The following is a 113,785-nucleotide window of genomic DNA, read 5'->3' on the forward strand; positions in this document are numbered from 1 at the left end:
CGATCTCTTGCGGGGTCACCGCCTCGGGCAATCCGGTCAGCACAGCGGCCTCGGGCAGGTTGGGCGTCAGCAGATCGGCCCCGGAAAACAGCGCGGGCAGATGACTCCCTTCCGACAGTCGCCCCCCCGAACTGGCCCGCAATACCGGGTCGATCACAAGAGGGAGTTTTGACCCGACGAGCACTCGTCCCACTACCTCCGCAACCTCCGCTGATCCCAACATGCCAATCTTGATCGCCGCGATATCGGAATGTGTGCGCGCCGCTTTGATCTGCGCCGCCACCACCTCGGGCGGCACCGGGTGCAAGGCGGTGACCGCCTGATCGGTTTGCGCAGTGACGGCGGTCAGAACCGGGCAGACCTCAACCCCAAACGCGGCGGCCGTGACCACATCGCGGCTGATCCCGGCGCCGCCACTGCTGTCGCTGCCCGCGATGACAAGGATGCGGGGCGGTTTCACCGACATGCCGCAATCCAGTCGCGGGTACGTGCTTCTGGATCATCGGCCCGCAAGATGTCCGTCACCACGGCGGCACTATCCGCCCCCGCGGCAAACACGCCTGGCAGGCGATCGGGCGTCAGCCCGCCAATGGCAACCAGCGGTGTGTCCCCCGCCACCGCCTTCCAGCGGGCCACGTTTTCCAAGCCTTGCGGCCCCCATTTCATCTTTTTCAGAAGGGTCGGATAGACCGGACCAAGCGCCACATAAGCCGGGTCGTGCGACAGCGCGCGTTCCAGTTCCGCCTCATCATGGGTCGACAGGCCAAACCGCATATCGGCGCGTTTGAGCGCGGCAAAATCGGCGCTGTCCATATCCTCCTGCCCCAGATGTACAAAGCTGCAATTCAGATCCATTGCCGCCTGCCAGTGATCATTCACCACCAATTGCGTGCCGTGAACAGCACAGATATCGCGGGCGCGGGCAATCTGGCGACGAATCTCGGCCTCGGGCTGATCCTTGAGGCGCAACTGCACCAGTTTGACGCCATGCGGCACCAAAAGCTCCAGCCGGGCGACGTGATCGACGATCAGGTAAAACCGTTCCATCATCCAAGCTCCGCCAATCCCAGAATGGGCGTTGACGGCACCGCCATATCGCGGCGCGGCATCGGGTCGGCAAGGTAGCCTGCGCGACCGACCGCAACCGCATCTGCCATCGCGCGCGCCATTGCCACCGGGTCTCCCGCCTTGGCCACCGCGGTGTTCAACAGCACCGCATCCATGCCCAGTTCCATCGCCATCACAGCATCTGAGGGTCGCCCGATACCCGCATCCACAATCAGCGGAACGTCAGCAAAATGCGCCCGCATTGCGCGGAGCGCATCCGGGTTGCGCAGCCCCTGCCCCGACCCGATGGGCGCCCCCCAGGGCATCAGGAGCTCACACCCGGCCTCGATCAGCTTTTCACCCACAATCAGATCGTCGGTGGTGTAGGGAAAGACCTGAAACCCCTCGGCGCAAAGCGTGCGTGCCGCGTCAACCAATGCGAACACATCCGGTTGCAACGTGTCGGAATGGCCAATCACCTCCAGCTTGATCCAGTTGGTGCCAAAGATTTCACGCGCCATGCGGGCGGTGGTGATCGCCTCGCTGGCCGTGTGGCACCCCGCCGTGTTGGGCAGCACTCGGACCTTCAGATCCCTGAGCAGCTCCCAAAACGCGGCCCCCGTGCCCGCATTGGTTTCGCGCCGCAGGCTGACCGTCACAATGTCACATCGCGCGGCCCGGATCGCCTCAACCAGCACAGCGGGCGACGGGTATTGCGCGGTGCCCAGCAACAGGCGCGAGGGGATCTCTTCTCCATAAATCAACATGTTACCCCCCTTTCATCGGGGCAAGGATTTCCACCTGATCCCCATTTGTCAGCCACATGTCAGCGCGCGCCTCGCGGGTCACAAATTCCGCATTCAGCGCGGTGGCGACAAAGGGGCTGGTGTAGTCCAGTTCAACCATCAGATCCGCCAAGGTTGTGGCAGAAACCTCATGCGGTTTGCCGTTCACGATGATTTTCATCACACCCCTCCTGAAAATATTGCGCCGCCAATTGGCCCGCGAGCGCAGGGGCCAACAGGAACCCGTGGCGATACATGCCGTTCACATGGGTGGTGTCGCCCATCTGGCTCAGCCGGGGCAGATTGTCGGCAAAGGCGGGGCGCAGGCCCACGCCGGTTTCAATCACATGCGCCTCGCCCAGACCGGGATGCAATGTGAACGCCGCGCCGAGCAGTTCCAGCATCGATCGCAAGGTCATTTCCCGCCAGGACGAGCTTTCGATCATCGTGGCCCCGATCATGTAGATCCCACCCCCACGCGGCACGAGGTAGAGCGGGATGCGGGGATGCAGAAGGCGGATTGTGCGCGTGATCTCAACATCTTGCACCTCAATTACCGCCATCTCTCCTCGCACCGGGCGCAGGCCGGGCAGACCGGACGCCATGCCGCGGCAATCCACATCCACCTGAGCGGGCGCTTGGGTGTCATAGAGGATCTCCACCCCCAGCCCCCGCACCGCGCGGGTCAGATCGAGAAGCGCCTGACGCGGGTCAAGATGGGCTTCGTCCTCGAAGAACAACCCCTGCTGAAACCGGTTTTCCAGCGCGGGTTCCAACCGGGCAATCTCTGCGGCGTTCACCGCCCGATGCCGGTCGGTGCGGCGGGCGAACCGGGTGAGGTCGGCCCGGTCGCGGGGCGGCGCAACCACCAGCGTGCCGCGCCGGGTGACCGGGGTGAACTGCGCCCACCAGTTGATCGCACCCGCGCCCAGCCGGACCACCTCCGGATCTGCCGTTTCGCCCTCGCACCATGGCGCAAGCATCCCGCCCGCAAACCATGAACAGGGGTTTCTTTCGGGGGCCGAGGTGGCCTCGTAAATGCGCACCTCGGCCCCGCGTTTGGCCAGCTCATAGGCGCTGGCGAGGCCGGCCACGCCAGCCCCCGCGATGGTGATCATGCGCCCGGCTCCAGTTCCGGCTGCGCTGCCTCGGCGGGCATGTACAGATCCCCGCCTTCGCGGAACTTTTCGGCCATGGCCGCCATGCCCTCTTTCTGCGCCTCGGCGCGGATGTCGTGGGAAATCCGCATCGAACAGAATTTCGGCCCGCACATCGAGCAGAAATGCGCGACTTTGTGCGCCTCTTTCGGCAGGGTCTGGTCATGGAAATCACGCGCCGTTTCCGGGTCAAGCGCGAGGTTGAACTGATCTTCCCATCGAAACTCAAACCGCGCGCGGGAAATGGCATCGTCACGCCGCTGCGCCCCCGGCATCCCCTTAGCCAGATCCGCCGCATGGGCAGCGATTTTATAGGTGATCACCCCGGTTTTCACGTCATCCCGGTCGGGCAGGCCGAGGTGTTCCTTGGGCGTCACGTAACACAGCATCGCGCAGCCGAACCAGCCGATCATCGCAGCCCCGATGCCTGACGTGATGTGGTCATAGCCCGGCGCAATGTCGGTGGTCAGCGGCCCAAGCGTGTAAAACGGCGCCTCGTCACAGCACGCGAGCTGCTTGTCCATGTTTTCCTTGATCTTGTGCATCGCCACATGGCCCGGCCCTTCGATCATCACCTGACAATCCTTGGCCCAGGCGATTTTGGTCAGCTCGCCCAGCGTTTCCAGCTCGGCAAATTGCGCTTCGTCATTGGCGTCGGCAATGGATCCGGGGCGCAGCCCGTCACCCAAGCTGAAGGCCACATCATACTGGCGGCAGATGTCGCAGATCTCGTCGAAATGTTCATAAAGGAACGACTCGCGGTGATGATGCAGGCACCACTTCGCCATGATCGACCCGCCGCGCGAGACGATCCCGGTGACGCGGTTGGCGGTCATCGGCACCATATGCAGGCGCACGCCCGCGTGGATGGTGAAGTAATCAACCCCCTGTTCGGCCTGTTCAATCAGCGTGTCGCGGAACACTTCCCATGTCAGGTCCTCGGCAATGCCGTTCACCTTTTCCAGCGCCTGGTACATCGGCACGGTGCCGATCGGCACGGGGGAATTGCGGATGATCCATTCGCGGGTGTTGTGGATGTTGCGCCCCGTCGACAGATCCATCACCGTATCGGCCCCCCAACGGATCGACCAGACCAGTTTATCAACCTCTTCTTCCATCGACGAGGTGACGGCAGAGGTGCCCATATTGGCGTTGATCTTGACCAGGAAATTGCGGCCGATGATCATCGGTTCACTTTCCGGATGGTTGATATTGGCGGGGATAATTGCACGACCTGCCGCCACTTCATCACGCACAAATTCAGGCGTCACATGATCGGGGATATTGGCCCCCCAATCGTGTCCGTCGCGGGGGCCGGCGACCTCGCGCAGCTGGTTCTCGCGGATCGCAATGAACTCCATTTCCGGGGTCACGATCCCGGCGCGGGCATAGGCGAGCTGCGTCACCGCCCGCCCATCCTTGCCGCGCAGAGGGCGGGGTTTGACCGGAAATTCCGGGGTCAGGTGATCGCCTTCGACAAAGCCATTGTCGGCGGCTGTGATGGCGCGCCCGTCATATCCTTCCACATCGCCCCGCGCTTCGATCCAGGCGCGCCGCAATTGCGGCAGGCCCTTGCGGATGTCGATCTGCGCGTCGGGGTCGGTGTAGGGGCCCGAGCTGTCATAGACCGGCAGCGGGGCCTCACCTGCGGTGGGATGCACGGAAATTTCCCGCATCGGCACGCGAATGTCGGGGTATCTCGCGCCCGCGACATAGATCTTGCGCGAGGCGGGCAAGGCCCCGGTGGTGATGGTGGGGTTCGGGATGGTCATATTGGCGCTCCTCAGGCTCATGGCAAAGAAGACACCAGATGAGTTTGGGAAGGAGCAGCAGGCGGTGAGTTTCGTCACAGCCCACGGGTTCGGTATGGCGGCACGGCGGGACGGGCCCCGGGCGCGATGCAAACCTAGCTTCCTACGCCAGTGTCAACTGGGTCAGGTTCAAAGGGTCGCATCACCGGGCAATTGCCCCGTCAGCCTCTCAGTCCCCTGGGCGGGACCCCCCTGCGTGCCTTTTGGGTAGCGCAGGGATGTCGTCGGGTCAACACGGGGTTTCCACCCGGTTCACCGCATATGGGCCGGGGGGCGCATCAGACGGGTGGGGGAAAGCCCCCCGGTGGGGGGGCCTGTGGTTACTTCGCGCGCTGGACCATGCCAAAGAGATCGCGCGGATCATCCGGGTCGGCCAGCATGTCGAGCGGCTCGTAATACTCCGTGCCTTCAATGGCTTGCTTGACATAGCGCAGGGCCGAGAAATCCTCGATTGCAAACCCCACACTGTCAAAGAGCGTGATCTGGCGGTCGTCTTTGCGGCCCGCGACGGCGCCGGTGATCACCTGCCACATTTCGATCACCGGATGATCTTCGTCCAGCGCCTGAATTTCACCTTCGATGCGGGTCTGTTCCGGGTATTCCACGAAAATGTCTGATCGCAGCAGGATGTCTTTGTGCAACTCGGTCTTGCCCGGGCAGTCGCCGCCAATGGCGTTGATATGCACACCCGCGCCGACCATATTGTCGGTCAGGATCGTGGCGTTTTTCTTATCCGCCGTGCAGGTGGTGATGATCTGCGCGCCCTCTATGACCTCTTCCGGGGTCTTGCATTGCACCACGGTCAACCCGCGCCCGGCCAGGTTTGCCGCACATTTCGTGGTGGCCGCCGGGTCGGTGTCATAAAGGCGCACGGTGTCGATGCCACAGATCGCCTTGAAGGCCAGGCACTGAAATTCCGACTGCGCCCCATTGCCGATCATCGCCATGGTGGTCGCGCCCTTGGGGGCCAGGTATTTGCCCACCAAAGCCGAGGTCGCCGCCGTGCGCAGCGCGGTCAGGATGGTCATTTCCGTGAGCAGCGTCGGATAGCCGGTATAGACATCCGCCAGCAGGCCAAAGGCGGTCACGGTCTGCAACCCTTCGGAGGTGTTTTTCGGGTGGCCGTTCACATATTTGAACCCGTAGGCCTCACCATCCGAGGTCGGCATCAGTTCAATCACCCCATGGGGCGAATGGGCCGGCACACGCGGGGTTTTGTCAAAGCTTTCCCAGCGTTTGAAATCGCGTTCAATCTCGGCGGCAATGCCGGTGATCATCTGTTCCAGCCCAATGTGATGGATCAGTTTCATCATGTGATCGACGGACACAAAGGGCACCAGGGCCTTGTCAGAGGGTTCAAGCGTGTGGGTCATGGCGGGTCTCTTCTGTTCGGGTTTGTTCGGGGTCGGCTTTGAAGGGGTCAGCGGCGGGCCAGATGGATGCCGGCAATCATGCAGCGCACCGATCCTCCGGCGGTTTCAATGGTGGGGACGGTCAGCGGCAGCGGGGTGGCGCTTTCCCTGATCACGGCAATCTGGTCGGGGGTCAGCGCCTTTAACGCGCGGGCAGACAGTGCCAGGACCAGGCCGTCTTTGCCGGTCAGCTCAATGGCATTTCCGGCAAATTCCGCGATCTGGTCATGGCTAAGGTCAATCACTGTGCGACCGGTTTCTTCCAGCCGCGCGCACAGCTCGGCCCGCCGTTTCGGATCGACGATCATGTCCAGACAGATCAGCGCATATTCGGTGCCAATCGCCATCAGCACATTGGTATGATACACATCGCGCCCGGACGCATCACGCGCCTCAAACACCATCGGTTCATAGTTGAAATGGGTGCAGAACCGTTCCAGCAACACCGGGTCCGCCCGGTGCGACGACACGGTATAGGCAATGCGCGCGATATGGTCGAGCACCATCGCCCCGGTCCCTTCCAGCGCCAGATTGTCAGCCTCTAGCCCCGAATAATCAATCACATCCTGCACACGGTATTCCGCCTTCAGCATCTCGATCACATCTGACCGGCGTTCGCGGCGGCGCGAGGGGACAAACATCGGGTAAATCGCCACATGGCCGCCCGCATGGGTCGAAAACCAGTTGTTGGGGAAAACGCTGTCGGGCGTGTTGTGATCGCCGAAATCATCAAACACATGCACGCGGACACCCGCCGCGCGCAGGGTCTCGACCGCCGCATCATGTTCGTCGCGCGCCGCCGCCGAGGTCGCTTCGGCGGACCGGTTCGACAGGGTCTGAAACGCGTTGTCATCACGCGTTTCCGGGTTCGACATAAAGGCGTGCGGGCGGATCATCACCACCGCAGACGGGGCTTGCATCGAGCGCATCAAAAGCTCCGCGTCGGGCGATCAAAGATGCGCCGCCCCATCAGCGATGCGGTCAGGTCCACCATCAACTGCGCGGTGCGCCCGCGTTCATCAAGGAACGGGTTCAGTTCAACCAGATCCAGCGAAGACACCAGCCCGCTGTCGCACAGCAGTTCCATCACCAGATGACCTTCGCGTTCGGTTGCTCCCCCCGGCACCGTGGTGCCAACCGCAGGGGCCACCGATGGGTCCAGGAAATCCACGTCCAGCGACACGTGCAGCAACCCGTTCGCGGCTTTCACGCGGTCCAAAAAGGCCACCAGCGGGGCCTTGATCCCGTGTTCGTCGATCACGCGCATGTCCGCGAGCAGCGCGTTTTGATCGGCCAGCGCCGCGTGTTCAGCCGGATCCACCGACCGCAACCCGATCATGCCCACATGCTCAATCGCGACCTTTGCGGGCAGCGGCGGGAAATCGTCAAACCCGTCCTGCCCGGTGAAATAAGCGACCGGAGTCCCGTGCAGGTTACCGCTGGCGGTGCTTTGCGGCGTGTGGAAATCGGTATGCGCATCCAGCCACAGCACAAACAGCGGGCGGCCCTGCGCCTTGGCGTGGGCGGCCATCCCGGCCACCGACCCCATCGACAGCGAATGATCCCCGCCCAGAAACACCGGCATCCCCTGCCCTGCGGCCTCTTGTGCGACGCGGGTCAAGGCACTGGTCCAGCCCACACATTCGGGCAATTGCACCAGATGGTCATGCTCCGGAATATCCACCGGGTCCGGGGCCACATCGCCCAGATCCGTCACGTGATGCCCCAACTCGGTCAGGGCCTCGGCCAGCCCCGCCACGCGATACGCATCGGGCCCCATCCGGCAGCCCTGACGTTTTTTGCCCGAATCCACGGGCGCCCCAACAAGGATGATATTTTTCATGTTCATGACCCATCATTTCGCGATCAACTGGCTTGCTGGAAGGGGGTAAATTGCCCATTATGGCCCCGCATTGAACATTTTGGATAGCAACCATGGACAATCTGGATAGTCGCCTTTTGACACTCCTGCACCGGGATGGGCGCGCGTCGGTCTCGGAACTGGCGGACCACCTTGGCGTGACCCGCACCACCGTACGGTCACGTATGGATGCGTTGAAAGCGCGCGGCGAAGTGGTCGGCTTCACCGTGGTCACCCGGCAGGATGTGGCGCAAAACCCGGTGCGCGGGTTGATGATGCTGGGGATCGAGGGGCGCGGCACCGAACGGTTGATGTCGCGCGTCTCCGCCCTGCCGCAGGTCATGGCGGTGCATTCCACCAATGGCACCTGGGACCTGATCGCCGAGATCGGCACCGAGACATTGGAAGAGCTTGATCAGGTGCTGTTCGCCATCCGCCGGATGGAGGGCATCACCCGGTCCGAAACCAATCTGCTCTTGTCGACAAAACGCGGGCGGTAATCCGCCATCCCCCCTTTTGCTTGCCTCGCGACCCCGCTAAACATGTGATCCGAACAGGAGAGATCATGGACACCAACACCCGTATTGCCCAAACCATCGCAACCGATATATCCGCGTCTTCTCAGCAAGTTAACGCCGCTGTCGAGCTGTTGGACGGTGGCGCCACCGTGCCTTTTGTGGCCCGCTACCGCAAGGAAGTCACCGGGGGTCTGGATGACACGCAACTGCGCACGCTGGCTGACCGGCTGACCTATCTGCGCGAAATGGAAGCGCGACGCGAGGTGATCCTGGGCAGCATCAAGGATCAGGGCAAACTGACGGATGATCTGGCGAAATCTATCCTGGCGGCGGATACAAAATCCACGCTGGAAGACCTCTATCTGCCCTATAAACCCAAGCGCCGCACCAAGGCGATGATTGCGCGCGAAAATGGGCTGGAGCCGTTGCTGGAAAAAATCCGCAGCGCCCGCACCACCCCGCCCGAAACCCATGCCGAAGCCTTTGTGACCGACGCCGTGCCCACGGTGAAAGACGCGCTTAATGGCGCGCGGGACATTCTGGTCGAAGAGCTCGCGGAAAACGCCGAACTGGTCGGCGCGCTGCGGAGTTTCATGCAGCGCGAGGCGCTCTTGACCGCCAAAGTGGTGGCCGGGCAGGAACAGGCGGGTGCGAAGTTTTCCGACTATTTCGACCATCAGGAGGCCTGGTCCAAAGTGCCCTCGCACCGGGCGCTGGCCATGTTGCGCGCGTCAAAAGAAGGCGTGATCACACTGGACATTGCCCCGGATGAAGAGGGTGCTGCGCGCGCCATCGAGATGGTCGCGGCCCGTCTGGATTGCGCTGGGGCCACACCCGGAGATGACTGGCTGCGCACGGTGGCCCGTTGGGCCTGGCGGGTGAAGCTGGCACTTTCGATGACGCTGGACCTGATGGGCGACCTGCGCGCCCGCGCCCATGACGAAGCCATTGACGTTTTTGCCCGTAATCTCAAGGATTTGCTGCTGGCCGCCCCCGCCGGGCCGCGCGCCACTTTGGGTCTGGATCCGGGCATTCGCACCGGGGTCAAGGCTGCCGTGGTGGACGCGACCGGCAAGCTTTTGGACACCGCCACGCTCTACCCGTTCCAACCGCGGATGGACGTGCAGGGGTCACAGGCCGCGATCCTGTCGCTGATCGCCAAGCACAATATCGAACTGATCGCCATCGGCAACGGCACCGCGTCGCGCGAAACCGAACGGCTGGTGGGGGACACGTTAAAACGCCTGCCCTCGGGCGCGAAAACCCCCACCAAAGTGGTGGTCAGCGAGGCGGGCGCCTCGGTCTACTCCGCGTCCGAACTCGCCGCGCGCGAGTTCCCCGATCTCGATGTGAGCTTGCGCGGGGCGGTGTCGATTGCGCGACGGTTGCAAGACCCGCTAGCGGAGCTGGTGAAAATCGACCCGCAGTCGATTGGCGTCGGACAATACCAACATGACGTGGACCAGCGTCGCCTGTCGAAATCGCTGGAGGCGGTGGTGGAAGACGCGGTGAACGCGGTGGGTGTGGACCTGAACATGGCCTCGGCCCCACTTTTGGCCCATGTCTCTGGCCTGTCCGAGTCGCTAGCGCAATCCATTGTCACCCACCGCGATATCCACGGCGCGTTCCCGTCGCGCAAATCGCTGCTCAAGGTCTCGGGCCTTGGGCCGCGCGCCTTTGAACAATGCGCGGGGTTTTTGCGCATACGCGAGGGGGACGAGCCGCTTGATGCCTCGGCCGTACACCCGGAAGCCTATGATGTGGCGCGCAAAATCGTGTCCGCCTGCGGGCGGGATCTGCGCGATCTGATGGGCAATGAGGGCGCGTTGAAATCGCTGACGGCGGCCGATTTCGTGACCGGAGAGTTTGGCCTGCCGACCGTGCGCGACATTTTCTCGGAGCTGGAAAAACCGGGCCGCGACCCGCGCCCGAGTTTTAAGACCGCGAGCTTCACCGACGGGGTCGAGGAGATCTCGGACCTGAAACCGGGCATGGTGCTGGAAGGCACGGTCACCAATGTCGCCGCCTTCGGGGCCTTTGTGGATATCGGCGTGCATCAAGACGGGTTGGTGCATATCAGCCAGCTGGCCGATCGCTTTGTGAAAGACCCGCATGAGGTGGTGAAAACCGGCGATGTGGTCAAGGTAACGGTGACCGAGGTGGACATCCCGCGCAAACGGATCGGGCTGACCATGCGCAAGGATGGCGGGGCATCGGCGAAGGACGACCGCAATGCACGTGGCCCCGGCAAAGGGCAGGATCGCGGGCCAAAGCGTGGTGGAAAACCGGGTGGACGCAACATGTCATCCGGGCCGAAATCATCGGGCGGCCCTCAGGTGGGCGGGCTGGGCTCTGCGTTGCTGGATGCGATGAAGAAGAAGTAAGGCATACCCCGGCGTTATCAGGCCGGGGTGTTTTACGCGGTCTGCTGCGGTGTCAAACGCGCCGCGCCAAGGGCCGATAAGCCCAACATTACGGCGGCCACAGCAAGGCACGCGGGCAATCCGCCCAGCTGGTAACTGGCCCCGGACAGGACCGTGCCGATCAACCGTCCGGCGGCATTGGCCATATAGTAAAACCCCACATCCATGGTCACGCGTTTTTCATCCGTGAAGGCAAGGATCAGGTAGGAATGCAGGGACGAATTCACCGCAAAGAGCGCGCCGAACACCAACAGCCCCACGACAAGCATTACGGTCAGCCACGTCGCGGGCGCGCCCGCCAGCGCGACCAGCACCGCCAGCCCCAAGGGCACCCCGGCGAGGGTGGCGGCGTAGCTTGTGGCGAGCCGGGTCAGCTCGTCCACACCGCGCGATTTGGCTTTGAGCAACCGGGGCGCATTGGCCTGCACCACGCCGTAAAGAATGATCCAGATCGCCATGAAGCTGCCCACCAGGAAGAACGCCGCGCGGGCGCTTTCGTGGCTGCCATCGGAGAGAACCGAATGGAAATAGATCGGGATGCCGACCACAAACCACACGTCGCGCGCGCCGAACAAAAAGACGCGGGCGAAGCTGAGCCAGTTGATATTGCGGTTCTTCGAAAAGACCTCGTGAAATTTGGCGTCTTTGCGGCCCGTGGGCAGGCCGGTGGGCATTTTCATCACGATAACGACGAGGATCACGGCGAGCACCGCCGCCATGCCAAGAAGCGCCGCGTTGAACCCGGCCAGCGCCAAAAGCGCCGCGCCCAGAAGAAAGCCCAGCCCTTTTACGGCGTTTTTGGATCCGGTCAGCACCGCGACCCAACGAAACAACCCGTCGCCCTCGGAAGGGGCGAGCAGTTTGACCGCCGATTTCGACGACATTTTCGCCAGATCCTTCGCCACGCCGGACGCACCCTGCACCAACATCACGTAAGCGACCGAGAGCGTGACAGTCCACGTGGGGTCCAGTTGCGTCAGCGCCAGAAGCGCCGCGATCTGCAAGCCCAATCCGGCGTAAAGCGTTGAGGTCAGGCCAAAGCGCGCGGCGATCCAGCCTGCGGACAGGTTGGTGACGACCCCGGCAATCTCATACAAAACAAAGAGATAGGCCAGTTCGACCGGCGAAAACCCCAGCATGTGAAAATGCAGAAGCACCAGCATTCTGAGCGCCCCATCGGTCAGCATGAAGGCCCAATAGGCGGCGGTGACGGCCATATAGGCCGCCATGCCGGTGGGGCGTTCGGCGGCGTGGCTCACAGCGATTTCCCGACCATCAGGGCCACATCCGCCAGACGCATCGCATAGCCCCATTCATTGTCATACCAGGCGTAAACCTTCAGCTGCGTGCCATTGATCACCATGGTCGAGAGCGCATCGACAATCGCGCTGCGGTCGTCATTGGTGTAATCGGTCGAGACCAGCGGCCGGTCTTCATAGCCGAGGATCCCTTTCAGAGGCCCGTCGGCCGCCCGCTTGAAGGCGGCGTTGACCTCGTCTGCGGTGGTTTCGGTTTCCAGCTCAAACACGATGTCGGTGAGCGAGGCATTCAAGAGCGGCACCCGCACCGCGTGGCCGTTCAGCTTGCCGGTCAGTTCCGGAAAGATCTGGGTGATCGCCTTGGCCGACCCGGTGGTGGTGGGGATCAGCGAATTCAGGGCCGAGCGCGCGCGGCGCAGGTCTTTCGCCGGGCGGTCGACGATGGTTTGCGTGTTGGTCACATCGTGGATCGTGGTCATCGACCCGTGTTTGATGCCGAAATTGTCCAACACCACTTTCACCACGGGCGCGAGGCAGTTGGTGGTGCAGCTGGCGGCGGTGACAATGCGGTGCTTGCCCGCGTCATAAATCTGGTCATTCACGCCGAAAACGATGTTCGCCGCTTCGTCTTCTTTGACCGGGGCCGAGACCACCACTTTTTTCACCCCGGCGGCAAAATAGGGGGCGAGTTTCTCGGCGGTTTTGAACGCGCCGGTGCAGTCGATCACCACGTCAACACCATCCAGCGGCAGGTCATTTAGATTGCGGGTGCAGGTCACAGGCAGGCGGGTGCCGTCGATTGTGATGCTGTCCGCGTCATGGGAAAACGCAGCGGGCCAGCGACCATGCACCGTGTCAAATTCCAGAAGATGCGCGTGCATTTCAGGGTCGCCCACGGCGTCGTTGAGAAAGGCAATCTTTGCGCCGCGCTCCAGAAGCGGGCGCAGGGCGAGCTTGCCCATACGGCCAAGACCGTTGATGGCATAGGTGGTCATTTATGCGTCTCCTGTCAGGGATATATCGTCGAGTTTCGCTTGCAGTGACAGACGGTCCAGCGCGGACATGTCAAGGGCTGCAAAAAGGGTAAGGCGGCGGTGCAGCGCACCGTAAGCACGTTGAAAGGCCAGGCGTTTTTCCGCATCCACACCTTCGGCGCGCACCGGGTCGGCAATGCCCCAATGGGCGTTGACCGGCTGGCCGGGCCAGGCGGGGCAGTCTTCGTTGGCGGCTCGGTCACAAACGGTGAAGACAAAATCAAACACCTCGTCCTTCAGATCGGACATGTGTTTCGGTTGCAGCCCGGTCAGGTCGTGCCCCTTGTCGCGCAGCATCTGCAACGTGATCGGGTTGAGCGCCACCGCGGGCCGGGTGCCCGCCGAAAAGACCTCGAACCTGTCATCGGCCAGATCACGCAGGATCACCTCGGCCATAATGGATCGGGCAGAGTTGCCGGTGCAGAGAAACAGAACCTTTTGCTTGGGGCGGGCCTCGATAAAGGGTTGGGGCGTGGCGCAAGTACTGGGTCGCCCACGGCAGCAATCGTCAAACAGATAGCCCATCAGGCTGTCCGCCCCGTCCGGGTGAAACCGGTACAACAGGCTGCGCCCGTCGCGTTTTTGCTCGATCAGCCCGACCCGCAGCAGCGCGCCCAGATAGACGGACATGGTGTTTGGGCGGATGTCGAGCACGCAGGCCAAATCGCCAGAGGCCACGAAATCGGGATATCGCCGCACCAGCAGGCGATAGGTCGCCATACGTCCGGCATGGCCCAGCGTCGTCAGACGGTCGATCTGTTGCATGTCCATGGGGTGATTCCCTGTCATTCATTTCCGTATTTCATGAATTATGGATGTTTGAAACAGGAGTATGACATGGATTGCGATACTGGCAAAAAAAACGGCCCGCGCGGGGCGGGCCGTTTCTTGGCTTTCGTGATGGATCAGTTTCCGTCGGAATTCAGCGTGCCTGGATCAAACACATTGCCGAAGCCGGAATTGTTGCCACCCTCGCTGGGGGCCTCCTCTCCAGCATCGCTGCCTTCTTCGCCACCCAAAGTGTTCGGGGCAAAGACATTGCCAAAGCCCGAATTGTTGGACGGTTTCGGAGCCGATTGCGTGTCCGCCCCACCCTGTTGCTGCGCCTTTTCGGCCGCATCGCGGGCCCGTTGGTCGCGCAGTTCCTGAATGCGACGTTCGGTTTCCAGACGTTTCTGTTCCTGCACATCGGCAATACATTGATCCGGGCTGTAGGCCATGGCCGATCCCACCACGGTGGCCGTGCCAATCAGCAACACGATCAGGGCAATGGCGGCCGGGTTGCGGCTGATCAGGCCGGGGACCTCGATCTTGCCGGCCAACTCGCCCACGGTCGCGTCTTTGCGCGCATCCGCAATCATCGCTTTGCGCTTGATGTTCGCCTCATTCAACAGCGCGAAGAACACCGTCAGCGCGACGATCATGAAGGCCAGCGCGGAAATGGCCGGGGTGATCCCGTAGCGCACTTTCTGCGCCAGCTCGATGGTCAGCGTCGGGTATTCGCCAAAGGTGAAGGTGGTGGTGTTGTAGTTCTCGAACGAGGCGAGAAACGCCAGCACCGCCGCCGAGGCAATCGCCGGGAACATGAAGGGAAGCATCACTTTGCGGAACGCCTGGGCATGGGTTGCGCCCAGATCCAGCGCCGCTTCGGTCAGCGTCGTATCATAGCGTTGCAGGCGCGCCACCAGCACCAACATGCAATAGCTGGCGATAAAGGTGGACTGGCCGATGATGGTCAGAAAGAGCCCGTTTGACAGGAAACTGTCCGCCCCCAAGCCCAGCATCCGGTTGATGCGATCCCAGAACACCAGGGTCGATATCCCGATCACCACGCCCGGAATAAGGATCGGTGCAATGATGATCGTGTAATAGGTCGCCCGCAGTTTGGGCCAGATCTGGGTGAGCATCAGCGCCCCCGCCAGACCCATTGACACCGAGAGGATCACCGTGCCGACGCCTACCAGGACCGAGTTCCAGATGCCCGCAAGGATCCGTTCATCGCGAAACAGCGCCCCGAACCAGTCGAAGGTCAGGCATTCCCACGGGGTCATGCGCGGGAAACCGGGCGAGTTGAACGCGGTGGCCGACATGATGATCAGCGGACCCAGCAGGTAGGCAAAGAAGATGCCCAGATAGATCCAGATCGAATAGCGAATGATCTTGTCCGTATTCATTTGCCGATATCCCCCATGTTCACCTTGAACAGGCGCATCACGGCCAGAACCAGAAGGATACAGGTGACCAGAAGCACAATCGCGTAGGCCGCCCCTTGTGGCCAATCAGAGTTGTCGTTGAACTGCTGATAAATGAGCTGCGTGAACCAGAGCGAAGATGGCCCGCCAAGGATCTGGGGTGCCGCCAGGGCGCCTGCCGACAGCATGAACACCATCGTACATCCAGAGCTGATACCCGGTTTCGCATAGGGAATGACCACCCGCCAATGGATCCGCCACCAGGGCGCGCCAAGATCTCGCGCCGCCTCGATCTGGTTGCCATCAAGGCTCTCGATCACATTATACATCGGGAAGATCATCAGAAGGATATAGGCATAACCCAGACCCGCATAGAGCGCGATATCGTTGCGAATGAAGTCAAACGGCGTGTCAAAGATCCCGGTGCCCACCAGGAACGTGTTGAACACCCCGGTTTCGCCAAAGATGATCCGCAGCGCAAAGGCGCGCAAAATCTCGTTGATCCAGTAGGGGATGATCAGCATCAGCGCAAAGATGCGGATGTGATTGCCCTTGGACTGGCCCAGATAATAGGCGATCGGATAGCAAAAGAGCAGGTTGAACACGGTCACACAGACCGCCGCCACCAACGTGCGGAAGAACACGGCAAGGTCCACCGCGTTATAATCCTGTGACCCGCCTTCCGGGCCGTAGATCAGGTATTTGTAATTCTCCAGCGTATAAACATCCTTTGGCCCGCCGATTTCCGGGGGCGGCAGGTTGGGCCGGAACGAGAAATCAAGCATCGACAGCTGGGGCAGAATGATCAGGCCGACAACCCAGAAGAGGACCAGCCCCAACATGATCGACCCCATAAGCGTGCCGTTGCGATTGAAAAATTCCTTCAGGAAGCCAGGCATGATCTGTCCCCCTTACTCGCTTGCCAATTCGCCGGCGGGCACAACAACGGCGTTGTGCACGTCATATTCCAGCGTAATCGGTTGACCGGTGTGGTTATCAAACGACTGGCCCAGATTGGGGATCGAGATCTTGATTTCCTTGCCGCCATCGCCTTCGGTGAAGATGTTATAGGTGTTGCCCTCGAACTCTTCATGGGTCACCTGCGCGGTCACGAAATGGTCGCCTTGCGTGCCGGTGGGGGCCAGCGACAGCGCTTCGGGGCGAATGAACATCATCGCGTCATCCCCCACGTTCAGCTTGCCCTGGTTGGCGGTTGAAATGCGGGCGTGCAATTCCCCGGACCGATTGGTGGTGATCAGGGCCTCGGTGCCGATGATCTTGCTGACCTTGCCACGGAACACATTGTTTTCGCCCACGAAACTGGCGGCGAACGCAGTGGACGGGTCGTTGTAGATGGTTTTGCCATCCCCAATCTGATCGATCACGCCCGCGCGCATCACCGCAATGTCATCTGACATGGTCAGCGCCTCGCCCTGGTCATGGGTGATGTAGATGAAGGTGATGCCGACGCGCTGCTGGATCTCGCGCAGCTCGGTGCGCATGTGTTGACGCAGCTTCAGATCGAGCGCCGACAGAGGTTCATCAAGCAAAAGCACATCCGGTTCCGCGCACAGCGCCCGGGCAATCGCCACACGCTGTTTCTGCCCCCCCGACAGTTCCGACGGAAGCTTGTCGCCCTGCCCCGGCAGCGCGATCATGTCCAAAAGCTCATCCGCGCGCTTGCGCCGTTCCCGCGCGCTGGCCCCCTGAATTTCCATTGAAAAGGTGATGTTTTCCCAGATCTTCATCAGGGGAAACAGCGCGAGGTTTTGAAAGATCAGGGCGGTGGGGCGTTTGTTTGGCCCGATGCCCTTCATGTTTTTCCCACCGATCAGCACATTGCCCTCGGAGGGGTCCAGAAACCCCGATACAGCCCGCAAGATCGTGGTCTTGCCACAGCCCGATGGCCCGAGGAACGAAAAGAAATCGCCCCCCTTGATGTTCACATTGGCATCGCGCACGGCGACGAAGTCCCCAAAGCGGATCCACAGATTTTCCAGATCGACGCCTACTCCGGCACTCATATGGCTTCTCCTCATTGGCACATGTTGGCACACAGCTTCCCCGGTCCCTCGAAAGGGATCACATGCCGTGCCTGTTGAAAACGGTGATACGTGGCCCCACCCCACCGGCGGGGCCACGGGAAAGCGCGATGGTTATGCGCTCTTGAACTTGTTGACGAACTCGGTGCGGATATCCGCATACCAGGGCGCCTCGGCGGGCCACGGGTTCAGGTTCGCCAGGCTGTCGCCCGGATAGGCTTCGGCGAAGTTCTTCTTGTAGGTGTCGCCCGAGAAGGTATCGGCGCCCAGAACCGGCGAGTTATAGCCGTGGCTGTCGATCGCCTTGCCGGCCGGTTCCTTGCGATAGGCGTATTCGACAAAGGCGTACACCTGTTCTTCATTCTGCACACCCACCGGCATCGACATCCCGTCAACCCAGGCCATCGCCCCTTCGACAGGGGCCTGGTAATGCACCGGCTCGCCCGCGGATTTCAGCGCCAGCGGCGGACCATCCCAGGTCTGGCCAACCACAACACCTTCGTTCAGAAGACCGTTCTTCTGGGTGTCGGCATCGTTCCAGATCAGCTTGATGCGGTTCTTGCGCGCAATGCACCAGTCAGCCACCTGGCCCCAGACCTTGCGCATCGTATCTTCATCACCATACGCGGCCCAGATCGAGCCCGGCTCCATTTCACCCGACGCTTCCATGTAAAGACCCGCGCCCAGCATCATCGAATGCGCGCGGCCCATGGTCTTGCCAGCGTTTTCTTCCGACCAGACGTCACCATAGCTTGGCGCGTCGCCAGCCGGCAGCCATTTGTCGGTACGATAGGCGATCCCCTCGGTGCCCCAGATATGCGGCAGCCAATGGGCACCATTTCCGCCGAAGTCCCAGGCGTCCGTGCCGATTTTCGACATGGCCGGGTTCACCGCGTCAATGTTCACCTTCGACAGGTCGAACGGTTTCAGCAGTTCCAGCGGTTCCCATTGCAAAGACCGGTTGTTGGTCGGTGACACGATATCAAAGCCCTGGCCCTTGGTGGCCTTCATCTTGTTGATGATCTCTTCGTTCGACCCGATCCCGGTATAGTTCACCTTGATGCCGGTTTCCGCTTCAAACCCCGCAATGAATTCGGGCGGCAGATAGTCGGACCACATCAGGATGTTGATCTCACCCGATGATGCCAGGGCGCTTTTCACATAAAGCGGCGATGCCAGCGCGGCCGCCCCCATTGTGGTCGCCCCTTTCAGCACCGTACGGCGGGTAAGGTTCTGTTTCGTTGTCATGATTAACTCCCGTTGGATGATTTTTTTATTGTGCCAGTAGTCTTGGTTATTTCCGGCACGACGGATAGCGCCAATTCTCGGTCCTTTTTCAGTCCAATTGGCCCTAGAATATCCTCGCCCATTTCACTCCTGTTTCCGTTTCAAGGCAAGGAAATAGCGTTATACGACAAATACATCACAGGAATGTGGCGGCCGAATTGGCTTGGCACAACTTGAACGGGCTGGATTTCGACCGATTCGACGCGGGCTGAAATCGGTGAAGATGCTTTTGGGGAAAGAGAGAATTTCCGCCACCTCACACCGCCAGGCCAATCAGCGCCACCCCCCCGGCCATCATCACCGCCGCCATCAGACGACGCGCCCAATTGCCTTCCTTCAGAACAACAAATCCGATCAGGGCCGCAAAAATAACCGAGGTTTCGCGCAGCGCCGAAACGGCCCCCAGCGGGGCAAAGTTCTTGGCATAAAGCACCAGCCCATAGGCCACCATCGACACCATGCCACCCAGGATCCCGATCACCCAGGTGCGGGGCGGCAACGCCGAAATCGCTCGACCGCGCCGGATTGCCACAAAACCGGTGATGAAAATATGCAGCACCGAATGCCACGCCCAGTAACTCAGCGTGCCACCCGACAGGCGCACCCCCACCCCATCCACCAGCGAATACCCCGAAATGCAGATGCCGGTGCCCACGGCAAAAAACAGCGCAGCGCGTCCAACCCCATGACGCAGCGCCGCCCAGCTGGACAGTTGGATCGCCAGGGCAATCAGGCCAATACCAAGCCAGGCTTGCGCGGGCAGCACCTCACCCACAAATACCAGCGCCCAAAGCGACACCAGGGCCGGCACAATGCCGCGCGCAATTGGGTAAACCACGCTGAGGTCGCCATGTTTATAGGCCTGCCCCAGCATGTAGAAATAGCCGAAATGGATCACCGTGGACCCGATCAGATACGGCCAGCTTTCCGCACTTGGCAGGGGCAAGACGGACACCATCGCCACACCGGGGATCACATGCCCCAGCGCCACCAGACCCAGCGTCGCCGTGCGATCCCCCGCCACCTTCACAATCGTGTTCCAGGTGGCGTGCAGCATCGCCGCCGCCAGAATGATCAGGATGATGCCCGCGCTCATGGGCTAGATCACGGCGTCAAACAACTGACGCAAGTTTTCGCGGGTCAGTTCCACCGGGTTGCCACCGCAGCTGGGATCCTTGATCGCGCCCTCAACCAGCGCATCCATCTGGTCGGCAGAGACCCCCATCTCCGAGAGCGTGCGCGGGATGGCAAAGCGGTCATTGAAGTCCTGCACAAAGCGTTGGAACCCTTTGAAGCCACCGTCGATGCCAAGATACCCGGCGGCACGGTCGAACCGGTCCGCAATCTCACCCGCGTTGAACTCCAGCACCGCCGGCATACAGACCGCATTGGTGGTGCCGTGATGGGTGTTGAAAATCGCCCCCACCGGATGCGACAGCGCATGGATCGCGCCCAGCCCTTTTTGAAACGCGGTAGCCCCCATCGCCGCGGCGCTCATCATATGGGCGCGCGCTTCCAGATCGGTCCCATCCGCATAGGCGCGCGGCAGGTACTCAATGACCAGACGCATCCCTTCTAGCGCAATCCCCTGCGACATCGGGTGGTAATGCGGGCTGCTATACGCCTCGACACAATGGGCGAAGGCATCCAACCCGGTGCCCGCAGTGATGAACTTCGGCATCCCCACCGTCAGCTCGGGATCGCAAATCACCACCGAGGGCAGCACCTTCGGGTGAAAGATGATCTTTTTCTCGTGCGTCTCGGAATTGGTGATAATGGATGCGCGCCCCACCTCTGATCCCGTGCCCGCCGTGGTCGGCACCGCGATGATTGGCGCAATCGCGTCGGCATCGGCGCGGGTCCACCAATCGCCAATGTCCTCAAAATCCCAGATCGGTCGGGTCTGACCAGAGAAAAACGCGACCATTTTGCCCAGGTCCAACCCCGATCCGCCGCCAAACGCAATCACCCCGTCATGACCGCCCGCCTTATAGGCCGCAACGCCCGCGTGCAGGTTGATCTCGGACGGGTTCGGGTCCACCTCGCTGAACAGGCCACGGCCCAGACCGGCGGCGTCCATGATATCCAGTGTCGCCCGGGTGATCGGCAGATCCGCCAGCCCCTTATCGGTCACCAAAAGCGGGCGTTTCATGCCGGTCTGCGCACAGGCGTCGGCCAGTTCCTTGATCCGGCCGGCGCCGAATTTCACAGCGGTCGGATAGGACCAGTTTCCTTGCAGGCTCATGATGTCACCTTTTTCATATGATAGGATTTCGGGCGGGTCAGATTGTGAAACCCAATGACCGACAAGCCGCCCCCGCGCCCGGTGTTCTTGCAGCCGGTCCAACACAGGCCCGGATCCAGATAATCGGCCCGGTTCATGAAAACGGTCCCTGTTTCGATCTGATCCCCCACCCGCATGGCGCGGTCCAGATCGGCGGTCCAGAGGCTCGCGGTCAGGCCAAAGTCACTGTCATTCATCAGGCGGATCGCCTCGTCATCGGACGCCACTTTCATGATCCCAACAACAGGCCCAAAGCTCTCGTCCCGCATCACCCGCATGTCATGGGTCACATGGGTCAGGATCTGCGGCGTCAGATAGGCGCCGCCATCATCCTCGGCAAAGGCACCAATATGCGCGACAGCCCCATCGGCCACCGCCTCGGCAATCTGCGCCCGTACGTCTTCCGCAAAACGCACATTGGCCATCGGCCCCAGCGTGGTGTCCGGGTCCAGCGGATTGCCCAGCTTGTAGCCCTTCACGATCGCCACCGCCTTTTCGACAAAGGCATCATACAGATTCTCATGCACGTAAATCCGTTCAATCCCGCAGCAGCATTGCCCCGAATTGAACATCGCCCCGTCGATCAGCGTCTCGACCGCCGCGTCAAGATCCGCGTCGTCCATCACGTAACCCGGATCCTTGCCACCAAGCTCGGTACCAACCCCGGTGAAGGTGCCCGCCGCCGCACGTTCCATCGCCTGACCGCCACCGACCGAGCCTGTGAAGTTCACAAAGTCAAACGCCTTGCCCGCGATCAGGTGATTGGTTGTGTCATGGCTCAGAAACACATTCTGGAACACATCTTCAGGAATGCCCGCCGCATGGAAAGCCGCCGCCATGCGCTCGCCCACCAGCAGTGTCTGGGTTGCGTGTTTCAACACCACCGTATTGCCCGCGATCAGCGCCGGCGCCACCGTGTTGATCGCCGTCATATAGGGGTAGTTCCAGGGCGCGACCACAAAGACCACCCCGTGCGGCACACGTTTGATATAGCGCTTGAACGTGGCATCCTCGCCCACCTCAATGTCGGCCAGAGCCTCCGCCGCAATCGACGCCATGTGACTTGCACGTTCGTTGAACCCGCCAAACTCGCCGCCATAGCGCACCGGGCGGCCCATCATATGGGCAAGCTCCGGCACGATCTCGTCATTCATCGCGCCCACCGCCGCGACACCGGCCATGACCAGCTCCACTCGCTCCGCCAAAGGCCGCGCCGCCCAACCCGCCTGCGCGGCCCGCGCGCGCGAAGCCGCCGCAAAAGCCTCCTCTCGTGACAGCACATCGCGCTTCGCAAACACCGATCCATCAATCGGCGAGATACATTTCAATACCTGACCCATGCCAGCTCTCCACGTTCTGAGGCACTCCTTGCCCCTTTCCTCTTGCCTAAAATACCTCGGGGGTCTGGGGGCAGCTCCCCCAGCCTGACCGGATCACGCCCGTTCAAACCCGCGCGCCACCTCGTAATCGGTCACCACGCGTTCAAAATCCTCGATCTCCACCTCGGCGGCCCGCACATAGTGATCGACCGCCTCATCACCCATCGCCGAACGCAACATGTCAGACCCATGCAACGCGTCCCGCGCCGCGCGAAGATTGCCGGGGATCATCCCGCTCTCGCCCTGATACACATCGCCTTTCGCAGGGGGTTGCAGTGCCAACCCTTCTTCAATCCCGGCAATGCCCGCGGCCAGCATGCCCGCGATCGCCAGATAGGGGTTCATGTCCGATCCCGGTATGCGGCACTCTACCCGCACCGCTTTCGTCCCGTCACCACAGAGCCGATAGCCCGCCGTGCGATTGTCCACCGACCAGATGATCCGCGTCGGCGCAAAGGTGCCTTTCATGAACCGTTTGTAGCTGTTGATATAGGGCGCCATGAAACAGGTGTAATCGGGCGCGTATTTCAAAAGCCCCGCCATGTAAGACCGCATCAGATCCGACATGCCCAGATCGTCGCTCGGGTCAAAAAACGCATTCGCCCCGTCCTTCCACAGCGACTGATGCACATGGGACGAGCTGCCCACCTTGTCGTGATGCCATTTCGGCAGGAAGGTCGCCGCGTGCCCCTGTTGCCAGGCAATCTCTTTCACCGCGTGTTTGGCGATCGTGTGATAGGCGGCCGTGTCCATCGCGGGCGCGTATTTGATGTTCAGTTCTTCCTGCCCGGTCTCGGCCTCGCCCTTCGAGTTTTCAACCGGCACGCCCGCATTCCACAGGTGATTGCGCAGGGGCCGCATCACATGTTCTTCCTTGGTGGTCTGCAGGATGTGGTAATCTTCGTTATAGCCCGAGATCGGCGCGAGGTCGCGAAAGCCCCCCTTGCGGATCTCGTCAAAGCTTTTCTCAAACAGGAAAAACTCCAGCTCGGTCGCGCACATCGCCGTGTAGCCCATCGCCTCCAGCCGTTTGACCTGACGTTTCAGGATCGCGCGGGGCGAATGGGGCACCTCTTCATGGGTGTGGTGATCCAGCACGTCACACAGCACCATCACCGTGCCATCAAGCCACGGCACCGGGCGCAGGGTGTCCAGATCGGGCTTCATCACGTAATCGCCATAGCCCCGCTCCCACGAGGTGCTGGCATAGCCATCGGGCGTCGCCATCTCCAGATCCGTGGCCAGAAGATAATTGCAGCAATGGGTTTCCTCATAGGCCCCCGCCACAAAATGCCCCGCGTGAAAGCGTTTGCCCATCAGGCGCCCCTGCATGTCGACCAGGCACACCAGCACCGTGTCCACCTCGCCCGCGGCGACCTGCGCGGTCAGCGCATCAAATGTCAAAGCTGCCATCCGGCATTCCTCCCATATTGTTCGTTGCGGGTGTTCCCGCGTCTTTATTATTGCGGCTCACTCTCCGGCGGCCTGCATGTCTTCGATCAGCCGCGTTTCCAAAAGCTGGCCATGTTTATAGAGCAAAGGATAGGCCACGGCGGCGATATGGCTGTTGAATTCGCGAAACGCGCGCAGGGTTTCGAGGTGGATATCTGACGTCTCGAAACTCGCCACCTCGCCCATCTGCAGCCGTTTCAGGTGTTTCTTGCGGCTTTTGCGTTCGGCCCGTTTCACCTCGGTCTTCTCAAGGCTCAGGATGCGCGCGCTTTCCAGATCGTCGGACACAAGGATATTGCTCGCCAGTTTCAGGTTGGCCTGAATGGCCTCGTGCATCCGCGTAAGCTCCGCCCAGCCATCTTTGGAAAACGTGGCGTGTTTGCGGTTCAGGTCCTGTGCCAGCACGCACAGCCGTTTCGCCACCACATCCCCCGCCGTTTCCAGCCGGATTGCGTATTCCATCAGGTCGCGCGCGGCTTTCACATTTTCGCGGCCAAGCTCCTTTGTGGGCAGGGCGGCGACATAATCGCGGATGCCGGTCAGGCAGGCGTTCACCTCGTGATCCAGCGCCTGCACGGTCTGGATCTTGGCGGGGTCGCCATCGCGGTAAAGCTCCAGCGCCGGGCGAAACATCACCTCGATCACTTCGGACATGCGCAGAAGTTCCTGTTTCAGGCAGGCGATGACCTGTGCCGGGGTGCCGATATTTTCGATGTCCAAGGCGGACGCCGGGCGGATATCCACCCCGTTTTTCCCCGGCGTTTTCGGGTCGGGCATGAAGCGCAGCGCGCTGGCCTCAATCATCTTGCCAAAGGGCATGGCGAGCACAACCAGCGCGGCGTTGAATAGGATATGCGCCATGACCAGCATCTGCCCGGTTTCCGGCACCACCATTGCGCCCGAGCGCAGAAAAAGGTTCACGGCAAACAGCGCCATCACCGCCCAGACACCGCGTAAGAGCAGGTTGGCATAGGGCACCCGTTGCGCCGCCACATCCATCCCGCGCGTCAGCCAAACCGGGATGACAGCGGAGCCCAGATTGGCCCCCAACACCAGCGACAGGCCGGCGGCAAAGGGGATCGCCCCGATTTGCACCAGCGTCACGCACATCAGGATCGCCGCGACAGAGGAATGCATCACAAAGGCCAGCGCCGCGCCGACCAGAAAGGCGGTCAGGTAATCACGGGCAAGGTAGTCTGCGATGGCGGGCAGAAAGGCGCTGTCGCGGATCGGGTCCATCGCTTCGCGCAGGAAGCGCAGGGAAATCAGGATGAAGGCCACCCCCATCAGGATGCGCCCGGCCTGCCGCCACCGGCGCTCTTCCACCTTGACGAAGAGCCAGCCGCCCACGGCCAGCAGCACCGGCACCAGCCAATCCAGCTGGAACGACAGGATCTGAATGACCAGCGCCGAGCCAAGATCGCCGCCCAGCACGATCGCCAGCGCGGCGGGAAATTGCAGATAGCCCCCCGCCACAAACCCCGTGGCCAGCAACGCCACAGCGGCCGAGCTTTGCAACACTGTGGCCATGCCCACCCCAAGGGCGGAGTTTGACAGCGGCCCGCGCTCGGCCGTCATCATCCGCTGGAAAGACGCGCCGAAACTGCGCTCGATCCCCGTGCGCACCATGCGCACCGCAAACAAAAGCAGCATCGTGGCCCCGGCCAGACTTATGAGGAAGCTCAGGATCGCCATCAGGTGTTCACCAGTTCGAGCATTTGACTGTGCAACTCCGGCGTGGCGGCGGATATCACCCGCCCGTCGCTGTCCATGGTCAGGGGCGCGCCGGACCAGTCGGTCATGACGCCGCCCGCCGCCTCAATCACCGCCGACACGGCGAGGAAATCGTAGGGTTGCAGGTCATAATCCACCACCGCATCCACATGGCCCATCGCCACCAGCGCGTGCGGGTAGCAATCATATCCCATCCGCCGCGTCTGACCCGCTTGCGTTAGCTGATCGAATAGCTGCGGGTGGTCACGGTAGATTTTCTCGCCCTCATTGATATAGAGAATGGCGCGGGTCAGGTCGGTTTGACCCGACACGTGAATTGGGGTCCCGTTCAGCCGGGCCCCCTGCCCGCGCACACCGATCAGCACCTCATCGAGCGCAGGCATGCCAATTACACCGATTTCGGGCTGCCCGTCGATCAGATGCGCCAGAAGGACCCCAAACAGCGGGTGGCCCGACAGGAAAGACCGCGTGCCGTCAATCGGGTCAATCACCCAAAGATGCCGACTGTCCTTTGTGTCGATCCCTTCTTCTTCGCCATAGATGCCATGATCCGGGAACATGGCGGCGAGGTAGTCACGCAGCTCTGCCTCGACCGCGCGGTCGGCCTGGGTGACCGGGCTTTCATCCGATTTGAATTCGATCCCCAAACGCCCGCGAAAATGGGCATTGGCCGTGCGGGCCGCGATTTGCGCCATGGCTTCGGCATGTTGGGTCAGATGTACCAGATCGGTCATGAGACGCCCTCTTCCTTGACCGCTTTCGCCGCCGCCTTGCCCGCATTTTTTCCGGGTGGCGCGATCATGACCTCCACCCCCCATGCGTTCAGCGCACGGGTCATGTCCGCATCGGGGGGCTGATCGGACACCAGCAGATCAATGGCGTGCGGATCCATGCCGCGATGCGGGGCCTTGGCCCCATATTTGTTGTGATCCAGACCAACGACCACGCGGTCGGAACACTCCGCCACCACTTCGGACAGGGCGGCCTCAACCGGGTTGGCAAAGAGGAACCCCCGCTTGGATGACAGCCCATCAACACTGAGCACCGACAGGTCAAACACAAAGCGGCGCGCCTGCCGTTCGGCCACCGCGCCAAAGGTGCCGCGTTCATCACTTTTCATCTCGCCGCCCAGAAAATGCACCCGATTGTCCGGCGTGCCCAGCATGGTCTGCGCGATGCCAATCGAATTGGTCACAACGGTCAGACCCGTATGTTTGCGCAGCCGTTCCGCCACAAAGGCGGTGGTGGATCCCACGTCCAGAAACACTGTCATATTGTCATGGATCTGCCTGGCGACCTGTTTGGCGATTTGCCGCTTTTCCTCCGGGTGGTGCGCCATGCGTTGAAAAAAGCTCGGGTCCCCCGCGCCGCCCACCAGATAGGCCCCGCCATGCACCCGTTCCACCGATCCGGTCTTGGACAGCGATTTGATCACCCGGCGCACGGTTTCTTCCGAGACATTCAACACGCGGGCCAATTCTGCCGACCGCGCTGATCCCCCAAGGCGGCGCAGCGCATCCAGAAGCTCCAGCTCGCGATGGGAATGGCTCGTGGTTTGGGTCATTTTGCCTTCTTTCGGTCAGATTCCCACAATCACTCCACAGTTTCCCACATCTTTGCAACCAAATTGTTACTTTTTGCCGTGTTTCTACGCGCGGATAACAATTTCCGTCAAAAACCCCCATTGCCGCTGGACCCGGCGCGTGGAATTTGCCTAAGTCAGATCAGACCACGGGAGGACGCCATGACCGATCAGAAAAATGTGCTCTTCATCATTATCGATCAGCTGCGGGCAGATTGTGTTGCAAGCGGCATTACTGGCGCGCTGGCCGATCATGTGGATCTTCCCAATCTGCGCGCTTTCATGGGCGAGGCGGTGCGGTTTGACCGTCATTTCTCCGTGGTGAACCCCTGCGGCCCATCCCGCGCGTCGATCCTGACCGGGCAATATGCGATGAACCACCGGTCGGTGCGCAATGGCACGCCCTTGCGCCATGACACGCCGACCATCGCCAGCGAAATGCGCAAGGCGGGCTATCTGCCGATGCTGTTTGGCTATACCGACACGTCTGGTGACCCGCGGGTGCATCACCCAAATGACCCGGCGGTGCAAAGTTACGAATACCCGATGGCCGGGTTTCAGGAAATGGTCGAGATGCGGCTGGAAGTGTCTTTGCCGTGGCAATCGCATCTGCTCCGACACGGGTATGAATTTGACACCTACTGGGATGTCTACAAACCGGTGTCCCCCTTGGGCGGCACGCCGAAACTGAACGACCCGGCATTGTATAAGGCCGAACACAGCGACACGGCGTTTCTGACCGACCGCTTTCTCGACCTCATGCCCGCCTATGCGCGCGAAGGGTGGTTTGCCCATCTGACCTATATTCGCCCGCACCCGCCCCTGGTCGCGCCCGCGCCCTATAACGATATGTATGATCCGGCTGATATACCCCTGCCCACGCGCCACGACACGGCAGAGGATGACGCCGCCCAGCACGCGTTTTTTGGCCCGGCACAGGACAACGCCACGGTCGAGAAATGCATCGAAGGGTTCCCGGGGCTGGTGCCCACAGATGACACGATCCGCACCCTGCGCGCGGTCTACCTGGGGCTGGCGACCGAGGTGGATCACCATATCGGACGGGTGATACAGTTTCTGAAAGACAGCGGGCAATATGACAATACGCTGGTGATCATCACCGCCGATCATGGCGAGATGCTGGGGGATCATCACCTGTGGGGCAAATACGCGCCTTATGACGCCGCCTATCACACGCCGCTGATCATCCGCATTCCCGGCAATGAAGCGGCGGCGGGTAAGGCAGTGACCGCGCCCACCGAAAGCATCGACCTGGTACCCACCATTCTGGACTGGGTCGGGCAGGACATTCCCAACTCGGTTGACGGGCACTCGCTTTTGCCATTGATCGCCGGGGATGTGCCGGTGGGCTGGCGGCAGTATTCGGTCTCGGAATTGGATTTTGCCGACCCCACCGCGCCGACCCTGTGGGAGCGTCGGCTCGGCACCGATGCCAGCAACTCCAACCTGTCGATCCTGCGCGACGACCGGTTCACGCTGGTCGAGTTCGCGGCGGACCACCTGCCGCCCATGCTGTTTGATCATCACGGCGCGGGGGAAATGGAAAACGTGGCGGCACGGCCCGAACATGCCGCCAATCTGGCCCGCCTGACCCGGCAAATGCTGCGCCACCGGATGCGCAATATGGACCACACCCTGTCGATGGAGATGATCACCAAGGCCGGACCGGTGCATAGTCAACGGCAGCGATGAATCGTTACAAAACGCAGCAAAACAAGGCTGTTATCCGATATCAGCCCCCGGATATCGCTTGTCTTACGTCCCTCTGGCCATCTGCCCCCATCAACAACAAGAGGGCAGGCAGATGTCGCGCATAACACTCAAGATCGCAATTGCAGGTTTGTTTCTGGGCATGGTCGCAGGGCCGATCACCACGCTGACCAAACGGGAGGCAGCTGTGGCGCCCGGCGTGACCACCACCTACAGCTATAGCGCGGCCCCCTTGGGCCTGCTGCGCCCGGCACCGAAAAGCGGCGTCTGAGTTTACGCCCCAATATCCTGCGGCGCGATGGCGACGGTTTTCACGATGGCATGAAGGGGTTGGCCCTGCTCCAGGCCCATCGCCTTCAGAGATCGCTGGGTGATCCGCGCCAAAACCCGGCCAGCCGGGGTGCGTATGGCAATTATAGCGCTGCCTTTGCTTTGGGGACCCTTACCGGGACGAATTTCTTCAACGGCGCCGGACAGCACGTTCAGCGCAGAAATATCCCGTGGCACCGAGCGCGCCAGAATCACGTCCTGCGCCGCGATGCGCAGCCGCAACCTATGGCCGGGGGCCTGCGCCAGCTGTGGCACGAAGAAGGGTTGCCCACCCACGACCAGTTCGCTCAGCCCATCGTCGTGATGGCGCACGATGCTGGCTTGCAACAGCGCCCCCACGGCGCGCGGGCCTTGCGGGGTGAAATCGGGGTTCGCCAGCACCTCTTCCGCCGGGCCGATATGCTGTACCCGCCCCTGATCCAGCGCGACAACAGTGGTGGCCAGCCGCGCCACCTCTTCCGGGGCATGGCAGACATAGAGGATCGGCAACACCCCCTCGTCGCGCAGCCGTTCAAAATAGGGCAGGATTTCCGCCTTGCGGGCCGGGTCCAGCGCAGCGAGCGGTTCATCCGCCAGCAACAGCCGAGGCCGCGCCAGAAGCGCCCGGCCAATCGCAACCCGTTGCTTTTCGCCGCCGGACAGCGCGCCGGGGCGGCGATCCAGCAGCGGGCCAATGCCCAGCATATCCACCACCTGATCAAAGCCGGGCCCCGCCGGGCAGCCCCGCGCAAACCACGCGCCGTATTTCAGGTTCTGGCGCACGGTCAAATGCGGAAACAGCCGCGCTTCCTGAAAGACATAGCCCAAGCCCCGCTGATGGGCAGGCTGCCAGATGCCCTGATCCGTGTCACAGAGCGCGACCCCCTTCACCGCAATCCGCCCCCGGTCCGGGCGCAACAACCCGGCGACCGCGTTTATTACAGATGTCTTGCCCGACCCCGACGCGCCGTAAAGCACGGTCAGGCCGGGGGGCGCAGTGAAGGTCAGATCCAGATCGGGCTGGTCATGGTTGGCTGCGAATTTGTGGTGCAGGGCAATCTCAAGCATCCTCACCCCCGATCCGTTTCGCGACCCGGCGGGCGAGCAGCTCCGACGCGATCAACGCGGTCATCGCAATCACCACTGAGATGATCACCAACCGAATGGCCGCGCCCTCGCCCCCCGGCACCTGCAGGAAGGCGTAGATGGCGGAGGGCAGGGTTTGGGTCTGGCCGGGAATGTTTGAGACAAAAGTGATCGTCGCGCCGAACTCGCCCATCGCTTTGGCAAAGCCAAGGATTGCGCCGGTCAGGATGCCGGGCAGGATCAGCGGCAGGGTGACGGTTGCAAACACCCAAAACCGAGACGCCCCCAAGGTGCTGGCGGCCTGTTCAAGCTTCGGGTCCACCGCCTCGATCGACAAGCGGATGGCGCGCACCATCAGGGGAAAGCCCATGATCGCCGCGGCCAAGGCGGCCCCGGTCCAGCGAAAGGCAAAGCTGATCCCCAGCATCGACAGCGGCGCACCAAGCGGCCCGTTGGGGCCAAACCCGACCAAAAGCAGATACCCGGTCACCACCGGCGGCAGCACCAGCGGCAAATGCACCAGCCCGTTCAGGATCTGTTTGCCGACAAAGTTGCCGCGCGCCAGCAACATCGCCACGGCCACGCCGGGCGGTAGCGCAAAGACCGTGGCCCAGAACGCCACTTTCAACGACAGTGTCACCGCCTGCCATTCTTCCGGGCCCAACCAGCTCACCTGTCGCGCTCCAACACCTGGAACCCGCCCGCGACAAATCCGGCCTCGGCGGCGGGGGAGGCGAGCCAATTCAGCACATCAGCAGCAGCGGGACCGGATGAGGTCAGGCGCGCGGCGGGGTAGCGGATCGGCGGGTGGCTGTCTTCGGGGAAGAGGCCCAGCACAGTGACGCGCGGATCGGCCACCGCGTCGCTTTCATAAACGATGCCTAAAGGGGCCGCGCCCTGTGCGACCAGCGCAAGGGCCGCGCGCACATTGTCGGCCTGCGCCACCTGCGTCTTGACCGACGCCCACAGCCCAAGATGGTCCAGCGCCGCCTTGCCGTAAATTCCGGCGGGCACGGCGTTGACCAGCGCCATCGCCAACCGCCCGTCGCCCAGCCGCGCGGCCAGATCCAACTCGGGCGAGATTTCAACCGGTGCCCCCTGCCCGACCAGTGCCAGACGGTTGCCCACAAGGTCCACCCGACTGTCCGCATCAATCAGGCCCTTGGACGCAAGGTGATCCATCCAGCCCGGATTGGCCGAGATGTAAATATCGGCAGGCGCACCATATTCGACCTGGCGCGCCAGCGCGGATGATCCGGCGAAAGAGAGCGTCAACTCATGCCCGGTGGCGGCCTCAATCTCAGCCGCCATCTGTTCCAGCGCGGTCTTCAGGCTGGCCGCTGCAAAAACCGTGACCTGCCCGGCGGATAGGGGGCTTGCGATGCCTCCGATCAGGGCCAGCGCGGCGAGGGTTTGCAGGACGGGTTTCAACATGGCCGAACCTTGACCGCTTTGCCCGCAAGGGACAAGGGCGAAAACCCGACGCATCATCACATAAGGGCGACACCCCACCCGCCCCGACGCAAAGGCAGGCTTGACTTTGGCCTTCCCTGCGAGATGTTAGCGTGTGACATTTTCCATGGCGGCAGATCAGGCACGATCCAACAACCGATCCAACATAGGGCGCAACAGATGGCGAAACAGGACATGCAGGATCTTTTTGTGATCGGCGGCGGGGTGAACGGCTGTGGCATTGCGCGCGATGCGGCGGGGCGGGGCCTGTCGGTGACGCTGGCGGAGATGGGGGATCTGGCGCAGGCGACCAGTTCGGCGTCGTCAAAGCTTTTCCACGGCGGGCTGCGCTATCTGGAATACTACGAGTTCCGCCTGGTGCGCGAAGCGTTGCGCGAACGCGAGGTGCTTTTGCAGGCGATGCCGCATATTTCCTGGCCGATGCGCTTTGTTCTGCCACATCACAAGGGGCTGCGCCCGCGCTGGCTGTTGCGGATTGGCCTGTTCATGTATGACCATCTGGGCGGGCGCAAGATCCTGCCCGCCACGCGGGTTGTGGATTTAACCGCAGACAAGGTGGGGGCACCGCTGAAAGGGCAATACCGACGCGGGTTTGAATATTCCGATTGCTGGGTGCAGGATGCCCGGCTTGTGGTGCTGAACGCGATGGATGCGCGCGATCGCGGGGCGCAGATCCTGACCCGCACCAAGGTGACACGTGCCACCCGCCACGCGGATCATTGGGAGATCACCACCGAAGACACCAACACCGGCACGACCCAAACCCACCTCGCCCGCCGCGTTGTGAACGCCGCAGGGCCGTGGGTGGCAGATGTGCTGACCGGAACACTTGCGCAAAACGCGCGCGAGAAGGTCCGGCTGGTGCGGGGCAGTCACATCGTGGTGCCGAAGATCTTTGACCACGACCAGCCCTATATCCTGCAAGGCGGCGACGGGCGGATTGTGTTTGCCATTCCTTACGAGGGCGATTTCACCCTGATCGGCACCACCGATGTGGATCACGAGGGCGACGCGCGGGATCCGGTCTGCTCGGACGCTGAAATCAGCTACCTTTGCGATTTCGTATCGGATTATTTCGAAACCCCGGTGCGCCCCGAAGATGTGGTCTGGACCTATTCCGGCGTGCGTCCACTCTATGATGACGGGGCCGATACCGCCACCGCCGCCACCCGTGATTATGTGCTGTCCCTGAACTCGGACGCCGCCCCGCTGCTGTCGGTGTTTGGCGGCAAGATCACCACCTATCGGCGGCTGGCGGAGGATGCCGTGACCAAACTGGGGCTGGGCGAGGACTGGACCGCGGGTGTGCCCATGCCCGGCGGGGATTTCCCCTGGGACGGCGCGCCGGATCTGGCGGCAAAGCTGCAAAAAAAATTTCCATTCCTGACGGAACGATGGGCCATGCGGCTGGCCACCACATATGGAACCCGCGCGTTTGCCCTTCTGGGCAAGGCCCAAATCCGCGAGGATTTGGGCGACGATTTCGGCGCAGATCTGACCTCGGCGGAACTTGCCTATCTGCGGGATCAGGAATTTGCCCGAACCGGCGAGGACGTGCTCTGGCGTCGTACAAAGCTTGGCCTTAGGCTGACCAAGGCGCAGAGAGAGGCGGTGAACGCCTGGATGCGCGACAACAGGAGCCAACAATGACCCATATCCTCGCCATTGATCAGGGCACCACCAGTTCCCGCGCGATCCTGTTTGACGCCGGGATGCGCCCCGGCAAATCGGCACAACAGGAGTTCACGCAACATTTCCCCGCGTCCGGTTGGGTTGAACATGACCCGGAAGAGATCTGGACCTCGGTTCTGTCCACCTGCAGCGAGGTGGCGAAGGGCGAAGAGATTGCCGCCATCGGCATCACCAACCAGCGCGAAACCACGCTGATCTGGGACCGTGCCACCGGCGCGCCGATCATGAACGCCATTGTCTGGCAAGACCGCCGCACCGCCGATTTCTGCAACCAGCTGAAAGCGGACGGGCATGAGGCGTTGATCACCGCGCGCACCGGGCTTTTGCTCGACCCCTATTTCTCCGCCACAAAAATCGCCTGGATGCTGGACAATGTGGAAGGCGCACGGGCACGGGCCGAAGCGGGTGAGCTGGCCTTTGGCACGGTGGACAGCTTCCTCATCTGGCGGCTGACCGAAGGGCGGGTGCACGCCACCGACGCCACCAATGCCGCGCGCACCATGCTTTATGACATTCACAAAGGGGCGTGGGATGCCGAGATCTGCGCGCTTCTGGGTATCCCCATGTCGCTCTTGCCAGAGGTCAAGGATTGTGCGGCGGAGTTTGGCAGCACCACGCTGCTGGGCGGTGAAATCCCGATCCTCGGCGTGGCAGGCGACCAGCAGGCCGCCACGGTCGGGCAGGCCTGTTTTGAACCGGGCATGATGAAATCCACCTATGGCACGGGGTGTTTTGCGCTGATCAACACGGGGGACGCGCCGGTGGCGTCGCAAAACCGCCTGCTGACCACGATCGCCTATCAGCTCGACGGCACACCGACCTATGCGCTGGAAGGGTCGATCTTTATCGCGGGCGCGGGTGTGCAATGGTTGCGCGACGGGTTGGGCATTGTTGAGGACGCGGACCAGACCGGCGCGATGGCCAGGGCCGCCGACCCGGAGCAAGACGTGATCCTTGTGCCCGCCTTCACCGGGCTGGGCGCGCCTTATTGGGATGCGGACTGTCGCGGCGCGGTGTTTGGCCTCACGCGCGGCACCGGCCCAAACGAGTTTGCCCGCGCGACCCTGGAAGCGGTGGGATACCAGACCCGTGATCTTCTGTTGGCGATGCAGGGCGATATGGGCTGTGGCGGATCCGCCAAGCTGCGGGTGGATGGCGGCATGACCGCGTCAAACTGGACCATGCAGTTTCTGGCCGACATCACCGGGGCCGATGTGGACAGACCCACGGTTCTGGAAACCACCGCCCTGGGGGCCGCGTGGCTGGCCGGAATGCGCGCCGGGATCTACCCGGATCAGGCGGGATTTGCCGCGACCTGGGCCTTGGATCAAAGCTTTACGCCCGCGATGGATGAGGACACCCGCGCCACGCGTTATGCCAAATGGCAGGACGCGGTGGCGCGGACGCTGAGCCGATAGCCACAACAGAAGGTTCTCGCCCGACCCGAGGGCGGGGCACAGTATCGCGCTCGGCTGTCACCCATTCGAAGAATTGCGCTTGGTGAAACCTCGAGCTTTCGCGCCCGCCAGTTTTCCCGAAAGCAAACCTTCGGTTTGACGGGGCGGGGCGGGCGCGAACCGTATCGCAAGCGATCCGGAGGGTTCTGTCTTTAACGGAGCGAACTTACTGTGCGTTGAAGGTGAAAAGCTGCTCGCTCGACAGGCGATAGCCATCAATCAGCGCCTTGGCGCGATCCGACACCAGCCAGCTTTCCAGCTTGTCCACCAGATCGGATTTCACATGCGGGTGGCGGTCAACACTGACCGGCAGGAAGGCATATTGGTTGAACAGCACCGGGTCGCCCGCGAACAAAAGCGCCTGATCGGCCTTATTGGCAAAGTTGAGCCAGCTGGCCCGGTCCGACAGGATATAGGCCCCCATGCCGGACGCCGTGTTCAAGGACGCGCCCATGCCTGCGCCTGCCTCGCGATACCAATCGCCCGCAGGATCCACACCGGCGTCGGCCCACAGGCTGCGTTCCTTTTTATGGGTGCCGCTGTCATCCCCGCGACTGACGAAGGGCGCTTCGGTCTTGGCAATCCGGGCCAGCGCGTCTTTGGCATCGCTGGCATCCTTGATCCCCGCCGGGTCCGTGGCCGGGCCGATTACGACAAAATCATTATACATGATCTCGCGGCGGTGCGGGCCATAACCCTCGGCCACAAAGGTTTCCTCAGCCGACCGCGAATGCACCAAAATGGCATCCACATCCCCTGCCCGCCCCAGTTTCAGCGCCTGACCGGTGCCAACGACCAGCAACTGCACCTCCAGATCCAGATCCTTCTGGATTTCCGGCAAAAGCACCTCGGCCAGACCGGAATTGTGGAAGGATGTGGTCACCGCCATTTTCATCTCGTCCGCGCGGGCCATACCCGCAAAGGCAACCAAGGCAAGAGCTGCCCCAAGTAAGCGTTTCATTCGACAATATCTCCGTTCAGGAAGGCCCGCGCCGCGTCGGTCTGCGGGGCGTTGAAAAACTGGTCTGCGGGGGCGGCCTCGACGATCTGGCCCTTGTGGACAAAGAGCACATCCCGCGCGAGGCGACGGGCCTGGCCCATATCGTGGGTCGACATGATGATGCGACGGTCGCGCGAGATTTCATGGGCCAGCACCTCTTCGATCTCGCGGGTGGCGCGGCCATCGAGCGAGGCGCAGGGCTCATCGAGAAACAGAAGCTCTGGCCGCAGGGTGAGCGCGCGGCCAAGCGCGAGTTTCTGGCGTTCGCCCCCCGACAACACGCGGGCCGGTCGGTTGAGCGCGAAGCTCAGCCCAACCCGGTCGGCGACCTCTTCCACCCGCGCAGCAATCTCTGCCTTGGGGGTTTTACGTAGCTGAAGCGGATAGGCCATGTTTTCGCGCACGCTGCGGCGCATGATCACCGGGGTTTGAAACACAAATCCCTGCGCGGCGAGCGCGTCTGCGCGGGGGCAGGCATAGTCGAGCGTTCCGCCGCTGAGCCGCTCGATCCCATGCAATGCGCGCAGAAGCGTGGTTTTGCCCGCCCCATTGGGGCCGATCACGATGGTGACCCCCTGCCCGTCCAGGGTCAGGTCGAGCGGGCCAATCAGATTGCGGCCCCGGCGGCGCACGGTCAGGCCGCGGGCTTCGATCGGAAACATGCTCACCACCGGCCCTCCTGTTCCGTGTGTGACAAGGTGTGGATCGCGATGTTCACGGCAATGGCGAGGCCGATCAGGATAAAGCCCAGCCCCAGCGCCATGGCGAAATCGCCCTTGCCGGTTTCCAGCGCAATCGCGGTGGTCAGCACGCGGGTGTGGTGGTCGATATTGCCACCCACCACCATGATCGCGCCAACCTCGCCAATCGCGCGGCCAAACCCGGCGAGGGCTGCGGTCAGAAGGGCGCGGCGCCCATCCCACAACAAGGTCCCCAACCGTTGCGGCAGCGTGGTGTTGAGCGAAATCAGCAGGTCACGGTAATCGGACCACAGCTCGCGCAGGGCCTGTTGGGTGATCGAGGCCATCAGCGGCACGATGATAATGACCTGCGCGATGATCATGACCGGGGGCGTGAACAGAAGGCCCAGCACCCCCAGCGGCCCCGAGCGCGAGAAGATCACATAGACGATCAGCCCCACCACCACCGGCGGCAGCCCCATCAGCGCGTTCAGGACGGCGATGGTCATCCGGCGAAAGCGAAAGCGGCGCACGGCCAAAAGCGCGCCAAGCGGCAGGGCAATGACGGCGGCGATCACCACGGCGGTACAGGTCACCATCAGGCTGCGCAGGGTGATCTCGACCAAGTCGCGGTCAAGCGAGACCAGCAGCCAGAAGGCCTGCACCATCCCGTCCCACAACTCTCCCATGGATCACCTCCGCATAAACTCTGGCGGAGACTAGCAGAATTGCAGTCCCGCAATCGGCAGGTTCCGACAAGAGGCAGGCAGGATGCGTCTGACGGCATCCCTTGGCATACGAAACAGGGGCCTATGACATGGGATCAGCCCTGAAGCGACACCCACAGCACCTTGGCGTCTTCGTCACTGGTCGAGACACAACCATGCCCCATGCCGCTGTCGTAATAGACGCTGTCCCCCGGCACCATATGCAGCGGGCGGTAATGTTCGGTGTAAAGCGTCAGGGTGCCCGACAGGACAAACATGAATTCTTCGCCACTGTGGCGCACCCAGGTGTCAAAATCCGCCGGCTTGCGCGCCTTGATCGTGGATATATAGGGCACCATGCGTTTTGACGTCAGCTCGTTGCACAGAAGTTCATGGTCATAGGTGCGGGTTTCCTTGTGCTCACCCTGGCCCGAGGGGGTAAAATCACGGCGGCCGGAGATATCCGATTTGGCGGATTGCACAAACAGCTGCGGCGTTTCCAGTTCCAGGGTCTGCATCAGGCGGCGGATAATGTCGAAACTGGGTTTGGTCTGGTTGTTTTCGATCTTCGACAGTGTGGATCGGCCAATGCCCGCGGCCCCTGCGGCCTCTTCCAGGGTCAGCCCCTTTTCCTTGCGGGCTTCACGAATCATTTTGCCGAGGATTTCCCCGTCAGGGGCCTGTTCAGCATCGGTGTTTGCGGGGTTTTCCTCGCGTGGAATCCACTCCATGTCCGCATTTCTCCCTGTTTTCTCAAAGCTTATCTGCGCCCATTATACATGTCAAAATCCCGATATGTGCACATCTGTACACTTTTGTTGCCTATTATGGAAAAGTTTCCTATAAGGAACGCGCTTCATGTGACGTAGGGGAAAAGACGCCGCTCTGACCCCCAAAAGCGACATGAAGAAGGAACAAACCGCGCAGTCGGGTCAGGCCGATTTTCTTGCGCGGGGGGCAGAAATCATGGGGAGGAAACCATGGAAGCGTTGAATAATATTGTGGGCGCCATCAATGGCGTCGTGTGGGGGCCGCTGATGCTGGTCCTGATTCTGGGGGTGGGGTTCTTGCTCCAGGTCATGTTGAAATTCATGCCGATTTTCAAGATTGGCATGGGCTTCAAGATGCTCTTTCAAGGGCGCGAAGCACAAGGTGAGGGGCAGATCAGCCCGTTCAACGCCCTGATGACATCCCTGTCGGCCACCATCGGCACCGGGAACATCGCCGGTGTGGCCACCGCGGTTTTCCTTGGTGGTCCGGGTGCGCTTTTTTGGATGTGGATGACCGCTCTGGTGGGTATGGCCACCAAATATGCCGAAGCCGTCTGCGCGGTGAAATACCGTGAAACCGACGAGCTGGGCAACTTTGTGGGCGGCCCGATGTATTACATCAAAAACGGACTGTCGGCGAAATGGTACTGGCTGGCCCCGGCCTTTGCGCTGTTTGGCGCGGTTGCGGCCTTTGGCATCGGCAACGGTGTGCAGGCCAACGGTGTGGCACAGGTGCTGGACAGCAACTTCGGCGTGAACACTTCGGTCACCGGTGTGATCTTGATGGTTCTGACCGCTGCCGTGATCCTGGGTGGCATTTCGCGCATTGGTGCGGTTGCCGGGAAACTGGTGCCGTTCATGGCGGTGAGCTATATCATCGCCGGTCTTCTGGTGCTGCTGATCAATATCGGTGAAATCGGCAACGCCCTGTCGATGGTCTTCACCTATGCCTTCACCCCGTCGGCTGCGACCGGTGGTTTTGCGGGGGCCGCTGTCTGGGCGGCGATCCGCTTTGGTGTGGCGCGTGGTGTGTTCTCGAACGAAGCGGGTCTGGGGTCGGCACCGATCGCCCACGCGGCGGCCTCGAACAACAGCCCGGTGAACCAGGGTCTGGTCGCCATGCTGGGCACGTTCATCGACACGATCATCGTCTGTTCGATCACGGGTCTTGCGATCATCTCGTCGGGGGCCTGGACCTCGGGCGAAAGCGGCGCGGCGCTGACCTCGCTGGCGTTTGAAACCTCGCTGCCGGGCATTGGTGGATCGCTGATCGCCATTTCGCTGTCGATCTTCGCCTTCACCACCATCCTTGGCTGGTCGTTCTACGGCGAGAAATGTGTGGGCTTCTTCTTTGGCGCCCGCGCACTGATGCCCTACCGCGTGCTGTGGATCGTGATGATCTACTTCGGGGCCACCGCTGATCTGGGTTTCATCTGGCTTCTGGCAGATACGCTGAACGCGATGATGGCGATCCCGAACCTGATCGCTCTGGCGCTCTTGTCGCCGGTCGTCGTGAAGCTGACCCGCGAGTATTTCGCGGCGCAAGGCGGGGCCTCGTCCGAGGCTGCGGAATAAGCCAAACCCGGGGGGCCGTAACCCGGCCCCCTTCTCTCCCACATTTCATACGGAGATATGAACATGGCTAGGAAAATCCTTCTGACCATTGATCACACCGATGATCGGTCGTGGAAAAAAGCCCTGCCTTTGGCGATGGAACAGGCCAAGTTTTACGGCGCGGAACTGCACGCCGTGGAAGTGGTACCGGAGATCATCCAGCTGCCCAACCTGCCCGAAGGCTATGGCTCTGGCGCAAAGGACTTTGTTCGTGGCAAGATCGAAGCGATCTTTGAGGCAAATGACGCGTCGCATATTCCGATCCATATCGAGCAAGGCAGCGTGTATCGCGAGATCCTGAAGCTGGCCCACAAGGACGGTTTCGACCACATCATCATTGCCTCGTCCAAGGGCGATTTCCCGAATTACGAAATCGGCCCGAACCTGGCCCGCGTGGTGCGCAACGCCCATTGCACTGTGACCGTAGTGCGCGACTAAATCGTTTTCACAAAACGGTTTAACAAAAATCAAAGGGTGCCGGTTTGCGGCACTCTACCCAACCTAAAAAAACACCGGCGGGCCCTCCGCCATTGCACGAAGGAAAGGCACTGACATGACCGATGCCCCCAAACGCACCCCGCTTTATGACCTGCATGTGGAACTTGGCGGCAAGATGGTTGATTTCGCCGGCTGGGATATGCCCGTGCAATACCCGATGGGGATCATGGGCGAACACAAGCATTGCCGCGAAAAGGCCGCTCTGTTTGACGTCAGCCACATGGGTCAGGTGATCCTGAAGGGCGAGGGTATCGGCGAAAAGCTCGAAACCATCTGCCCGCAGGCCTATGCGACCCTGAAAGAGGGCAAGGCCCGTTACGGTTTCTTCACCAATCAAAACGGCGGCATCATGGATGATCTGATCGTGTCCAATGCCGGGGATCATTTCTTTGTGGTGGTCAACGCCTCGATGCGTCACCAGGACATCCCGCATATGAAGGCCCATCTGGACGGCGTTGAAGTGATCGAGATCTTTGATCGCGCGCTGGTGGCCGTGCAAGGCCCGAAAGCCGAAGACGTGGTGGGCGCGCTGTGCCCTGCGGCCCGCGACCTGACATTCATGGAAACCACCGTCGCCGACATCAACGGCGTCGAGTGCCGCATCTCGCGTCTGGGGTATACCGGCGAAGACGGGTACGAGATTTCGATCCCGGAAGACAAAGCCGAACAGGTGGCCCGCGCCTTCCTCGCCCATGAAGATTGTGAACCGGCTGGCCTTGGCGCGCGTGACTCGCTCCGCCTTGAGGCCGGTCTTTGCCTTTATGGCAATGACATCGACAATGACACCTCGCCGATCGAAGCGTCGCTGGGCTGGGCGATCCAGAAACGCCGCAAGGAAGAAGGCGGTTTCCCGGGCGCAGAGCGTGTGCAGCGCGAACTGACTGAGGGCCCCGCACGCAAATTGGTTGGCATCAAGCCCGAAGGCCGCGCGCCCGCCCGTCAGGGTGTGGAAATCCAATGCGCAGAGGGCACCCCCATCGGCACCATCACCTCGGGCGGGTTTGGCCCCACGGTTGGTGGTCCGGTGGCCATGGGCTATGTTGCCAAAGGACATGGCGAAGCAGGTGAAAAGGTCAATCTGATCATCCGCGGCAAGGCGCAACCGGCCGAAATCGTTGCCCTGCCCTTCGTCCAGCAGAACTACAAACGCTAATTCAAACGTGAAATCGCGACGCGGCGCATCCGCCAGATCGCACCCAAGCAAAAGCAGGAGAGTCACATGACCACCTATTACTCCGAAGAACATGAATGGCTGACCGTTGAAGGTGACACGGCCACCATCGGCATCACCCAACACGCCGCAGACCAACTGGGCGAAGTGGTGTTCATCGAGCAGAAAGAAGCCGATGATGATTTCGAAAAAGGCGATGAGATCGGCGTGATTGAATCGGTGAAAGCCGCGTCCGAAATCTACGCCCCGGTGGACGGCACTGTGGTTGAAGTGAACGAAGATCTGGAAGGCAACCCCGGTTCGCTGAACGAAAGCCCGGAAAGCGCGGCCTGGATCTACAAGATCAAACTGTCGGACGCGTCGCAGCTGGACGATCTGATGGATCTGGACGGTTACAAAGCCTTCATCGGCTAAACCCCCTGCCCCAATTCCCCGCCGCGTGCAACCGGCGGGGCACCACCCCACGCAAAGGATCATAGCATGGCCTTCAAACTGACCGACTACGAAGCCTATGACTTCGCCAATCGCCGCCACATTGGCCCCTCTCCGCAAGAGATGGCCGATATGCTGCAGACCATCGGCTTCAAGACGCTTGACGAGCTGATCGACGCCACCGTGCCGCCCGCCATCCGCCAGGAAGACCCGCTGGATTGGGGCGACGCGATGACCGAACGCGACGCGCTGTTCCACATGAAAGAGATCGCGAATAAGAACAAGGTTCTAACCTCGCTGATCGGTCAGGGCTATTACGGCACCACCACCCCTGCGCCGATCCTGCGCAACATCCTGGAAAACCCGGCCTGGTACACGGCTTACACGCCCTATCAGCCCGAGATTTCCCAAGGTCGGCTTGAGGCGCTTTTGAACTTCCAGACCATGGTGTCGGATTTCACCGGGCTGCCCGTGGCCAATGCCTCGCTTCTGGACGAAGCCACCGCCGCGGCCGAAGCCATGGCCATGGCGAAACGCGGCAGCAAGTCGAAATCGAACGCCTCGGCCTTCTTTGTCGACCGCAACTGCCACGCGCAAACCATCGAAGTGATCAAGACCCGCGCCAAGCCGCTGGGCGTTGATGTGACCGTGGCCGACCCGGACGAGCTGGACCCCGGTGCCTATTTCGGTGCGATCTTCCAATACCCCGGCACCTATGGCCATGTGCGGGACTATTCCGCCGAGATCGCAGCGATCCACGAACACAAAGGCATCGCGATTGTCGCCGCGGACATCCTCGCGCTGGCGCTGTTGAAATCGCCCGGCGAAATGGGCGCAGATATCGCCATTGGCTCGACCCAGCGCTTTGGGGTGCCGATGGGCTATGGCGGCCCGCACGCCGCCTATATGGCCTCGACCGACAAGCTGAAACGCTCGATGCCGGGCCGGATCATCGGTGTGTCGATCGACTCGCGCGGCAACAAGGCCTATCGCCTGGCCCTGCAAACCCGCGAACAGCACATCCGCCGCGAAAAAGCCAACTCCAACGTCTGTACCGCACAGGCGCTGCTGGCGGTTATGGCGTCGATGTATGCGGTTTATCACGGCCCTGACGGGATCAAGGCAATCGCCCAATCGGTGCACCGCAAGACCTCGCGCCTCGCCGCCGGGTTGGAAGAGCACGGGTTCAAGGTGGATCCGGCCGTGTTCTTTGACACGATCACCATCAAGGTCGGCCCGCTGCAGAAAACCGTGATGGAGGCCGCCGTGGCCCGTGGCGTGAACCTGCGCAAAGTGGGCAACGACCGGATCGGCATTTCGCTGGACGAACAGACCCGCGCGGAAACCATCGAAGCGGTCTGGGGTGCCTTTGGTATCGACAAAAAAGACGACAGCGTGAAGAACCGCGCCTATCGCCTGCCTGACTATGCGCTGCGTGAAAGCGAATATCTGACCCACCCGATCTTCCACAAGAACCGGGCCGAGGCCGAGATCACCCGCTATATGCGCCGCTTGGCCGACCGTGACCTGGCGCTGGACCGTGCAATGATCCCGCTGGGGTCGTGCACCATGAAACTGAATGCCACGATCGAAATGATCCCGGTCACCTGGCCCGAATTTGCCAACCTGCACCCGTTTGTGCCGGAAGATCAGGCGCTTGGGTATAAGGAAATGATCGCGGATCTCAGCGACAAACTGTGCCAGATCACCGGCTATGACGCGATTTCGATGCAGCCGAATTCGGGCGCACAGGGCGAATATGCCGGCCTTCTGACCATCCGCAACTACCACGAGGCCCGTGGCGATGGGCACCGCAATGTCTGCCTGATCCCGACCTCGGCCCACGGCACCAACCCCGCCACCGCGCAGATGGTGGGCTATAAGGTTGTGCCGGTGAAAGCGGATGAAAGCGGCAATATCGACGTGGCGGATTTCAAGGCCAAGGCCGCGGAGCATTCCGAACAGCTGGCCGCCTGCATGATCACCTATCCGTCGACCCACGGCGTGTTCGAAGAAACCGTGCAAGAGGTCTGCGATCTGACCCATGAATATGGCGGGCAGGTCTATATCGACGGCGCCAATATGAACGCCATGGTCGGCTTGGCCCAGCCGGGCAAGATCGGCGGCGATGTTTCGCACCTGAACCTGCACAAAACCTTCTGCATCCCGCATGGCGGGGGCGGCCCCGGCATGGGTCCGATTGGCGTGCGCTCGCACCTCGAACCCTACCTGCCCGGTCACCCGGAATTGAACGACGCGATTGGTCCGGTTTCGGCTGCGCCCTATGGCTCGCCTTCGATCCTGCCGGTCAGCTGGGCCTATGTGCTGTTGATGGGCGGTGCTGGCCTGACGCAGGCGACCAAAGTGGCGATCCTGAACGCCAACTATATCGCCGCGCGTCTGAAGGATGCCTACCCGATCCTCTACACCTCGGAAACGGGCCGTGTGGCGCATGAATGCATCCTCGATACCCGCCCGCTGGACGAGGCGGCGCATGTGACGGTGGATGATGTGGCCAAACGTCTGGTCGACAGCGGCTTCCACGCGCCGACCATGTCCTGGCCGGTGGCGGGCACGCTGATGGTGGAACCGACCGAATCGGAACCCAAGGACGAGCTGGACCGCTTCTGTGACGCCATGCTGTCGATCCGGGCCGAAGCGCAGGACATCATCGACGGCAAGATCGACGCGGAAAACAACCCGCTGAAGAATGCGCCGCACACGGTGCGCGACCTGGTGGGCGATTGGGATCGTCCCTATTCGCGCGAAGCGGCCTGTTTCCCCGCAGGTTCGCTGGGCGTCGACAAATACTGGTCGCCGGTCAACCGCGTGGACAACGCCTATGGCGACCGCAACCTCGTCTGCACCTGCCCGCCGATGGAGGCCTATGAAGACGCGGCCGAATAAGCCCATTCGACCAAGACCCCTGCCCCGCCGGTGCGCCGGCGGGGTGATCCCAAAGCGTTTCGGGATAAACGTGAGGCACATGTTTATTCCGAACCGCCCGCGACATTGATATCTCTTACTGCGTTTCGGCTTCCCCTGTGTCGGGTCAAAATCGAAATGCTTTCGCAGGAGACAAGCCATGACCTCGTTCTCTCCCGCTCTATCCGAGCATGACGCCCCCCCGGCGACGCCCACCGGATCGCCCGCACCGCATCTGCCCGCACCACATCTGCCCGCACCACATCTGAACGTGCATCGGGTGAACATCATCCTGCCCGACGGTGCCAGTTCTGCCAGCACCCAGATGTTCATCGACCTGTTCGCCGCCGCCAATGAAATGGCGCCAAACAGCCTTTATGTGGTGGAAAGTCACACATTGTCGGACAGCCACTTTACCGATCCGCTGTATTGGCGCGACCGCACCGTGCTGTTTCTGGGCGACATCCGATCCCGCTGGTCGTTTTCGCGCGACACCCGCGCCCGGGCCCAGCAAATCCTGCGCCTGTCAGGCCGGTCCATTCTGGTCGGCGGCGCGGTGTTTCTGATGTGCCAATCGGGTCAGGCCATGGACCTGCCCCTGGCCATCCATCCCAATTTCCTGGCCGCCGCAGAGGAAGAGGGTCTGACCACCACTGAAACAGGCCAGAAATACGCCTCGACCGGCCGGATCGACAGCGCCATCAGCAGCTTTGCCGCGCTGAACCTTCTGCTGGAACAATTCGCCCACCGCCATGGCAGCTATGTCGCCGGTGCGCTTGGCGATTATGTGGGCATTGAAACAGGGTTGGAGCAGACGCAAAGCAAATTTGCCCTCGCCCTGCGCCAGAAATCCGGCGGGGATCGGCTTGTTTGCGCTGCATTAGACACGATGCTGGCAGAGTTGGAACAACCTCTGGCGATTGAGGAACTGGCCGACCGGCACGGGATCTCTTCGCGCCAGTTGCAGCGCCGTTTCATGGATCTGACCGGCGAAACCCCACTGGCGGTCTATCGCACCCTGCGGCTGGAACGTGCCCATCAACTGATCACGCTCACCAGCATGTCCCTGCGCGAGATATCCATCGCCACGGGCTTTGGGGCCACCTCAAACCTGACCCGCTGGTTCCGCGCGATTTATGACATGACACCCTGTGCTCTGCGGCAATCTTCCTATGCCGCCAAAGCCGCCTGAGGCGCCCTCCCCTCTTCACCGAAAAAGGTCTCTATCCCTAGGGTTAGAGACCTTTTTTGTGGTTAAGCATCATCAAAAATGCCCGGCTCCATCTCTTCCCAGAACGCAAAGATCGCTTCGACATTCAGGGCAGAGGTCCATCCGTGCCGTTCGAAATCATCACGCGCATCCGGGTCGGCCAGCTGGCTCATGAACAGGCGGCGGTCGGCATCTTTACGGGTTGGACTGCACCCTGACACGACCTCCATCACACGTCCCAAACGGGCTGCGCGACGCCGTACCTCCGGGGTCAGCGGTTTGCTCGGCTCCCCCTGCCCCGGCTGATAATCTTCGGAGATTGCCGCCGACAGGTATTTGACCGGGCTTTTCACCCCCTCACGGGTTTCCACCAGGCTGATCTTTTCGGCCACATAATCGTCCCCATGCTGCGCAATCCATTGCCGGGCCAGCCGGTCGCTCACCCCCAGTTGCGTCAACCGTTCATAAGTGGGCGTGGACCGCACCCCTGCCCCGTCGTCGATATCGAGAATGGTCAGCTGCGGATTGCGTTTGATCCGGAACCGAATATCCGTGACCGACCGCCCCATTTTCCGGGTTTCCGGTGTGACGATAATGTCGCTGACCTTGTTCACCTCGGCCACGGCGGGCTTGATGATCTTCGCGTTCAGATGCTTGAAGCTCTTGTAATAGTCGCTGTCATCCACCCCCATCAGACGCCGGAAAATCTCCAGCGACCACCAGCCGGTCGACCCGGTATTCACAAAGCGAAAACAGTTTTCATAAAGCGCCAGCGCGTGCCCCCCGGTGAACTGGCGCTGGATATTGAGGTTGATCAGCGCAAAAACCTTTGGGTCGTGCAGCTTTTCGGCCAGCGCCGGGGAGTAAGCATATTCGCAAATCCCCCCCTTCAGCTTGGCATATGACAACAGTGCCGAGACCCCCCATTCCTGGCGCCCCGCTTCATCCAGCATATCCCATTCCGCCACCGTTTCGGCCAGCCCGCGCAGCGACGCTTTCAGCGTGTCAAAATCATTGGAGTTATATCCGATCATTGCACAGAGCGTGCGCGCATCAATCCGGTGGCTTTGCTGCGTCGTCAGCGTGTCATAGGCATTGAGCAGCAGCACATTGGACAATTTGCGCTGCAACAGCGACAGCTTGCCCGAGACGTGAATCGCGGCCACGTTTTTCTTGACGCTGTCGCGTCGCAATGCGCCGGTCAGGCGCTCTTTGGGAATCGGGTCCATTCTGCTCGACCTCTGTAATGCGTTCTGAGTTTCGCATGACAGGAACCTGCAATCAATACCACTAAGGGTTCCTTTAACAGGCGCACGTTGTCCCGCACACGGGTACCTATCGAGGATTAAGGGACCCAAACACGGGACAGCACCGGGTCTCTTCAGGCAAGTTATCCCCAGAATTGCCGAGTTATCCAGAGAAACCGCAGGCTGGACCCCTCATTCCTGCGAATCGGATACCTTCCCCCTGCATATGGCGCCCTATGCTCCCGTAACCGGGTCCCCTTCACACCGCAATCGGGCACCCGAACACATCTATCTAATTGTAATGATGCGTATAATTGGAGGCAAAGAATCTAAAGTCCTTAAATAAATAAAAGCATTGCTGATGTCTTTTTCATGAGTTTCGCGGCGAAACCAAGGTTGAGAACGCATTATGTTTCATTTGCCAATCCCATGTCAGATGGTTTACGCAATAAGTGCAAGAAAAGCGCACATATTGGGAAAACCATGGCAAGAGCAGCACAAACCCCACCTCCGCCCTATTTCAACATCAATCCCGAAGACGCCGCCGAAAAGTTAACTGACCCTATCAACACCGCCCGATTCGCCAAAGCGGCAAGCTTTGCCGCACGTGGGCGGGACGATCTGGCCAAACGTGGCTATGCTCCCGATGGGCGCAAACGGTTGCGCAAATTCTCAACCTGGGAGATCTGCAAATACCTGATCCCGGTCGCCCCAGCCCATTTTCGCCGCGTTCTGAAACAAAACCCCGACTTGCCGCAAGGCGAAGGCGAAGGCGGATCGAAATGGTTTTCGCTCGCTGACGTGTTGAAGCTGCGCGATCATTTCGCGGCCGAAGGCGTGGCCACCCGCGAATACCGACCATGGCGCCCGGAAGGTTTGGACGCCAAGGTGCTGGCGGTGGCGAACTTCAAAGGCGGCGTGGGAAAAACCTCGACGGCCGGGCACCTCGCCATGTCCGCGGCGTTGGATGGGTACAAAGTGCTGGTGATTGACCTCGACAGCCAGGGATCGATGACCTCGATCATGGGCGGTGAGGTGGAAGACGAATGGCAGACCGCATTCCCATTGATGGCGAAACATTACGCGCAGTTTTTGGAAGATGAAAACAAAGTGCGCGCCGCCGCCGGGCAGCCCCCCCTGCCCCTTGATGAAACGTTGAAAGAGGCGCTGGAGTTTGACGCCAAACGAGTCATCCAACCAACCCATTGGCCGAATATTGACCTGATCGGCGCGCAGCTGAACCTCTATTGGGCTGAATTCCAGGTGCCGGTCTGGCGGATGCAATTGCGGTCCTGGCCGCTGTGGGATGCGCTGACCGGTTTCTTGGAAAGTGAAGGGCTGTTGTCTGAGTATGACCTGATCATCCTCGACACTCCCCCGGCGCTTGGCTACCTGACCATCAACGCGCTGGCCGCTGCGGATATTCTGCTGATCCCGCTCGGGGCATCTTTCCTCGAATTCGACTCTACAGGCCGGTTTTTTGACATGTTGTATTCGACCTTTGCGTCGATTGAAGAAGGCGAAAACGCGCTTCGGCGGCAGCATGGTTTGGGCGAAATTCGCTTTGAATGGGACGCGGTGCGCGCGTTGATCACCCGGTTTGATGCGGCGCAGCAGACCGATCTGGCCAATGTCATCCAGGCCTATTTCGGCGATTTCATGACCACCTATCGGCAAGAGGTCACCGCCATGGTGGGTCAGGCCGGCGAGCAGGTGAATGGCATCTATGAAGCGGATTATCGCGAGTTCAACCGCGATACTTATGTGCGCGGGCGCGAAACGTTTGACCGCACCTGGGCCGAGGTGAAAGAGCTGATCCTAGGCTGCTGGTGGCGCGACCTGCAATTGGCGAACCGCGAAGCGGAGGAGGCGTAAGATGGCGAAACGACGGAAGCTGGAAGCCCCGAGCGCCGAAGACCTGAACCGGCTGGAAGAGGAGTTTCGCCGCGAAACCCCCACGAAAGGTGCGATGGCACCCATCGCTCAGGTGGCCGCAGAGGCGGCCAGTCAAAGCCCGGTTCTGGAGCCCGGTGCAAGGGAGGCAATTGCCAAAGACAGCGCCGATGCGCAACGGCTGCGGGAGGCTGAGGCCAAAGGTCTGGTCATGCGCGAAGTGCCGCTGGAGCAGATTGATCTGGAAGATATGATTCGTGATCGCGTCACTGTGGATGAGGTTGAGCTGGAGGAATTGAAGGCATCGATTGCAACCAATGGATTGCGGTTGCCGGTTGAAGTTTATGCGCTCAAGACCCCAAAAGAGCAGTGCATCTACGGCGTTGTGTCGGGGTATCGACGCATTCTGGCAATCAAGGCGCTGCACGCCCAGTCAGGGGATAAAAAATTCGCGACAGTAAAGGCTCTGATCAAGCCGATAGACACTGTTCCCGAAGCGTTTGTCGCAATGGTTGAGGAAAACGAAGTTCGATCACAGCTCAGCCATTTTGAACGCGGCAGAATTGCCGTTGTTTCGACCCAAAACGGCGCGTTTGAGACGATCGAGGATGCCGTGCGTCAGCTGTTCGCATCAGCGTCAAAGGCAAAGCGATCAAAGGTTCGGTCTTTTGCGCAGGTCTTTGAGGATCTGGGGGATTTGATGCGATATGCGGAGCAACTGACTGAAAAGCAGGGGTTGCGGTTGGCGTCGACGCTGCGCATGGGGCATGTGACGGAGTTGCGCGAAAAACTGGCTGCGTCACAGGCCACGGACGCCGAGAGCGAATGGGCGGCGTTGCTTCCGGTGATCGAGATGTCAGAAACTGGTCCGCGCGATGCCAGCCGAGGGGGACGCCCGAAATCTGCAAGCAAACCGGCTGCATCGGGGGCATTGGAGCTGCTGCGGTCTTCAGGGCCCGTGACGGTTTCGCGTGATCACGACGATCGTGGTTTGATGCTGCGATTTGAAGGGCAGGGGGTTGATGAGGCGTTTGTCGATGCCGCCCTGACCGAATTGCGTCGCCTGTTGCAGCCCTGATGCCATGCCCAGGTTTCGCCACGAAACCTGGGTGGCTCGGTGCACCTTCTTGCTAACAGGTGGTCACATTTTCGTTGGGGCAATAGACCTACACCCCGGGCTGCGTCATAGACCAGTAAAGGCACCCGATTATTGGGTGATGCGAAAGGAAGGTCATGCTGGATCGAGCCATGCGAAAACTGATTGATCCGCCGCTTAATGTGGTGGGGCGTCATTTGGCGGGGCGTGGGGTTTCGGCCAATTCGGTCACTCTGATCGGGTTGGTGTTTGGACTGATCGCCGCCGCGTTGATTGCCCTGGAGCACTATCTGCCAGGCCTGATATTCATCCTCGCATCTCGTCTCGCGGATGGTTTGGATGGCGCGGTTGCCCGGGCGGGGCGAAAATCAGATTTCGGAGGCTATCTGGATATTGCCAGCGATTTTGCCTTTTACGGGGCAGTTCCCCTTGGGTTTATCCTGGCCGATCCAATTGCGAATGCGGTTTCAGGCTCTTTCCTGTTGTTTGCGTTTTACGTGAATGGCGCAAGTTTTCTGGGCTATGCCATATTGGCCGAGAAAAAAGGGATGCAGACCAAAGCGCAGGGGGTGAAATCGCTCTATTATTCCAATGGGATCTTGGAAGGCACTGAAACAATTGCATTATTTGTGATTTTGTGCCTTCTTCCAACCATGTTTTCCCCCTTGGCTTTGGGGTTTGGCCTGCTGTGTCTGATGACGGCGGGTTTGCGAGTTTACGGCGCCTATCGTGCCTTTGCGATCAACGAATGAACAGGGAGTCCCCATGACATCGACGCTAATGAAAGCTGCCTTGGTCAGCGCCTTTTTGCCCTTTGCAGTGTGGGCAGATACGGACCCAAAAAACTGGGATCAGGTGGTCGCGACCGCAAATGGCCAGACCGTGTATTGGAACGCCTGGGGCGGATCGCCGACCACCAACGCGTTCATCGAATGGGCCGGGGATCGGGTGAAAGCCGACTATGGCGTAACGGTCGAGCATGTGAAACTGACCGACACCGCCGATGCCGTCACCCGCGTTTTGTCGGAAAAAGAGGCCGGTCAGGATACGGACGGGGCGATTGATCTTATCTGGATCAACGGGGCCAACTTCGCGTCGATGAAAGAAGCGGGCCTGCTGTTTGGCCCCTTTGCCGAGGACCTGCCCGGCTGGTCCAAGGTCGATGTCACAGGCAAGACCGTCCAGACCGATTTCACGGTGCCGGTTGACGGGTATGAAAGCCCCTGGGCCATGGCGCAGGTGGTGTTCATGTACGATACCGCCGACATTGACGCACCGCTGCCCTCGGCCAATGCGATCCTGGAATGGGCGCAGGCCCATCCGGGCCGATTCACCTACCCGCAGCCTCCTGATTTCCTGGGGACGACGTTCCTGAAACAGATGTTGGTGGATCTGATCGAGGATCCCACCGTGCTGCAAATGCCCGCAACCGACGCCACCTATGACGAGGTGACCCAGCCGCTGTGGGATTACCTCGCGGACCTCACCCCCGTATTGTGGCGCGACGGGCGCGCCTATCCGCCCAATGGGACGCGCCAGATCCAGTTGATCAACGATGGCGAGCTGGATCTCGCGATTTCCTTCAGCCCGGGCGAGGCGTCGACCGCGATCGCGAATTACGAGCTGCCCGACACGGTGCGCACCTTCGTCTTTGAAAAGGGCACTATCGGCAACGCATCTTTCGTGGCGATTCCGTATAACTCCGGGTCCAAGGAAGGGGCGATGGTGCTGGCGAATTTCCTGCTCAGCCCCGAAACGCAGGCGCGCGCGCAGGACCCCAACGTGCTGGGCTATGGCACCGTTTTGAACATGGACGCGCTGACCGAGGAGGAGCGTGCCCGGTTCGACGCGCTGGATCTGGGGATTGCCACGCTGTCGCCCGCGGAATTGGGGCAGGTGCAGGCCGAACCCCATCCCAGCTGGATGACCCGGATCGCGGAGGATTGGCAGAAACGTTACGGCGTTACCGAGTAAAACAGTCTCTAACCCGGCGGTTTGTGACGAAACTTCCGGGCCATTGAGAGGGTCAGATGTCACCACGCCATCGATTTCTTCCACTATTACCGTCGCTGACCCTGCTGGCGATGCTGGGGCCGGTGGCCGCAGGGCTTTACGGAACGATCTTGCCGGCCTTTGGGCATTTGCCAGCGGCAGGGCTGACCGGTCCCTCGCTGGATCCGATGCGTGATCTGATCGCCTGGCCGGGGTTCTGGCCCTCTGTGCGGCTGTCCTTTGTAACTGGAATGGTTGCGGCGGGCCTGTCCTTGGGCATCGTGGCCCTGATCCTCGCCGGGTGGGCGGGCACACCGACCTTTCGCTGGGTCGAACGTGCGCTGGCCCCGCTGTTGTCGGTGCCACACGCGGCGGCCGCGTTTGGGTTGGCGTTCCTGATTGCTCCGTCAGGGTGGATCGCCCGCCTGTTTTCACCTTGGCTGACCGGGTGGGACCGCCCGCCCGACCTGTTGATCTTGCAAGACCCGTGGGGCATGTCGTTGATCGCGGGCATGGTGATGAAAGAAGTACCGTTCCTGCTGCTGATGTCCATCGCGGCCCTGGGGCAGGTCAACGGCGCGCGCCGCCTGTTGGTCGCGCAATCTTTGGGCTATGGGCGCGTGTCCGGGTGGCTGTTCGCGGTGTTCCCAGCGATTTATACACAAATCCGCCTGCCGGTGTTGGTAGTGCTGGCCTGGTCGATGTCGGTTGTGGATGTGGCGATCATTTTGGGCCCGTCCACGCCGTCGACCTTGTCGGTGCAGATCGTACGCTGGATGTCCGACCCTGATCTGGCCTTTCGCCTGCGCGCCGCGGCGGGGGCGCTGGTGCAATTGGGGCTGGTGGCGGCGGGCATTGGCCTCTGGATCGGGTTTGAACGGCTTGTGACGCGCCTCAGCGCCGCTGTGGCGTATCGCGGGCAGCGATGGGGGGCAGGGCCTGCACCGCGCGCCTTGGGGCTTCTGGGGGCGCTCTCAGTCGCGCTCCTGCTGTTTTTGGGCCTGATCAGTCTCTTGATTTGGTCCTTTGCCGGGTTTTGGAGCTTTCCCGACCTGTTCCCCGACCAATTCACCTTACGCAGCTGGCACCGCCACGGGGCGGGCAGTTGGGTTGCCATTGGCGAAACCGCCTGGATTGCAGTGATTGCGGTGGGTTTGGGTCTGTTTTTAACCCTCGGCTGCCTAGAAGCGGAGGAACGCTATGACCTGCGCCTGACCCGGCGGGGCATGTGGCTCTTGTATCTGCCCCTTTTGGTGCCACAGGTGGCGTTTCTGCCCGGATTGCAGACCCTGATGTTGACCCTCGGGGTCGAGACGGGCAGGGGGGCCGTGGTGCTGGCGCATCTGGTGTTTGTGCTGCCCTATTTGCGCCTGTCGCTGCAGGATCCCTGGATGCACTGGGATCGGCGGCAGGCGGTGGTGGCCGCGGCGCTTGGGGCCTCTGCCGACCGAATCTTGTGGCGGGTGCGCTTGCCGATGCTGCTTGCGCCGATCCTCACGGCCATCGCTGTGGGGGTATCGGTGTCGGTGGGGCAATATTTGCCGACGCTTCTGGTGGGCGGGGGGCGGGTGGAAACCCTGACCACCGAGGCGGTGGCGCTGGCTTCGGGCGGGGATCGTCGGGCGATCGGCGTCTTTGGGCTGTTACAGGTCCTCGCGGCGATGCTGCCCTTTGCCTTGGCGCTGGCCATTCCGGCCTTTGTCTGGCGCAACCGAAAGGGGTTGAAACATGGATAACGTGCAAACCGGGCTGGCGTTCGATCAGGTGGAGATTTCACACGGCAATGCCCCCTTGGTGTCGCTGAACCGCGTGATTGGACCGGGCGAGGTTCTGACCATCATGGGGCCGTCCGGTGTGGGCAAATCCACCCTGCTTTCCGCTGTAACAGGGTCTTTGCCGACGGCGTTTTTCTGCACGGGCCGCATTCGTCTGAACGGCGCGGACATCACCGATCTGCCGCCGCACCAGCGCCGCGTCGGCATTCTCTTTCAGGACGCGCTGCTGTTTCCGCATATGTCGGTTGGGGCCAATCTGGCTTTCGGTCTTGCCCCCGGCGGCAGCCGCGCTGCGCGCCGGGCCAAGGTTGACACCGCGCTGGCCGAGGTGGATCTGACCGGTTTTGCCGACCGCGACCCCGCAACCCTGTCGGGTGGTCAACGCGCGCGCGTGGCGTTGATGAGGATGCTGTTGTCAGACCCGAAGGCGCTGTTGCTGGACGAGCCGTTCTCCGGCCTGGATGCAGATCTGCGCGCAAAGGTGCGCCGCCTTGTGTTTGACCGCGCAAAGGCGCGCGATCTGCCGGTGTTGATGGTGACCCACGATGCCGAAGATGCCGAGGCCGCCGACGGCGATGTGGTTACATTTTCGGCGGCGTGATCCCCAGAGACCGCAACGCCGCGTTCACTTTGTCCATTTCTGCGGCAATGGCTGCGTCTTTCACCGGCCCAAAGCCGCGCATGTCGAGCGGTGCTGCGAGGATGGTTCTAATCCCCTCGCGGTCTTGAACCGATGAAGGGGTGGGCAGCTGTGCCAAGACGGATTCGTACCAGTCAATCAGACGCTGTTCCTGCCGTCGTTCTGCCGTGTGGCCAAAGGGGTTCGCAACGCTGCCGCGCAGGAATTTCAACCGGGTCAGCACGCAGAACGCCGATTTCATCCACGGCCCAAACTGCCGTTTTCCCGGTCGGCCCCGACTGTCGGTTTCGCCCGCGAAACCCGGCGGGGAAAGGTGGTAGTTGATGGTGAAGCCCGGCTCAAACTCCGTCTCTAATTCAGCCAAAAAGGCCGGATCGAGGTGCAGACGGGCCACTTCGAACTCGTCTTTATAAGCCATCAGTTTAAAGAGCGATTTGGCCGCGATCATCAGAAATTCCTCGCGATCAGACGTCGCCAGCCCATCGCGGAACCGAGTCAGCGTATCGCGATAACGCAGCGCGTAATCCGCATCCTGATACTCGGTTAAAATCGCGGCGCGACGCGCGATCAGCTCGGCCGCGGTCTGCGGAACCGGGGCAGGGGAGGGGGGCGCCAGCACGTCGGGCCGATCTGCCATCACCCGCCCCATGTCAAAGGCGCGCAGGTTTTGCTGGGTCGCCACACCGTTCAGATTGATCGCCTGTCGCAAAGCCTCTTCACCCACCGGCACCAGCCCTTTTTGCCAGGCAAAGCCCAGCATCATCACATTGGCAAAGACCGCGTCGCCCAACAGGCGTTCAGCCATGGCGTTGGCATCAAAGCCCGACAGGTTTCCATCGCCAATCGCACCCGCAATCACCGCGACCCGCTGATCTACCTTCAGATCCGCGTCGCGGTTCAGCACCACGTCACCTGTTGGCATTTCCGCGTGGTTCAGCACCATCCGCGTGCCGTTGCGGTAATGCATCGACGCTTTCGGGGCCGAGCTGACAACCACGTCGCAGCCAATCACCGCATCCGCCATGCCCTGATCAATGCGCACCTGGTGGATCGCGTCGGGGCTGCGGCCCAGCCGAATGTAACTCAGCACCGTGCCGAATTTCTGCGCAAATCCGGTGAAATCGAGCACGCTTGATCCTTTGCCTTCCAGATGGGCCGCCATGGTGATCAGCGCGCCAACGGTGACCACACCCGTCCCCCCGACGCCCGTGACCAGTAGGTCAAAGGGGGCTGTAAGGGGGGGCAGGGTGGGCGTGGGCAGGCCGTCAAGCAGCGGGGCCAAGTCCACCGCGGCCCCGGTTTTCTTACGCCGTTTGGCACCTTCGACCGTGACAAAGCTGGGGCAAAACCCTTCGAGGCAGGAAAAATCCTTGTTGCAGCTCGATAGGTTCACCTTGCGCTTTCGGCCAAATTCGGTGTCGATCGGCTCGATGCTCAGGCAATTGGACGCAACCGAGCAATCGCCGCAGCCTTCGCAGACCAGCGGGTTGATCACGGCGAACCGTTTCGGGTCCTCCATCGTGCCGCGCTTGCGCCGGCGGCGTTTTTCCGTGGCGCAGGTCTGTTCGTACAAGATCACCGTCACGCCGGGAATGTCGCGCATCTGGCGCTGCACCATGTCCAGATCCTTGCGGTCGTGGAAATGCGTGCCACGGGGGAAATCGCCGGGGTTGAATTTGGAAATATCGTCCGAGATCAGCGCGATGTGATCCACCCCTTCGGCGCGGCAGGTCTGCGCAATGCCCTGCACCGAAATCGGCCCATCCACCGGCTGCCCGCCGGTCATCGCCACCGCGTCATTGTAGAGGATTTTAAAGGTCACATTGGTGTTCGCGGCCACCGCCTGCCGGATCGCCAGAGACCCGGAATGATACCAGGTGCCTTCGCCCAGGTTCTGGAACATATGCTTGCCGCCGTTGAATTTCGACGCCACCACATGCGGCACCCCTTCGCCGCCCATTTGTGCGTAACCGCCCGTGTTGCGCCCCATCCAGCTGGCCATCACGTGGCAACCAATGCCGGACGCCGCGCGCGACCCATCTGGCACGCGGGTTGAGGTATTATGCGGACAGCCCGAGCAGAAATAGGGCGTTCTGGTGGCCCCGGGCACGCTGAGCGACAATTTGGGAGGGGCCGTCAGGGCCCGGGCCTTGTCGACCAGACCTTCGGAAGGGAAAAACCGGTCCAGCCGCTCCGCGATGTAAGGGACAAGCGACAGGGGGCTCAGCTCTCCGGTCCAGGGCAACAGCGGGTCGCCTGCCGCGCGATGCTTGCCCACCATCTTTTCCGGCTTATCGCCGGGCCAGTCATAGAAATATTCCTTGAACTGGCTTTCGATGATGCCACGTTTTTCCTCGATCACCATCACCTCTTCCTTGCCGCGCACAAACGCGAGCGCATCGCGGCGCGCAAGCGGCCAGACCATGCCAACCTTGTAAATGTCGATGCCCAACCGGCGGCACGCGGCCTCATCCAGACCCAGCAGGCGCAGAGCCTCCATCAGGTCCAGATGCCCTTTGCCGGTGGTGACAAAGCCGAATGTCGCGTCCTTCACATCATAAATGCGCCGGTCGATCGGGTTGGCTTCGACAAAGGCCTCCACTGCGGCCAGCTTGTATTCGATCCGTTTCTCAATCTCGGGGCTGGGCAGGTCTGACGGGCGGATGTGCAGCCCACCAGGGGGCAGGTCAATCTTGGGGTAAGAAAAGACCCTATCCTTGCGCAATTCGACCGATTGGCCGCTTTCGACCGTTTCGGAAATCGCTTTGAACCCCACCCATGTGCCGGAAAACCGGGACAGGGCCAGACCGTATTCTCCGAACTCAAGGTATTCGCCCACCGACGCCGGGTTCAGCGTGGGCATGAACCAGGACATGAAGGCCACGTCGGATTGATGCGGCATGGATGACGAGACACAGCCATGGTCATCCCCCGCCACCACCAGCACGCCGCCCTTGGGGGCCGACCCATAGGCGTTCCCGTGTTTCAGCGCATCGCCCGACCGATCCACCCCCGGCCCCTTGCCGTACCACATGGAAAACACACCCTCGACCTCGCAATCCGGGTCCAGCGTGGCCTGTTGCGCGCCCAACACGGCGGTCGCACCCAGGTCTTCGTTGACTGCGGGCATGAAGGTGATGTTGTGGGATTTGGTTTGTTCGCGCGCCTTCCAAAACTCCAGATCCAGCGCCCCCAGGGGCGATCCGCGATAGCCCGACACGAAGCCCGCCGTGTTCAACCCCGCCGCCCGGTCGCGCCGCGCCTGATCGAACATGATCCGCACCAGGGCCTGCGTGCCGGTCAGGAAAACCCGGCCATTGGGTTTCGTGTATCGATCCTCCAACCGATAGGCGGCGAGGTTCGGCGTGTGGTCGGCGGCGTGGTAGGTCATGGGGACACCCTTCTGCGTTGGGGCTTGCGAACTGAAAATTCTGAACGGGTTCACCAATATTCATTCAGAATACGTGGGTAAGGTGACCAAAAAACTGGCCGAAACCGGAACTATGTGGATAAAGTGATCAATGAGAGGCAAAATTTGAAACGAGCTGTCATGATCCCTGATGAAATTGACTGGAAACTGCTGTCCCTGTTGCAGCGCGACTGCCGCATCTCCAACGCGGATCTTGCCGAAAAGGCGGGCCTGTCGGCCTCGTCCTGCTGGCGGCGGGTGCGTGCGTTGGAAGAGGCGGGGTTGATCCGACGATATGCCGCGCAGCTGGACGCCGCCCGCGCCGGGATGGGGTTTCAGGCGATGGTCCATGTGCAGCTGACGCGCCACGACCCGGACAAACTGGCCGAGTTCATTCGCGTGATCGAAACCCGCCCCGAGGTGGTCGAATGTTTCGCCACCACCGGGCAGGCGGATTATCATTTGCGGGTGATCGTGCGTGACCTGGAGGCCTATAACCATTTTCTGGAAAAAGTGCTGTTTCGCCTGCCGGCCGTGGACAGTGCGCAGACCAATGTGATCTTGCGCAGTGTGAAATCGTTCCAGGGGATTTCGCCATCACACTAACTGCGGATCGCAATTCCATCAGGAACCTCGTAAAAGCACCGAAACGGGTGCGAATCCGGTGGGCCAGATCTTTTTGGGGACAGACGTGACGATGAACGCGCCAACCACAGGTGTGACACTGGATCGGGTGCAGTTTGCGCGCGATGGCAAGGTGATCTTGCCCGACCTGTCCCTGACGGTGGATGCCGCGCGGGTGGGGGTTGTGGGCCGCAACGGCTCTGGCAAAACCACGCTGTCGCGGCTGGTGGCGGGGCTGATCCTGCCCGATCAGGGGCATGTACGGGTGGCCGGGATTGATCCGGGGCAGGACCGCAAAGCGGCGCTGACCACGGTGGGGATCCTCTTTCAAAACCCCGACCACCAGATCATCTTTCCCACCGTGATCGAAGAGCTGAGCTTTGGCCTGACCCAGCTTGGGCAAACCCGACAGGACGCGGAAAAACAGGCTCTATCCCTGCTGACAGAGTATGATGTGCCTCATTGGGCCGACGCCCATGTCAGCCGCCTGTCGCAGGGGCAGAAACAACTGGTCTGCCTGATGGCGGTGCTGGCGATGCAGCCAAAACTGTTGATCCTCGACGAGCCGTTTTCCGGGTTGGACCTGCCGACCCGCGCGCAGCTGTCGCGGCGCTTGGCGGGGTATGCGGGGCAGATCCTGCATGTGACTCACGCGCCCGAGGATCTGCGCGAGTATGATCAGGTGATCTGGCTCGATCAGGGGCAGCTTGCGGGGCAGGGGGCGCCGGGGGCGGTTCTGCGCGACTACGTGAATGAGATGCAGCGGCAAGGAGAGAGTGATGATCTCACTGACCTCGCCGGTTAAGACCCGTGCCCATGATTGGCCCGCGGGGCTGAAGCTTGGACTTTTGGCGCTGGCCACGGTGGCGCTTTTTGCTGCGCGCAGCGTGCCGCCGCAAATCCTCGGGTTTGGCTTGATGGTGTCGCTTTACCTTTTGCCGGGGCGCGACTTTGCGCAGGCCGGGTGGCGCGCGGTGCGGATCATCTGGCCGTTTGTGGTGCTGATTGCGCTTTGGCATCTGGTGACAGCGGATTATGCAAACGGCGTGGTGATTGTGCTGCGGATGATCACCGCCGTGGGACTGGCCAATCTGGTCACGATGACCACGAAACTGTCCGATTTTATCGCGGTGATCCGCTGGCTGGCCCAGCCGCTGCGCCGCCTTGGCTTGCGGTCCGAGGTGTTGGAAGTGGCGATTGGCCTGGTGATTCGCTTCACCCCGGTTCTGGTCGAGAAAGGCCAGGCGCTGCGCATGGCGTGGCGGGCCCGATCTGCCCGGCGCCCCAGTTGGCGCATCGTGCTTCCGTTTACCGTGCAGGCCCTGGACGACGCCGATCATGTCGCCGACGCCCTGCGCGCGCGCGGCGGGTTTGAGGCCATGCAAATCACTAATAAAACAAGATAAAACGATCCTGAAGGAGTGAGGGTTATGGAACGCAATGTCACACTGATCGCGCTGTTTGCGGCGCTGATCGCCGCGCTGGGGCTGATCCCGGCCATTTCACTGGGGTTCGGCGTGCCGATCACCGCGCAAAGCCTGGGCGTGATGCTGTGCGGCACCGTGTTGGGGGCCAAACGTGGCGCGCTTGCGGTGCTGCTGTTTTTGCTGCTGGTTGCGATTGGCCTGCCGCTTTTGGCGGGTGGGCGCGGGGGGCTTGGCGTCTTTGCCGGGCCGACGGTTGGCTTCATCGTGGGCTTCCCGATCGGCGCCTTTGTGATCGGGTTGATCGTGGAAAAGATGCGTGCGGGCAATCTGGCCGTTGTCGCCGGTTTGGCGGCGATGGTCGGCGGGATTGTCGTGGTTTATATCTTCGGCATCGCCGGATTTGCCATGGTGACCGGCAAGAGCATCGCGGCCTCGACCACCATCATGGCGCCGTTCATTCCGGGCGACATCATCAAGGCGGTGATTGCGGGCCTGCTGACACAGGCGCTTTACAAAGCACGGCCAGAAAGCGTGCTGTCGCGCGCCTGATCCCTGGCGCATTCGGCTGGAACAGGGTCGAACTTAGCTGCCGCGATAGGTGGAATAGCCGTAGGGCGACAAAAGAAGGGGCACATGGTAATGGGCCTCTTCCGCCATGCCGAACCGGATCGGCACCTGGTCCAGAAACAGCGGGTCTTCCCCGGCTTGACCCGTTTGCCGCAGATAATCCCCGCAAAAGAAAATCAGCTCATACGTGCCGGGTTTGAACTGGCTTTGGGGCAGGATCGGCGCATCGGTGCGCCCGTCCGCATTGGTCACGGTTTCTGCAAGTTTCTCATGCGCAGTGCCGGTGATGCGATAAAGCGCAATGGTGATCCCTTCGGCGGGGCGGCCGCGGGCCGTATCAAGCACATGGGTGGTCAGATAACCGGATGTGGTGTCGGACATGGGGGCCTCCGTTGCGGGTTCAGCTGTTGATCGGATGATTGTCAACAATCCACACCCTGCCGCATCATGCGCGCCATGTCGAGCATGCGGTTGGAAAACCCCCATTCATTGTCATACCAGCCAAAGACCCGCAAAAGCCCACCGGGGCTGACCGACAGCTCCGGCCCGGCGATGACCAGGCTTTCGGGGCGCATTCGCAGATCGGACGACACCAATGGTTCTTCGGTCCAGCCCAGAACCGGGCTGGCACGCGCAATCTCTTTCAGGCGGGTGCGGGCGATGGTTTCAGGGATCTCGTTTTCCAGCTCGACCACAAGATCAATGCAGGACACCGACGCGGTCGGCACGCGAATGGCGCGCGCTTCGATCTTGCCCGCAAGTGCCGGCAACACCTTGCCCACCAGTTGATGGGCGGATGTGGTGGTGGGCACCATCGACAGCGCGGCGGCGCGCGAACGCGCCGGGTTGGCACGGGGTTTATCGACGGTGGGTTGGCTGCCGGTATAACAATGCACCGTGGTCATATGCCCACCAATCAACCCCCATTCCCGGTCGATCACCGCCAAAAGCGGCGCGAGGGCGTTTGTGGTACAAGAGGCGTTCGAAATGATCTTCTGATCGCGCAGGTCATGATCATTTGCCCCCAAAACCACAGTGATATCAGCCTCTTCTGAGGGGCCGGAGATCAGAACCCGCCCCGCACCTGCCGCCAATCCGCGTTCCGCCATCGCGCGTTTGCCGGCCATGCCGGTGCATTCAAAGACGATATCCACATCCGACAGATCCATCACGCTGATGTCGGGATGCGCGTGGAACGGGATGCTCTGCCCATCTACCGTCAAGGCCTCGTCCCCGTGGGTCACCTCGCCGGGCCACGGGCCAAACACGCTGTCATATTTGAACAGATAGGCGCAGGTCTCTAACGGTTCGATATCATTGATGAAAACAACCTCGAACTCGCCTCGATCCGCCAACAGGATGCGCAGGATCGACCGGCCAATCCGGCCAAATCCATTGAGACCAATTCTGATTTTGCGATTGGGCGACATATCGGGCGACATGGGGGGCTCCAGCCAGGACTAACCGGATCAGAGAACGCCAAGGCGAGGGAGGGTTCAAGGGAAAACTGCGGCTGTGACGCATTGGTGGGACTGGATGTCGGGAACTGGCCCCAGCCCGGCCCGGAACCTTTTTTTGCGAAAGGCGACGGAAAGCAAAACCCCATGCGTAACAGCTGTATGGGCCCCTGTCGGAGGGGCACGCAAAGACGAGGACGCCATGACCCGGAAAATGACACCCCCCAAGGGATATTCCCTCAGCCAGATCCGCCTGCATTGGATCGTTGCCGCATTGATCGCCGCGCAATATCTGTTCAAAGAAGCAATTGGCGACGCCTGGCAGACCTATGTGCAAGGCGGAGAGATTACATTTAACCCATTGATCTTCCTTCATATTGCGGGCGGGACGCTGATCTTTCTCTTCGTCCTTTGGCGTCTTGTGTTGCGCAAAACGCGCGGCGCCCCAACCCCACCCGAAGGCGAGGCCCCGGCCCTGAAATTCATCGCTCACCTGACCCATTGGACGCTTTATGCGCTGCTGATCCTGATGCCGGTGACCGGGGCGTTGGCCTGGTTTGGCGACGTTGGGCAGGCCGCCTTTGCCCATGATGTGCTGAAACTGCCGCTCTTGGTCCTGTCGATCCTGCATGTGCTGGCCGCGCTGTTTCATCAGTTCGTGTTGAAGACCGATTTGATCGCCCGGATGAAAACCGCGGAAAGCTGATCCTTGGTGCGGCCACTCAGAGGGGTCCCCAACTTGCCATCGGGGGCCCGACTGCGGGACCCGAACCCCTTTCGCGGCGGGTGAAAACTTTAAAGTTTTTAAAGGGTCAAACCGGAAACTTTAAAGTTTTTGCAGGGCGCAAAGCAAAAGTTTAAACTTTTGCACCGCACCCGATCCGTGGGTCAGCCGCGTTTCTGCGCAATCACCCAGACCGGATGATAGGTCAGCGGCACCCGCCCGCCCCTCTCGAACTGGTCGCGATAGGTGTCACAAAACGCGCGCAGCCGGGCCTTGGTCCAGACCGCGCGCGCAGCGCCATTCACGCCGGTGGCGCGCAGATGGCGCAGCACATCCTGTGGCGAGGTAAACCAAAGCCGATGTTCCCGCCCGCGCGCGTCATGGATCTGAAACCGATCTGTGCCAAGCGCCGCCGCCAGCGTGCCTGCCGAACACAGGCCCGGGGCCTGCGCGTCCGACCCAAGCGCGGCCAGTTCGTGATATTGCATCGGCCCAAACCCGGACAGGGCCAACCACCCGCCGGGCGCCAGCGCGCGCCCTGCCCGCGCCACCAATGCCGCCGGGTCCGTCATCCATTGCAGGGTTGAGGCCGAGGTGATCAGGTCGGGCGTGTCGGGCCAGGGCGTATGGCGAATGTCTCCGGGCAGAAAGTCCGCCTGATGCGCGTGCGCCACCTCTGCCGCGCCGGGCACCAGATCGTTCAGGGTCAGATGTTCAATCTGAAACCGGTCCCGCAACGCGCGGGTCAGATGCCCGGTGCCGCAGCCAAATTCAAACCCGCGCGCAAAGCGGGCTGGCGCGCCGTGGTGCTGCAACCGCCGCGCCAGCCCTTCGGCGATCACGGCCTGTATTGTGGCATTGGCGTGGTAGGAGTGGAAATTGCGGGCAAAGCTGCGGCCCACTTTCGCGGCAGAGGAGGGCAGATGCGCGGTCATCTTAGCCAATCCTTCCATGTCTGACCTTCGGCAAACGGCATATGTGGTGCGTCGATCTCGGTCACACGATCCGCCTGATCGGCCCAAGCGGCGCGTTGGGCGGCGGCGGGGATGATCCGGTCTTTGGTGGAAATCCAGATCTTGTCGAAGCGCCTTGTCGGGGCGGCACCACGATCTGCGATGGCCCACAGCTCCTCCCGGCGGGCGGAGATGTTGATTTGCGGGGGAGTGGTTACCCCGGCGCGACGACAGAAGTGGGCGAAACTGGCGTCAGACAGACCTTCGGCGGTGGCGCGGACCCTGTCGGGGGCAATGCCTTTTTCCGGGTCGGCGGGGCAGGGGGTGCCGTTTATGGCGACCAGATGATCGGGGGCAAAGCCGGTCCGATCCAACCAATGCAGCGCGGAGGCGACACCAAAGGAATAGGCAAGGATAGAGACTGTTTCATAGGTTGTTTGGTTGGGAACACTCAGGTTGAGCGTGCGGTAATCGTCGATGAACAGCACGTCCGCCGCCCCTTCCTCATCCCCTGTTAGGGCTGAAAACGGCGCAGGGCCAAGCGCCCAGCCCCCGAAAATCAGGACCAGATGGGGTGCGCCCGTTTGTGTCAGCCAATGTGATGTCATCCGGCCCCCTTTGCGAGATCAACCATGGCAGCACTCACCCGCGAGAGATCATCCGGGGGGATCACGAAGGGCGGCATGCAATAGATGTTATGGGCAAAGGGGCGCAGCCAGACGCCGGTTTTTATGGCCGCTTTATGGGCCACGCGCGGGTCGACCCATTCGTGCATTTCAATGACCCCAATCGCCCCCAAAACCCGCACATCGCGCACGCCGGGCAGGGCACAAGCGGGGGCAAGTTCTTCGCGCAACTGGGTCTCTATTCCAGCAGTTTGAGCCTTCCAGGCGCCGTTTTCGATCAGTGACAAGCTCGCCACGCCCGCCGCGCAGGCCAGCGGATTGGCCATATAGGTGGGGCCATGCATGAAGACGCCCGCATCTGATTGGCCGATGCCATTAGCCACCTCGCGTGTTGTGACCGTGGCGGCAAACGAGATATGCCCGCCGGTGAGCGCCTTGCCGAGGCAGATGATATCGGGCGTGACGCCCGCAAGGTCGGCGGCAAACAGATGGCCGGTGCGGCCAAACCCGGTGGCGATCTCGTCAAAAATCAGCAACACGTCATGGGCCGCGCAGAGCGCCTTGGCACCGCGCAGCCAGTCCGGGTGATAGAAATACATGCCACCCGCGCCCTGCACCACGGGTTCGACGATGAGCGCGGCGATACGGTTGCCATGGTCGATGAGCAGTTTTGAAAGGGCAGCAAGGCCGTTTTGCACGGGATCCTCGGGCCAGTCCCGGGTGATGGTCACAGGGGGGCGGGGCAGGAAATGCTGGATCTGCAGCGCGCCGCGAAAGAGGCCATGCATGCCATTGACCGGATCACAGACCGACATCGCCTTCCAGGTGTCACCGTGGTATCCGCCGCGAATGGTGGCAAACTCCACCTTCTCGGCGTGGCCGGTGGCGATCTGATATTGCACCGCCATTTTCATGGCGACCTCGACGGACACCGACCCGCTGTCGCAATAGAAAATCCGGTCCAGCCCGTCGGGCAGGAGGCGCACCAGTTTGCGTCCCAGCTCAATCGCGGGATCATGGGTCAGCCCGCCGAACATCACATGGGGCAGCGTGTCGATCTGCCGTTTCATCGCGCTGGTGATGGCGGGGTGGCGGTGGCCGTGGATTGTGCACCACCAGGACGACATCGCATCGATCATCTGCCCGCCATCGTCGCGGGTCAGCATCACGCCCTCGGCCGCTGTGATCAGATGCATCGGGCCGGGGTCGGCCACATTGGTGTAGGGGTGCCAGAGGTGGGCGGCGTCAAACTCGCGGGACGAGAGCATATCTTTCATAGCGCCCCCCGAATGGTTGCCATGTCGATAGCGGTCATTGCGGCGCTCAGGGCGTCGGGGGCCAAGTCCGGCAAAGGGGCGAGGCGACCGAGATGGGGCACATTGCTCATCTCGGCAATCGTGTCTTCTACCTCGGGTTCCGGCGGGCCGTTGAAGATCACGCCAACCACGTTGCAGCCTGCATTTCGCAGCGCCATCAGCGAGAGCGTTGTGTGGTTGATTGTGCCAAGTTGCGTGCGCGCAACCAGCACAATCGGCGCGCCCCATTGGGCGAACAGGTCGAGGTAATAATGCTGTCGGGTCAGCGGCACCATCACGCCGCCCGCCCCTTCGACCACCAGCGGTCCGTCCGTATTCGGCAGGGATAGGGTCGAAAGATCAATCGTGACCCCCGCGTCTTCGGCAGACAGATGCGGTGAGGCGGGCATTGGCAGACGATAGGTTTCCGGCAGGATCTTGGCCCCGGTCAGGCGGGCCACCAATTCGCTGTCGGTTTCATCCTCCAGCCCCGACTGCACCGGTTTCCAATAGGTTGCCCCAAGCGCCATGGTCAGCCCGGCCGAGACAATGGATTTGCCAACCCCGGTGTTGGTGCCGGTCACGATAAGTGGTGTCATGCGGCGGGCTCCTTCTGCTGGTCGGCGCAGGTGTGGGCGATGGCGGTGAACAGGTCGGTGATCTGCGTGTGGGTCACATTGCCGGTGATCGAGACCCGCAGACGAGAGGTGCCGCGTGGTACGGTGGGCGGACGGATGCCGCGAATGTCAAACCCCTGCGCCTGCAGGGTGCTGGCTGCTGCCATGGTTGCCTCATCCCTGCCAAGAATGACGGGAGTGATCTGGCTGGGCAGATCGCCAAGCCCCAGATGCCGGGCGGCCTCGTCATGGGCGTGGCGAATGCGGGTTTGGGCCGCGATCACGCGGGCGGGGCTTTGCGCCAGGTCCGCCAGGACAGCGCGCACCAATGCGGCGTCAAAAGGCGAGGGGGCGGTGGCGAAGATGAAGGGCCGGGCGCGGTTGATCAACGTATCAATCATCACGCGCGCCCCGCAAATGAGCCCCCCGGACACACCGAGCCCCTTGCCGCAGGTGTGCAGGGTCAACAAATGGTCGCCAAGATGGGCGGCGGCACCATGGGCCAGACCTTCGCCGCGCGCGCCAAAGACGCCCGTGGCGTGGGCTTCGTCCACCACCAACACGGCGTTTTCATCGCGCGCGAGGGCGGCAAGATCAGCGAGCGGCGCGATGTCGCCTTCCATCGAATAGACGCTTTCCACCGCGATCCAGACCTGCCCGGTGCCCCCGTGCCTGCGCCACCCGGCCAGCACATCGCGGGCGGCGGTCACGTCATTATGGGCAAAGGGGCGCGTGTCCGCGCGGCTCAGACGCATCCCTTCATGGGCGGAAGCATGGACCAGCGCGTCATGTAAGATCAGATCACCCTTGGCGGGCAGGGTTGCGAAAATCGCCTGATTGGCTTGAAATCCACCGCCCATGTAAAGCGCGGCCTCGGTGCCGAAAAACGCGGCGGCGTCCTGTTCCAGCGTCTCATGTTCATCGTGATTGCCGCGCAGCAGGCGCGACCCGCCGGACCCCAGCGGCACGCCTCGCGACAGGGCCTCTTGGGCGGCGGCCCGCAACATGGCGGACCCGGCCAGGCCAAGGTAATCGTTTGAGGCAAAATCGACGCCCCCGCGCGGGATCAGATCCCGGCGGCGATGGCGCGCGGTGAGGGCGTCAAGCGCGCCGGAGAGGCGGGTGGTTACGCTCACCCGGCGGCCACGGTTTTGTCAGGTTGCGGTGTCGCGGTGAGACCAAAAGGGCGCAGGTTCGGCACGGGCGGTTTGGCCTGCTTGTCCGCGCACTCCATATGATCGGCGGCGACCATCGGGCTGATCCCCAGCTTGGCGAACAATGCCATATCGCGGTCTTCTTCCGGGTTGTCAGCGGTCAAGAGCGTCTCGCCGCAGAAGATTGAATTGGCCCCCGCAAAGAAACACATCGCCTGCATTTCGTCGGTCATGTCGGACCGCCCTGCCGACAGGCGCACATGCGAGGTCGGCATCAGGATGCGGGCGGTGGCGATGGCGCGGACAAAGTCGATCGGGTCAAGGGGTTTCACATCCGCCAGCGGCGTGTCGGCCTGCGGCATCAGCATATTGATCGGCACCGAGTCGGGGGCTTCTTCAAGGTTCGCGAGCGTGACCAGCATATCGACCCGGTCCTGGCCGTCTTCGCCCATGCCCAGAATGCCACCGGAACAGACCTTGATCCCCGCCTCGCGCACGCGGTTCAGCGTATCGATCCGGTCGGAAAACGTGCGGGTGGTGATGATCTCGGGGTAGAACCGTTCGGACGTGTCGACATTGTGGTTGTAATAATCAAGCCCGGCGTTTTTCAGGCGCAGCACCTGATTGTCCTCAAGCATCCCCAGCGTCATGCAGCTTTCCATGCCAAGCGCCTTCACGCCTTCGACCATGGCGACCAGCTGATCCATGTCGCGCTCTTTCGGTTCGCGCCAGGCCGCGCCCAAGCAATAGCGTGTGGCGCCCGCGTCTTTGGCTTTGCGCGCCTCGGACAAAACCCGTTCGACTTCGATCAGTTTCGAGGCGGAGAGTTTTGACCCGTTGCGCGCGGATTGTGAGCAATAGGCGCAGTCTTCGGCGCAGCCGCCGGTCTTGATCGACAGGAGCTTCGACATCTGCACCTTGTTGGGGTCGAAATGGGCGCGGTGCACGGTCTGGGCCTGAAACAGCAGGTCCATCAACGGCTGGTCATGGATGGCCTGGGCGTCGGCTTTGGTCCAGATCTTGCGGGTCTGATCGGCGCTGCTTTGCATATTATAGATAAAACTCCACATGGTGCGACTTGAGGGTGGATATTATCTATAAAAGAAAATGAGGCAAGAGAATTTTGCAGGCGCAGCAGGGCCGCGCCCGTGATGGGGTGGGGCAATGGGGTGTCACAGCACGTCGAGCGAGACCTTGACCCGGTCCATCACCACGGCGGTTTTGAAGCGGCTGATATTGCTTTCGTCAAAGAAATATTCCTGGGTGAAGGCTTCGTATTCCTGAATGTCTTTCACATTGAGGATCAACACAAAATCGCCTTCGCCGGTGGTGTAATAACACTGCTGCACAGAGGGTGCTGCGCGCATTTTGCGTTTGAATGCGTCCAGCGCGGCGCGGTTTTCGCGCGCCATCATCACCTCGACGATAATGGTCATTTCACGCCCCAGTTTTGCGGGGGACAGCACGGCGATTTCCTTCTCAATCGCGCCATTGCTGCGCAGTTTTTGCAGACGTTTTTGCACGGCGGGCGGCGAAAGGCCCACATCCTGGCTGATCGCCTCGGCGGTCATGCGGGTGTTGCCCTGCACCAGGCGCAGGATGGCGCGGTCTTTGTCGTCCATGTTCCGAAACCAATCGCTGTTATTTGAAACCGCGATGAATTTAATCGCGATATGGCGATATCATACCACAACCGGATCGATGCTGCGATAGAATGATCGCGACAAGCTGGAAGTGGATGCGGGGGAGTGGATGCGCGATTTTGCCGAAAGACTGACCACGCTGCGCCGCGCGTTTCACCGCGCGCCAGAGCTGGGATTTGCCGAGACGCAGACCAAGGCGACGGTTGCCGCGCATCTGCGGGGGCTGGGCATTGAGGTGCATGAAGGCGTCGGGGTGGTGGGTGTGATCCGCGCCGGAAACGGCAACCGCGCGATTGGGCTGCGCGCGGATATGGATGCCCTGCCGATCACCGAACGATCCTCCCATGATTACGTGTCGCAAACCTCCGGCGTGATGCATGCCTGTGGCCATGACGGGCATATGACCATGCTGCTGGGGGCCGCGGAACGGCTGGTTCGTGAAGGCGGGTTCGACGGCACCGTGGTGCTGATCTTCCAGCCGAACGAAGAACACGGGCTGGGCGCGCGTGCGATGATCGACGAAGGCGTTTTGACCCAACATCCGATGGATGAGGTTTATGCGATCCACAATCTGCCGGGCGCGCCCGTGGGGCAGGTCTCGTCCCGCGTGGGCCAGATCTGCGCCAGCGAAAGCCTGTTTGAGATCACCATCACCGGGCAGGGCGGCCATGCCTCGATGCCGCATGTGGGGGTGGATGCAATCACCGTCGGGGCCGAGCTGGTGTTGGCGCTGCAAACCATCGTGTCGCGAAAACTCGCCCCCGGTGCAGGTGCCGTGGTGTCGGTGACGGAGTTCCTGACCGATGGGATGCGCAATGTGTTGCCCGGTCAGGCGGTGCTGAAAGGCGACGTGCGCGCGCGGCTGCCGGAAGATCGTGAAGCGGTGGAGCACTTCATGCGCCAGATTGCAGGCGGGATTGCCACCAGCCATGGCGTCACCGTAGATGTCTCCTTCAACACGGAATTCATCGAGACCCTGAATGCCAAAGCCCCGACCGAAGCGGTTTACCGCGCGGGCGAGGCTGCTGGCTGCGAGGTGATCCGCGACCGTCCCCCGATGAGCTTTTCAGAAGATTTCGCCCATTTCAGCGCCGCCGTGCCGGGCTGTTTTCTGCTGATGGGCAATGGCGAAGAGGGGCCACACGGCCAGCCGCTTCATGCCGATGATTATGATTTCAACGATGCTCTGCTGCCAATTGGGGCAGAGTTCTGGGTGCAGCTGGTCCGCGACCGTCTGCCTGCCCGTGACAGAAAGGACGCGTGATGCATTCCGCATTTCAAACCGCCAAACTCGCCCATACCAAGGGCAACCCGCAGCCCGCCAACGCCGCCTTTACGGTTTTGTCCGAGAAGGATTTTGCCGACAGCTGGGCGGAAATCACCGCGTGGGAGGGCTATGCCCCGACCCCGCTTGTGTCGCTCTCTGGTATCGCCCGCGAAATTGGTGTGGCGGAGATCCACTATAAACACGAAGGTCCGCGTTTTGGGCTGGGCAGTTTCAAGGCGCTTGGCGGGTCTTACGCGGCAATGCGCGTTTTGGCGCGGGAGCTTTCGGCGCGGTTGGGGCAGGGCATCACGCCTGCCGATATTCGCGCGGGCAAATACGCGGAGGAGGTCGCGGGGATCACGCTGGTCTCTGCCACCGATGGCAACCACGGGCGCTCGTTGGCCTGGGGATGTCAGAACGTGGGCGCGCCCTGCCGGATTTATATCCACGCCGAGGTCAGCGAAGGCCGGGCCCAGGCGATGCGCGATCTGGGGGCCGAGGTGATCCGCATCAAAGGGGACTATGATGAAAGCGTGCTGTTGGCCAAATCCGAAGCGGAAGAAAACGGCTGGTTTGTGGTCTCGGATACCTCGTGGGAGGGCTATACCGAACCACCCCGCGACGTGATGGCGGGTTACGGCGTGATGACGCGCGAGGTTTGCGAGGCGCTCGATCAGCCGCCAACCCATGTGTTCTTGCAGGGCGGTGTCGGCGGGCTGGCGGCCTCGGTCGCGGCTGCGTTGCGCCAATATTGGGGTGAGGCTGCGCCGCGCGTGGTGATCGTGGAACCTGATCTGGCCGCCTGCCTGTTTGACAGCGCGCGGGCCGGACACCCCACCAACTTCGCGATCCAGCAGGAAACCATCATGGCGGGGCTGTCTTGTGGCGAACCCTCGGAAATGGCGTGGGAGATCCTGGCCGAGGAAGCCAGCGATTTCCTGACCATCCCCGACAGCATCGTCGCCCCCACCGTGCGCCTGTTGGCGCGGCCCGAATTTGGCGACAAGGTGATCGAAGCAGGCGAAAGCGCCGTGGCCGGGCTTGCCGCCCTGATCGCGGCGCGACAGGATGAAGGTCTGTCGGGTAAGCTGGGGCTGGATCGTGCCTCGCGCGTGCTGTTCATCGGGTCCGAAGGCGTGACCGACCCGGCGATCTATGCCGCGATCATGGCCGAGGAATAGGGGAGAGGCGATCATGTCTGACGAACCGATCCGGGGATTTCCCGACGAGGAATACGCCGCCCGCACCGCCACAGCGCAGGAGCGGATGGCGGCGGTGGGCCTGTCGGGGATGCTTTTGCTGTCTGAGCCGGAGGTGCGCTATTTCAGCGGGTTTCACACGCTGTTTTGGCAAAGCCCGACCCGGCCGTGGTTCCTGTTTGTACCCCTTGAAGGCAAGCCGATTGCGGTGATCCCGGAAATTGGTACGGCGCTGATGCGCCAGACCTGGGTTGAGGATATTCGCACATGGGCCGCCCCCGCGCCCGAGGATGACGGGATCAGCCTATTGACCGAGCTGCTCATGCCGCTGGCCGCGAAGGGCGCGAAACTTGGCGTGATGAAAGGCCATGAAACCGCGCTGCGGATGCCGCTTGGCGATTATGAACGGCTGATCGCCGGGCTGCCCGGGTTGAAGATTGAGGATTGCACGCCGATTATACGCGGCCTGCGCATGGTGAAATCAGAGCGCGAGATTGAAAAGCTGAAACGGATCTGCGCCATTGGATCACATACATTTGCCGAGGTGCCCACGCTGGCCCATGAGGGTCAGGCGTTTGAAGACACGTTTCGCGCTTTCAGGCGCGAGGCGCTTTTGCAGGGTGCCGATGATGTGCCCTATCTGGTCGGCGGGGCTGATCAGGGGGGCTATCACGATGTGATCTCGCCGCCCTCGCGCCGGCCCTTGCAAAAGGGTGACATCATGATGCTGGACACCGGCATGACATGGGATGGGTATTTCTGTGATTTTGATCGCAACTGGGCGATTGGCCAGGCGGATGATGCCTCGCGCCGGGCCTATGACGTGTTGTGGCGCGCAACCGAAGCGGGACTGGCGGCGGCCAGACCGGGGGCGACCTGCGCGGAACTGTTTCACGCGATGCAAAATGTGATTGCCGAGATGGATCAAACCGGGCCGTCGGATGGTGACGTGGGCCGGTTGGGGCACGGGTTGGGGATGCAGCTGACCGAATGGCCCTCGCACGCGGCGTGGGATCAGACGGTGATTGAAGAAAACATGGTGCTGACGCTGGAACCCTCGCTGTCCTATGGCGACGGGCGGATTATGGTGCACGAAGAAAACCTGGTGGTGCGCGCGGGCGGGGCGGAGCTGATCAGCCACCGGGCAGCCCCTGAATTGCCGGTGATCCGATGAAAATTGATTTCGACACAGACAAGGGCATCGGCACCCGCGCCAATCTTGGGGTGATTGTGTTGGAAACCGATGAGACGCTGGAGCAGGAATTTGCCCGGATGGTGCCGCGCGCGGGCGTGGCGCTCTATCACACGCGCATTCCGATGGTGTCCGAGGTGACGGCGCAAACCCTGGCGAGGATGGAAGCGGATCTGCCCGCTGCGGCCCGCCTGTTGCCGCCGTCGCTGGAGTTTGACGTGATCGGTTATGGCTGCACCTCGGCCTCGACCGTCATTGGGTCGGACAATGTGGCGCGTGCGGTCCGTTCGGTTTGTCCGGGGGCCAGGGTCACGGACCCGCTGGCGGCGTTGATTGCGGCGGGGCGGCAGTTGGGGGTGACGCGGCTGGGGTTCCTCACGCCCTACGTGGCAGACGTGTCGGCGCGGATGCGCGAAAAGCTGCGTGAGGCAGGGTTTGAGATTGCCGCGTTCGGGTCGTTTGAAGAGGGCAATGATCACGTGGTGGCGCGGATCACGGAAGCATCGATCCGCGCGGGCGCGCTGCAGGTGGCCGCGCAGGCCGCGTGTGACGCGATTGTCATCGCCTGCACCAACCTGCGTTGCCTCACCGTGATCCCCGAGATCGAAGCGGCCACGGGCCTTCCGGTCCTGTCCAGCAATCTGGCGCTTTGCTGGCATATGCTGGAGCTGGCCGGGCTGAACGCCATAACCGGGCCGCGGCCCGAACTGGGGCGGCTGTTTGCGACCGGTTAGGGTCTATTCGGGGGCGGGGGCGTCCACCTCGGTGGGGCCTTGCGCAATCACCTTTTGGCCGGACAAGGCGCAAAACACCGGGTCACGGCCGTTGGGCGAGGCGGTACAGCTTTCGCCCTTGCTCAGCGGCGCCACGACAAACCCGTCATTGCCCATCAATTGCACCCGATACCGGGTCAGCGGATCGCGGCGTTTCACGTCTTTATAAGGGGTCAAACGCAGGTCCGTTTCCCCGCAAAGCAGGCTGAGCACGGTATATCCGGCCCCTTTCAGCACCGGTTCGATCTGCGCTTTGCTGGCCTGGCATTCCTCGAGGCTGGCCTTGTCAGAAAGGGTCATGCGCAGCTCGCCTTCGGGGTTGAAGGTCAGAACGAGAAGGGCGAGTTTCAGCATTGGACTGCTCCGTCTGTTTGTTTTTTGCGGCTATCATAGGGCGGATTGCAAACAAGGGAATGGGCAATTTGCGGCAAGTGGGGTGTTGCAAGGCATGAGGAGAGGTGGGCGCATATGGCACGGATCGGATTTATCGGCACAGGCGAGATTGCCGCGCATATGGTGGTCGGGCTGGCCGGGCAGGGGCATGACATTCTGGTGTCGGATCGCAATGCAACCCGCGCGCATGAGCTGGCGGCGCGATTTGCCGAGGTCCGCGTGGCGGCCAATGCCGATGTGGTGGCCGGGGCGGATGTGGTCATTTTGTGCCTGATGGCGGATGTGGCCCGCGCGGTTCTGCCCGCGCTGCCGTTTCGCGCGGGGCAGACGGTGATCTCGGCCATGGTGGATGTGTCGATCGCGGATCTTCAAAGCCTGTGCGCGCCCGCGACGGATCTGGCGATCACCATTCCCTTGTCGTCCATTGCCGTTGGCGGATCGGCCCTGCCGGTTTACCCGGACAATGCCCAGCTGCGCGCGCTTTTCGGGGATCGCAACCTGATCCTGCCTTGCCGGGATGAGGCAGCGTTGAACGCGCATTTCGCGGCCTCGGCGCTGGCCTCGCCGATCCTTGATCTGATGACTGCCGGGGCCGGGTGGCTGGCCGATGAAACCGGAGACCCGGCGGGCGCGCAGACCTATGTGGTGACGGTGTTTGCCGGGTTTTTGCGCCAGATGCAGGCGGAGCCTGACACCGGGTTTGCCGATCTTCTGGCCGCGCTTTCGACCGAGGGCGGGCTGAACGCCAGCTTGCGCGACCACATGCGGGGCCACGGCGCACCGCAGGATTTGCGCGACGGGATGGATGGGTTGAAGCCGCGTCTGGGGCTGACGCCGTAAGGTTCAGGAGTTTGGGACCCTCGCGAGATTTGGCGGAAGGGGGGCTGTGCGGGTTCCCCAAAAACAGGACCCAAAGAAAAAACGGGCCGTGATGCGGCCCGTTTTCTTGGTTTGATGTCGATGGTGTCAGCGCACCACATAGACCGAAGCGTCGGAATGGCGCACGATCCGGGCGGCGTTTGGCCCCAGCAGGTAGTCTTTAAAGTCCTGCCGGTGTGCGCCGATCACGATCAGGTCTGCCTTGCCGAGCCGTGCGGTCTCCAGCACTTTTTCGTAGACCGAGCCCACCGCCACAATGTGCCGGGTCTTGGCATTCACTTCGGCCCCGAGGGCGGCCTCGGACAGGTCGTTCAGCAGCTGTTTGGCCTTGTCCTGGGCGGTTTCCACATGGTGATCCTGCAGATAGGCCCCGACGATATTCGCGCCAAAATCCGGCACCACGGTGATGACATCAAGCTGTGCCTTGTCGAGAACCGCCAGTTGCGCAGCCCGTTCCAGCACCTTGCGGTCCTCTTTGGGGCGGTTGATGTCTACGGCGCAGAGAATGGTTTTGGTCATGCCGTCACTCCTTGAGCGTCTAGTTTGCGGGCGCGTCCGGTTTGCAGGAACGCGACCAATGCCAGCAGCATCAGCGCCGGGATGAAGATCAGCTCTTTCGGGAGCTGGTCTGCGGCGGCCTGAACGCGGGTGATCGCCACGGGGTCGTCGCCGTAGAAGTCGAACGATCCAAGCTGATCGGACAGATCCGTGCCAAAGGCCGGTTCATCCAGGCGCATCACGTCCCCTTCGGGGGCCAGCATCAGGCCAAGCGCCTGAAGGCGGGCATCTGCGCCCTCGGCCTCTGGCACCACCAGCGGCACGGTCAGGTCCTTGACTTCCAGCGTGTCGAAGTCGGGGCCCGAAATCACCGTGCGCAGCGTGCTGCCGGCTTCGGCATTTTCCAGCGCCTGCACAAATCCGGCCGGTTCGATCACCTCAAACGGCGGCTGGATCTGGTTCATGAAGAACCCCGGACGGAACAGGGCAAAGGCCACGACCAACAGCGCCACGGTTTCCCAGATCCGCGAGCGGGTGATGAAAAAGCCCATCGTGCCCGCGGTGAACACAAGAATGCCGATGGTCGCGATGATGAAGACGATCACGCCTTGCACCCATGTCACGTCAATCAGCAGAAGGTCGGTGTTGAAGATGAACACAAACGGCAGGGCCACGGTGCGCAAGGAATAGAAGAACGCGGTGAACCCGGTGCGGATCGCGTCGCCACCCGATACGGCGGCGGCGGCAAAACTCGCCAGCCCCACAGGGGGCGTCACATCCGCCATGATGCCGAAGTAGAACACAAAAAGGTGCACGGCAATCAGCGGCACGATCAGGCCAGACTGCGCGCCCAGTTCCACCACAACCCCCACCATCAGCGAGCTGACCACGATATAGTTCGCCGTGGTCGGCAGGCCCATGCCAAGGATCAGCGACAGGATGGCCACGAAGACCAGCATCAGGATCAGGTTGCCGCCCGAGAGGAATTCAACAAAGTCGGCCATCACCTGACCGATCCCGGTCAGCGACACGGTGCCCACGATGATGCCCGCAGTGGCGGTGGCAAGGCCAATGCCGATCATGTTGCGCGCGCCGTCGATCATGCCCTCAACCCAATCGGTCACCCCTTCGCGCAGGCGGCCCACCGGGTCATTTTCGCCGCGGAAAAATGCCTTCAGCGATTTTTGCGTCAGCAGGATCGCAAAGAGCAGCATGGTGGCCCAGAAGGCCGACAGGCCGGGCGATTTGCGCTCGATCATCAGGAAGTAGACCAGCACGATGATCGGCAGCAGGTAATACAGGCCTGATTTGTAGATCTTCGCAACGTCGGGCAGCTCGACCACCTCGGCATTGGGATCATCCGGTTCCAGATCCTCGGTCTGAGACGCGAGGTAAATGAGGCCGATATAGATCGCCAGAAGCAGGGCGGCGAGGATCCAGCCGGATCCGCCGGGCACCATGGCGACGATCAGTTTCACTGGGAATTGCGTGGCGTAACACAAAAGGGCAAAGCCCGCGAAAAAGGCAAACATGCCGCCGATGGTTTTGCCCATCGACACCACTTTGTTGCCAATTGTGGGCATGTTGTTTTTCACCGCTTCCAGGTGAACGATGTAAACCAGCGCGATATAGGAAATCACGGCGGGCAGGAAGGCGTGGGTGATCACCTCGACGTATGAGATGCCCACATATTCCACCATCAGGAAGGCCGCAGCCCCCATCACGGGCGGCATGATCTGGCCGTTCACCGACGAGGCGACCTCAACCGAACCCGCCTTTTCAGCGGTGAAGCCGACGCGTTTCATCAGCGGGATGGTGAAGGTGCCGGTGGTGACCACGTTGGCAATGGAGGACCCCGAAATCAGGCCGGTCGCAGCGGACCCCACAACAGCGGCCTTGGCCGGGCCACCACGCAGGTGACCAAGCGCGCCAAACGCCATCTTGATGAAGTAATTGCCCGCGCCCGCCTTGTCCAAAAGCGCGCCAAACAGCACGAAGAGGAAAACAAACTTGGTCGACACGCCCAGGGCGATGCCAAAAACGCCCTCAGACGTGATCCACATGTGGCTCATCGCTTTGCGGATCGACGCGCCCGCCCAGCGGATCTGATCGGGCACCACTTCGGAGGACCCAAAAAAGACGTAGAACAGGAAGACAATCGCCAAAGCCACCATCACCGGGCCAAGCGTGCGATAGGCGGCGATGAACAGGAAGGCCAGACCCGCCAGCGCAAAATAGGCGTCTGTGGCATCCGCCAGACCCCCGTTGCCGACAATCTTGTCATAGAAGAAATAGCCATACATGGCGAGGAACGCGCCACCCAGGCCAAGGATCCAGTCATACCACGGGATCTTGTCACGTGGCGAGGATTTGAACAGAGGATAGGCCATGGCGGCCAGGAAAATGGCGAAGGCCAGATGGATCTGGCGCGAATTGTTGATCAGGTCCCCGCTCAGCACATAGGCCGAGATGGGCGAGGCCAGCAGCACCTGAAACACGGACCAGATCAGCGCCACTACGGCAATCATCGTGCCCACCCACCCGATGGGTGCGCGCGCACCGCTGTCACTGGCGGCAACCAGCTCCTGCAGCTCTTCTTCGCTTAATGCGCGATTTTTGGCGTCAGCCATGAACGTTCTCCCCGTTCGTAATTGTCACTGTCCAACGATTGTTCTGGCAAAGGCGGCTGGGTTCCCCGTCAGGCCTTTGGCTGAACATATCTTGCGCGGTGATGATCCTTTTCCGCCATCATCCGTGCAAAAGGCAATGGGCCGGAGGATGGTCCCCCGGCCCAGGCGTGCAGGCTTATTTCAGAATGCCAGCTTCGCGATAGTATTTTTCAGCGCCCGGATGCAGCGGGGCCGACAGACCAGCCGTGGCCATTTCTTCCGGCACCAGAACACCGAAGGCCGGGTGCAGGCCCTTGAAGTCGTCGATGTTTTCAAAGACCGACTTCACCAGCGCGTAAACCACGTCTTCCGACACCTGGTCCGAGCTGACGAAGGTTGCGCCCACACCGAAGGTTTTGGTGTCTGCGTCATTGCCGCGATACATGCCGCCCGGGATGGTGGCGTGACGGTAGAACGAGTTCTCTTCGATCAGCTTGTCCACTTCGGCACCGGCCACTTCCACCAGGACCGAGTCACAGGCGGTGGTGGCTTCCTGGATCGAGCCCGACGGGTGACCCACGGTGTAAACCATGGCGTCGATCTGGTTGTCGCACAGGGCGGCGGATTGTTCCGATGCTTTCAGCTCGGTCGCCAGGGCGAAATCTTCGGTGGTCCAGCCCAGGGCGCCCATCAGAACTTCCATCGTGCCGCGCTGACCGGACCCGGGGTTGCCGATGTTCACACGCTTGCCTTTGAGGTCAGCGAAGGTCTTGATGCCGCTGTCGGCGCGGGCGACCACGGTGAAGGGCTCCGGGTGTACCGAAAAGACGGCGCGCAGGCCTTCAAACGGGCCGGCTTCTTCGAACTTCGAGGTGCCGTTGAAGGCGTGGTACTGCCAGTCGGACTGGGCCACACCAAATTCCAGCTCGCCTTCGCGGATGGTGTTGATGTTGTAAACCGATCCGCCGGTCGATTCGACCGAGCAGCGCACGCCGTGGTCACGACGGCCCTTGTTCACCAGACGGCAGATCGCGCCACCGGTTGGGTAATACACACCGGTCACACCACCGGTGCCGATGGTGATGAACTCTTCTGCCATCGCAGCCGGAGCCATCACACCTGCAGCGGCGATGCCGTATGCTGCAATTTTCAGCTTTTGGAACATTTAAATTCTCCCCTGTTCACTAAGTTGCTGGTTACATTGAATCTTCGTCCAAAACCTCGGACAGAAGACGATTGCTATCCTCGACGTTCGCAATGCGCAAGCGGGCATTTTCTCCGGCGCGGCTGACCAGTTTGCCGATCATGACCTCTACCAGAAACATCGTTGTAACATACGAGGAATAGAAATGGGGGCTGGTGCTGGGCAGCACAAACCCGAACTGGGCGTGGCGCAGGGCCGGGCAGGCGTGCGTGTCGGTGATCACCACCACATGTGCGCCTTGCCGGCGCGCGATTTCCGCGGCCTTGATGGCCTGCGGGGCAAAGGGCGGTTTGGTCACGATCACCAGCGCGTCCTGGTCGGACATATTGGTCAGCCCGCTGCCAAGCGACGCCCCCATCCGCCCCAGAAGCTGCCAGTTGCCGGTGCACATATTGGCCATATACGCCATATATTCAACGATCCCGGTCGATCCCAAAGCCCCCAGCAGATACACCATCCGCGACCGGGCGAGCACATCCACGGCCTGGCTGAGGGTCGCGGGATCGATGCTTTCGGGCAGGGATTGCAGATTGGCCTGGCACGCGGCCAGATGGGCCGCCATGAAATCGGGTTTGCCCGCGCCATGATCTTGCTGCAGCTTTTCGGCGCGGCTGGCAAAGTTGCTCATGCGCTGGTCGATCTTTTCGCGCAGCTCTTCGCGCAATTCGTCCAGCCCCGTGTAGCCCAACGCCTTTGACAGGCGTGTGAAGGCGGCGGGGGAGGATCCGCTGGCCTGGGCAACACTGCGCAAGGGACGTGTCGCCATATCCAAGGGATTGTGCAGGATGTAATCCGCCACAGCGCGCAACGTATAGGTCAGATCGCCATACTGGGCGGTCAGGCGTTGTTCAAACGATGTCCGCAAACCTCCCCCCTTTTGGCTGTCTGGACAAATCAATTTCACGAATTGTTCAATTTGTTTCACTCTGTGTCAACACTTGACATATTTGTTTCACCTTGGGTAAGGCGAAGAGAAACGAGGTTGCCATGTCCCATATCTTTCCACGCCACACCCAATCCCTTCCGCCTGTCGCCGAACGTGGTGACGGAATTTATCTTATTGATTCGTCAGGTAAAAAATACCTGGACGGTTCCGGGGGCGCCGCCGTGTCCTGCCTGGGCCATTCGGATCAGGACGTGCTGGATGCCATGCGCGCGCAAATGGATCAGCTTGCTTTTGCGCATACTGGGTTTCTCACATCTCACCCGGCCGAATCGCTTGCCGACCGCCTGATTGCCCATGCGCCCGAGGGGATTGAACGGGTCTATCTGGTCTCTGGCGGGTCCGAAGCGGTCGAATCTGCGATGAAACTGGCGCGGCAATACATGCTCGAAACCGGGCAGGGAACGCGCACCAAATTCATCGCCCGCAAGCAAAGTTACCACGGCAATACGCTGGGCGCGTTGGGCACGGGCGGCAATATGTGGCGGCGTGAACCGTTTGATCCGGTGATGGTCTCGGCCAGCCACATTGACCCCTGCTATGAATATCGCCTGCGCGCGGATGGCGAAAGCGAAGAGGACTACGGTCTGCGCGCGGCCAATGCGCTGGAGGACGAGATCCTGCGCCAGGGCCCGGAAAACGTGATCGGCTTTCTCGCTGAACCCGTGGTGGGGGCCACCGCTGGGGCCGTGCCCGCCGTGAAAGGCTATTTCAAACGGATCCGCGAGATTTGTGACCAATACGGCGTGCTGTTGATCCTCGATGAGGTCATGTGCGGCATGGGGCGCACCGGCACGGTGTTTGCCTGCGAACAGGACGGGATCTCGCCCGACATTGTGACCATCGCCAAGGGGCTGGGCGCGGGGTATCAGCCAATCGGCGCGATGCTCTGTTCCGGCAAGATCTATGATGCGATTGCCGAGGGGTCGGGGTTTTTTCAACACGGCCACACCTATCTGGGCCACCCAATTGCCGCCGCCGCTGCCGACGCGGTGGTGAAAAAGCTGACCGAAGGGGGCATGGCTGCGCGCTCAGCCCAGATGGGGCAGGTCCTGATGGATGCGCTGCGGGCGGAGTTTGGTCAGCATCCCAATGTGGGCGACATTCGCGGGCGCGGCATGTTCCGCGGGTTGGAACTGGTCGCGGATCGCGACACCAAGGCGCCTTTCAACCCGGATCTGAAAGTGGCGGCGCGGTTGAAAAAGGCGGCCTTCAACAACGGGCTGATCTGTTACCCGATGGGTGGCACGATTGACGGGCGGCAGGGCGATCACATCCTTCTGGCCCCGCCGTTCATCATCACCGATGATCAGATCGGCGAATTGGTCGACAAGCTGTCGCGCAGCCTGGCAGAGGTCCTGTGATGACGCGGTTCCCGTCGCTCCCGCAGATTATGGTGGCCCCCAACGGGGCGCGCAAAACCAAGGCCGATCACCCGGCGCTGCCCATGACCAAGGCTGAGATTGTCACCTGCGCGCGCGACTGTTTTGCCGCTGGCGCGGACGGGTTGCACCTGCATATTCGCGACGCAGAGGGGGGGCATTTGTTGGACGTGGGCACCTATCGCGATGTTCTGGGCGCGGTGAAGGCCGCCGTGCCGGACATGGCGGTGCAGATCACCACCGAGGCGGTTGGGATCTATGCGCCGGAGGTGCAAAAACGCGTGGCGTTAGAGGTCGGCGCGGATCTGGTGTCGGTCTCTATTGCCGAAATGTGCCGGGATGGCGAAGAGGGTGCGCGGGTGTTTTATGAGGATTGTGCCGCCAAAGGCATCGCAATCCAGCACATTCTATATGACCGCAAAGATGGGGAGCTTCTGGCGCGCGTGTTGCCCGAGAGTTTGCTACGCGATCCGTCGCTGCAATTGCTGTTTGTGCTGGGGCGCTACAGTGAAGGGCAGGTGTCCCAACCGTCAGAATTACAGCCGTTTCTGGACTGGCTGGCCGACGCGGGCTTGACCCCGGACTGGGGTCTTTGCGCCTTTGGCCCCCATGAAACCGACTGTCTTGTGGCCGCGCATCAGGCGGGTGGCAAATGCCGGATCGGGTTTGAAAATTCGTTTTTCATGGCGGATGGATCCATCGCGCCCGACAATGCCGCGCGCGTGGCTGAACTTGTGTCCCGTCTGGGCTGATTAGGGCTGAGGGACGCGATCATGGCAGATCCACCGGCGCCCCCAGATCCAGCGACCGCGCGGCGGCATCCGCCAGACGTTGTGCCTGCAACCCGTCCTTCAGGCTTGGGGTCGGTGCGGTGCCAGTTGTGATCGCCTCGATGAAATGGCGCATCTCGGCCTGATAGGCCGCCGCATAGCGTTCCAGGAAAAAATGCTGCGCCGGGGGTTTGGTGAAGCCGGTGGCGGTTGCCAGCTCCACGGTGGTTTCATGCATGTTTTCGGCGCGCAGCATCCCGCCCGCACCATGCACTTCGATCCGTTGATCATAGCCATAGCTGGCGCGGCGCGAATTGGTGATCTGGCAGATCCTGCCACTGGCAGTGGTCAGGGTGACGGCGGCGGTGTCCACGTCACCGGCCTTGCCGATTTCCGGGTCCACAAGGGACGCGCCGACCGCATAGATCCGGGTAAACTCTTCGCCCACTAAAAACCGCGCCATATCCAGATCGTGGATCATCATGTCGCGAAACAACCCGCCAGAGCTTTGGATATAGCTGACCGGGGGCGGGGAAGGATCGCGGGACTGGATCGTCACAATCTCGACCTCGCCGATCTGGCCTTGTCGCAACCGGGACTGGAGGTCGGCAAAATTGGGGTCAAAGCGGCGGTTGAACGCGGTCAGAAAGGGCACGCCCGCGCCTTCGACCACGGCAAGGCAATCAAGAATACGTTCAGACGACAGATCCACGGGTTTTTCGCAGAAAATCGCCTTGCCCGCGTGTGCAGCGGCATGGATCAGGTCGTAATGCGTGTCGGTTGGGGTGCCGATCACCACGGCCTCCACGTCGGGGCTTTCGATCAGCGCCATGGGCTCCAGCACCCTGGCCCCGGTGCGCGCGGCCAGATCCTGTGCGGGGTCTGGAAAGGCATCGGCCACCGCCGTCACCGTCGCGCCGCCAATCTGGCTGATCGAGCGCGCATGTACCTGGCCGATGCGGCCACAGCCCAGAAGTCCGATCTTGATCATGTCACGCCCCTTTGAATGTTTGCAGCACCCGGCGGGTGGCGGCCATCACCGGATCATGGGTGTCTTTCAGGATCTGCACCCGGTCAAATCGCGTGGGATCCGCGTTCACCGCGTTGCGCAGGGCGTCCCCAAAGGCCATGCGCAGTTCGGTTCCGATATTGAACTTGCAGATCTTTGATCCGTGCGCGAGTGCGTTGCGTTGGGCCAGCGGCACGCCCGATCCACCATGGATCACCAAGGGCACCTCGGTTACGGCTTCGATCGCGCGAATGCGGGCCTCGTCCAGCCCGCCCTCTTTGTCTTGTTGCAAATGCACATTGCCCACGGAAATTGCCATCGCGTCGACGCCGGTGTCGCGGGCAAATTGCGCGGCCTCCTCGGGGTCGGTGCCCGCGGACCCTTCGCCGCCGGAATAGCCGACAAAGCCGATTTCGCCTTCGCAGGACACGCCCGCCGCATGGGCCATATCCGCAATCGCTGCGGTTTCATCAATGTTCTGGATCAGGGGTTTGCGCGATCCGTCGAACATGACCGAGGTAAAGCCGCTGTCGATGGCCGCGCGGCAGTCTTCCACGGTATATCCGTGATCCAGGTGTGCCACGACTGGCACGGACGCTCCTTCGGCCAGATGACGAAACATTTTGCCCAAAACGGGCAGGGGGGTGTGCTCGCGGCACGACGGGCCCGCCTGCAGGATCACCGGGCAATTTTCGGCCTCGGCCGCCGCCACATAGGCGCGCATGTCTTCCCAGCCCAGCGTGACCAACCCGGCCACGGCATAGCCCTTCTTCAGCGCGGGCTGAAGCACATCTTTCAGTGTCGCAAGGGTCATTTGAACTTTGCCACCATGTCCATGATGCCGGGGATCGTGTGCAACTGTGCCGCGTGGGTCGGTTGGAAATACTGTTTCAGCGACCGCTGGCTGAGGCCGCCCAGAATGGTGAAGTAATACATCTGATAGCCCGGCAGCACCGCGCAGGGGTGATAGCCTTTGTCGAGCATGATGGTGGAGCCATCCATGATGTGATAGGCATCCCCCGGTTCATTGTCCTCGCGCTGCAACATCTGCACACCCGATCCGTAGTTCGGCTTGAAGCGGAAGTTGTAGGTTTCATCGTGGCGGGTTTCGATCATGCCACCGTCGGGATCGGGGCGGTCCGTGTCATGTTTATGGGACGGAAAACCGGACCAGCCGCCTTCGCCCACGGTAAAGAGCTCGCTGACCAGCAGGCGGCCCACGCGGTCATGGTGGCCTGCGCCCAGGATATGCTTGATCTTGCGATGGGTCTTGGTGTCGTCTGACCCGTATTGCACCACGTCAAGCTGTGCTGCGCGCACGTCAAAGGGTTCCAGCACCTTGTCGTATTTGGCGCCCGCGATGAAGGTCTCGGTCGCGTCGGTTTTGCAGGTGATGCGCACCTTGGCGCCCACCGGCACATAGACGCCTTCGGGTTCGCCATCCCAGACATCTTCGGTGCGATTGCCCAGATCGGGGTAGAACGCCCCGTCCACATCCACGTCGACGGTGCCGGTGGCGGGCACGACGCAGGTTTCATAGCCGGGCACGGCATATTCGAACACCTCGCCCTTCCTGAGCTTGACGATGTTGAAATAGTTCAGCGGAACCAAGTCGTTATCCACATCCACAATGGGTTTGTTCTTGTTGTCATGGGGCGCAATATGCATTGGCCTCTCCTTTCAGTCTGTGGGGCCGGGATGGGTGGCGAGGAAGGCCTCAAGCTCGGCGGTTGTGGGCATGGCATTGGCGCAGCCGGGGTGCGAGACGACGATCGAGGCGCAGGCCGACCCGCGCAGAACCGCGTCACGCAGGCTGTGACCGACGGCGAGCGAGGCCAGAAGCCCCGCCATGAAACTGTCGCCCGCGCCGTTGGGTTTGATGGCGGTGACGGGGTAGATGCCGGTGCGGATTTCCTGATCCTCCACAAGGGTGATCGCGCCTTCATGCCCCATTTTGTAAATGACCATCCGTCCCTGGGCGGCCAGCGCGCGGGCCTTGTCGAGCCCTTTGTCGATGCCACCGGCCATGAAGCCGAACTCCTCGTCATTGCCGACAATCAGGTCACTTTCTTCGCCCGCGCGGGTCAGAACCTCGGCGGCAACCTCAGGCGAAGGCCAGCTATAGGGGCGATAGTCGATGTCAAAGATCACCGGCAGACCGGCCGTGCGGGCCTGTTCAAAGGCGCGGAAGGTCGCGGACCGGGATGGCTCTGCCGCAAAGACCGTGCCGGCGGTGATCAGCGCGGTGAACGCGTTGTAATCCACCACATCCATATCGGCCTCAGTCACCTGAAAATCAGCGGCCCCATTGCGATAGATGACGTTTTGAAAATCCTCGATACAGCTTTCATAGACCGCGAGCGAGGTGCGGGCCTCTCCGCCCACCGACCGCACATAGCGGGTGTCGACACCGTAGTCGCGCAGCCGGTTCAGGCAAAACCGCCCCACCGCATCGTCTGAGACCGAAGTGACCAATGCGGCCTCGGATCCCAGTTTCACAAGACCGGCGCAGATATTGGCGGAAGATCCCCCAAGGTCGGCGCGGAAAGTGGCAGCGTCTTCGCTTTTGGTGCCGATGGGGTTGGCAAACATATCCATGCCCGCCCGTCCAAACACCGCAAAGCGATTGCCTTTGATACCGTCGATCAGGGTCACGCGCGCCCCTCCGTATTGCCCGCTTTGGCGGCGTCCAGAACTTCGGGATAGGGGTAGTTCAGGCCCAGAAGCTGGCGCAGATCGGGGCTGGCCTGATCGATAAAATCCTGCGGCAGGGCGGCGGGCATATCTTCCATCGGCTTGACCCATTTCGGCAGGTATTGGATCAGGATCGCGCTGCGGTCGTGATCCGCGTTGTTCGGCATCGCGCAGTGCCATGTCACGCCGTAAAACAGCGCCACGTCCCCCGGTTCTCCGGTCATCTGTTCGCAACGGTCAAAGAACCTGTCTTCGGGGCCGGGGTAACGCAGTTCTTTCTGCGATCCGGGCACGTAACCGGTGGCCCCGCTTTCCACGGTGAACGGGTCGAGCAGAACCGAAACCTGTGCGTTCATCGGAAACGACCCGTTGAAACCCACCGGATGCGTCTCGGGCTTGTGGAAATCCCAATAGGGGTAATCCACATGCGGCTCCTGACCCGGCCCGCCGGGCAGGATGCGGTTGGCGGCGATGGATCCCATGATGAACTCGGTGCCCAGAAAGGCGCGCAGGATCTCCATCAGTTTGGGGTGGGCGGCCATGCGCGAAAACACCTCGCCCTTGGCCAGAAGGTTCCAGACCCGGCGTTGCAGGTTCAGCTTGCCCGCCTCTGCCGCAGCGCCCTGAAAATGTGTGACCTTTTCGGCGCTGTCTTCGGAATGAGCCATGACAATGGCGCGGGCCTCGGCGATGTCTTCAGGGGTAAACAGCCCCGAGATGCCAACGGCCCCGCCGCCATGCAAAAGCTCTTCCACGATTTCAGCTGGATTGGCGGTCTCTGCGGTAAAGCGTTTCATCACACACCCTTTCTTTGTTTGCTGCGCGAGGCTTCCCAATCGATATGGGCAGCGCGCACTTTTTCATCTCCGGTGATGTGCGGCGTGCCGACTTCCCACCAGGCATGACCTTCGGTGGTCCAACCTTCGTAGGGGTCCACATCCATCACGATCACATAGGTTTTGTCGGCGGATTTGGCGCGTTTGAACGCGTCGCTCAGCTCTGCGGGGGTCGAAACCTTTTCGGCGCTGGCCCCCATGCTGGTCGCATGGGCGACAAAATCCACACCGAAGGGATCGGCAATGGTGGGGCAATCTTCGTAGAGATTGTTGAAACTTTCGTTGCCGGTGTTGTTTTGCAGCTTGTTGATCACCGCAAATCCGCCATTGTCCAGCACCAGAACAATCATCTTCTTGCCGCTCAGGACACTGGAATAGATGTCTGAATTCAGCATCATGTACGATCCATCCCCGCAGAAGGTGATCACATCCTGATCCGGTTCCATCTGCGCCTGCGCAATCCGCGCGCCCCAGGCCCCGGCAATCTCGTATCCCATGCAGGAAAAGCCAAACTCCACATCAACGGTGCCAATATCCAGCGTGCGCCAGTTGGCGGTGACCTCGGCAGGCAACCCGCCGGCGGCGGCCACCACGCGGTCGCGCGGATCACAGAGGGCGTTCACCACGCCGATGGCCTGGGCGTAGGAATTGGGCCGGTTGCCGTGGGCGGTGTTTTCGGCCACATAGGCATCCCATTTGCGCCGCTCGCCCTGTGCCCTGGTCACCCAGTCCGCCGGGGCGGTATAGTCCAGCGCCGCAGTGAGGGTGGTCAACGACAGTTTCGCGTCGCCCACAACGGGCAGGGACATGTGTTTCGCCGCATCATGGCGCGCAGCATTGATGGAAATGAACTGCGCATCTTTGGCAAAGGCCGTCCAGGACCCTGTGGTGAAGTCCTGCAGCCGTGTGCCAACCGCCACAATCACATCCGCCTGTTCAGCAATGGCGTTGGCACTGTTTGACCCGGTCACGCCGATCGGCCCGATATTAAGCGGATGTGTGGCCAGCAGATTGGCGCGGCCCGCGATGGTTTCCACCACCGGGATCTGGTGGGTTTCGGCGAAAGCGGTCAATTCGGCCACGGCGCGTGAATATTGCACGCCGCCACCCGCGATGATCATCGGGCGCTTGGCGGTTTTCAGCGCGGCCACCGCATCGGCAATTTCATCCGCATCAGGGGTCTGGCGGCGAATACGATGCACTTTCTTTTCAAAGAACCTCACCGGGTAATCATAGGTCCAGCCCTGCACATCCTGCGGCAGACCAAGGAAAGCGGGGCCGCAATCGGCAGGGTCCAAGAGCGTGGCAATGGCGGCGGGCAGGGATTGGATCACCTGCGCCGGGTGGCAGATACGATCCCAGTACCGGCTGACCGGTTTGAACGCGTCATTCACACCAAAAGTCGGGTCGTTATAGTTTTCCATCTGCTGCAGCACCGGGTCGGGCAGGCGGGTCAGGAAGGTGTCACCGCAAAGAAGCAGCATCGGCAGCCGGTTGGCATGGGCCAGACCGGCCGCAGTGACAAGGTTGGCGGTGCCGGGGCCGGCGCTGGCGGTGCAGAACATGAAACGTTGGCGCAGCCAGGTCTTGGCATATCCGGCGGCGGCGAATCCCATGCTTTGTTCGTTTTGCCCGCGATAAAGCGGCAGCTCTTCGCGATGGTTGTTCAGGGCCTCGCCCAGGCAGGTCACATTGCCATGGCCGAAGATGCCGAACCCGCCGCCACACAGGCGCAGCTCCTCTCCGTTGATCTCGATGAACTGGTTGGAAAGCCAGCGAATGATGGCCTGCGCGGTTGTCAGGCGGATGGTGTCGTCTTGGGCGGACATGTCAGCGGTTCTCCCACGGGAAAAAGCGGTGCAGTGCCGAATGCGGCTTGCGAGGTTTCGATTCACAGGATACAGTTTTTGCAACCGGTTGCAAATAGTTTTCAAACGGGAGGAGCATTCGCATGACACAGATCGGCATTGGCATTCTTGGCGGCGGCTATATGGGCAAGGCCCATGCGGTGGCCATGTGTGCGGTGGGGGCGGTGTTTGGCACCCGCCTGCGCCCGCGCCTGGAGATGGTCTGTGCCTCATCCCCGGAAAGTGCGGAGCGCTATCGTCAGGCCTATGGGTTCGCGCGCGCCACCGACAATTGGCGCACGCTGGTCGAGGATCCGGCGGTGGAGGCGATTGTCATTGCCACCCCGCAAGACACTCATCGCCCAATCGCCGAGGCCGCCTTTGCGCTTGGCAAGCCGGTCTTTTGTGAAAAGCCACTGGGCGCGTCTTTGGAAGATAGCGCCGCGATGGTGGCGGCGGCCGAGGCCTCGGGCGTCACACATATGGTGGGGTTCAACTATATCCGCACCCCCGCCAGCCAATATGCGCGCGCCCTGATTGCGGCGGGTGACATCGGTGACATCACCTGGTTTCGCGGTGAACACACCGAAGATTTCTATGCTGATCCTGACGCCCCGGCGACATGGCGCACCAGCGGCATGGCCAATGGCACCATGGGCGATCTGGCCCCCCATATGGTCAATGCCGCGCTGGCCCTGATTGGCCCGATCGCGCGGGTGATGGCGGAGGTGGAAACCGTTCACACCAATCGCCCCGGTGGGCGCGTGACCAATGATGATCATGCGCAGATGATGTGCCGGTTTGAAATTGGTGCAAATGGTGGGGCGATGGGGCAGATGTATTTCTCGCGCATCGCAACCGGTCGCAAAATGGGCTACGCTTACGAGATCACCGGCACCAAGGGGGCCATTCGGTTTGATCAGGAGGATCAGAATGCGCTCTGGCTGTATCGGATGGATGATCCCGAAGCCGAGCGCGGCTTTCGCAAGATTCTGACCGGCCCGGCCCATCCCGATTACGCGCCGTTTTGTCAGGGGCCGGGCCATGGCACCGGTTATCAGGACCAGATCATCATCGAGGCGCGCGATTTCCTGCGCGCCATTGAAACCGGTGAAAACACATGGCCCAGCTTCCGCGACGGGCATGAGGTAAACCGGGTGATTGCGGCGGGGATTGCCTCGTCCGACAGTCAATCCTGGAAAGATATCAAAGACTTCTGAACATCGGAGAGACAGCAAGATGAGCATCAGAATTGGCAATGCCCCCTGTTCCTGGGGCGTGGAATTTGCGCAGGATCCGCGCAATCCAACCTGGCGGTCGGTCCTGAAGGATTGTGCCGCGGCGGGGTATAAGGGCATTGAATTGGGGCCGGTCGGCTTTATGCCCGAAGACCCGGCCGTGCTGGGTGAGGCTTTGGCGGAACATGATCTGGAGCTGATTGGCGGCGTTGTCTTTCGCGCCTATCATGACCCGGATGCCTGGGAAGATGTGCTGGATGCCACGCATCGCACGGCACGTGCGCTGAAGGCCCATGGCGCGCAGCATCTGGTGCTGATCGACAGTATTTCGCCCCGTCGCGCGCCGACCGCAGGCCGGGCTGGCGAAGCCGAACAAATGGATAAGGCAGACTGGGTGGCGTACCGCGACCGAATCGCGGAAAGCGCGCGCATTGGCACCGAGGAATACGGGCTGACCGTGGGCATCCATGCCCATGCCGGAGGCTTCATGGATTTTGAACCAGAGCTTGAACGGCTGCTTGATGAGGTGGATGAAAATCTTTTGAAAATCTGCTTTGACACCGGCCACCATTCCTATGCGGGCTTTGATCCGGTGGCCTTCATGAAGCGCCATGTCGGGCGGATTTCCTATATGCATTTCAAAGACATCGACCCATCGGTCAAGGCCGATGTGATCGCCAGCCGCACCGGGTTTTATGACGCTTGCGGGCAGGGGATTTTCTGCAATCTGGGCGAGGGGGATGTGGATTTCCCCGCTGTGCGCCAGGTGCTTTTGGATGCGGGGTTCGAGGGCTGGTGTACCGTGGAACAGGATTGCGACCCGACCCTTGATCCCGATCCCCTGGGGGATGCGCGCAAGAACCGAGAATATCTTGAAACCATCGGTTTCAACTGAGGAGATGTGACCATGACGAAACTGAAATGGGGAATGATCGGGGGCGGCGAAGGCAGCCAGATCGGTCCGGCACACCGTCTGGGCGCGCTGGCCGACGGACGGTTTGAATTTACCGCCGGCGCGCTGGATCACCGCCCGGAGGTGGGGCGCGACTATGCGCAGCGTCTGGGCATCGCCGCCGACCGCGCCTATGGCGACTGGACCGAAATGCTGGCCGGAGAGAAAGATCGTGACGACCGGATTGACCTGGTCACGGTTGCCACACCCAACTCGACCCACTTCGAAATCACCAAATCCTTCCTCGAGGCCGGTTTCAATGTGCTTTGTGAAAAGCCAATGACGATGACGGTTGAGGAAGGCGAAGAGATTGTCAAAGTCGCTGAAAAGTCAGGGAAAATCTGTGCGGTAAATTATTGCTACTCGGCCTATCCGATGGTGCGTCAGGCCCGCGCCATGGTGCGCGCTGGCGAGATTGGCAAGGTGCGGCTGGTTGTGACCAATTTCAGCCACGGCCACCACGGCGACGCCACGGATGCGGACAATCCGCGGGTGCGCTGGCGCTATGACCCGGCCATGGCGGGCGTGTCCGGGCAGTTTGCCGATTGCGGCATCCACGCGCTGCATATGGCCAGTTTCATTGCGGATGACGAGGTGGAAACGCTTTCGGCTGATTTCGCCTCGACCATCCCGTCGCGGGACTTGGAAGACGACGCGATGGTCAATTTCCGCATGGAAGGGGGCACGGTTGGGCGGCTCTGGACCTCTTCCGTGGCGATCGGGCGCCAGCACGGATTTGACATTCAGGTGTTTGGCGAAACCGGCGGTCTGCGATGGGCGTCGGAACAGCCCAACCAGTTGATTTATACCCCGGTTGGCGGGCGCACCCAGATCATCGAGAAAGGCGAGGGCGGGTTGCATGACGACGCCCAGCGTCTGTCGCGTGTGGCCATTGCCCATCCCGAGGGGTTCCCGCTGGCGGTTGCCAATATCTATTGCGATCTGGCGGATGCGATTTCCGGTGCCGCCCGCGATGGGTTGCCCAATGCGGCGGATGGGGTGCGGTCTATGGCGGCGGTGCATACGGCGGTGGCGTCGGCCAAAAAAGGCGGCGTCTGGCTGGACGCGCGTCCCCCCATGTTCCAATAGCTTATGGGGCGGGGCGCAGCGTGCCCCGCTCGACAATCGAACAGGGGAAGATCCGCGCTTCGGGATAGCGATCCGGTTCGTCCAGCATCGCCACCATCAGTTCAATCGACGAGGTCACGATTTGCCGGATCGGCTGGTGGATGGTGGTCAGGTTGATGTTTTCCCACCCGGCCATTTCCATATCATTCAGCCCGATCACGCCGATATCCTCGGGCACGCGCAGCCCGCTGTCGCGAAGGGCGGACAGTGCGCCGATTGACAGCACGTCATCCCCGCAGAAATAGGCCTGGGCCGGGCCCGGGTCAGAGGCCAGCAGCCGCTGCATTTCCGCCCGCCCGGCGTCGAAGGAATAGGCCTTGGCAAAGGAATGGGTGGTGCGAATCCCGGGGTGGTTTTCCATTTCACTGGCGAATCCCGCAAGGCGATCCTGGGTGGATGTGGCGCCTTTGGGTCCGCCCATAAACGCCACATGATCGTGACCGCGCGCCACCAGCGCCCGTGCCGCCATGCGGCCACATTCGACATTGTCAATTCCAACCACATGGACCTGCGGCGCCGAAGACGACCGGCCAAAACTGTGCACAACCGGCACGCCCGCATCGCGAAACGCCTTGGCAAAGCCCGGCGGCAGGGTGGAGGAGGCCACAACCACCCCGTCGACGGAATATTGGCGCAGCATCCTGACCGAGTTTTCAGGGTCTGTTTCATCCGTCAGGTTGACCAGCAGGGGGCGCAACCCCCGGTCCTGCAGCCCGCGGGTGAACAGGTCAAAGACCTCCAGGAAAATCGGGTTGTGAAAGTTGTTCGAGACCAGGCCAATCAGCTTGGTGCGCCCAGTGGTCAGGGACGAGGCGAGGGCGTTTGGGCTGTAGCCCAGTTCACGCGCGGCCTTTTCCACCTTGCGGCGCATCTTGTCGGACACGGAGGCACCATCGGTAAAGGTGCGTGATACCGCAGAGCGTGAAACCCCCGCGCGCTCTGCAACCTCTTTCAATGTAACGGCCATGTCCGGTTTGCCTTCATATCTGCCTGTTTACTTCTTTTAGCGGGTTTTGGGGCGCGCTGCAGCAGGAAATGCCATGAATGTTTTTGCAACCGGTTGCAAAAGATATTGGGATGTGCTTAAACTGTTGTTGGAGAGGCGGGGAGGACCGCTCTCGCACCGGAAACAAGGTGAATTTTGGGAGGATATCATGACGTCACTAACGAAGAAACTTGCGCTTGCGGCCGCTGTGGCTGCGGCGCCGCTGATGGCGGCGAGCTCGGCCCTGGCCGAGGGTGAGAAATACATCCTTGTCAGCCATGCGCCTGACAGCGACAGCTGGTGGAACACCATCAAGAACGGTATTGCGCTGGCGGGCGAACAGATGGATGTCGAGGTTGAATACCGCAACCCGCCCACCGGCGACCTTGCCGATATGGCCCGGATCATCGAACAGGCGGCGGCCTCTGGTCCAAATGGCATCATCACCACGCTGGCGGATTATGACGTTCTGTCCGGCCCGATCAAATCGGCGGTGGACAGCGGCGTTGACGTGATCATCATGAACACCGGCACGCCGGAGCAGGCCCGTGAAGTTGGTGCCCTGATGTATGTGGGTCAGCCGGAATATGACGCGGGTTATGCGGCGGGTCTGCGCGCCAAGGGCGATGGTGTCGGCAGCTTCCTTTGCGTGAACCACTATATTGTGCAGCCCTCTTCGCAAGAGCGGTGTCAGGGGTTTGCTGACGGTCTGGGTGTTGACCTGGGCACGCAGATGATTGATGCGGGGCAGGACCCGGCGGAAATCAAGAACCGCGTGCTGGCCTATCTGTCGGCCAACCCGGACACGGATGCGGTTTTGACCCTGGGGCCGACATCGGCTGATCCGACCCTTCTGGCGCTGGAAGAAAACGGCATGGCGGGCGACATCTATTTCGGCACCTTCGATCTGGGGGGCGAGATTGTCAAAGGCATCAAATCCGGTGTGATCCAGTGGGGCATCGACCAGCAGCCCTTCCTGCAGGCCTATCTGCCGGTTGTGGTCATGACCAATTTCCACCGCTACGGCGTTCTGCCGGGCAACAACATCAACTCTGGCCCCGGTTTCGTGACCGCAGATGGGCTTGAGAAGATCGAAATGTTTGCAGGCGAATACCGCTGATATTCTCCCGAAGGGCGGCCGGAGCATTTTGGTCGCCCTTATTCTATCCTGAACAAGGACCCAGAGGCATACCATGTCCCAAGCACCCACCGAACCTGCGGTCGATGAGAGAATCAAGACCCGGTCCCGCTTTCGCGAAGCGCTGATCCGCCCCGAATTGGGCGGCATCGTCGGCACCGTCGCCGTCTTCACCTTCTTCCTGTTGTTCGCCTTCGACAGCGGCATGTTCAACAGCCAGGGCATGATGAACTGGTCCACCGTTTCGGCCCAGTTCATGATCATCGCCGTGGGCGCCTGCCTGTTGATGATTGCGGGCGAGTTTGACCTGTCGGTCGGGTCGATGATCGGCTTTGCGGGCATGTTGATCGCGATTTTCAGCGTGACCCTTGGCTGGCCGGTCTGGTTCGCGATCCTGCTGACCTTTGTCATCTGCATTGCCATTGGGGCGTTGAACGGGTTCATCGTGATCCGCACGGGCCTGCCAAGTTTCATCGTGACGCTGGCCTTCCTGTTCATCCTGCGTGGATTTGCCATTTTCCTGCCGCAGGTGATTGAGCGCAAAACCATTATCGGTGGGATCAAGGATGTGGCCGAAGGGGATTGGCTGGCGCCGATCTTTGGGGGCAAGATCCTGACCGGCCTGTTTCAGTGGCTGGGCGACACCGGTGTGATCGCCGTTTTCGAACGCGGCACCCGCAAGGGTCAGCCGGTTGTGGACGGGGTGCCGATGCTGATCATCTGGGCGATCCTTCTGATCCTCTTTGGCCATGTGCTGTTGACCAAAACCAAGTTCGGCAACTGGATCTACGCCTCGGGGGGCGATGCCGAAGCGGCGCGCAATTCGGGTGTGCCGGTCAATAAGGTCAAGATCCTGATGTTCATGTTCACCGCCTTTTGCGCAACGATCTTTGCGGTCTGCCAGGTGATGGAGTTTGGCTCGGCCGGCGCGGATCGCGGGCTGTTGAAAGAGTTCGAGGCGATCATTGCCGTTGTCATCGGTGGGGCGCTTTTGACCGGCGGCTATGGGTCTGTGCTGGGCGCGGCCCTTGGCGCGCTGATCTTTGGCGTCGTCCAACAGGGCCTGTTCTTTGCGGGCGTCGAAAGCAGCCTGTTTCGGGTGTTCCTGGGGGTGATCCTTTTGGGTGCCGTGATCCTGAACACCTATATTCGTCGCATCATCACGGGGGAGCGTTGATATGAATCCGGAAAAAGCCCCAATCATCCAGATGAAGAACATCGAGAAACATTTCGGCAGCGTGATTGCGCTGGCGGGGGTCTCGCTTGAGGTGTTCCCCGGCGAATGTCATTGCCTGCTGGGCGACAATGGCGCGGGCAAATCGACCTTTATCAAAACCATGTCCGGTGTGCATCAGCCCACCCATGGCGAGATCTATTTCGAAGGCAAACCGATGAGCTTTGCCGACCCGCGGGACGCGATCACCGCTGGGATTGCGACGGTGCACCAGCATCTTGCGATGATCCCGCTGATGTCAGTCAGCCGCAATTTCTTTATGGGCAATGAGCCGGTGAAGAAGGTCGGGCCGCTGAGTTTCTTTGACCATGATTACGCCAACCAGGTCACCATGGAGGAGATGCGCAAGATGGGCATCAACCTGCGTGGCCCTGATCAGGCCGTCGGCACGTTGTCGGGCGGGGAACGCCAAACGGTTGCCATCGCGCGCGCGGTGCATTTCGGCGCAAAGGTGCTGATCCTCGACGAACCAACCTCGGCCCTGGGGGTGCGCCAGACCGCAAACGTGCTGGCGACAATCGACAAGGTGCGCAAGCAGGGGATTGCCGTGGTGTTCATCACGCATAATGTCCGTCATGCGCTGGCGGTCGGGGACCGGTTCACGGTGCTCAATCGCGGCCAGACCCTTGGCACCGCACAACGTGGCCAGATCACACCGGAAGAGCTTCAGGATCTGATGGCTGGCGGTCAGGAGCTGGTTGCACTGGAAGGCAGCCTGGGCGGCACCGTTTAACGGCGGATACACAGATGTCCGGGTTGAAAAGGTTTCGGGGTAGACGTGAGGCACATGGTTATCCTGAAACGCCCGCGACAGTGCTATCTTTATGGGCGTTCCGGATCGTGAGGGCGGAGATATATAACATAACAACTCTTATGAGAAATTACCTTGGTGCAACCAAGAAGAAATGTCACCGGGCTTGCAAAGCAGAAGTGTCACCGAGAGCGCTGAGGGGAGCAAAGCCTGCAGGCCGAGATCGGGACGATGACGTGGTTCTGCGACCGGCTCAACAGCACACCCCGTAAATGCTTCGGTTGGAATTCGGGTGGAAAACGCCGGCGGAGGTCTGCAGGGAAAAGATGATGACAGAGCTGGACCGATCCCCCTACCCTCAAAGGCAATAGGAGTCTCAGTTCAACTATCGCCTACAGTTGCTGCACAATCGCGTGGACCTGATCGCAATTGATGACACTGTGGGGCATTTTGCTGCGCAGGAAAGTGGCTGGACTGATTGGCTGGTTCCAACAAACCCCCCGATGTCCGGCAAGCATTCTCATTTCGGCCTGTCGAAATCTTCGGGGGCGGATCAGTTTCTAAGCGCCTTCAATGCGGCATTGGCAGATCTTCGGCGCAGTGGAGCGCTTCGGACCATCCAAAACAGCAAAGACTATGACCTCACCCGGTAACGGTTGCATGGATCAGGGCTGGCTTGGCCAAACACGCGGATATTCGGGCCGTGCAACCGCCTGCCTGCGCGCCCCTTTGGACCTTAAAAAACACGGCGCTGGCCTGTCAGCCAGAGGGTTGCAAAGAGGGGGAACAGGCCGTCGCGCGGGCGTCGGATTTTATGAAAGGCTTGACTCCGATTTGCCCCCCTGCCATTCAGACCCTGCGAACGGTTCCGCGCGCGCCCCAGGCCGCGTGGTAGCAATAGGGAATACGGTGAGGAGGAGCCAACAGGCGCCAATTCCGTGACTGCCCCCGCAACTGTGAGCGGTGAGTGAAGCTGAGAACGCCACTGGGGACGCCAAAGCGTCTTTCGGGAAGGCCAGCCAAACCATGACCCGCGAGTCAGGAGACCTGCCGGACGCTGGGCTTAGGCCCATTTCCACCGGACGCCGGGGTGAGCGTCTGGCCCGGCGGTTTCCGGTGCATATACCGAAACCACTCGTGCCATTACTCCCCGTTGTTCATTCCTGATTGCAGGCGTGCCAAAAGGCCCGTCCGCGATGTCGAATGAGGACGACATGAAAAAGACACTTCTGGCCGCAGCTGTGGCCGCCTTTGTACCTGTAAGCGCATCCGCGCATTTCCTGTTGCAACACACCGATGAGGTGCTGATCGACAAGCCCGGCGATGTGCCGATGGGCCTTATCTTCTGGCACCCAATGGAAAGCGGCCACGCGATGGATATGGCCGCGCCGCAAGAATTTTTCATGATCCACAATGGTCAAAAGACCGACCTGTTGGATCGCGTGGCCCCTGCCACTTTCAAGGGCAAGCACAATGAAGCCGCCGCCTTTACCGCGTCCGTGCCGGTCAAACGGTCGGGCGATTACGTGGTGGTGACCGTGCCCGCGCCCTATTACGAGGAAAGCGAGGACATCTATATCCAGCAGATCACCAAATCGGTTCTGAACCGCAACACGCTGCCCACCGATTGGGATCAGCCCGTGGGCCTGCCGACCGAGATCCTGCCGCTGAACAAGCCCTACAACGTGATCACCGGGTCCACCTTCTCGGGTGTGGTGCTGTCCGAGGGCAAACCGGTGGCTGGCGCCGAGATCGAGATTGAATACACGGCCGCCGAACCCGATCTGGCCACGTTCTCCGCCCCCGACAGCACCGTGGAGGCGATGCCGGGGGGGGCAATTGTGGCGATCACCGATGCCAATGGCGTCTTCACCTTCGGCATTCCAAAGGCAGGGTTCTGGGGCTTTGCCGCCCTCGGGTCCGGCCCGGTGACCGAGCACGAGGGCAAGGAATTGTCGCAGGACGCGGTCCTGTGGATCCATGCCTCGGATCTGAAATAAGCCAGGTCGTGAAGGAGACACCCCATGCATATTGTTGATGGTGCCCTGTCCAACCCCGTTGTCATTGGCGGCGCGGTCATGGCCGTGGGCGGCATCGCCATGGGGCTCAAAAACCTGCCGCTGGAACGCATTCCGGCGGCGGGGGTCCTGTCGGCGAGCTTTTTTGTCGCCTCGCTGATCCATGTGCCGATCGGGCCAAGTTCTGTCCACCTGATCCTGAACGGGTTGGCCGGGCTGGTGCTGGGCTGGGCGGCCTTTCCGGCGCTCTTCGTCGGGCTTTTGCTGCAGGCGGTGTTCTTCGGCTTTGGCGGGCTTACCGTCTTGGGCGTTAACGCAGTGAACATCGCGCTGCCCGCCGTGTTGGTGGGCATCGCGTTCCGACCGCTTGTCGCACGCGGCACGCCGATGCAGGGCGCGATCTGGGGCGGGATTGGCGGCGGGATTGCCATTGCCGCCACGACCATCGCCGTGGCGGTGTCCCTCATGCTGTCGGGGGACGAGTTCACCGCGGCGGCCAAACTGGTCTTCTTCTCGCATATCCCGGTGATGGTGATCGAGGCGCTGTTGTCCGGGGCCGCCGTATTCCTGGCGCTGCGCGTGAAACCCGAACTGTTCCAGCCTGCAAAAGGGGGTCTGTGATGATCCGCACCTGTCTATTGATCCTGACCCTGCTGGCCCCGCTGCCCGCGCTGGCCCATAATGTGATCGCGTCGGTGTTCCCCTCCGGCACGGATATCGAAGGGGAAATCGGCTTTTCCAATGGTCAGATGGCCGTGGGTTTGCTGATCGAGGTCTTTGACGAGGCGGGCAATAAGCTGGGGGAAACCACCACCGACACTGACGGGTTTTTCCTCTATACGCCGACCCAACCCGTGACCCATATCTTTCGCGGTGATCTGGGCGCGGGCCATGTGGCCGAGGTGATCATGGACGGGCAAGAGGTGGCCGAGCTGATGGGAGAGGCCACCAATGCCAGCGCCGCTGCGGGAGCCGCCGGGGCGTCGGTTCTGGGCGGTGCGCCGGAGAATATGATGGCCCTGCCCGCCGGGATCACCGACCAGACCCGCGCGGAACTGGCCACGATGATCCGCAATGAATTGCGCCCGCTGCGCCAAGAAATTTCCGCCTATAAAAACAAGAACGATCTGCAGACCATCCTGGGCGGGATCGGCTATATCGTTGGGCTGTTTGGCCTGTTTTTCTACCTCGCGGCCCGACGCAAACTGGCCCAGATCCCGGGGGCAGACAGATGACCTATGTCCTGACCGACGACAAACCCATCTCTGGCTTTCGCGGCCTGCGCGGCGCGGTGTCGGTGCTGGATCCACGGATGCGGATTGTGATGACGGTGATCTTTGCGGTGGTGGTTGTGGCGCTGGAGAACCTCTGGGTGCTGACCGGGGCGCTTGGCCTGTCGATGTGGCTTTTGTCGATCTCGGGCCTGCCGTTTCAAAAAACCTTGCAGCGCATGGCGATGATGGACAGTTTCATCATTTTCACGCTGATCCTGCTGCCCTTCACCATGCCCGGCACGCCGATCTTCACGATCTGGGGATTTGATGCCACCTGGGAAGGCCTGTGGCGCGCGACCGAGATTGCGCTGACCGCCAATGCCGTAATTCTGGCCGTCATGACGCTGGTCGGATCCATGGAACCGGTCACCATGGGGCACGCGCTGTTTGCGTTGAAAACCCCCGAACGGCTGGTGCATCTGATGATGTTCACCATCCGCTATATCGAGGTCCTGCGTGAGGAATATCAACGGCTGCGCACCTCGATGAAACTGCGCGGCTTTCGCCCCGGCACCAATTGGCACACCTATCGCAGCTATGGCTATCTGGTGGGCATGATGCTGGTGCGCGCGATCGAGCGGTCGGAACGCATTCTGGCGGCGATGAAATGCCGGGGTTTTTCCGGGCGCATCATGTTGCTTGAGGATTTCCGCCTGACCCGCAATGACATCCTGTTTGCCGTGGCGCTTTGCGCCGCCCTGATTGCCCTGATCGGGGCCGAGGTCATCTATGCCACTTATTGAGCTCGACAATATCCAGTTCGCCTATCCGGGGCTGGATCCGGTGCTGACCGGCGCGTCGATGCGGCTGAGGCCGGGGGACCGCCTGTCGCTGGTCGGGTCAAACGGGGCGGGAAAATCCACGCTTTTGAAAATCATCATGGGGCTTTTGGTGCCCACGGGCGGCACCATCACCGCCTTTGGCAAGACCCTTTCCGAAGAGGCCGATTTTCACGAGATCCGCCGCCGGGTGGGTTTGGTATTTCAGGACGCCGATGATCAGCTTTTTTGCCCCACCGTGGCCGAAGATGTGGCGTTCGGGCCGCTGAACCTGGGGAAATCAAAATCTGAAGCGCTGGCGATTGTCGATGGCGTGCTGTCGCGCCTTGGCCTGATGCATCTGCGCGACCGGGTCACCCACAAACTGTCAGGCGGCGAGAAACGTCTGGTCACACTGGCGACCGTTCTGGCGATGGACCCAGAGGTCTTGATTTTGGACGAGCCAACCAATGCGCTTGACCCCAGCAACCACGCCCGGCTGGTCGAGATCCTGAACGGGTTGGATCAGGCGATCATCCTGGTCAGCCACGACCCCGATTTTCGCGCCGAAATTGCCCCCGAAGGTTACCGCCTTGAGGGTGGGAAACTGACCCGACTGCCCCTGTAAATCGGCAAAAAACTGTAAATCGGCACACCACCTTTTCGCGATTTGGGTCTGTGATCACCCCTCGCCCAACAGGCGCGGATCATAGGGATACTGGCTCAGCAGCTCGTGACCGGTTTCGGTGATCAATACCTGATCTTCCAGCTTGATCGAGAAATCGCCCCCTACGGCGCCGACCAATGCTTCGACACACAGCACCATGCCCGGTTCCAGCACGTAATCAAACGCACCCTCCACCATCTGATCGGGATAGGCCACCAGCGGCCATTCATCGCACAGCCCGACACCATGCATCATGCAGCCATATTTTTGCGCCTGAAACTGGTCATCCAGCCTGTGACAGCCGCGCGAGACCTCTTGGATGTTCACACCGGGTTTCAACAGCTCGGTATTTGCGCGGATGTGCTCTAACCCGTGTTGCATCGCATAGATCATATCCGCCGGGGGTTTTTCATCACCAATCCACCAGCTGCGGGAAATATCGGTGCAGATGCCATAGGCCCCGACAAGATCCGTGTCGAAGCTGATGATTTCATTGTTTTGCACAATGCGCGGGCCGCATTCCTGAAACCACGGGTTGGTGCGCGGCCCGGATGTGAGCAGCCGGGTTTCGATCCACTCCCCACCGCGCCTGATGTTTTCGGCGTGCAACACCGCCCAGATGTCATCTTCTGACACCTCGCCGCCCGGCACTTCGGCGCGGGCAAATCTTTCCATCTCGCCCACGGCCAATTCGCAGGCAAAGATTGACGCGCGCATCGCCTTGATCTCATCCACCCCTTTGATCGCGCGGCATTTTTCGGTGAGCTCTTCACCCGGGAACACCTCGAACCCCTGGGCCTCAAGCGCGCGCAGCCCGTGCAGCATGACCTTGTCCACGGCAAGGCGCTTGTTGCCCCCGCCATGTTCATCAACCAGCACCCGCACCTCGTTGGAAAACACATCCGCCGCCACGTCGATCTTGTCACCACGGTCGAAATAGAACAGGTCCGCCCCGGCCCGCTGTTCGCGCACCAGCGGGTTGAAGGTCGACAGGAAGGGCGACTGTTTATAGTCCCACAGCACCATATACCCATCGGCGCAAATCAGCAGCGCGCGGAACGGGTTATGGGTGTTCCACAGCTGCATATTGGTGCTGTCGGTGGCGTAGCGGATATTGAGCGGATCAAAGACCAAAAGCGCGCCATAGTCGCGGTCCTGAATATGCTGGATCAACCGTTTCCAGCGAAATTTCCGCATCGCCTGCAGATCGGGCAGCGCGATCCCCGCCGCTTCCCATTCCCGAAAGGCCAGCTGCGTCGGGCCGATTTCGATCCGGTCATTGTCATTGGGTGTGTTGTCCCCCAGCGTGCTGCCCTTGCTGGGGTCAATCTTGCGAATGTCGCGAAAACGGAACGCATCGTTTTGCATCTGACTCTCCCTGACGATGTGAACAGGCTGACACGCACGGGCGCTGGAGACTGTTCTCACTGCGACATGTTTGCCCGGATGCGACGACGAAATATGCCCGATGCGCCAGCGTTGGAAGCTAGAGAATATATTCGGCCGCAGCTCATATCCCGCCCCCGGGGGGGCCGCCCCGACAGATCCACAGATCGCCAGCGCTGGATCATCGTATCACAGCAATGAATTGAACCTCTTTCAGTCTGTTGTGTTAGGGTCCCCAGATAACAACGCCGGATCGACCCGTCTGCGGATCCCGTGGCCCGTTGCACAGGGCCGCCCCGCCGGGCCGATTGACCTGACCGACAGATCGGAGAATCACATGACCAAGGCTTTCATCACCCACCTGACCGCCGAACTTGGTGGTTTGCGCGAGGCGGGGCTTTATAAATCCGAACGGGTGATCACGACCAAACAAAGTGGCACGGTGGGGCTTAGCTCGGGGCGCGAGGTGATCAACCTCTGTGCCAACAATTACCTGGGCCTCAGTGACAATGACGCGCTGATCGAAGCGGGCCGGGCGGCGTTGTCGCGCTATGGGTATGGCATGTCGTCGGTGCGGTTCATCTGTGGCACGCAGGAAGAGCACAAGGAACTGGAGGCGCGGATTTCGCGTTTTCTGGGGATGGAGGACACGATCCTCTATTCGTCGTGTTTTGACGCCAATACCGGCCTGTTTGAAACGCTGCTGGGGCCGGAAGACGCGATCATTTCCGACGCGTTGAACCATGCGTCGATCATTGACGGGGTGCGGCTTTGTAAGGCGAAACGCTTCCGCTACGCCAATTCCGACATGGCGGATCTGGAACGGTGTCTGCAAGAGGCCAATGCGGCGGGGGCGCGGTTCAAGATGATCGCCACCGATGGTGTCTTTTCGATGGATGGCTATATCGCCAAATTGTCCGAGATCTGCGATCTGGCGGAAAAATACGACGCGATGGTGATGGTGGATGACAGCCACGCGGTGGGCTTCATGGGCGACACCGGGCGCGGCACGCCGGAACATTGCGGCGTGATGGACCGGGTCGACATCATCACCGGCACGCTGGGCAAGGCGCTTGGCGGCGCGTCGGGGGGGTACACGTCCGGCAAGGCCGAGGTGGTCGATTGGCTGCGCCAACGCTCGCGCCCCTATCTGTTTTCCAACACGCTGGCCCCGGTGATCGCGCAAACCTCAATCGCGGTGCTGGATATGCTGGAAGCCTCGACCGACCGGCGCGAGGTGCTGATGGACCATGCCGCACATTTCCGCACCCGCATGTCTGAGGCCGGGTTTGATCTGTTGCCGGGGGAACATCCGATCATTCCGGTGATGCTGCGCGACCCGAAGCTGGCGCAGGACATGGCCGCGCGTCTGGATGAAAAAGGCGTCTATGTCGCCGCGTTTTCCTTCCCCGTGGTGCCCAAAGGCCAGGACCGGATCCGCACGCAAATGTCCGCCGCCCTGACCCGCGCCGAGTTGGACCGCGCGATTGACGCTTTCATCGAAGTGGGCCGCGATATGGGGATCATCCAATGAGCAACGAAATGAAAGCCCTGGTAAAGGCCCATCCCCGCGAAGGGCTGTGGATGGAACATGTGCCGGTGCCGGAACCGGGCGACAACGAAGTGCTGATCAAGGTTAAGAAATCCGCGATCTGCGGCACCGATGTGCATATCTGGAAATGGGATGAATGGTCCGCCAAAACCGTGCCCGTACCGATGGTGGTCGGGCATGAGTTTTGCGGCGAGATCGTGGACACCGGCAAATCCGCGGTGAAATTCAAGATCGGCCAGCGCGTGTCGGGCGAAGGCCATGTGACCTGCGGCATCTGTCGCAACTGCCGCGCAGGGCGCGGGCATCTGTGCCGCAACACGCTGGGCGTTGGCGTGAACCGCCCCGGATCTTTTGCCGAATATGTCTGCATCCCCGAGGCCAATGTGGTGCCGATCCCCGATGATATCCCCGACGAGATCGCCGCGATTTTCGACCCGCTGGGCAATGCCGTTCACACCGCCCTGTCATTTGACCTGGTGGGCGAAGACGTGCTGGTCACCGGCGCGGGCCCGATCGGCATCATGGGCGCGCTGGTCGCGCAAAAGGTCGGCGCACGCAAGGTGGTGATCACCGACATTGCCCCCTATCGTCTCGATCTTGCCCGCAAAATGGGTGTGCAGCACGTGGTCGACGTTGAAAAAGAGGTCCTGCGCGACGTGATGGACGAGATCGGCATGACCGAAGGGTTCGACGTGGGTCTGGAAATGTCCGGCGCCGCCCCCGCCATGCGCCAGATGCTTGCGCGGATGAACAATGGCGGCAAGATCGCGCTTCTGGGCATCGCCCCCACCGCCTTTGCCGTTGATTGGAACGAGATCATTTTCAAGATGCTCCATGTGAAGGGCATCTATGGGCGCGAGATGTTTGAAACCTGGTACAAGATGATTGCGCTGGTGCAATCGGGGCTGGATCTGACAGATCTGATCACCCACCGCATCGGGATCGACGAATTTGAGGCCGGGTTTGCGGCGATGCTGTCGGGCGAGGCCGGGAAAGTGGTGATGAGCTGGGAGTGACGCTTGAAAACGCTTCAGGCGCAGGCTTTCACGATGTCGGCGATCTCTTGAAACTGCGGGCCAAGCGGGCTGGATTTGCGCCAGATCATCCCGATGGTGCGGGTCGGTTGCGGGTCTTGAAACCGCGCGATCGATACCGGGGCCGATCCGGTTTCCACGGGGACGGCCATTTCCGGGATCAGGGTCACACCGATCCCGGCCCCGACCATCTGCACCAATGTGGCCAGCGAACTGCCATCCAGCATCTCGCGCAGCTCTGACTGCGGGCGGGCATGCGGGTTGGCGGGCAGGTTGCAGAACGACAGCGCCTGATCGCGGAAACAATGGCCTTCTTCCAGCAGCAAAAGCCGCATCTCGCGCAGGCGATCCCGGTCTGGCACCGGATTTTCTGCGTCCTGTTCCGGGCGCACCAGCACGAAACTTTCATCAAACAACGCCAGTTCCGCAAAGGCGGGGTTGGAAATTGGCAGCGCCAGGATCGCCATGTCAATCCGCCCCTCTTCCAGCTCCTTGATCAGAACCGAGGTCTGTGTTTCGCGCACATGCAGCTCGGCCTCGGGGAATTGCGCGGACAGACCGGGGATGATCCGCGGCAGAAGATAGGGCGCGATGGTGGGGATGACGCCGATGCGCAACTGGCCGATCAGGCGTGATTGGGTGGTACGGGCGAGCTGCTCCAGATCATCCACCGCGCGCAGAATATCGCGGGCGCGGCGCAAAAACTCCTGCCCGAACCGGGTCAGGCGCAGATGGCGGGGGCCACGTTCGAACAGGGGCGCGGCCAGCATTTCCTCCAGTTCCTTGATCTGCACCGAAAGCGCGGGCTGTGACACGGCGCAGGCCTCGGCCGCGCGGCCAAAATGCCCGGTGCGGGCCAGCGCATCGAAATAGCGCAGTTTTCTCAGGGTAATGTCAATCATAATCTAAGATTATCACGATGATATAAAAATGCAATTTCCCTTTATCATTCCTCCCCCATAGGCTGAGTTTACACCGACGAGGCCCTCGTCGGATTTCACGTGCAAATGATGGAGAGACAGATGGACGGAAATGCAGTTGGCAAATGCCCCGTGGCCCATGGCGCAACCGGCATGGGGATGCGGTCAAACAGCGATTGGTGGCCCAACCAGCTGAACCTGCGCATCCTGCACCAGCACGGGGCAGACAGCGACCCGATGGGGGGGGATTTTGACTATGCCGAGGCGTTCAAATCACTGGATCTGACCGCGGTGAAACAGGATCTTTATGACCTGATGACCGACAGCCAGGATTGGTGGCCCGCGGATTACGGCCATTACGGCGGGCTTTTTATCCGCATGGCCTGGCATTCGGCGGGCACCTATCGCACGGCTGATGGGCGCGGTGGGGCCTCGACCGGCAACCAACGATTTGCCCCGCTGAACTCCTGGCCGGACAATGGCAATCTGGACAAGGCGCGCCGCCTGTTGTGGCCGATCAAGAAGAAATACGGCAATGCGCTGTCCTGGGCGGATCTGATGATCCTTGCGGGCAATTGCGCAATTGAGAGCATGGGTGGCAAGACCTTTGGATTTGCGGGCGGTCGGGCCGATATCTGGGCGCCGGAGGAAGACATCTATTGGGGGGCTGAAACCGAGTGGCTGGCCCCGACGGAAAACGAAAACAGCCGCTATTCCGGGGACCGAAATCTGGAAAATCCGCTGGCGGCAGTGCAGATGGGGCTGATCTATGTGAACCCGGAAGGGCCGGATGGAACCCCTGATATCCTCGCCTCTGGCCGTGATATCCGCGACACATTTGCGCGCATGGCCATGGATGACGAGGAAACCGTGGCGCTGGTGGCCGGGGGGCATACCTTTGGCAAAGCCCATGGCGCGGGCGACCCGGCGCTGGTGGGCGCCGAACCCGAGGCCGCGGGGATCGAGGAACTGGGGTTTGGCTGGACCAACACGCATGGCACCGGCAGCGGTGATGACACCACCACCTCGGGCATCGAAGGGGCGTGGACCGCGAACCCGACCCAATGGGACAATGGCTATTTCGATCTGCTGTTTGGGTATGACTGGAACCTGACCAAATCGCCGTCTGGCGCATGGATCTGGGAACCGGTTGGTGTGACAGAAGAGGACATGGCCCCGCAGGCGCATGACCCGTCGAAGAAGGTCAAGACCATGATGACCACCGCCGACATGGCGATGCGGATGGATCCGATTTATGGCCCGATTTCCAAACGCTTCCACGAAAACCCGGATCAGTTTGCCGAGACCTTTGCCCGGGCCTGGTTCAAGCTGACCCATCGCGATATGGGGCCGAAATCGCGGTATCTGGGGCCGGAGGTGCCCAGCGAGGACCTGATTTGGCAAGACCCGGTTCCAGAGGTGGATCACCCGCTGGTCGATGCCACGGATATTGCCACGCTGAAGGCGGATATCGCCGCAAGTGACCTGTCAGTGCGCGATCTGGTCAGCACGGCCTGGGCCTCTGCCTCGACCTATCGGGGGTCGGACATGCGCGGCGGCGCGAACGGGGCGCGCATCCGTCTTGCCCCGCAAAAGGACTGGGATGTGAACGAACCGCTGGAGCTGGCCCGTGTCCTGGGCGAGCTGGAGTGCATCCGCGCGGGGTTCAACGCCAAGGCCCAAGGCGGCACGCAAATCTCGCTGGCCGACCTGATTGTGCTGGCGGGTGGGGTTGGTGTCGAACAGGCGGCCAAGGCGGCCGGTCATGACATCGAGGTGCCCTTTACCCCCGGCCGCACCGATGCCAGCGAGGCGCAGACAGATGCGGACAGTTTTGCCGTGCTGGAGCCGGTGTCAGACGGGTTCCGCAACTATCAAAAGACCCTGTTCACCGTCAGCGCAGAAGAGCTGCTCTTGGATCGTGCGCAGCTATTGACCCTATCCGCGCCGGAAATGACCGTGCTTGTCGGCGGGCTTCGGGTGCTGGGCGCCAATCATGGCGGCACGTCGCATGGTGTGTTGACCGACCGGCCGGGGCAACTGACCAATGACTTCTTCACCAACCTGCTCGACATGTCGACCAAGTGGGTTGCAACCGACGAGGACGCCACCCTGTTTGAAGGCCGTGACCGTGCCAGCGGGTCAGTGAAATGGACCGGCACGCGGGTTGATCTGGTCTTCGGGTCAAATTCGCAACTGCGCGCCCTGTCCGAAGTGTATGGACAAGATGACGCCGGCGACAAATTTGTGGCGGATTTTGTTGCCGCATGGGTCAAGGTGATGGAGGCGGATCGGTTTGATCTGACCTGAGTCACACTGGCAAAATCAAGATCCGGGGCCGCCACGTGCGGCCCCTTTTGGAGGGGGAACGCCCTGTTGGCCACACGGCCTTAACCAATCGCGCGGATCGGCAATACATCAGACCTGTCTTGCTGCGCAGATTTTTGCAAAAACACCCGCAAATCCACCTCGCTCATCGGTTTCGCCAGATAGAACCCTTGCAAGATCGTACAGCCCACGTCACGCGCGGTGATCAATTGTTCCTGCGTTTCAACCCCTTCCGCACAGACCTCGATATTCAAAGCATGACCAATTTCAGCAATGGTGGCCAACAAGCGGCGGTTTTTGCGTTGCCGCGGTGCGGCCTGCACCAGGCTGCGGTCGATCTTGAAGCAATGTGGCACCAGTTGCAGAAGACCGGAGACCGAGGAATGGCCGGTTCCGAAATCATCCAGTTCAATGCGAAATCCGCGCGATTTCAGGGCAGAGATATTGCGCAGCACCTGTGGATTGCGATCATCAACAAAGATGCTTTCCAAAAGCTCCAGCGCCACCCGTTTGGCGGGCAGGCGCAGCTTGTCGACCTGATTGATCAGGCGGGGATCATTCAGCCGTCGGAACGAAACATTGACCGAGATCTGTGGTGGGGCAATGCCCGCCTCATCCCATTGGGCCAAGTCCCTGGCGGCCTGTTTGAGGATACAATGATCCACATCGTTTTCCACTTTCAACGCATGGGCCAGAGGCATGAACTCGCGCGGCAGCAACACGCCTTTTTGCGGGTGGTCCCACCTTGCCAGCGCTTCGACCCCAACAATCTCGACACCGTCATTGGAAAACTGCGGCTGGTAATACGGTACAATCTGCCCGGATTGCAGCGCATCGATCAGCTCGTCCGCGCTGTGTTGCGGCCCGTCTGTTCCGGGCCGAAACCGGGTCGAAAACTGGAACCGGTTGCGCCCGGCCTGTTTGGCGTCATACATGGCCCGATCTGCCTGGGCCAGAACCTCTTCGGCGCTCAGCCCGTCTTTGGGGCGATAGCGATGGATCCCCGCGGTGACCCCCACATGACATTTGCGCCCGGCCGGCAGGAAGGGTTTTTTGAGGCTGTCAATCAGCCGCTGCGCCGTTTCCTGCAACCTTTGCCCGTCATGGGTGCTGGCAGTCTCCGGCCCGGAAGAGGGCAGACAGATCACCACAAATTCATCCCCGCCGCTGCGCGCCAAAAAGGTGTCCGGCCCCGCCGCCGTTTGCAGGCGTTCCGCGACCTGCACCAACAACAGGTCCCCCACCGCATGACCCTGCAGGTCATTCACCGATTTAAATCCGTCAAGGTCCAGCTGGATCACGCCGGGAAACGCTTTCCCCATCAAACGCGACAATTTGCGGTCCAGAAAGCGGCGGTTGGGCAGGCCTGTCAAATGGTCATGCAGCGCCAGGGCTTCCAACTCGCGCCGGGCCGTTTCCAGCTGATCTTCGCGCCGTTCAAGCCGTTGAATGGTCAGCTGGCGTTGGACCGACATGTGGTTGGCCATCGCGGCAAGACCCACAACGGCAAGCGCGCTGAGCACCAGAAACAACCGAAACTCGATCTGCTGGAGCGTGCTGCCCCAGCCATTTTTCGGAAGCGCAAACAATTCCCAGGACCCATTGGGCACCACAACAGAGGCCGCTTCGGGGTTGCCCGCCAAAATGGAAGCGGATCCCAAAAACGGAATGCCGGTATTGTTGATGCCAACATTCCCGACCAGGGCCAGATCCAAGGTGTCTGCGGCGGCGGTCAGGCCGGCATTTTGATACAGCGTTGGCAGGTCGATCACCACCGACAGGATCCCCCAGAAGGTCCGGGCGTCTTCCTGCGTTGTGAAAACGGGAAAGCGCCCGATAATCCCCTGCCCACCCTGCACAAGGTCCACCGGGCCGGTCAGGATGAATTCTCCGGTGTCGCGCACATGAAACGCGGCTTCGCGTTGCTGTTCCAGGCGGGCGTAATCCAGCCCAAGCGTCGCCTCGTTTCCGTCCATGGGGTGGACCAGAGTGACCACCAGATCGTTTGCCGCCGCGATATTGCGAATGCCGCTCATGGATCCCAGAACCCGATCCGCAAGCCAGCTGAACCGGCGTTGGCTCATATCCGGTTCCGTGGCCAGCGTGGCGACCAGACCGCGGGTCATCTGCAACGGGGCATTGATGCTGCCTTCCAGCTGCGCGCCAAGGGTTTCGACCTGTCGGCGCACCCGATCGCGTTCTTCCTGAAGTTCAATCCGCCGGTGTTGGTAATCGGCATAGATGCAGACCAACAGCGTGGCGAGAAACACGTAGAGGGTTGGCCCAAAGCGGGCCCATGGCACATCTGGCCAATGTCTCCATCTGTTGAGCAGAGCTAACATGCAATCACGTCGCCGCATGGCGATCCTAGGAACAACCGGTATGGATCTTTTGATCGCGCGCAAAGGTTAACAGCGCGTTAAGATCACGGTGAATACAACCTTAACGATTATTTCCTTGCACAAAAAGCCTGATCAGGTCCGTCGGCGGTCTCTAGCCGCTTGTGTCATCACATAAATCTTTTGCAGCCCGCGCCGAGGCCCGGATCGCCTTTGCAAAACAGGTCACATCAATGTCGGTGGCCAGAAAGGTCACGCCCAGATCCAGGCATTTGCGCTGCATCCCCGGATCCAGCGTCAGGATCCCCGCCGCCTTGCCCGCCGCCACAATGCGCGTCAGGGCGTCGGTGACGGCGGTTTCAACCTCTGGGTGGCCTGCATTGCCAATATGACCCAGATCGGCGGCCAGATCGGCGGGGCCGATAAAGACCCCATCCACATCCGTGGTCAGAATGTCATCCAGCGCCTCCAATCCGGCGCGGTTTTCCACCTGCACCAACAGGCAGATCTGGTCATCCGCTGTGGTCAGATAATCGGGAATGGCGGAAAAGCGCGACGCGCGTGCCAGCGCCGATCCGACCCCGCGCACGCCCTGCGGCGGGTAGGTCACCGCGCGCACCAACGCGCGCGCCTGATCGCCGCTTTCCACCATCGGCACCAAGATCGACTGCACCCCCGCGTCCAGATATTGCTTGATCATCCAGGTTTCGCCAATCGGCAGACGGGCCACCGGCGTGCTGCTGGAGCCTTCGATCACGCGGATCTGGTCGAGGATCGACCGCAGGTCATTTGGCGCGTGCTCGCCATCGACCAGCAACCAGTCAAACCCGGCGGTGGCCGCGATCTCGGCCGCATAGGCATCAGCCAGGCCAATCCAACAGCCCAGCTGCGGGCGCCCCTCTTTCAGGGCCTGTTTGAACGTGTTTGTCGGTGCGGGCATGGCGTCCTCATTCAAAGCTGATATCGACCGACCCGAAGGGGCCAAAGTCGGCATGGATCTTGCTGCCCGGGGGGCATTCGACCGGGCGGATGAAGCTACCAGACAGGATTATGTGACCGGGTTCAATGGCCCCGCCATATTGCGCCATGCGACGCGCCAGCCAGACCACGCTTTCAACCGGATCGTTTAGCACGCCTGCCCCCAGCCCGGTTTCCTCGATCTCGCCATTTCGGAAGGTCAGCGCGCCAACCCAACGCAGGTCAAACGCGTCGATCGCGTGGCGTTCACCCCCCAGCACAACCCCGGCGTTCGCGGCATTGTCGCTGATCGTGTCAAACACGGTGCGGGTCTGGCCGGTGTCCGGATCCATGCGTTTTATCCGGGTATCGAGAATCTCGATCGACGGTGTGACATAATCGGTGGCCGCGATCACATCGTCACGGGTGACATTTTCCCCACCCAACGCGGCCTTCATGACAAAGGCAATTTCCGCCTCGATCCGGGGTTGGATGAACCGCCCTGCGGGCACGGTGGTGCCGCTTTGAAACAGCATGTCGTCAAACAGGATGCCGCTGTCGGGGATGTCGATGTTCAGCGCGTATTGCATCGCTTTTGAGGTCAGGCCGATCTTCCAGCCAATGACCTTACGCCCCTGATCCAGCTTCGCGCGGTGGATCGCATTCTGCACGGCATAGGCATCCTCCATCCCCATCTCGGGGTGACGCCGGGTGATGAGCCCGATCTGGGAGCGGGTCTGCTCCGCCGTCAACAGGTCAGCAGCGGCGCGGGCGTGATCCTCGGGGGTCATGGCTGTTCGTCCTCAACCCCGTTGCGCAGCGTGCCGATGCCCTCGACACTGACCTCAACCACATCGCCCGGTACCAGGTATTTCGGCGGATCAAACCGCGCGCCTGCCCCGGTGGGGGTGCCGGTGACAATCACATCGCCCGGCTGCAGCGTCATGAAGGTGGAGATATAGGCGATTTCCTCGCGGATCGGGAACATCATCCGATCCAGAGTATCGTCCTGCCGCAACTCGCCATTCACGCGGGTCTGGAGGCGGGCCTTGTCCAACTGATCCGGGTCGGTGAAGGGCACAAGCCACGGGCCCATTGCCCCGGACCGATCCCAGTTCTTGCCTTGGGTGACGTTAAATTTCGCATGGCGCACCCAGTCGCGAATGGTGCCTTCGTTACAGAGTGTCAGCGCGGCGATGTGATCATAGGCGTCCTCGGCCCGGATCCTGCGCCCGGCACGGCCGATCACAATCGCCACCTCGCCCTCGTAATCCAGCGTGTGGTTTTCCGGCGGGCGGATCAGCGGCTGGTCATGGCCGGTGAACCCGCTGGCAAAGCGCGGGAACAGCGACATGTATTTCGGCTGGGCACTGCCGTCTTTGTATTCCGCGTTGCGGTCGGGGAAGTTCACACCCACACACAGGATACGGCGCGCATCCGGCAGCACCATGTCATAGGTGACATCGGTGTGGGTCACGGTGCGCCCGTCGGCGGCTTTGGCCAGATTGTCAAACCGCCCGGCTGCAATCACCTCGTACAGCGAGGTATGGTCGGGAAAAGCGTCATCTAGCGCGATGGCGCCCGCGTCGGACACCGCGCCGAAATGGCGCTGCCCTCCGGATAGAAACGTTGCAAATCGCATTCAGGACCCCCTGTGTGACCGGGTGCCGTTTCCGAGCACGGAAACGGGCCGGAATTTTCGAAAATTCCGGTGCCGCGTGTCAGACCGAAAAGCTGATATTGGCCTGGCCGGTGCCAGAGCTGCCGAAGTACGGTGTGTAGATGTCGATCTCGCCCGCGTAATCTTTCCACCCCAGCGCGCCGAACAAAAGCGCCGTGTCGTTCATTGCGCATTCGCCGGTGCATTTGACCGCGTAATCCGGCAACAGGTCGAGGAACTCGCCCCATTTTCCCTGCTTCCACAGATCCAGCACGCGCAGATCCATCTGCCGGTTAAATTCGCCATTCACCGCGTTCAGCCCGTCGACCGAGCGTTCATTCGGGGTGAAATCATGGCTGAGAGAGCCTGACGCGAGGATTGACACCTTGCGATCCGACCGGCGGATCCCTTCGGCAATCGCGGCCCCCCAACGGCGGTTTTCTTCGATCGAGGAGAATTGATTGACGGCGACGGGCAGGACGCGGGCGTTCACGCCTTCGTTGATGAAATGCATCGGCAGCAACGTGCCATATTCCATGCCCAGGTCGGGTTGCGCATGGCCAATCGCGCGTTCGCCCCGCTCTTTCAACACTGACAGGATCGCGTCGGCCAGATCGGGATCACCGGGATAATCGAACTCCATATCCGCGAGCATATGCGGCAGTTCGTGGCTGATGAACCGGCCCTTGTGGTGCGGTTTGGCGTTCAGGTGAAAGCCTTGATTGGTGATCCAATGGGTGTCGAAAATGACGAAGGTCTCGACCCCCCGGTCAATCGCATCCTGTCGCAGGCGGGCATAGCCATCGACCGCGGGTTGG

At 61.3% G+C, this 113,785-nt stretch carries 105 protein-coding genes, 1 pseudogene and 2 riboswitches (1 of these 108 cut by a window edge); of the genes and pseudogenes, 46 read left to right on the forward strand and 60 right to left on the reverse strand.

Annotated features, from left to right (window positions below; translation table 11 throughout):
* From thiD to rocF, 9 genes are all read right to left on the reverse strand, one after another.
* Positions 1-466, reverse strand: a 466-nt coding sequence (thiD, locus tag ACP15V_RS16660) for a bifunctional hydroxymethylpyrimidine kinase/phosphomethylpyrimidine kinase (protein WP_424944840.1), incomplete at its 3' end; no start/stop codon positions are given.
* Positions 457-1,047, reverse strand: a complete 591-nt coding sequence (locus tag ACP15V_RS16665) for a thiamine phosphate synthase (RefSeq protein WP_424944841.1) — start codon at positions 1,045-1,047, stop codon at positions 457-459. The genes ACP15V_RS16665 and thiD, both read right to left, overlap by 10 nt.
* Positions 1,047-1,814: a thiazole synthase gene (locus ACP15V_RS16670; protein ID WP_424944842.1), complete on the reverse strand. Its 768-nt coding sequence runs from the start codon at positions 1,812-1,814 to the stop codon at positions 1,047-1,049. Before ACP15V_RS16670 ends, ACP15V_RS16665 begins: the two co-directional genes overlap by 1 nt.
* Position 1,815: 1 nt before the next feature.
* Entirely contained in the window at positions 1,816-2,013 is a 198-nt protein-coding gene (gene thiS / locus ACP15V_RS16675) for a sulfur carrier protein ThiS (RefSeq protein WP_424944843.1), read from the reverse strand.
* Positions 1,982-2,950, reverse strand: coding sequence for an FAD-dependent oxidoreductase (locus ACP15V_RS16680; protein ID WP_424944844.1), 969 nt, complete (start codon positions 2,948-2,950; stop codon positions 1,982-1,984). Before ACP15V_RS16680 ends, thiS begins: the two co-directional genes overlap by 32 nt.
* Complete coding sequence (thiC, locus tag ACP15V_RS16685) at positions 2,947-4,761, reverse strand: phosphomethylpyrimidine synthase ThiC (RefSeq protein ID WP_424944845.1); 1,815 nt, start codon at positions 4,759-4,761, stop codon at positions 2,947-2,949. The genes ACP15V_RS16680 and thiC overlap by 4 nt, the downstream gene beginning before the upstream one ends.
* 122 nt (positions 4,762-4,883) lie before the next feature.
* Positions 4,884-5,004, reverse strand: a riboswitch (TPP riboswitch).
* A gap of 116 nt (positions 5,005-5,120) precedes the next feature.
* Positions 5,121-6,173: an ornithine cyclodeaminase gene (locus ACP15V_RS16690; protein ID WP_424944846.1), complete on the reverse strand. Its 1,053-nt coding sequence runs from the start codon at positions 6,171-6,173 to the stop codon at positions 5,121-5,123.
* 47 nt (positions 6,174-6,220) lie between these two features.
* Entirely contained in the window at positions 6,221-7,141 is a 921-nt protein-coding gene (ctlX, locus tag ACP15V_RS16695; protein ID WP_424944847.1) for a citrulline utilization hydrolase CtlX, read from the reverse strand.
* Positions 7,141-8,061, reverse strand: coding sequence for an arginase (gene rocF / locus ACP15V_RS16700; protein WP_424944848.1), 921 nt, complete (start codon positions 8,059-8,061; stop codon positions 7,141-7,143). Before rocF ends, ctlX begins: the two co-directional genes overlap by 1 nt.
* Positions 8,062-8,147: 86 nt before the next feature.
* Here rocF and ACP15V_RS16705 point away from each other — a divergent pair, with 86 nt between their 5' ends.
* Both ACP15V_RS16705 and ACP15V_RS16710 read left to right on the forward strand, forming a co-directional pair.
* The gene (locus tag ACP15V_RS16705) at positions 8,148-8,573 is read left to right on the forward strand and encodes an Lrp/AsnC family transcriptional regulator (RefSeq protein WP_424944849.1); all 426 of its coding nucleotides are present in this window, start codon (positions 8,148-8,150) and stop codon (positions 8,571-8,573) included.
* A 65-nt stretch (positions 8,574-8,638) separates the two neighbouring features.
* The gene (locus ACP15V_RS16710) at positions 8,639-10,975 is read left to right on the forward strand and encodes a Tex family protein (RefSeq protein ID WP_424944850.1); all 2,337 of its coding nucleotides are present in this window, start codon (positions 8,639-8,641) and stop codon (positions 10,973-10,975) included.
* A gap of 32 nt (positions 10,976-11,007) precedes the next feature.
* Here the strand turns inward: ACP15V_RS16710 and arsJ are convergent, their stop codons facing one another.
* From arsJ to ACP15V_RS16780, 14 genes are all read right to left on the reverse strand, one after another.
* Positions 11,008-12,243 carry an organoarsenical effux MFS transporter ArsJ gene (gene arsJ / locus ACP15V_RS16715; protein ID WP_424944946.1) on the reverse strand — a complete coding sequence of 412 codons (1,236 nt, stop codon included), beginning with the start codon at positions 12,241-12,243 and terminating at the stop codon, positions 11,008-11,010.
* 26 nt (positions 12,244-12,269) lie between these two features.
* Positions 12,270-13,268, reverse strand: a complete 999-nt coding sequence (locus tag ACP15V_RS16720) for an ArsJ-associated glyceraldehyde-3-phosphate dehydrogenase (protein WP_424944851.1) — start codon at positions 13,266-13,268, stop codon at positions 12,270-12,272.
* Entirely contained in the window at positions 13,269-14,078 is an 810-nt protein-coding gene (locus tag ACP15V_RS16725; protein WP_424944852.1) for an ArsR family transcriptional regulator, read from the reverse strand.
* 134 nt (positions 14,079-14,212) lie between these two features.
* Complete coding sequence (locus ACP15V_RS16730) at positions 14,213-15,481, reverse strand: ABC transporter permease (protein WP_424944853.1); 1,269 nt, start codon at positions 15,479-15,481, stop codon at positions 14,213-14,215.
* Positions 15,478-16,398 (reverse strand): ABC transporter permease, encoded by a 921-nt coding sequence (locus tag ACP15V_RS16735; RefSeq protein WP_424944854.1) that lies wholly within the window; start codon positions 16,396-16,398, stop codon positions 15,478-15,480. Before ACP15V_RS16735 ends, ACP15V_RS16730 begins: the two co-directional genes overlap by 4 nt.
* A gap of 12 nt (positions 16,399-16,410) precedes the next feature.
* Positions 16,411-17,523, reverse strand: a complete 1,113-nt coding sequence (locus ACP15V_RS16740) for an ABC transporter ATP-binding protein (RefSeq protein ID WP_424944855.1) — start codon at positions 17,521-17,523, stop codon at positions 16,411-16,413.
* A 132-nt stretch (positions 17,524-17,655) separates the two neighbouring features.
* Entirely contained in the window at positions 17,656-18,789 is a 1,134-nt protein-coding gene (locus ACP15V_RS16745; RefSeq protein WP_424944856.1) for an ABC transporter substrate-binding protein, read from the reverse strand.
* 295 nt (positions 18,790-19,084) lie between these two features.
* The gene (locus ACP15V_RS16750) at positions 19,085-19,924 is read right to left on the reverse strand and encodes a hypothetical protein (RefSeq protein WP_424944857.1); all 840 of its coding nucleotides are present in this window, start codon (positions 19,922-19,924) and stop codon (positions 19,085-19,087) included.
* Between the two features lie 3 nt (positions 19,925-19,927).
* Positions 19,928-21,073, reverse strand: a complete 1,146-nt coding sequence (locus ACP15V_RS16755; RefSeq protein WP_424944858.1) for an iron-containing alcohol dehydrogenase — start codon at positions 21,071-21,073, stop codon at positions 19,928-19,930.
* Positions 21,070-22,452 (reverse strand): aldehyde dehydrogenase family protein, encoded by a 1,383-nt coding sequence (locus ACP15V_RS16760; protein ID WP_424944859.1) that lies wholly within the window; start codon positions 22,450-22,452, stop codon positions 21,070-21,072. Before ACP15V_RS16760 ends, ACP15V_RS16755 begins: the two co-directional genes overlap by 4 nt.
* 93 nt (positions 22,453-22,545) lie before the next feature.
* Positions 22,546-23,904, reverse strand: coding sequence for a glutamine synthetase family protein (locus tag ACP15V_RS16765; RefSeq protein ID WP_424944860.1), 1,359 nt, complete (start codon positions 23,902-23,904; stop codon positions 22,546-22,548).
* A gap of 57 nt (positions 23,905-23,961) precedes the next feature.
* Positions 23,962-25,638, reverse strand: a complete 1,677-nt coding sequence (locus ACP15V_RS16770; protein WP_424944861.1) for a Na/Pi cotransporter family protein — start codon at positions 25,636-25,638, stop codon at positions 23,962-23,964.
* A complete protein-coding gene (locus ACP15V_RS16775) occupies positions 25,638-26,411 on the reverse strand; it encodes an inositol monophosphatase family protein (RefSeq protein WP_424944862.1) in 774 nt (257 codons plus the stop codon). Before ACP15V_RS16775 ends, ACP15V_RS16770 begins: the two co-directional genes overlap by 1 nt.
* Positions 26,408-27,241, reverse strand: a complete 834-nt coding sequence (locus ACP15V_RS16780) for a DeoR/GlpR family DNA-binding transcription regulator (RefSeq protein WP_424944863.1) — start codon at positions 27,239-27,241, stop codon at positions 26,408-26,410. The genes ACP15V_RS16775 and ACP15V_RS16780 overlap by 4 nt, the downstream gene beginning before the upstream one ends.
* Before the next feature lie 180 nt (positions 27,242-27,421).
* Here ACP15V_RS16780 and ACP15V_RS16785 point away from each other — a divergent pair, with 180 nt between their 5' ends.
* Entirely contained in the window at positions 27,422-28,972 is a 1,551-nt protein-coding gene (locus tag ACP15V_RS16785) for a sulfatase-like hydrolase/transferase (protein ID WP_424944864.1), read from the forward strand.
* Between the two features lie 112 nt (positions 28,973-29,084).
* Positions 29,085-29,261, forward strand: a complete 177-nt coding sequence (locus ACP15V_RS16790; RefSeq protein ID WP_424944865.1) for a hypothetical protein — start codon at positions 29,085-29,087, stop codon at positions 29,259-29,261.
* 2 nt (positions 29,262-29,263) lie between these two features.
* On the opposite strand, the gene modC is transcribed toward ACP15V_RS16790, so the two are convergent.
* From modC to modA, 3 genes are read right to left on the reverse strand one after another with little or no spacing between them, the layout of a single operon-like run.
* Entirely contained in the window at positions 29,264-30,367 is a 1,104-nt protein-coding gene (modC, locus tag ACP15V_RS16795) for a molybdenum ABC transporter ATP-binding protein (protein WP_424944866.1), read from the reverse strand.
* On the reverse strand, positions 30,360-31,058 hold the full coding sequence (modB, locus tag ACP15V_RS16800) for a molybdate ABC transporter permease subunit (RefSeq protein ID WP_424944867.1): 699 nt from the start codon (positions 31,056-31,058) through the stop codon (positions 30,360-30,362). Before modB ends, modC begins: the two co-directional genes overlap by 8 nt.
* Positions 31,055-31,819 carry a molybdate ABC transporter substrate-binding protein gene (modA, locus tag ACP15V_RS16805; protein ID WP_424944868.1) on the reverse strand — a complete coding sequence of 255 codons (765 nt, stop codon included), beginning with the start codon at positions 31,817-31,819 and terminating at the stop codon, positions 31,055-31,057. Before modA ends, modB begins: the two co-directional genes overlap by 4 nt.
* Before the next feature lie 198 nt (positions 31,820-32,017).
* Between modA and glpD the strand changes: the two genes are divergently transcribed.
* Together glpD and glpK are read left to right on the forward strand one after the other, a co-directional pair.
* On the forward strand, positions 32,018-33,508 hold the full coding sequence (gene glpD, locus ACP15V_RS16810; RefSeq protein ID WP_424944869.1) for a glycerol-3-phosphate dehydrogenase: 1,491 nt from the start codon (positions 32,018-32,020) through the stop codon (positions 33,506-33,508).
* The gene (glpK, locus tag ACP15V_RS16815; protein WP_424944870.1) at positions 33,505-34,968 is read left to right on the forward strand and encodes a glycerol kinase GlpK; all 1,464 of its coding nucleotides are present in this window, start codon (positions 33,505-33,507) and stop codon (positions 34,966-34,968) included. The genes glpD and glpK overlap by 4 nt, the downstream gene beginning before the upstream one ends.
* A 205-nt stretch (positions 34,969-35,173) precedes the next feature.
* On the opposite strand, the gene ACP15V_RS16820 is transcribed toward glpK, so the two are convergent.
* The 4 genes from ACP15V_RS16820 to ACP15V_RS16835 all read right to left on the reverse strand — a co-directional run bounded on the left by ACP15V_RS16820 (position 35,174) and on the right by ACP15V_RS16835 (position 38,125).
* Positions 35,174-35,968 carry a substrate-binding domain-containing protein gene (locus tag ACP15V_RS16820; protein ID WP_424944871.1) on the reverse strand — a complete coding sequence of 265 codons (795 nt, stop codon included), beginning with the start codon at positions 35,966-35,968 and terminating at the stop codon, positions 35,174-35,176.
* Complete coding sequence (locus tag ACP15V_RS16825; RefSeq protein ID WP_424944947.1) at positions 35,965-36,669, reverse strand: ATP-binding cassette domain-containing protein; 705 nt, start codon at positions 36,667-36,669, stop codon at positions 35,965-35,967. The genes ACP15V_RS16820 and ACP15V_RS16825 overlap by 4 nt, the downstream gene beginning before the upstream one ends.
* A 2-nt stretch (positions 36,670-36,671) precedes the next feature.
* Positions 36,672-37,376 (reverse strand): ABC transporter permease, encoded by a 705-nt coding sequence (locus ACP15V_RS16830; protein WP_424944872.1) that lies wholly within the window; start codon positions 37,374-37,376, stop codon positions 36,672-36,674.
* 134 nt (positions 37,377-37,510) lie between these two features.
* Positions 37,511-38,125, reverse strand: coding sequence for a helix-turn-helix domain-containing protein (locus ACP15V_RS16835; protein WP_424944873.1), 615 nt, complete (start codon positions 38,123-38,125; stop codon positions 37,511-37,513).
* A gap of 249 nt (positions 38,126-38,374) precedes the next feature.
* Here ACP15V_RS16835 and ACP15V_RS16840 point away from each other — a divergent pair, with 249 nt between their 5' ends.
* The 6 genes from ACP15V_RS16840 to ACP15V_RS16865 all read left to right on the forward strand — a co-directional run bounded on the left by ACP15V_RS16840 (position 38,375) and on the right by ACP15V_RS16865 (position 45,996).
* Positions 38,375-39,739: an alanine/glycine:cation symporter family protein gene (locus ACP15V_RS16840; RefSeq protein ID WP_424944874.1), complete on the forward strand. Its 1,365-nt coding sequence runs from the start codon at positions 38,375-38,377 to the stop codon at positions 39,737-39,739.
* Between the two features lie 63 nt (positions 39,740-39,802).
* Positions 39,803-40,216: a universal stress protein gene (locus ACP15V_RS16845; RefSeq protein ID WP_424944875.1), complete on the forward strand. Its 414-nt coding sequence runs from the start codon at positions 39,803-39,805 to the stop codon at positions 40,214-40,216.
* 115 nt (positions 40,217-40,331) lie between these two features.
* Complete coding sequence (gcvT, locus tag ACP15V_RS16850; RefSeq protein WP_424944876.1) at positions 40,332-41,429, forward strand: glycine cleavage system aminomethyltransferase GcvT; 1,098 nt, start codon at positions 40,332-40,334, stop codon at positions 41,427-41,429.
* A gap of 66 nt (positions 41,430-41,495) precedes the next feature.
* Entirely contained in the window at positions 41,496-41,861 is a 366-nt protein-coding gene (gene gcvH, locus ACP15V_RS16855) for a glycine cleavage system protein GcvH (RefSeq protein WP_424944877.1), read from the forward strand.
* 66 nt (positions 41,862-41,927) lie between these two features.
* The gene (gene gcvP / locus ACP15V_RS16860; RefSeq protein WP_424944878.1) at positions 41,928-44,786 is read left to right on the forward strand and encodes an aminomethyl-transferring glycine dehydrogenase; all 2,859 of its coding nucleotides are present in this window, start codon (positions 41,928-41,930) and stop codon (positions 44,784-44,786) included.
* 178 nt (positions 44,787-44,964) lie between these two features.
* On the forward strand, positions 44,965-45,996 hold the full coding sequence (locus tag ACP15V_RS16865; protein WP_424944879.1) for a helix-turn-helix domain-containing protein: 1,032 nt from the start codon (positions 44,965-44,967) through the stop codon (positions 45,994-45,996).
* A gap of 62 nt (positions 45,997-46,058) precedes the next feature.
* Here the strand turns inward: ACP15V_RS16865 and ACP15V_RS16870 are convergent, their stop codons facing one another.
* Entirely contained in the window at positions 46,059-47,243 is a 1,185-nt protein-coding gene (locus tag ACP15V_RS16870; RefSeq protein ID WP_424944880.1) for a replication initiation protein, read from the reverse strand.
* 501 nt (positions 47,244-47,744) lie between these two features.
* Here ACP15V_RS16870 and ACP15V_RS16875 point away from each other — a divergent pair.
* From ACP15V_RS16875 to ACP15V_RS16900, 6 genes are all read left to right on the forward strand, one after another.
* On the forward strand, positions 47,745-49,136 hold the full coding sequence (locus ACP15V_RS16875) for an AAA family ATPase (RefSeq protein WP_424944881.1): 1,392 nt from the start codon (positions 47,745-47,747) through the stop codon (positions 49,134-49,136).
* Position 49,137: 1 nt separating this feature from the next.
* Positions 49,138-50,232, forward strand: coding sequence for a ParB/RepB/Spo0J family partition protein (locus tag ACP15V_RS16880; protein ID WP_424944882.1), 1,095 nt, complete (start codon positions 49,138-49,140; stop codon positions 50,230-50,232).
* A gap of 155 nt (positions 50,233-50,387) precedes the next feature.
* The gene (locus tag ACP15V_RS16885) at positions 50,388-51,002 is read left to right on the forward strand and encodes a CDP-alcohol phosphatidyltransferase family protein (RefSeq protein ID WP_424944883.1); all 615 of its coding nucleotides are present in this window, start codon (positions 50,388-50,390) and stop codon (positions 51,000-51,002) included.
* Positions 51,003-51,015: 13 nt separating this feature from the next.
* Complete coding sequence (locus tag ACP15V_RS16890; RefSeq protein WP_424944884.1) at positions 51,016-52,224, forward strand: ABC transporter substrate-binding protein; 1,209 nt, start codon at positions 51,016-51,018, stop codon at positions 52,222-52,224.
* 56 nt (positions 52,225-52,280) lie between these two features.
* Positions 52,281-53,978: an ABC transporter permease gene (locus tag ACP15V_RS16895; RefSeq protein WP_424944885.1), complete on the forward strand. Its 1,698-nt coding sequence runs from the start codon at positions 52,281-52,283 to the stop codon at positions 53,976-53,978.
* On the forward strand, positions 53,971-54,618 hold the full coding sequence (locus tag ACP15V_RS16900; protein WP_424944886.1) for an ATP-binding cassette domain-containing protein: 648 nt from the start codon (positions 53,971-53,973) through the stop codon (positions 54,616-54,618). The genes ACP15V_RS16895 and ACP15V_RS16900 overlap by 8 nt, the downstream gene beginning before the upstream one ends.
* On the opposite strand, the gene ACP15V_RS16905 is transcribed toward ACP15V_RS16900, so the two are convergent.
* Positions 54,599-58,048 carry an indolepyruvate ferredoxin oxidoreductase family protein gene (locus ACP15V_RS16905; protein WP_424944887.1) on the reverse strand — a complete coding sequence of 1,150 codons (3,450 nt, stop codon included), beginning with the start codon at positions 58,046-58,048 and terminating at the stop codon, positions 54,599-54,601. The two genes, ACP15V_RS16900 and ACP15V_RS16905, sit on opposite strands and share 20 nt — an antisense overlap.
* Before the next feature lie 159 nt (positions 58,049-58,207).
* Between ACP15V_RS16905 and ACP15V_RS16910 the strand changes: the two genes are divergently transcribed.
* From ACP15V_RS16910 to ACP15V_RS16925, 4 genes are all read left to right on the forward strand, one after another.
* A complete protein-coding gene (locus ACP15V_RS16910) occupies positions 58,208-58,672 on the forward strand; it encodes an Lrp/AsnC family transcriptional regulator (RefSeq protein ID WP_424944888.1) in 465 nt (154 codons plus the stop codon).
* A gap of 91 nt (positions 58,673-58,763) precedes the next feature.
* Positions 58,764-59,495: an energy-coupling factor ABC transporter ATP-binding protein gene (locus ACP15V_RS16915; protein ID WP_424944889.1), complete on the forward strand. Its 732-nt coding sequence runs from the start codon at positions 58,764-58,766 to the stop codon at positions 59,493-59,495.
* On the forward strand, positions 59,470-60,096 hold the full coding sequence (locus tag ACP15V_RS16920; protein WP_424944890.1) for an energy-coupling factor transporter transmembrane component T family protein: 627 nt from the start codon (positions 59,470-59,472) through the stop codon (positions 60,094-60,096). The genes ACP15V_RS16915 and ACP15V_RS16920 overlap by 26 nt, the downstream gene beginning before the upstream one ends.
* Before the next feature lie 24 nt (positions 60,097-60,120).
* Positions 60,121-60,666, forward strand: a complete 546-nt coding sequence (locus ACP15V_RS16925) for a biotin transporter BioY (protein ID WP_424944891.1) — start codon at positions 60,121-60,123, stop codon at positions 60,664-60,666.
* A 33-nt stretch (positions 60,667-60,699) separates the two neighbouring features.
* Here ACP15V_RS16925 and uraH read toward each other — a convergent pair whose 3' ends face one another.
* Complete coding sequence (uraH, locus tag ACP15V_RS16930) at positions 60,700-61,065, reverse strand: hydroxyisourate hydrolase (RefSeq protein WP_424944892.1); 366 nt, start codon at positions 61,063-61,065, stop codon at positions 60,700-60,702.
* Positions 61,066-61,106: 41 nt separating this feature from the next.
* A complete protein-coding gene (locus ACP15V_RS16935; RefSeq protein WP_424944893.1) occupies positions 61,107-62,126 on the reverse strand; it encodes a type I glyceraldehyde-3-phosphate dehydrogenase in 1,020 nt (339 codons plus the stop codon).
* Between the two features lie 217 nt (positions 62,127-62,343).
* On the opposite strand from ACP15V_RS16935, the gene ACP15V_RS16940 reads away from it, so the two are divergent.
* Entirely contained in the window at positions 62,344-62,847 is a 504-nt protein-coding gene (locus ACP15V_RS16940) for a cytochrome b (protein WP_424944894.1), read from the forward strand.
* A 182-nt stretch (positions 62,848-63,029) separates the two neighbouring features.
* Here ACP15V_RS16940 and ACP15V_RS16945 read toward each other — a convergent pair whose 3' ends face one another.
* The 7 genes from ACP15V_RS16945 to ACP15V_RS16975 form a co-directional block, all read right to left on the reverse strand.
* Positions 63,030-63,800, reverse strand: coding sequence for a methyltransferase domain-containing protein (locus ACP15V_RS16945; RefSeq protein WP_424944895.1), 771 nt, complete (start codon positions 63,798-63,800; stop codon positions 63,030-63,032).
* Positions 63,797-64,426, reverse strand: coding sequence for a pimeloyl-ACP methyl esterase BioG family protein (locus ACP15V_RS16950; RefSeq protein WP_424944896.1), 630 nt, complete (start codon positions 64,424-64,426; stop codon positions 63,797-63,799). The genes ACP15V_RS16945 and ACP15V_RS16950 overlap by 4 nt, the downstream gene beginning before the upstream one ends.
* A complete protein-coding gene (gene bioA, locus ACP15V_RS16955; RefSeq protein ID WP_424944897.1) occupies positions 64,423-65,721 on the reverse strand; it encodes an adenosylmethionine--8-amino-7-oxononanoate transaminase in 1,299 nt (432 codons plus the stop codon). Before bioA ends, ACP15V_RS16950 begins: the two co-directional genes overlap by 4 nt.
* On the reverse strand, positions 65,718-66,338 hold the full coding sequence (gene bioD / locus ACP15V_RS16960) for a dethiobiotin synthase (protein WP_424944898.1): 621 nt from the start codon (positions 66,336-66,338) through the stop codon (positions 65,718-65,720). Before bioD ends, bioA begins: the two co-directional genes overlap by 4 nt.
* Complete coding sequence (locus ACP15V_RS16965) at positions 66,335-67,492, reverse strand: 8-amino-7-oxononanoate synthase (RefSeq protein WP_424944899.1); 1,158 nt, start codon at positions 67,490-67,492, stop codon at positions 66,335-66,337. The genes bioD and ACP15V_RS16965 overlap by 4 nt, the downstream gene beginning before the upstream one ends.
* Positions 67,489-68,559 (reverse strand): biotin synthase BioB, encoded by a 1,071-nt coding sequence (gene bioB, locus ACP15V_RS16970; RefSeq protein WP_424944948.1) that lies wholly within the window; start codon positions 68,557-68,559, stop codon positions 67,489-67,491. Before bioB ends, ACP15V_RS16965 begins: the two co-directional genes overlap by 4 nt.
* A gap of 123 nt (positions 68,560-68,682) precedes the next feature.
* Positions 68,683-69,132: an Lrp/AsnC family transcriptional regulator gene (locus ACP15V_RS16975; RefSeq protein WP_424944900.1), complete on the reverse strand. Its 450-nt coding sequence runs from the start codon at positions 69,130-69,132 to the stop codon at positions 68,683-68,685.
* Positions 69,133-69,262: 130 nt separating this feature from the next.
* Between ACP15V_RS16975 and ACP15V_RS16980 the strand changes: the two genes are divergently transcribed.
* From ACP15V_RS16980 to ACP15V_RS16995, 4 genes are read left to right on the forward strand one after another with little or no spacing between them, the layout of a single operon-like run.
* Positions 69,263-70,417 carry an amidohydrolase gene (locus tag ACP15V_RS16980; protein WP_424944901.1) on the forward strand — a complete coding sequence of 385 codons (1,155 nt, stop codon included), beginning with the start codon at positions 69,263-69,265 and terminating at the stop codon, positions 70,415-70,417.
* Positions 70,417-71,601, forward strand: coding sequence for a diaminopropionate ammonia-lyase (locus ACP15V_RS16985; protein ID WP_424944902.1), 1,185 nt, complete (start codon positions 70,417-70,419; stop codon positions 71,599-71,601). Before ACP15V_RS16980 ends, ACP15V_RS16985 begins: the two co-directional genes overlap by 1 nt.
* A gap of 13 nt (positions 71,602-71,614) precedes the next feature.
* Positions 71,615-72,793: a M24 family metallopeptidase gene (locus ACP15V_RS16990; protein WP_424944903.1), complete on the forward strand. Its 1,179-nt coding sequence runs from the start codon at positions 71,615-71,617 to the stop codon at positions 72,791-72,793.
* Positions 72,790-73,545 (forward strand): maleate cis-trans isomerase family protein, encoded by a 756-nt coding sequence (locus tag ACP15V_RS16995; protein ID WP_424944904.1) that lies wholly within the window; start codon positions 72,790-72,792, stop codon positions 73,543-73,545. Before ACP15V_RS16990 ends, ACP15V_RS16995 begins: the two co-directional genes overlap by 4 nt.
* 3 nt (positions 73,546-73,548) lie before the next feature.
* On the opposite strand, the gene ACP15V_RS17000 is transcribed toward ACP15V_RS16995, so the two are convergent.
* A complete protein-coding gene (locus ACP15V_RS17000; RefSeq protein ID WP_424944905.1) occupies positions 73,549-73,938 on the reverse strand; it encodes a hypothetical protein in 390 nt (129 codons plus the stop codon).
* Positions 73,939-74,052: 114 nt separating this feature from the next.
* On the opposite strand from ACP15V_RS17000, the gene ACP15V_RS17005 reads away from it, so the two are divergent.
* A complete protein-coding gene (locus ACP15V_RS17005) occupies positions 74,053-74,817 on the forward strand; it encodes an NAD(P)-binding domain-containing protein (protein WP_424944906.1) in 765 nt (254 codons plus the stop codon).
* 126 nt (positions 74,818-74,943) lie between these two features.
* Here ACP15V_RS17005 and ACP15V_RS17010 read toward each other — a convergent pair whose 3' ends face one another.
* From ACP15V_RS17010 to ACP15V_RS17025, 4 genes are all read right to left on the reverse strand, one after another.
* Complete coding sequence (locus tag ACP15V_RS17010) at positions 74,944-75,375, reverse strand: universal stress protein (RefSeq protein WP_424944907.1); 432 nt, start codon at positions 75,373-75,375, stop codon at positions 74,944-74,946.
* Entirely contained in the window at positions 75,372-77,984 is a 2,613-nt protein-coding gene (locus ACP15V_RS17015; RefSeq protein WP_424944908.1) for a TRAP transporter permease, read from the reverse strand. The genes ACP15V_RS17010 and ACP15V_RS17015 overlap by 4 nt, the downstream gene beginning before the upstream one ends.
* 175 nt (positions 77,985-78,159) lie before the next feature.
* Positions 78,160-79,128, reverse strand: a complete 969-nt coding sequence (locus ACP15V_RS17020) for a TAXI family TRAP transporter solute-binding subunit (protein WP_424944909.1) — start codon at positions 79,126-79,128, stop codon at positions 78,160-78,162.
* Between the two features lie 31 nt (positions 79,129-79,159).
* The gene (locus ACP15V_RS17025; protein WP_424944910.1) at positions 79,160-80,032 is read right to left on the reverse strand and encodes a MurR/RpiR family transcriptional regulator; all 873 of its coding nucleotides are present in this window, start codon (positions 80,030-80,032) and stop codon (positions 79,160-79,162) included.
* A 122-nt stretch (positions 80,033-80,154) separates the two neighbouring features.
* Here ACP15V_RS17025 and ACP15V_RS17030 point away from each other — a divergent pair, with 122 nt between their 5' ends.
* On the forward strand, positions 80,155-81,474 hold the full coding sequence (locus ACP15V_RS17030) for an aspartate aminotransferase family protein (protein ID WP_424944911.1): 1,320 nt from the start codon (positions 80,155-80,157) through the stop codon (positions 81,472-81,474).
* Positions 81,474-82,244, forward strand: a complete 771-nt coding sequence (locus ACP15V_RS17035; RefSeq protein WP_424944912.1) for a 3-keto-5-aminohexanoate cleavage protein — start codon at positions 81,474-81,476, stop codon at positions 82,242-82,244. The genes ACP15V_RS17030 and ACP15V_RS17035 overlap by 1 nt, the downstream gene beginning before the upstream one ends.
* Positions 82,245-82,263: 19 nt before the next feature.
* On the opposite strand, the gene iolG is transcribed toward ACP15V_RS17035, so the two are convergent.
* From iolG to iolD, 6 genes are read right to left on the reverse strand one after another with little or no spacing between them, the layout of a single operon-like run.
* Positions 82,264-83,253 carry an inositol 2-dehydrogenase gene (gene iolG / locus ACP15V_RS17040; RefSeq protein WP_424944913.1) on the reverse strand — a complete coding sequence of 330 codons (990 nt, stop codon included), beginning with the start codon at positions 83,251-83,253 and terminating at the stop codon, positions 82,264-82,266.
* A gap of 1 nt (position 83,254) precedes the next feature.
* Complete coding sequence (locus ACP15V_RS17045) at positions 83,255-84,085, reverse strand: class II fructose-bisphosphate aldolase (protein ID WP_424944914.1); 831 nt, start codon at positions 84,083-84,085, stop codon at positions 83,255-83,257.
* On the reverse strand, positions 84,082-84,939 hold the full coding sequence (locus tag ACP15V_RS17050; RefSeq protein WP_424944915.1) for a 5-deoxy-glucuronate isomerase: 858 nt from the start codon (positions 84,937-84,939) through the stop codon (positions 84,082-84,084). Before ACP15V_RS17050 ends, ACP15V_RS17045 begins: the two co-directional genes overlap by 4 nt.
* Before the next feature lie 12 nt (positions 84,940-84,951).
* Positions 84,952-85,926, reverse strand: coding sequence for a 5-dehydro-2-deoxygluconokinase (gene iolC / locus ACP15V_RS17055; RefSeq protein WP_424944916.1), 975 nt, complete (start codon positions 85,924-85,926; stop codon positions 84,952-84,954).
* A complete protein-coding gene (locus ACP15V_RS17060) occupies positions 85,923-86,762 on the reverse strand; it encodes a phytanoyl-CoA dioxygenase family protein (protein ID WP_424944917.1) in 840 nt (279 codons plus the stop codon). Before ACP15V_RS17060 ends, iolC begins: the two co-directional genes overlap by 4 nt.
* On the reverse strand, positions 86,762-88,630 hold the full coding sequence (gene iolD, locus ACP15V_RS17065; protein WP_424944918.1) for a 3D-(3,5/4)-trihydroxycyclohexane-1,2-dione acylhydrolase (decyclizing): 1,869 nt from the start codon (positions 88,628-88,630) through the stop codon (positions 86,762-86,764). Before iolD ends, ACP15V_RS17060 begins: the two co-directional genes overlap by 1 nt.
* A 122-nt stretch (positions 88,631-88,752) precedes the next feature.
* Here iolD and ACP15V_RS17070 point away from each other — a divergent pair, with 122 nt between their 5' ends.
* From ACP15V_RS17070 to ACP15V_RS17080, 3 genes are read left to right on the forward strand one after another with little or no spacing between them, the layout of a single operon-like run.
* Positions 88,753-89,868: a Gfo/Idh/MocA family protein gene (locus ACP15V_RS17070; RefSeq protein ID WP_424944919.1), complete on the forward strand. Its 1,116-nt coding sequence runs from the start codon at positions 88,753-88,755 to the stop codon at positions 89,866-89,868.
* 19 nt (positions 89,869-89,887) lie between these two features.
* Positions 89,888-90,781 carry a TIM barrel protein gene (locus ACP15V_RS17075; protein WP_424944920.1) on the forward strand — a complete coding sequence of 298 codons (894 nt, stop codon included), beginning with the start codon at positions 89,888-89,890 and terminating at the stop codon, positions 90,779-90,781.
* Between the two features lie 12 nt (positions 90,782-90,793).
* Complete coding sequence (locus ACP15V_RS17080) at positions 90,794-91,927, forward strand: Gfo/Idh/MocA family protein (protein ID WP_424944921.1); 1,134 nt, start codon at positions 90,794-90,796, stop codon at positions 91,925-91,927.
* A 1-nt stretch (position 91,928) separates the two neighbouring features.
* On the opposite strand, the gene ACP15V_RS17085 is transcribed toward ACP15V_RS17080, so the two are convergent.
* Positions 91,929-92,933, reverse strand: coding sequence for a LacI family DNA-binding transcriptional regulator (locus tag ACP15V_RS17085; protein ID WP_424944922.1), 1,005 nt, complete (start codon positions 92,931-92,933; stop codon positions 91,929-91,931).
* A 187-nt stretch (positions 92,934-93,120) separates the two neighbouring features.
* On the opposite strand from ACP15V_RS17085, the gene ACP15V_RS17090 reads away from it, so the two are divergent.
* The 10 genes and pseudogenes from ACP15V_RS17090 (at position 93,121) to ACP15V_RS17135 (ending at position 100,752) form a co-directional block, all read left to right on the forward strand.
* A complete protein-coding gene (locus ACP15V_RS17090) occupies positions 93,121-94,071 on the forward strand; it encodes a sugar ABC transporter substrate-binding protein (RefSeq protein WP_424944923.1) in 951 nt (316 codons plus the stop codon).
* A gap of 73 nt (positions 94,072-94,144) precedes the next feature.
* Entirely contained in the window at positions 94,145-95,266 is a 1,122-nt protein-coding gene (locus tag ACP15V_RS17095; RefSeq protein WP_424944924.1) for an ABC transporter permease, read from the forward strand.
* 1 nt (position 95,267) lies between these two features.
* Positions 95,268-96,056 (forward strand): ATP-binding cassette domain-containing protein, encoded by a 789-nt coding sequence (locus ACP15V_RS17100; protein ID WP_424944925.1) that lies wholly within the window; start codon positions 95,268-95,270, stop codon positions 96,054-96,056.
* A gap of 228 nt (positions 96,057-96,284) precedes the next feature.
* A pseudogene (locus tag ACP15V_RS17105) lies at positions 96,285-96,445 on the forward strand (IS30 family transposase); the annotation flags it as partial.
* A gap of 42 nt (positions 96,446-96,487) precedes the next feature.
* On the forward strand, positions 96,488-96,727 hold the full coding sequence (locus ACP15V_RS17110; protein ID WP_424944926.1) for a hypothetical protein: 240 nt from the start codon (positions 96,488-96,490) through the stop codon (positions 96,725-96,727).
* Positions 96,728-96,920: 193 nt separating this feature from the next.
* A riboswitch (cobalamin riboswitch) is annotated at positions 96,921-97,143 on the forward strand.
* Positions 97,144-97,288: 145 nt separating this feature from the next.
* The gene (locus ACP15V_RS17115) at positions 97,289-98,074 is read left to right on the forward strand and encodes a DUF4198 domain-containing protein (protein ID WP_424944927.1); all 786 of its coding nucleotides are present in this window, start codon (positions 97,289-97,291) and stop codon (positions 98,072-98,074) included.
* A gap of 24 nt (positions 98,075-98,098) precedes the next feature.
* Positions 98,099-98,713: a cobalt transporter CbiM gene (gene cbiM / locus ACP15V_RS17120; protein WP_424944928.1), complete on the forward strand. Its 615-nt coding sequence runs from the start codon at positions 98,099-98,101 to the stop codon at positions 98,711-98,713.
* Complete coding sequence (locus ACP15V_RS17125) at positions 98,713-99,327, forward strand: cobalt ABC transporter permease (RefSeq protein WP_424944929.1); 615 nt, start codon at positions 98,713-98,715, stop codon at positions 99,325-99,327. The genes cbiM and ACP15V_RS17125 overlap by 1 nt, the downstream gene beginning before the upstream one ends.
* Positions 99,324-100,109: a cobalt ECF transporter T component CbiQ gene (cbiQ, locus tag ACP15V_RS17130; RefSeq protein WP_424944930.1), complete on the forward strand. Its 786-nt coding sequence runs from the start codon at positions 99,324-99,326 to the stop codon at positions 100,107-100,109. The genes ACP15V_RS17125 and cbiQ overlap by 4 nt, the downstream gene beginning before the upstream one ends.
* A complete protein-coding gene (locus ACP15V_RS17135; protein WP_424944931.1) occupies positions 100,096-100,752 on the forward strand; it encodes an energy-coupling factor ABC transporter ATP-binding protein in 657 nt (218 codons plus the stop codon). Before cbiQ ends, ACP15V_RS17135 begins: the two co-directional genes overlap by 14 nt.
* Positions 100,753-100,806: 54 nt before the next feature.
* On the opposite strand, the gene dddP is transcribed toward ACP15V_RS17135, so the two are convergent.
* Positions 100,807-102,159: a dimethylsulfonioproprionate lyase DddP gene (gene dddP / locus ACP15V_RS17140; RefSeq protein ID WP_424944932.1), complete on the reverse strand. Its 1,353-nt coding sequence runs from the start codon at positions 102,157-102,159 to the stop codon at positions 100,807-100,809.
* Between the two features lie 355 nt (positions 102,160-102,514).
* On the opposite strand from dddP, the gene ACP15V_RS17145 reads away from it, so the two are divergent.
* The gene (locus ACP15V_RS17145; protein WP_424944933.1) at positions 102,515-103,711 is read left to right on the forward strand and encodes a glycine C-acetyltransferase; all 1,197 of its coding nucleotides are present in this window, start codon (positions 102,515-102,517) and stop codon (positions 103,709-103,711) included.
* A gap of 8 nt (positions 103,712-103,719) precedes the next feature.
* On the forward strand, positions 103,720-104,745 hold the full coding sequence (gene tdh, locus ACP15V_RS17150) for an L-threonine 3-dehydrogenase (RefSeq protein WP_424944949.1): 1,026 nt from the start codon (positions 103,720-103,722) through the stop codon (positions 104,743-104,745).
* 14 nt (positions 104,746-104,759) lie between these two features.
* Here the strand turns inward: tdh and ACP15V_RS17155 are convergent, their stop codons facing one another.
* Positions 104,760-105,665, reverse strand: a complete 906-nt coding sequence (locus ACP15V_RS17155; RefSeq protein WP_424944934.1) for a LysR substrate-binding domain-containing protein — start codon at positions 105,663-105,665, stop codon at positions 104,760-104,762.
* Positions 105,666-105,785: 120 nt separating this feature from the next.
* Between ACP15V_RS17155 and katG the strand changes: the two genes are divergently transcribed.
* Positions 105,786-107,993 (forward strand): catalase/peroxidase HPI, encoded by a 2,208-nt coding sequence (katG, locus tag ACP15V_RS17160; protein WP_424944935.1) that lies wholly within the window; start codon positions 105,786-105,788, stop codon positions 107,991-107,993.
* Positions 107,994-108,073: 80 nt separating this feature from the next.
* Here katG and ACP15V_RS17165 read toward each other — a convergent pair whose 3' ends face one another.
* The 5 genes from ACP15V_RS17165 to hpaD all read right to left on the reverse strand — a co-directional run.
* Positions 108,074-110,314, reverse strand: coding sequence for a putative bifunctional diguanylate cyclase/phosphodiesterase (locus tag ACP15V_RS17165; RefSeq protein ID WP_424944936.1), 2,241 nt, complete (start codon positions 110,312-110,314; stop codon positions 108,074-108,076).
* A gap of 190 nt (positions 110,315-110,504) precedes the next feature.
* On the reverse strand, positions 110,505-111,290 hold the full coding sequence (locus ACP15V_RS17170) for an aldolase/citrate lyase family protein (RefSeq protein WP_424944937.1): 786 nt from the start codon (positions 111,288-111,290) through the stop codon (positions 110,505-110,507).
* A 7-nt stretch (positions 111,291-111,297) separates the two neighbouring features.
* Complete coding sequence (gene hpaH / locus ACP15V_RS17175) at positions 111,298-112,098, reverse strand: 2-oxo-hept-4-ene-1,7-dioate hydratase (RefSeq protein WP_424944938.1); 801 nt, start codon at positions 112,096-112,098, stop codon at positions 111,298-111,300.
* Complete coding sequence (locus tag ACP15V_RS17180) at positions 112,095-112,949, reverse strand: fumarylacetoacetate hydrolase family protein (protein WP_424944939.1); 855 nt, start codon at positions 112,947-112,949, stop codon at positions 112,095-112,097. Before ACP15V_RS17180 ends, hpaH begins: the two co-directional genes overlap by 4 nt.
* A 79-nt stretch (positions 112,950-113,028) precedes the next feature.
* On the reverse strand, positions 113,029-113,785 hold the 3' portion of the coding sequence (gene hpaD, locus ACP15V_RS17185) for a 3,4-dihydroxyphenylacetate 2,3-dioxygenase (protein WP_424944940.1). The gene runs 86 nt beyond the window's last position; the window shows 757 of its 843 coding nt (coding positions 87-843); its start codon lies off the right edge, out of view — the gene reads right to left on this strand; its stop codon occupies positions 113,029-113,031.

The organism is Aliiroseovarius crassostreae (genome assembly GCF_049803815.1).
Classification (GTDB): Bacteria; Pseudomonadota; Alphaproteobacteria; order Rhodobacterales; family Rhodobacteraceae; genus Aliiroseovarius; species Aliiroseovarius crassostreae_A.

What these genes read in the sequence shown, in the direction of transcription:
- ACP15V_RS16665 (WP_424944841.1), bottom strand. Translation starts at nt 1,047, where the DNA reads ATGGAACGGTTTTACCTGATCGTCGATCACGTCGCCCGGCTGGAGCTT.
- ACP15V_RS16670 (WP_424944842.1), bottom strand. Translation starts at nt 1,814, where the DNA reads ATGTTGATTTATGGAGAAGAGATCCCCTCGCGCCTGTTGCTGGGCACC.
- thiS (WP_424944843.1), bottom strand. Translation starts at nt 2,013, where the DNA reads ATGAAAATCATCGTGAACGGCAAACCGCATGAGGTTTCTGCCACAACC.
- ACP15V_RS16680 (WP_424944844.1), bottom strand. Translation starts at nt 2,950, where the DNA reads ATGATCACCATCGCGGGGGCTGGCGTGGCCGGCCTCGCCAGCGCCTAT.
- thiC (WP_424944845.1), bottom strand. Translation starts at nt 4,761, where the DNA reads ATGACCATCCCGAACCCCACCATCACCACCGGGGCCTTGCCCGCCTCG.
- ACP15V_RS16690 (WP_424944846.1), bottom strand. Translation starts at nt 6,173, where the DNA reads ATGACCCACACGCTTGAACCCTCTGACAAGGCCCTGGTGCCCTTTGTG.
- ctlX (WP_424944847.1), bottom strand. Translation starts at nt 7,141, where the DNA reads ATGCGCTCGATGCAAGCCCCGTCTGCGGTGGTGATGATCCGCCCGCAC.
- rocF (WP_424944848.1), bottom strand. Translation starts at nt 8,061, where the DNA reads ATGAACATGAAAAATATCATCCTTGTTGGGGCGCCCGTGGATTCGGGC.
- ACP15V_RS16705 (WP_424944849.1), top strand. Translation starts at nt 8,148, where the DNA reads ATGGACAATCTGGATAGTCGCCTTTTGACACTCCTGCACCGGGATGGG.
- ACP15V_RS16710 (WP_424944850.1), top strand. Translation starts at nt 8,639, where the DNA reads ATGGACACCAACACCCGTATTGCCCAAACCATCGCAACCGATATATCC.
- arsJ (WP_424944946.1), bottom strand. Translation starts at nt 12,243, where the DNA reads ATGGCGGCCTATATGGCCGTCACCGCCGCCTATTGGGCCTTCATGCTG.
- ACP15V_RS16720 (WP_424944851.1), bottom strand. Translation starts at nt 13,268, where the DNA reads ATGACCACCTATGCCATCAACGGTCTTGGCCGTATGGGCAAGCTCGCC.
- ACP15V_RS16725 (WP_424944852.1), bottom strand. Translation starts at nt 14,078, where the DNA reads ATGGACATGCAACAGATCGACCGTCTGACGACGCTGGGCCATGCCGGA.
- ACP15V_RS16730 (WP_424944853.1), bottom strand. Translation starts at nt 15,481, where the DNA reads ATGAATACGGACAAGATCATTCGCTATTCGATCTGGATCTATCTGGGC.
- ACP15V_RS16735 (WP_424944854.1), bottom strand. Translation starts at nt 16,398, where the DNA reads ATGCCTGGCTTCCTGAAGGAATTTTTCAATCGCAACGGCACGCTTATG.
- ACP15V_RS16740 (WP_424944855.1), bottom strand. Translation starts at nt 17,523, where the DNA reads ATGAGTGCCGGAGTAGGCGTCGATCTGGAAAATCTGTGGATCCGCTTT.
- ACP15V_RS16745 (WP_424944856.1), bottom strand. Translation starts at nt 18,789, where the DNA reads ATGACAACGAAACAGAACCTTACCCGCCGTACGGTGCTGAAAGGGGCG.
- ACP15V_RS16750 (WP_424944857.1), bottom strand. Translation starts at nt 19,924, where the DNA reads ATGAGCGCGGGCATCATCCTGATCATTCTGGCGGCGGCGATGCTGCAC.
- ACP15V_RS16755 (WP_424944858.1), bottom strand. Translation starts at nt 21,073, where the DNA reads ATGAGCCTGCAAGGAAACTGGTCCTATCCGACCGCTGTGAAATTCGGC.
- ACP15V_RS16760 (WP_424944859.1), bottom strand. Translation starts at nt 22,452, where the DNA reads ATGGGTCAGGTATTGAAATGTATCTCGCCGATTGATGGATCGGTGTTT.
- ACP15V_RS16765 (WP_424944860.1), bottom strand. Translation starts at nt 23,904, where the DNA reads ATGGCAGCTTTGACATTTGATGCGCTGACCGCGCAGGTCGCCGCGGGC.
- ACP15V_RS16770 (WP_424944861.1), bottom strand. Translation starts at nt 25,638, where the DNA reads ATGGCGATCCTGAGCTTCCTCATAAGTCTGGCCGGGGCCACGATGCTG.
- ACP15V_RS16775 (WP_424944862.1), bottom strand. Translation starts at nt 26,411, where the DNA reads ATGACCGATCTGGTACATCTGACCCAACATGCCGAAGCCATGGCGCAA.
- ACP15V_RS16780 (WP_424944863.1), bottom strand. Translation starts at nt 27,241, where the DNA reads ATGACCCAAACCACGAGCCATTCCCATCGCGAGCTGGAGCTTCTGGAT.
- ACP15V_RS16785 (WP_424944864.1), top strand. Translation starts at nt 27,422, where the DNA reads ATGACCGATCAGAAAAATGTGCTCTTCATCATTATCGATCAGCTGCGG.
- ACP15V_RS16790 (WP_424944865.1), top strand. Translation starts at nt 29,085, where the DNA reads ATGTCGCGCATAACACTCAAGATCGCAATTGCAGGTTTGTTTCTGGGC.
- modC (WP_424944866.1), bottom strand. Translation starts at nt 30,367, where the DNA reads ATGCTTGAGATTGCCCTGCACCACAAATTCGCAGCCAACCATGACCAG.
- modA (WP_424944868.1), bottom strand. Translation starts at nt 31,819, where the DNA reads ATGTTGAAACCCGTCCTGCAAACCCTCGCCGCGCTGGCCCTGATCGGA.
- glpD (WP_424944869.1), top strand. Translation starts at nt 32,018, where the DNA reads ATGGCGAAACAGGACATGCAGGATCTTTTTGTGATCGGCGGCGGGGTG.
- glpK (WP_424944870.1), top strand. Translation starts at nt 33,505, where the DNA reads ATGACCCATATCCTCGCCATTGATCAGGGCACCACCAGTTCCCGCGCG.
- ACP15V_RS16820 (WP_424944871.1), bottom strand. Translation starts at nt 35,968, where the DNA reads ATGAAACGCTTACTTGGGGCAGCTCTTGCCTTGGTTGCCTTTGCGGGT.
- ACP15V_RS16825 (WP_424944947.1), bottom strand. Translation starts at nt 36,669, where the DNA reads ATGTTTCCGATCGAAGCCCGCGGCCTGACCGTGCGCCGCCGGGGCCGC.
- ACP15V_RS16830 (WP_424944872.1), bottom strand. Translation starts at nt 37,376, where the DNA reads ATGGGAGAGTTGTGGGACGGGATGGTGCAGGCCTTCTGGCTGCTGGTC.
- ACP15V_RS16835 (WP_424944873.1), bottom strand. Translation starts at nt 38,125, where the DNA reads ATGGAGTGGATTCCACGCGAGGAAAACCCCGCAAACACCGATGCTGAA.
- ACP15V_RS16840 (WP_424944874.1), top strand. Translation starts at nt 38,375, where the DNA reads ATGGAAGCGTTGAATAATATTGTGGGCGCCATCAATGGCGTCGTGTGG.
- ACP15V_RS16845 (WP_424944875.1), top strand. Translation starts at nt 39,803, where the DNA reads ATGGCTAGGAAAATCCTTCTGACCATTGATCACACCGATGATCGGTCG.
- gcvT (WP_424944876.1), top strand. Translation starts at nt 40,332, where the DNA reads ATGACCGATGCCCCCAAACGCACCCCGCTTTATGACCTGCATGTGGAA.
- gcvH (WP_424944877.1), top strand. Translation starts at nt 41,496, where the DNA reads ATGACCACCTATTACTCCGAAGAACATGAATGGCTGACCGTTGAAGGT.
- gcvP (WP_424944878.1), top strand. Translation starts at nt 41,928, where the DNA reads ATGGCCTTCAAACTGACCGACTACGAAGCCTATGACTTCGCCAATCGC.
- ACP15V_RS16865 (WP_424944879.1), top strand. Translation starts at nt 44,965, where the DNA reads ATGACCTCGTTCTCTCCCGCTCTATCCGAGCATGACGCCCCCCCGGCG.
- ACP15V_RS16870 (WP_424944880.1), bottom strand. Translation starts at nt 47,243, where the DNA reads ATGGACCCGATTCCCAAAGAGCGCCTGACCGGCGCATTGCGACGCGAC.
- ACP15V_RS16875 (WP_424944881.1), top strand. Translation starts at nt 47,745, where the DNA reads ATGGCAAGAGCAGCACAAACCCCACCTCCGCCCTATTTCAACATCAAT.
- ACP15V_RS16880 (WP_424944882.1), top strand. Translation starts at nt 49,138, where the DNA reads ATGGCGAAACGACGGAAGCTGGAAGCCCCGAGCGCCGAAGACCTGAAC.
- ACP15V_RS16885 (WP_424944883.1), top strand. Translation starts at nt 50,388, where the DNA reads ATGCTGGATCGAGCCATGCGAAAACTGATTGATCCGCCGCTTAATGTG.
- ACP15V_RS16890 (WP_424944884.1), top strand. Translation starts at nt 51,016, where the DNA reads ATGACATCGACGCTAATGAAAGCTGCCTTGGTCAGCGCCTTTTTGCCC.
- ACP15V_RS16895 (WP_424944885.1), top strand. Translation starts at nt 52,281, where the DNA reads ATGTCACCACGCCATCGATTTCTTCCACTATTACCGTCGCTGACCCTG.
- ACP15V_RS16900 (WP_424944886.1), top strand. Translation starts at nt 53,971, where the DNA reads ATGGATAACGTGCAAACCGGGCTGGCGTTCGATCAGGTGGAGATTTCA.
- ACP15V_RS16905 (WP_424944887.1), bottom strand. Translation starts at nt 58,048, where the DNA reads ATGACCTACCACGCCGCCGACCACACGCCGAACCTCGCCGCCTATCGG.
- ACP15V_RS16910 (WP_424944888.1), top strand. Translation starts at nt 58,208, where the DNA reads ATGATCCCTGATGAAATTGACTGGAAACTGCTGTCCCTGTTGCAGCGC.
- ACP15V_RS16915 (WP_424944889.1), top strand. Translation starts at nt 58,764, where the DNA reads ATGAACGCGCCAACCACAGGTGTGACACTGGATCGGGTGCAGTTTGCG.
- ACP15V_RS16920 (WP_424944890.1), top strand. Translation starts at nt 59,470, where the DNA reads ATGATCTCACTGACCTCGCCGGTTAAGACCCGTGCCCATGATTGGCCC.
- ACP15V_RS16925 (WP_424944891.1), top strand. Translation starts at nt 60,121, where the DNA reads ATGGAACGCAATGTCACACTGATCGCGCTGTTTGCGGCGCTGATCGCC.
- uraH (WP_424944892.1), bottom strand. Translation starts at nt 61,065, where the DNA reads ATGTCCGACACCACATCCGGTTATCTGACCACCCATGTGCTTGATACG.
- ACP15V_RS16935 (WP_424944893.1), bottom strand. Translation starts at nt 62,126, where the DNA reads ATGTCGCCCGATATGTCGCCCAATCGCAAAATCAGAATTGGTCTCAAT.
- ACP15V_RS16940 (WP_424944894.1), top strand. Translation starts at nt 62,344, where the DNA reads ATGACCCGGAAAATGACACCCCCCAAGGGATATTCCCTCAGCCAGATC.
- ACP15V_RS16945 (WP_424944895.1), bottom strand. Translation starts at nt 63,800, where the DNA reads ATGACCGCGCATCTGCCCTCCTCTGCCGCGAAAGTGGGCCGCAGCTTT.
- ACP15V_RS16950 (WP_424944896.1), bottom strand. Translation starts at nt 64,426, where the DNA reads ATGACATCACATTGGCTGACACAAACGGGCGCACCCCATCTGGTCCTG.
- bioA (WP_424944897.1), bottom strand. Translation starts at nt 65,721, where the DNA reads ATGAAAGATATGCTCTCGTCCCGCGAGTTTGACGCCGCCCACCTCTGG.
- bioD (WP_424944898.1), bottom strand. Translation starts at nt 66,338, where the DNA reads ATGACACCACTTATCGTGACCGGCACCAACACCGGGGTTGGCAAATCC.
- bioB (WP_424944948.1), bottom strand. Translation starts at nt 68,559, where the DNA reads ATGCAAAGCAGCGCCGATCAGACCCGCAAGATCTGGACCAAAGCCGAC.
- ACP15V_RS16975 (WP_424944900.1), bottom strand. Translation starts at nt 69,132, where the DNA reads ATGGACGACAAAGACCGCGCCATCCTGCGCCTGGTGCAGGGCAACACC.
- ACP15V_RS16980 (WP_424944901.1), top strand. Translation starts at nt 69,263, where the DNA reads ATGCGCGATTTTGCCGAAAGACTGACCACGCTGCGCCGCGCGTTTCAC.
- ACP15V_RS16985 (WP_424944902.1), top strand. Translation starts at nt 70,417, where the DNA reads ATGCATTCCGCATTTCAAACCGCCAAACTCGCCCATACCAAGGGCAAC.
- ACP15V_RS16990 (WP_424944903.1), top strand. Translation starts at nt 71,615, where the DNA reads ATGTCTGACGAACCGATCCGGGGATTTCCCGACGAGGAATACGCCGCC.
- ACP15V_RS16995 (WP_424944904.1), top strand. Translation starts at nt 72,790, where the DNA reads ATGAAAATTGATTTCGACACAGACAAGGGCATCGGCACCCGCGCCAAT.
- ACP15V_RS17000 (WP_424944905.1), bottom strand. Translation starts at nt 73,938, where the DNA reads ATGCTGAAACTCGCCCTTCTCGTTCTGACCTTCAACCCCGAAGGCGAG.
- ACP15V_RS17005 (WP_424944906.1), top strand. Translation starts at nt 74,053, where the DNA reads ATGGCACGGATCGGATTTATCGGCACAGGCGAGATTGCCGCGCATATG.
- ACP15V_RS17010 (WP_424944907.1), bottom strand. Translation starts at nt 75,375, where the DNA reads ATGACCAAAACCATTCTCTGCGCCGTAGACATCAACCGCCCCAAAGAG.
- ACP15V_RS17015 (WP_424944908.1), bottom strand. Translation starts at nt 77,984, where the DNA reads ATGGCTGACGCCAAAAATCGCGCATTAAGCGAAGAAGAGCTGCAGGAG.
- ACP15V_RS17020 (WP_424944909.1), bottom strand. Translation starts at nt 79,128, where the DNA reads ATGTTCCAAAAGCTGAAAATTGCAGCATACGGCATCGCCGCTGCAGGT.
- ACP15V_RS17030 (WP_424944911.1), top strand. Translation starts at nt 80,155, where the DNA reads ATGTCCCATATCTTTCCACGCCACACCCAATCCCTTCCGCCTGTCGCC.
- ACP15V_RS17035 (WP_424944912.1), top strand. Translation starts at nt 81,474, where the DNA reads ATGACGCGGTTCCCGTCGCTCCCGCAGATTATGGTGGCCCCCAACGGG.
- iolG (WP_424944913.1), bottom strand. Translation starts at nt 83,253, where the DNA reads ATGATCAAGATCGGACTTCTGGGCTGTGGCCGCATCGGCCAGGTACAT.
- ACP15V_RS17045 (WP_424944914.1), bottom strand. Translation starts at nt 84,085, where the DNA reads ATGACCCTTGCGACACTGAAAGATGTGCTTCAGCCCGCGCTGAAGAAG.
- ACP15V_RS17050 (WP_424944915.1), bottom strand. Translation starts at nt 84,939, where the DNA reads ATGCATATTGCGCCCCATGACAACAAGAACAAACCCATTGTGGATGTG.
- ACP15V_RS17060 (WP_424944917.1), bottom strand. Translation starts at nt 86,762, where the DNA reads ATGAAACGCTTTACCGCAGAGACCGCCAATCCAGCTGAAATCGTGGAA.
- iolD (WP_424944918.1), bottom strand. Translation starts at nt 88,630, where the DNA reads ATGTCCGCCCAAGACGACACCATCCGCCTGACAACCGCGCAGGCCATC.
- ACP15V_RS17070 (WP_424944919.1), top strand. Translation starts at nt 88,753, where the DNA reads ATGACACAGATCGGCATTGGCATTCTTGGCGGCGGCTATATGGGCAAG.
- ACP15V_RS17075 (WP_424944920.1), top strand. Translation starts at nt 89,888, where the DNA reads ATGAGCATCAGAATTGGCAATGCCCCCTGTTCCTGGGGCGTGGAATTT.
- ACP15V_RS17080 (WP_424944921.1), top strand. Translation starts at nt 90,794, where the DNA reads ATGACGAAACTGAAATGGGGAATGATCGGGGGCGGCGAAGGCAGCCAG.
- ACP15V_RS17085 (WP_424944922.1), bottom strand. Translation starts at nt 92,933, where the DNA reads ATGGCCGTTACATTGAAAGAGGTTGCAGAGCGCGCGGGGGTTTCACGC.
- ACP15V_RS17090 (WP_424944923.1), top strand. Translation starts at nt 93,121, where the DNA reads ATGACGTCACTAACGAAGAAACTTGCGCTTGCGGCCGCTGTGGCTGCG.
- ACP15V_RS17095 (WP_424944924.1), top strand. Translation starts at nt 94,145, where the DNA reads ATGTCCCAAGCACCCACCGAACCTGCGGTCGATGAGAGAATCAAGACC.
- ACP15V_RS17100 (WP_424944925.1), top strand. Translation starts at nt 95,268, where the DNA reads ATGAATCCGGAAAAAGCCCCAATCATCCAGATGAAGAACATCGAGAAA.
- ACP15V_RS17115 (WP_424944927.1), top strand. Translation starts at nt 97,289, where the DNA reads ATGAAAAAGACACTTCTGGCCGCAGCTGTGGCCGCCTTTGTACCTGTA.
- cbiM (WP_424944928.1), top strand. Translation starts at nt 98,099, where the DNA reads ATGCATATTGTTGATGGTGCCCTGTCCAACCCCGTTGTCATTGGCGGC.
- ACP15V_RS17125 (WP_424944929.1), top strand. Translation starts at nt 98,713, where the DNA reads ATGATCCGCACCTGTCTATTGATCCTGACCCTGCTGGCCCCGCTGCCC.
- cbiQ (WP_424944930.1), top strand. Translation starts at nt 99,324, where the DNA reads ATGACCTATGTCCTGACCGACGACAAACCCATCTCTGGCTTTCGCGGC.
- ACP15V_RS17135 (WP_424944931.1), top strand. Translation starts at nt 100,096, where the DNA reads ATGCCACTTATTGAGCTCGACAATATCCAGTTCGCCTATCCGGGGCTG.
- dddP (WP_424944932.1), bottom strand. Translation starts at nt 102,159, where the DNA reads ATGCAAAACGATGCGTTCCGTTTTCGCGACATTCGCAAGATTGACCCC.
- ACP15V_RS17145 (WP_424944933.1), top strand. Translation starts at nt 102,515, where the DNA reads ATGACCAAGGCTTTCATCACCCACCTGACCGCCGAACTTGGTGGTTTG.
- tdh (WP_424944949.1), top strand. Translation starts at nt 103,720, where the DNA reads ATGAAAGCCCTGGTAAAGGCCCATCCCCGCGAAGGGCTGTGGATGGAA.
- ACP15V_RS17155 (WP_424944934.1), bottom strand. Translation starts at nt 105,665, where the DNA reads ATGATTGACATTACCCTGAGAAAACTGCGCTATTTCGATGCGCTGGCC.
- katG (WP_424944935.1), top strand. Translation starts at nt 105,786, where the DNA reads ATGGACGGAAATGCAGTTGGCAAATGCCCCGTGGCCCATGGCGCAACC.
- ACP15V_RS17170 (WP_424944937.1), bottom strand. Translation starts at nt 111,290, where the DNA reads ATGCCCGCACCGACAAACACGTTCAAACAGGCCCTGAAAGAGGGGCGC.
- hpaH (WP_424944938.1), bottom strand. Translation starts at nt 112,098, where the DNA reads ATGACCCCCGAGGATCACGCCCGCGCCGCTGCTGACCTGTTGACGGCG.
- ACP15V_RS17180 (WP_424944939.1), bottom strand. Translation starts at nt 112,949, where the DNA reads ATGCGATTTGCAACGTTTCTATCCGGAGGGCAGCGCCATTTCGGCGCG.